The sequence below is a fragment of the Nocardioides abyssi genome (assembly GCF_030412915.1).
Classification (GTDB): Bacteria; Actinomycetota; Actinomycetes; order Propionibacteriales; family Nocardioidaceae; genus Nocardioides; species Nocardioides abyssi.
On sequence record NZ_JAUHJR010000001.1, the window covers coordinates 566647 to 677293 of the forward strand.

122 protein-coding genes, 1 tRNA gene and 1 other RNA gene (2 of these 124 running past the window's edge) are annotated in these 110647 nt (G+C 73.7%); 75 read left to right on the forward strand and 49 right to left on the reverse strand.

Annotated elements, in window-relative coordinates; all coding sequences use genetic code 11:
* The 4 genes in view from QWY29_RS02750 to QWY29_RS02765 are tightly spaced (at most 19 nt apart) and all read left to right on the forward strand, a layout consistent with a single transcriptional unit that may run on beyond the window.
* Window positions 1-725: the 3' end of a WS/DGAT/MGAT family O-acyltransferase gene (locus QWY29_RS02750; RefSeq protein WP_300959125.1), read on the forward strand. It extends 775 nt beyond the left edge of the window; only the last 725 of its 1500 coding nucleotides appear in the window; its start codon lies beyond the left edge, outside the window; the stop codon is at window positions 723-725.
* On the forward strand, window positions 722-1069 hold the full coding sequence (locus QWY29_RS02755) for a DUF6912 family protein (RefSeq protein ID WP_300959126.1): 348 nt from the start codon (window positions 722-724) through the stop codon (window positions 1067-1069). Before QWY29_RS02750 ends, QWY29_RS02755 begins: the two co-directional genes overlap by 4 nt.
* Window positions 1070-1088: 19 nt before the next feature.
* Window positions 1089-2717: an L-glutamate gamma-semialdehyde dehydrogenase gene (gene pruA, locus QWY29_RS02760; RefSeq protein WP_300959127.1), complete on the forward strand. Its 1629-nt coding sequence runs from the start codon at window positions 1089-1091 to the stop codon at window positions 2715-2717.
* A gap of 3 nt (window positions 2718-2720) precedes the next feature.
* Window positions 2721-2894, forward strand: a complete 174-nt coding sequence (locus QWY29_RS02765) for a hypothetical protein (protein ID WP_300959128.1) — start codon at window positions 2721-2723, stop codon at window positions 2892-2894.
* A 22-nt stretch (window positions 2895-2916) separates the two neighbouring features.
* Here the strand turns inward: QWY29_RS02765 and QWY29_RS02770 are convergent, their stop codons facing one another.
* The 3 genes from QWY29_RS02770 to QWY29_RS02780 all read right to left on the reverse strand — a co-directional run bounded on the left by QWY29_RS02770 (window position 2917) and on the right by QWY29_RS02780 (window position 4298).
* Window positions 2917-3126 carry a hypothetical protein gene (locus QWY29_RS02770; RefSeq protein ID WP_300959129.1) on the reverse strand — a complete coding sequence of 70 codons (210 nt, stop codon included), beginning with the start codon at window positions 3124-3126 and terminating at the stop codon, window positions 2917-2919.
* 204 nt (window positions 3127-3330) lie between these two features.
* Window positions 3331-3819, reverse strand: a complete 489-nt coding sequence (locus QWY29_RS02775; RefSeq protein ID WP_300959130.1) for a DUF2505 domain-containing protein — start codon at window positions 3817-3819, stop codon at window positions 3331-3333.
* Window positions 3819-4298: a DUF2505 domain-containing protein gene (locus QWY29_RS02780; RefSeq protein ID WP_300959131.1), complete on the reverse strand. Its 480-nt coding sequence runs from the start codon at window positions 4296-4298 to the stop codon at window positions 3819-3821. Before QWY29_RS02780 ends, QWY29_RS02775 begins: the two co-directional genes overlap by 1 nt.
* A gap of 76 nt (window positions 4299-4374) precedes the next feature.
* Between QWY29_RS02780 and QWY29_RS02785 the strand changes: the two genes are divergently transcribed.
* The 3 genes from QWY29_RS02785 (at window position 4375) to QWY29_RS02795 (ending at window position 10716) form a co-directional block, all read left to right on the forward strand.
* The gene (locus tag QWY29_RS02785) at window positions 4375-9294 is read left to right on the forward strand and encodes an NAD-glutamate dehydrogenase (RefSeq protein WP_300959132.1); all 4920 of its coding nucleotides are present in this window, start codon (window positions 4375-4377) and stop codon (window positions 9292-9294) included.
* Between the two features lie 97 nt (window positions 9295-9391).
* The gene (locus tag QWY29_RS02790) at window positions 9392-9946 is read left to right on the forward strand and encodes a DUF2238 domain-containing protein (protein WP_300959133.1); all 555 of its coding nucleotides are present in this window, start codon (window positions 9392-9394) and stop codon (window positions 9944-9946) included.
* The gene (locus QWY29_RS02795; RefSeq protein WP_300959134.1) at window positions 9943-10716 is read left to right on the forward strand and encodes a glycosyltransferase family 2 protein; all 774 of its coding nucleotides are present in this window, start codon (window positions 9943-9945) and stop codon (window positions 10714-10716) included. Before QWY29_RS02790 ends, QWY29_RS02795 begins: the two co-directional genes overlap by 4 nt.
* 86 nt (window positions 10717-10802) lie before the next feature.
* Here the strand turns inward: QWY29_RS02795 and QWY29_RS02800 are convergent, their stop codons facing one another.
* Genes QWY29_RS02800 through idi form a run of 7 tightly spaced genes read right to left on the reverse strand, consistent with a single transcriptional unit; the run spans window position 10803 to window position 16517 of the window.
* Window positions 10803-11708 (reverse strand): prenyltransferase, encoded by a 906-nt coding sequence (locus tag QWY29_RS02800; RefSeq protein ID WP_300959135.1) that lies wholly within the window; start codon window positions 11706-11708, stop codon window positions 10803-10805.
* A 2-nt stretch (window positions 11709-11710) separates the two neighbouring features.
* Entirely contained in the window at window positions 11711-12019 is a 309-nt protein-coding gene (locus QWY29_RS02805; RefSeq protein ID WP_300959136.1) for a lycopene cyclase domain-containing protein, read from the reverse strand.
* A complete protein-coding gene (locus QWY29_RS02810; RefSeq protein ID WP_300959137.1) occupies window positions 12016-12372 on the reverse strand; it encodes a lycopene cyclase domain-containing protein in 357 nt (118 codons plus the stop codon). The genes QWY29_RS02805 and QWY29_RS02810 overlap by 4 nt, the downstream gene beginning before the upstream one ends.
* Window positions 12369-13946: a phytoene desaturase family protein gene (crtI, locus tag QWY29_RS02815; RefSeq protein ID WP_300959138.1), complete on the reverse strand. Its 1578-nt coding sequence runs from the start codon at window positions 13944-13946 to the stop codon at window positions 12369-12371. Before crtI ends, QWY29_RS02810 begins: the two co-directional genes overlap by 4 nt.
* A complete protein-coding gene (locus QWY29_RS02820; protein WP_300959139.1) occupies window positions 13943-14890 on the reverse strand; it encodes a phytoene/squalene synthase family protein in 948 nt (315 codons plus the stop codon). The genes crtI and QWY29_RS02820 overlap by 4 nt, the downstream gene beginning before the upstream one ends.
* A gap of 5 nt (window positions 14891-14895) precedes the next feature.
* The gene (locus tag QWY29_RS02825; protein WP_300959140.1) at window positions 14896-15963 is read right to left on the reverse strand and encodes a polyprenyl synthetase family protein; all 1068 of its coding nucleotides are present in this window, start codon (window positions 15961-15963) and stop codon (window positions 14896-14898) included.
* Window positions 15960-16517 carry an isopentenyl-diphosphate Delta-isomerase gene (idi, locus tag QWY29_RS02830; protein ID WP_300959141.1) on the reverse strand — a complete coding sequence of 186 codons (558 nt, stop codon included), beginning with the start codon at window positions 16515-16517 and terminating at the stop codon, window positions 15960-15962. Before idi ends, QWY29_RS02825 begins: the two co-directional genes overlap by 4 nt.
* 228 nt (window positions 16518-16745) lie before the next feature.
* On the opposite strand from idi, the gene QWY29_RS02835 reads away from it, so the two are divergent.
* Genes QWY29_RS02835 through QWY29_RS02850 form a run of 4 tightly spaced genes read left to right on the forward strand, consistent with a single transcriptional unit; the run spans window position 16746 to window position 20993 of the window.
* Window positions 16746-18170, forward strand: coding sequence for an amidase (locus tag QWY29_RS02835; protein WP_300959142.1), 1425 nt, complete (start codon window positions 16746-16748; stop codon window positions 18168-18170).
* The gene (locus QWY29_RS02840) at window positions 18116-19069 is read left to right on the forward strand and encodes an ABC transporter ATP-binding protein (RefSeq protein ID WP_300959143.1); all 954 of its coding nucleotides are present in this window, start codon (window positions 18116-18118) and stop codon (window positions 19067-19069) included. The genes QWY29_RS02835 and QWY29_RS02840 overlap by 55 nt, the downstream gene beginning before the upstream one ends.
* On the forward strand, window positions 19066-20136 hold the full coding sequence (locus QWY29_RS02845; protein WP_300959144.1) for an ABC transporter permease: 1071 nt from the start codon (window positions 19066-19068) through the stop codon (window positions 20134-20136). The genes QWY29_RS02840 and QWY29_RS02845 overlap by 4 nt, the downstream gene beginning before the upstream one ends.
* Window positions 20133-20993, forward strand: a complete 861-nt coding sequence (locus tag QWY29_RS02850) for an SDR family NAD(P)-dependent oxidoreductase (protein WP_300959145.1) — start codon at window positions 20133-20135, stop codon at window positions 20991-20993. The genes QWY29_RS02845 and QWY29_RS02850 overlap by 4 nt, the downstream gene beginning before the upstream one ends.
* A 146-nt stretch (window positions 20994-21139) precedes the next feature.
* Here the strand turns inward: QWY29_RS02850 and QWY29_RS02855 are convergent, their stop codons facing one another.
* On the reverse strand, window positions 21140-21505 hold the full coding sequence (locus QWY29_RS02855; protein WP_300959146.1) for an amidohydrolase family protein: 366 nt from the start codon (window positions 21503-21505) through the stop codon (window positions 21140-21142).
* 30 nt (window positions 21506-21535) lie between these two features.
* On the reverse strand, window positions 21536-22546 hold the full coding sequence (ku, locus tag QWY29_RS02860) for a non-homologous end joining protein Ku (RefSeq protein WP_300959147.1): 1011 nt from the start codon (window positions 22544-22546) through the stop codon (window positions 21536-21538).
* 17 nt (window positions 22547-22563) lie between these two features.
* On the opposite strand from ku, the gene ligD (QWY29_RS02865) reads away from it, so the two are divergent.
* The 4 genes from ligD (QWY29_RS02865) to QWY29_RS02880 all read left to right on the forward strand — a co-directional run bounded on the left by ligD (QWY29_RS02865) (window position 22564) and on the right by QWY29_RS02880 (window position 25920).
* On the forward strand, window positions 22564-23508 hold the full coding sequence (ligD, locus tag QWY29_RS02865; protein ID WP_300959148.1) for a non-homologous end-joining DNA ligase: 945 nt from the start codon (window positions 22564-22566) through the stop codon (window positions 23506-23508).
* Window positions 23505-24413, forward strand: coding sequence for a non-homologous end-joining DNA ligase (ligD, locus tag QWY29_RS02870; RefSeq protein WP_300959149.1), 909 nt, complete (start codon window positions 23505-23507; stop codon window positions 24411-24413). The genes ligD (QWY29_RS02865) and ligD (QWY29_RS02870) overlap by 4 nt, the downstream gene beginning before the upstream one ends.
* Window positions 24414-24595: 182 nt before the next feature.
* Entirely contained in the window at window positions 24596-25105 is a 510-nt protein-coding gene (locus QWY29_RS02875; RefSeq protein ID WP_300959150.1) for a COG1361 family protein, read from the forward strand.
* Window positions 25106-25233: 128 nt separating this feature from the next.
* On the forward strand, window positions 25234-25920 hold the full coding sequence (locus QWY29_RS02880) for a response regulator transcription factor (protein ID WP_300959151.1): 687 nt from the start codon (window positions 25234-25236) through the stop codon (window positions 25918-25920).
* A 17-nt stretch (window positions 25921-25937) separates the two neighbouring features.
* Here the strand turns inward: QWY29_RS02880 and QWY29_RS02885 are convergent, their stop codons facing one another.
* Window positions 25938-26810, reverse strand: a complete 873-nt coding sequence (locus tag QWY29_RS02885; RefSeq protein WP_300959152.1) for an alpha/beta fold hydrolase — start codon at window positions 26808-26810, stop codon at window positions 25938-25940.
* A 97-nt stretch (window positions 26811-26907) separates the two neighbouring features.
* On the opposite strand from QWY29_RS02885, the gene QWY29_RS02890 reads away from it, so the two are divergent.
* The 3 genes from QWY29_RS02890 (at window position 26908) to QWY29_RS02900 (ending at window position 29729) form a co-directional block, all read left to right on the forward strand.
* A complete protein-coding gene (locus QWY29_RS02890) occupies window positions 26908-27813 on the forward strand; it encodes an ABC transporter ATP-binding protein (RefSeq protein WP_300959153.1) in 906 nt (301 codons plus the stop codon).
* Window positions 27810-28646, forward strand: coding sequence for an ABC transporter permease (locus tag QWY29_RS02895; protein ID WP_300959154.1), 837 nt, complete (start codon window positions 27810-27812; stop codon window positions 28644-28646). The genes QWY29_RS02890 and QWY29_RS02895 overlap by 4 nt, the downstream gene beginning before the upstream one ends.
* A 345-nt stretch (window positions 28647-28991) precedes the next feature.
* Complete coding sequence (locus QWY29_RS02900) at window positions 28992-29729, forward strand: dienelactone hydrolase family protein (protein ID WP_300959155.1); 738 nt, start codon at window positions 28992-28994, stop codon at window positions 29727-29729.
* Window positions 29730-29742: 13 nt separating this feature from the next.
* Here the strand turns inward: QWY29_RS02900 and QWY29_RS02905 are convergent, their stop codons facing one another.
* Genes QWY29_RS02905 through QWY29_RS02935 form a run of 7 tightly spaced genes read right to left on the reverse strand, consistent with a single transcriptional unit; the run spans window position 29743 to window position 34381 of the window.
* Window positions 29743-30210 (reverse strand): pilus assembly protein TadG-related protein, encoded by a 468-nt coding sequence (locus tag QWY29_RS02905; protein ID WP_300959156.1) that lies wholly within the window; start codon window positions 30208-30210, stop codon window positions 29743-29745.
* Complete coding sequence (locus QWY29_RS02910; RefSeq protein WP_300959157.1) at window positions 30194-30661, reverse strand: hypothetical protein; 468 nt, start codon at window positions 30659-30661, stop codon at window positions 30194-30196. The genes QWY29_RS02905 and QWY29_RS02910 overlap by 17 nt, the downstream gene beginning before the upstream one ends.
* Entirely contained in the window at window positions 30658-31059 is a 402-nt protein-coding gene (locus QWY29_RS02915; protein ID WP_300959158.1) for a TadE/TadG family type IV pilus assembly protein, read from the reverse strand. The genes QWY29_RS02910 and QWY29_RS02915 overlap by 4 nt, the downstream gene beginning before the upstream one ends.
* Window positions 31059-31262 carry a hypothetical protein gene (locus QWY29_RS02920; RefSeq protein WP_300959159.1) on the reverse strand — a complete coding sequence of 68 codons (204 nt, stop codon included), beginning with the start codon at window positions 31260-31262 and terminating at the stop codon, window positions 31059-31061. The genes QWY29_RS02915 and QWY29_RS02920 overlap by 1 nt, the downstream gene beginning before the upstream one ends.
* Window positions 31263-31309: 47 nt before the next feature.
* Window positions 31310-32245 carry a type II secretion system F family protein gene (locus QWY29_RS02925; protein ID WP_300959160.1) on the reverse strand — a complete coding sequence of 312 codons (936 nt, stop codon included), beginning with the start codon at window positions 32243-32245 and terminating at the stop codon, window positions 31310-31312.
* Window positions 32242-33096 carry a type II secretion system F family protein gene (locus QWY29_RS02930; RefSeq protein WP_300959161.1) on the reverse strand — a complete coding sequence of 285 codons (855 nt, stop codon included), beginning with the start codon at window positions 33094-33096 and terminating at the stop codon, window positions 32242-32244. The genes QWY29_RS02925 and QWY29_RS02930 overlap by 4 nt, the downstream gene beginning before the upstream one ends.
* Before the next feature lies 1 nt (window position 33097).
* Entirely contained in the window at window positions 33098-34381 is a 1284-nt protein-coding gene (locus QWY29_RS02935; RefSeq protein WP_300959162.1) for a TadA family conjugal transfer-associated ATPase, read from the reverse strand.
* 410 nt (window positions 34382-34791) lie between these two features.
* Between QWY29_RS02935 and QWY29_RS02940 the strand changes: the two genes are divergently transcribed.
* From QWY29_RS02940 to prfB, 4 genes are all read left to right on the forward strand, one after another.
* Window positions 34792-35949 carry a hypothetical protein gene (locus QWY29_RS02940; RefSeq protein WP_300959163.1) on the forward strand — a complete coding sequence of 386 codons (1158 nt, stop codon included), beginning with the start codon at window positions 34792-34794 and terminating at the stop codon, window positions 35947-35949.
* Window positions 35942-36580: a class F sortase gene (locus QWY29_RS02945; protein ID WP_300959164.1), complete on the forward strand. Its 639-nt coding sequence runs from the start codon at window positions 35942-35944 to the stop codon at window positions 36578-36580. Before QWY29_RS02940 ends, QWY29_RS02945 begins: the two co-directional genes overlap by 8 nt.
* A gap of 78 nt (window positions 36581-36658) precedes the next feature.
* Complete coding sequence (locus QWY29_RS02950) at window positions 36659-37135, forward strand: CAP domain-containing protein (RefSeq protein ID WP_300959165.1); 477 nt, start codon at window positions 36659-36661, stop codon at window positions 37133-37135.
* Window positions 37136-37193: 58 nt separating this feature from the next.
* Window positions 37194-38312: a peptide chain release factor 2 gene (gene prfB, locus QWY29_RS02955; protein WP_300959166.1), complete on the forward strand. Its 1119-nt coding sequence runs from the start codon at window positions 37194-37196 to the stop codon at window positions 38310-38312.
* A 6-nt stretch (window positions 38313-38318) separates the two neighbouring features.
* Here prfB and QWY29_RS02960 read toward each other — a convergent pair whose 3' ends face one another.
* Together QWY29_RS02960 and QWY29_RS02965 are read right to left on the reverse strand one after the other, a co-directional pair.
* Complete coding sequence (locus QWY29_RS02960) at window positions 38319-39929, reverse strand: fibronectin type III domain-containing protein (RefSeq protein ID WP_300959167.1); 1611 nt, start codon at window positions 39927-39929, stop codon at window positions 38319-38321.
* Window positions 39930-40043: 114 nt separating this feature from the next.
* The gene (locus QWY29_RS02965) at window positions 40044-40733 is read right to left on the reverse strand and encodes a hypothetical protein (RefSeq protein WP_300959168.1); all 690 of its coding nucleotides are present in this window, start codon (window positions 40731-40733) and stop codon (window positions 40044-40046) included.
* A 71-nt stretch (window positions 40734-40804) separates the two neighbouring features.
* Between QWY29_RS02965 and ftsE the strand changes: the two genes are divergently transcribed.
* The 9 genes from ftsE to QWY29_RS03010 all read left to right on the forward strand — a co-directional run bounded on the left by ftsE (window position 40805) and on the right by QWY29_RS03010 (window position 47825).
* A complete protein-coding gene (gene ftsE / locus QWY29_RS02970; RefSeq protein WP_300959169.1) occupies window positions 40805-41494 on the forward strand; it encodes a cell division ATP-binding protein FtsE in 690 nt (229 codons plus the stop codon).
* 89 nt (window positions 41495-41583) lie between these two features.
* Complete coding sequence (gene ftsX / locus QWY29_RS02975) at window positions 41584-42495, forward strand: permease-like cell division protein FtsX (RefSeq protein WP_300959170.1); 912 nt, start codon at window positions 41584-41586, stop codon at window positions 42493-42495.
* Window positions 42496-42601: 106 nt separating this feature from the next.
* Window positions 42602-43864: a M23 family metallopeptidase gene (locus QWY29_RS02980; protein WP_300959171.1), complete on the forward strand. Its 1263-nt coding sequence runs from the start codon at window positions 42602-42604 to the stop codon at window positions 43862-43864.
* A 192-nt stretch (window positions 43865-44056) separates the two neighbouring features.
* Window positions 44057-44536: an SsrA-binding protein SmpB gene (gene smpB / locus QWY29_RS02985; protein ID WP_300959172.1), complete on the forward strand. Its 480-nt coding sequence runs from the start codon at window positions 44057-44059 to the stop codon at window positions 44534-44536.
* Window positions 44529-45446, forward strand: a complete 918-nt coding sequence (locus QWY29_RS02990; RefSeq protein ID WP_300959173.1) for an amidohydrolase family protein — start codon at window positions 44529-44531, stop codon at window positions 45444-45446. Before smpB ends, QWY29_RS02990 begins: the two co-directional genes overlap by 8 nt.
* Complete coding sequence (locus QWY29_RS02995; RefSeq protein ID WP_300959174.1) at window positions 45443-45946, forward strand: hypothetical protein; 504 nt, start codon at window positions 45443-45445, stop codon at window positions 45944-45946. Before QWY29_RS02990 ends, QWY29_RS02995 begins: the two co-directional genes overlap by 4 nt.
* A 79-nt stretch (window positions 45947-46025) precedes the next feature.
* Window positions 46026-46667: a maleylpyruvate isomerase family mycothiol-dependent enzyme gene (locus QWY29_RS03000; RefSeq protein ID WP_300959175.1), complete on the forward strand. Its 642-nt coding sequence runs from the start codon at window positions 46026-46028 to the stop codon at window positions 46665-46667.
* A gap of 74 nt (window positions 46668-46741) precedes the next feature.
* Window positions 46742-47111: a transfer-messenger RNA gene (gene ssrA / locus QWY29_RS03005) on the forward strand.
* A 180-nt stretch (window positions 47112-47291) separates the two neighbouring features.
* Window positions 47292-47825: a DUF2243 domain-containing protein gene (locus QWY29_RS03010; protein ID WP_300959176.1), complete on the forward strand. Its 534-nt coding sequence runs from the start codon at window positions 47292-47294 to the stop codon at window positions 47823-47825.
* Window positions 47826-47937: 112 nt separating this feature from the next.
* On the opposite strand, the gene QWY29_RS03015 is transcribed toward QWY29_RS03010, so the two are convergent.
* Window positions 47938-48204, reverse strand: coding sequence for a metal-sensitive transcriptional regulator (locus QWY29_RS03015; protein ID WP_300959177.1), 267 nt, complete (start codon window positions 48202-48204; stop codon window positions 47938-47940).
* Window positions 48204-48617: a DUF302 domain-containing protein gene (locus QWY29_RS03020; RefSeq protein WP_300959178.1), complete on the reverse strand. Its 414-nt coding sequence runs from the start codon at window positions 48615-48617 to the stop codon at window positions 48204-48206. Before QWY29_RS03020 ends, QWY29_RS03015 begins: the two co-directional genes overlap by 1 nt.
* A gap of 140 nt (window positions 48618-48757) precedes the next feature.
* Here QWY29_RS03020 and QWY29_RS03025 point away from each other — a divergent pair, with 140 nt between their 5' ends.
* The 6 genes from QWY29_RS03025 to QWY29_RS03050 all read left to right on the forward strand — a co-directional run bounded on the left by QWY29_RS03025 (window position 48758) and on the right by QWY29_RS03050 (window position 54863).
* Complete coding sequence (locus QWY29_RS03025) at window positions 48758-49060, forward strand: rhodanese-like domain-containing protein (RefSeq protein ID WP_300959179.1); 303 nt, start codon at window positions 48758-48760, stop codon at window positions 49058-49060.
* 7 nt (window positions 49061-49067) lie between these two features.
* Window positions 49068-50522 (forward strand): MBL fold metallo-hydrolase, encoded by a 1455-nt coding sequence (locus QWY29_RS03030; RefSeq protein ID WP_300959180.1) that lies wholly within the window; start codon window positions 49068-49070, stop codon window positions 50520-50522.
* Between the two features lies 1 nt (window position 50523).
* Entirely contained in the window at window positions 50524-51354 is an 831-nt protein-coding gene (locus tag QWY29_RS03035; protein WP_300959181.1) for a TSUP family transporter, read from the forward strand.
* Window positions 51355-51489: 135 nt separating this feature from the next.
* Complete coding sequence (locus QWY29_RS03040; protein WP_300959182.1) at window positions 51490-53691, forward strand: MMPL family transporter; 2202 nt, start codon at window positions 51490-51492, stop codon at window positions 53689-53691.
* A gap of 46 nt (window positions 53692-53737) precedes the next feature.
* The gene (locus tag QWY29_RS03045) at window positions 53738-53905 is read left to right on the forward strand and encodes a DUF8730 family Cys-rich protein (protein ID WP_300959183.1); all 168 of its coding nucleotides are present in this window, start codon (window positions 53738-53740) and stop codon (window positions 53903-53905) included.
* A gap of 109 nt (window positions 53906-54014) precedes the next feature.
* Entirely contained in the window at window positions 54015-54863 is an 849-nt protein-coding gene (locus QWY29_RS03050) for a sigma-70 family RNA polymerase sigma factor (protein ID WP_300959184.1), read from the forward strand.
* Window positions 54864-54869: 6 nt separating this feature from the next.
* Here the strand turns inward: QWY29_RS03050 and QWY29_RS03055 are convergent, their stop codons facing one another.
* Window positions 54870-55100, reverse strand: a complete 231-nt coding sequence (locus QWY29_RS03055) for a hypothetical protein (RefSeq protein ID WP_300959185.1) — start codon at window positions 55098-55100, stop codon at window positions 54870-54872.
* Window positions 55101-55237: 137 nt separating this feature from the next.
* On the opposite strand from QWY29_RS03055, the gene QWY29_RS03060 reads away from it, so the two are divergent.
* Window positions 55238-56089 (forward strand): hypothetical protein, encoded by an 852-nt coding sequence (locus QWY29_RS03060; RefSeq protein WP_300959186.1) that lies wholly within the window; start codon window positions 55238-55240, stop codon window positions 56087-56089.
* A gap of 9 nt (window positions 56090-56098) precedes the next feature.
* On the opposite strand, the gene ygiD is transcribed toward QWY29_RS03060, so the two are convergent.
* A complete protein-coding gene (gene ygiD / locus QWY29_RS03065; protein ID WP_300959187.1) occupies window positions 56099-56983 on the reverse strand; it encodes a 4,5-DOPA-extradiol-dioxygenase in 885 nt (294 codons plus the stop codon).
* A 227-nt stretch (window positions 56984-57210) separates the two neighbouring features.
* Between ygiD and QWY29_RS03070 the strand changes: the two genes are divergently transcribed.
* The 8 genes from QWY29_RS03070 (at window position 57211) to QWY29_RS03105 (ending at window position 65406) form a co-directional block, all read left to right on the forward strand.
* Window positions 57211-58323 carry a phosphate ABC transporter substrate-binding protein PstS gene (locus QWY29_RS03070; protein ID WP_300959188.1) on the forward strand — a complete coding sequence of 371 codons (1113 nt, stop codon included), beginning with the start codon at window positions 57211-57213 and terminating at the stop codon, window positions 58321-58323.
* Window positions 58324-58478: 155 nt separating this feature from the next.
* Window positions 58479-59411, forward strand: a complete 933-nt coding sequence (gene pstC, locus QWY29_RS03075; RefSeq protein ID WP_300959189.1) for a phosphate ABC transporter permease subunit PstC — start codon at window positions 58479-58481, stop codon at window positions 59409-59411.
* Window positions 59412-59421: 10 nt separating this feature from the next.
* Window positions 59422-60504 carry a phosphate ABC transporter permease PstA gene (gene pstA / locus QWY29_RS03080; RefSeq protein ID WP_300959190.1) on the forward strand — a complete coding sequence of 361 codons (1083 nt, stop codon included), beginning with the start codon at window positions 59422-59424 and terminating at the stop codon, window positions 60502-60504.
* An 80-nt stretch (window positions 60505-60584) separates the two neighbouring features.
* Window positions 60585-61364 (forward strand): phosphate ABC transporter ATP-binding protein PstB, encoded by a 780-nt coding sequence (pstB, locus tag QWY29_RS03085; protein WP_300959191.1) that lies wholly within the window; start codon window positions 60585-60587, stop codon window positions 61362-61364.
* 135 nt (window positions 61365-61499) lie between these two features.
* On the forward strand, window positions 61500-62948 hold the full coding sequence (locus tag QWY29_RS03090; RefSeq protein WP_300959192.1) for a M15 family metallopeptidase: 1449 nt from the start codon (window positions 61500-61502) through the stop codon (window positions 62946-62948).
* Window positions 62948-63382 (forward strand): HIT family protein, encoded by a 435-nt coding sequence (locus tag QWY29_RS03095; protein ID WP_300959193.1) that lies wholly within the window; start codon window positions 62948-62950, stop codon window positions 63380-63382. Before QWY29_RS03090 ends, QWY29_RS03095 begins: the two co-directional genes overlap by 1 nt.
* A 68-nt stretch (window positions 63383-63450) precedes the next feature.
* Window positions 63451-64218 carry an SDR family NAD(P)-dependent oxidoreductase gene (locus QWY29_RS03100; protein ID WP_300959194.1) on the forward strand — a complete coding sequence of 256 codons (768 nt, stop codon included), beginning with the start codon at window positions 63451-63453 and terminating at the stop codon, window positions 64216-64218.
* Window positions 64219-64389: 171 nt separating this feature from the next.
* Window positions 64390-65406 carry a DUF3048 domain-containing protein gene (locus QWY29_RS03105; protein WP_300959195.1) on the forward strand — a complete coding sequence of 339 codons (1017 nt, stop codon included), beginning with the start codon at window positions 64390-64392 and terminating at the stop codon, window positions 65404-65406.
* Between the two features lie 9 nt (window positions 65407-65415).
* Here the strand turns inward: QWY29_RS03105 and QWY29_RS03110 are convergent, their stop codons facing one another.
* Window positions 65416-66120, reverse strand: a complete 705-nt coding sequence (locus QWY29_RS03110) for a TetR/AcrR family transcriptional regulator (RefSeq protein WP_300959196.1) — start codon at window positions 66118-66120, stop codon at window positions 65416-65418.
* A gap of 133 nt (window positions 66121-66253) precedes the next feature.
* On the opposite strand from QWY29_RS03110, the gene QWY29_RS03115 reads away from it, so the two are divergent.
* The 5 genes from QWY29_RS03115 (at window position 66254) to QWY29_RS03135 (ending at window position 70573) form a co-directional block, all read left to right on the forward strand.
* Window positions 66254-66817, forward strand: a complete 564-nt coding sequence (locus tag QWY29_RS03115; protein ID WP_300959197.1) for a hypothetical protein — start codon at window positions 66254-66256, stop codon at window positions 66815-66817.
* Window positions 66818-66964: 147 nt separating this feature from the next.
* Window positions 66965-67522: a YqgE/AlgH family protein gene (locus QWY29_RS03120; RefSeq protein ID WP_336621819.1), complete on the forward strand. Its 558-nt coding sequence runs from the start codon at window positions 66965-66967 to the stop codon at window positions 67520-67522.
* Window positions 67523-67615: 93 nt separating this feature from the next.
* Window positions 67616-67885: a DUF3039 domain-containing protein gene (locus tag QWY29_RS03125; protein WP_186345776.1), complete on the forward strand. Its 270-nt coding sequence runs from the start codon at window positions 67616-67618 to the stop codon at window positions 67883-67885.
* 155 nt (window positions 67886-68040) lie between these two features.
* The gene (locus tag QWY29_RS03130; protein WP_439117388.1) at window positions 68041-69729 is read left to right on the forward strand and encodes a DEAD/DEAH box helicase; all 1689 of its coding nucleotides are present in this window, start codon (window positions 68041-68043) and stop codon (window positions 69727-69729) included.
* Between the two features lie 196 nt (window positions 69730-69925).
* The gene (locus QWY29_RS03135) at window positions 69926-70573 is read left to right on the forward strand and encodes an IclR family transcriptional regulator (RefSeq protein WP_300959199.1); all 648 of its coding nucleotides are present in this window, start codon (window positions 69926-69928) and stop codon (window positions 70571-70573) included.
* A gap of 71 nt (window positions 70574-70644) precedes the next feature.
* Here the strand turns inward: QWY29_RS03135 and QWY29_RS03140 are convergent, their stop codons facing one another.
* The gene (locus QWY29_RS03140; RefSeq protein WP_300959200.1) at window positions 70645-71151 is read right to left on the reverse strand and encodes an Lrp/AsnC family transcriptional regulator; all 507 of its coding nucleotides are present in this window, start codon (window positions 71149-71151) and stop codon (window positions 70645-70647) included.
* Between the two features lie 83 nt (window positions 71152-71234).
* Here QWY29_RS03140 and hppD point away from each other — a divergent pair, with 83 nt between their 5' ends.
* A complete protein-coding gene (hppD, locus tag QWY29_RS03145; protein WP_300959201.1) occupies window positions 71235-72461 on the forward strand; it encodes a 4-hydroxyphenylpyruvate dioxygenase in 1227 nt (408 codons plus the stop codon).
* Window positions 72462-72505: 44 nt separating this feature from the next.
* Here the strand turns inward: hppD and QWY29_RS03150 are convergent, their stop codons facing one another.
* Entirely contained in the window at window positions 72506-72970 is a 465-nt protein-coding gene (locus QWY29_RS03150; protein WP_300959202.1) for a MarR family winged helix-turn-helix transcriptional regulator, read from the reverse strand.
* Between the two features lie 69 nt (window positions 72971-73039).
* Between QWY29_RS03150 and QWY29_RS03155 the strand changes: the two genes are divergently transcribed.
* Both QWY29_RS03155 and QWY29_RS03160 read left to right on the forward strand, forming a co-directional pair.
* A complete protein-coding gene (locus QWY29_RS03155) occupies window positions 73040-73567 on the forward strand; it encodes a DUF1697 domain-containing protein (protein ID WP_300959203.1) in 528 nt (175 codons plus the stop codon).
* Between the two features lie 100 nt (window positions 73568-73667).
* The gene (locus QWY29_RS03160; RefSeq protein ID WP_300959204.1) at window positions 73668-75515 is read left to right on the forward strand and encodes a bifunctional metallophosphatase/5'-nucleotidase; all 1848 of its coding nucleotides are present in this window, start codon (window positions 73668-73670) and stop codon (window positions 75513-75515) included.
* Here QWY29_RS03160 and QWY29_RS03165 read toward each other — a convergent pair.
* The 5 genes from QWY29_RS03165 to QWY29_RS03185 all read right to left on the reverse strand — a co-directional run bounded on the left by QWY29_RS03165 (window position 75508) and on the right by QWY29_RS03185 (window position 79945).
* Window positions 75508-76521 carry an MFS transporter gene (locus QWY29_RS03165; RefSeq protein ID WP_300959592.1) on the reverse strand — a complete coding sequence of 338 codons (1014 nt, stop codon included), beginning with the start codon at window positions 76519-76521 and terminating at the stop codon, window positions 75508-75510. The genes QWY29_RS03160 and QWY29_RS03165 overlap by 8 nt on opposite strands.
* An 86-nt stretch (window positions 76522-76607) precedes the next feature.
* Entirely contained in the window at window positions 76608-77105 is a 498-nt protein-coding gene (locus tag QWY29_RS03170) for an ArsR/SmtB family transcription factor (protein ID WP_300959205.1), read from the reverse strand.
* A 202-nt stretch (window positions 77106-77307) separates the two neighbouring features.
* Window positions 77308-78060: an enoyl-CoA hydratase-related protein gene (locus QWY29_RS03175; protein WP_300959206.1), complete on the reverse strand. Its 753-nt coding sequence runs from the start codon at window positions 78058-78060 to the stop codon at window positions 77308-77310.
* A 55-nt stretch (window positions 78061-78115) separates the two neighbouring features.
* A complete protein-coding gene (locus QWY29_RS03180; protein ID WP_300959207.1) occupies window positions 78116-78673 on the reverse strand; it encodes an isochorismatase family protein in 558 nt (185 codons plus the stop codon).
* 30 nt (window positions 78674-78703) lie between these two features.
* Complete coding sequence (locus QWY29_RS03185) at window positions 78704-79945, reverse strand: nicotinate phosphoribosyltransferase (RefSeq protein WP_300959593.1); 1242 nt, start codon at window positions 79943-79945, stop codon at window positions 78704-78706.
* Between the two features lie 82 nt (window positions 79946-80027).
* Here QWY29_RS03185 and clpS point away from each other — a divergent pair, with 82 nt between their 5' ends.
* The 3 genes from clpS to QWY29_RS03200 are packed head-to-tail and all read left to right on the forward strand — an operon-like array spanning window position 80028 to window position 81421.
* Window positions 80028-80324: an ATP-dependent Clp protease adapter ClpS gene (gene clpS / locus QWY29_RS03190; RefSeq protein WP_439117379.1), complete on the forward strand. Its 297-nt coding sequence runs from the start codon at window positions 80028-80030 to the stop codon at window positions 80322-80324.
* A gap of 7 nt (window positions 80325-80331) precedes the next feature.
* Entirely contained in the window at window positions 80332-80922 is a 591-nt protein-coding gene (locus QWY29_RS03195; protein WP_300959208.1) for a DUF2017 domain-containing protein, read from the forward strand.
* 31 nt (window positions 80923-80953) lie between these two features.
* Window positions 80954-81421: an NUDIX hydrolase gene (locus QWY29_RS03200; protein ID WP_300959209.1), complete on the forward strand. Its 468-nt coding sequence runs from the start codon at window positions 80954-80956 to the stop codon at window positions 81419-81421.
* A gap of 87 nt (window positions 81422-81508) precedes the next feature.
* Here QWY29_RS03200 and gdhA read toward each other — a convergent pair whose 3' ends face one another.
* On the reverse strand, window positions 81509-82855 hold the full coding sequence (gdhA, locus tag QWY29_RS03205) for an NADP-specific glutamate dehydrogenase (RefSeq protein ID WP_439117380.1): 1347 nt from the start codon (window positions 82853-82855) through the stop codon (window positions 81509-81511).
* 83 nt (window positions 82856-82938) lie between these two features.
* On the opposite strand from gdhA, the gene QWY29_RS03210 reads away from it, so the two are divergent.
* The 5 genes from QWY29_RS03210 (at window position 82939) to QWY29_RS03230 (ending at window position 86464) form a co-directional block, all read left to right on the forward strand.
* On the forward strand, window positions 82939-83388 hold the full coding sequence (locus QWY29_RS03210; protein WP_300959210.1) for a M67 family metallopeptidase: 450 nt from the start codon (window positions 82939-82941) through the stop codon (window positions 83386-83388).
* A gap of 59 nt (window positions 83389-83447) precedes the next feature.
* A complete protein-coding gene (locus QWY29_RS03215; protein ID WP_300959211.1) occupies window positions 83448-83723 on the forward strand; it encodes a MoaD/ThiS family protein in 276 nt (91 codons plus the stop codon).
* A gap of 72 nt (window positions 83724-83795) precedes the next feature.
* Window positions 83796-84359, forward strand: coding sequence for an NYN domain-containing protein (locus QWY29_RS03220; protein ID WP_300959212.1), 564 nt, complete (start codon window positions 83796-83798; stop codon window positions 84357-84359).
* Window positions 84360-84401: 42 nt separating this feature from the next.
* Window positions 84402-85349, forward strand: a complete 948-nt coding sequence (locus tag QWY29_RS03225; protein ID WP_300959213.1) for a PLP-dependent cysteine synthase family protein — start codon at window positions 84402-84404, stop codon at window positions 85347-85349.
* Window positions 85340-86464: a DUF3152 domain-containing protein gene (locus QWY29_RS03230; RefSeq protein ID WP_300959214.1), complete on the forward strand. Its 1125-nt coding sequence runs from the start codon at window positions 85340-85342 to the stop codon at window positions 86462-86464. The genes QWY29_RS03225 and QWY29_RS03230 overlap by 10 nt, the downstream gene beginning before the upstream one ends.
* 41 nt (window positions 86465-86505) lie before the next feature.
* Here QWY29_RS03230 and QWY29_RS03235 read toward each other — a convergent pair whose 3' ends face one another.
* On the reverse strand, window positions 86506-87591 hold the full coding sequence (locus QWY29_RS03235) for an alkaline phosphatase family protein (RefSeq protein ID WP_300959215.1): 1086 nt from the start codon (window positions 87589-87591) through the stop codon (window positions 86506-86508).
* 157 nt (window positions 87592-87748) lie between these two features.
* Here QWY29_RS03235 and QWY29_RS03240 point away from each other — a divergent pair, with 157 nt between their 5' ends.
* Window positions 87749-88522 (forward strand): MBL fold metallo-hydrolase, encoded by a 774-nt coding sequence (locus QWY29_RS03240; RefSeq protein ID WP_300959216.1) that lies wholly within the window; start codon window positions 87749-87751, stop codon window positions 88520-88522.
* A 265-nt stretch (window positions 88523-88787) separates the two neighbouring features.
* Here QWY29_RS03240 and QWY29_RS03245 read toward each other — a convergent pair whose 3' ends face one another.
* Together QWY29_RS03245 and QWY29_RS03250 are read right to left on the reverse strand one after the other, a co-directional pair.
* On the reverse strand, window positions 88788-89390 hold the full coding sequence (locus QWY29_RS03245) for a response regulator (protein WP_439117389.1): 603 nt from the start codon (window positions 89388-89390) through the stop codon (window positions 88788-88790).
* An 86-nt stretch (window positions 89391-89476) separates the two neighbouring features.
* A complete protein-coding gene (locus QWY29_RS03250; protein ID WP_300959218.1) occupies window positions 89477-90643 on the reverse strand; it encodes a sensor histidine kinase in 1167 nt (388 codons plus the stop codon).
* Window positions 90644-90774: 131 nt separating this feature from the next.
* Between QWY29_RS03250 and QWY29_RS03255 the strand changes: the two genes are divergently transcribed.
* From QWY29_RS03255 to rdgB, 4 genes are read left to right on the forward strand one after another with little or no spacing between them, the layout of a single operon-like run.
* Window positions 90775-91737 carry an ABC transporter ATP-binding protein gene (locus QWY29_RS03255; RefSeq protein WP_300959219.1) on the forward strand — a complete coding sequence of 321 codons (963 nt, stop codon included), beginning with the start codon at window positions 90775-90777 and terminating at the stop codon, window positions 91735-91737.
* Window positions 91734-92537: an ABC transporter permease gene (locus QWY29_RS03260; protein ID WP_300959220.1), complete on the forward strand. Its 804-nt coding sequence runs from the start codon at window positions 91734-91736 to the stop codon at window positions 92535-92537. The genes QWY29_RS03255 and QWY29_RS03260 overlap by 4 nt, the downstream gene beginning before the upstream one ends.
* A gap of 53 nt (window positions 92538-92590) precedes the next feature.
* A complete protein-coding gene (gene rph, locus QWY29_RS03265) occupies window positions 92591-93319 on the forward strand; it encodes a ribonuclease PH (protein WP_300959221.1) in 729 nt (242 codons plus the stop codon).
* On the forward strand, window positions 93312-93938 hold the full coding sequence (rdgB, locus tag QWY29_RS03270) for an RdgB/HAM1 family non-canonical purine NTP pyrophosphatase (RefSeq protein WP_300959222.1): 627 nt from the start codon (window positions 93312-93314) through the stop codon (window positions 93936-93938). Before rph ends, rdgB begins: the two co-directional genes overlap by 8 nt.
* 232 nt (window positions 93939-94170) lie before the next feature.
* Here rdgB and QWY29_RS03275 read toward each other — a convergent pair whose 3' ends face one another.
* The 4 genes from QWY29_RS03275 to bcp form a co-directional block, all read right to left on the reverse strand.
* Window positions 94171-95055 carry a bile acid:sodium symporter family protein gene (locus QWY29_RS03275; protein ID WP_300959223.1) on the reverse strand — a complete coding sequence of 295 codons (885 nt, stop codon included), beginning with the start codon at window positions 95053-95055 and terminating at the stop codon, window positions 94171-94173.
* Window positions 95056-95100: 45 nt separating this feature from the next.
* A complete protein-coding gene (locus QWY29_RS03280; RefSeq protein WP_300959224.1) occupies window positions 95101-95898 on the reverse strand; it encodes an SDR family NAD(P)-dependent oxidoreductase in 798 nt (265 codons plus the stop codon).
* A gap of 60 nt (window positions 95899-95958) precedes the next feature.
* Window positions 95959-96032: transfer RNA gene (locus tag QWY29_RS03285), tRNA-Leu, on the reverse strand.
* 51 nt (window positions 96033-96083) lie between these two features.
* Entirely contained in the window at window positions 96084-96560 is a 477-nt protein-coding gene (gene bcp / locus QWY29_RS03290; RefSeq protein ID WP_300959596.1) for a thioredoxin-dependent thiol peroxidase, read from the reverse strand.
* Window positions 96561-96667: 107 nt separating this feature from the next.
* Here bcp and QWY29_RS03295 point away from each other — a divergent pair, with 107 nt between their 5' ends.
* The 8 genes from QWY29_RS03295 (at window position 96668) to QWY29_RS03330 (ending at window position 103717) form a co-directional block, all read left to right on the forward strand.
* A complete protein-coding gene (locus QWY29_RS03295; RefSeq protein ID WP_300959225.1) occupies window positions 96668-97354 on the forward strand; it encodes an energy-coupling factor ABC transporter permease in 687 nt (228 codons plus the stop codon).
* Window positions 97351-97728, forward strand: a complete 378-nt coding sequence (locus QWY29_RS03300) for a PDGLE domain-containing protein (protein ID WP_300959226.1) — start codon at window positions 97351-97353, stop codon at window positions 97726-97728. The genes QWY29_RS03295 and QWY29_RS03300 overlap by 4 nt, the downstream gene beginning before the upstream one ends.
* On the forward strand, window positions 97729-98451 hold the full coding sequence (gene cbiQ, locus QWY29_RS03305; protein WP_300959227.1) for a cobalt ECF transporter T component CbiQ: 723 nt from the start codon (window positions 97729-97731) through the stop codon (window positions 98449-98451). It begins immediately after the preceding gene.
* Window positions 98448-99299: an energy-coupling factor ABC transporter ATP-binding protein gene (locus QWY29_RS03310; protein WP_300959228.1), complete on the forward strand. Its 852-nt coding sequence runs from the start codon at window positions 98448-98450 to the stop codon at window positions 99297-99299. The genes cbiQ and QWY29_RS03310 overlap by 4 nt, the downstream gene beginning before the upstream one ends.
* Window positions 99296-99547, forward strand: a complete 252-nt coding sequence (locus QWY29_RS03315; RefSeq protein WP_300959229.1) for a DUF3618 domain-containing protein — start codon at window positions 99296-99298, stop codon at window positions 99545-99547. Before QWY29_RS03310 ends, QWY29_RS03315 begins: the two co-directional genes overlap by 4 nt.
* Window positions 99548-99580: 33 nt before the next feature.
* Entirely contained in the window at window positions 99581-99880 is a 300-nt protein-coding gene (locus QWY29_RS03320) for a GroES family chaperonin (RefSeq protein WP_300959597.1), read from the forward strand.
* 69 nt (window positions 99881-99949) lie between these two features.
* A complete protein-coding gene (locus QWY29_RS03325) occupies window positions 99950-102376 on the forward strand; it encodes a penicillin acylase family protein (protein WP_300959230.1) in 2427 nt (808 codons plus the stop codon).
* Window positions 102377-102592: 216 nt separating this feature from the next.
* Window positions 102593-103717, forward strand: coding sequence for an SGNH/GDSL hydrolase family protein (locus QWY29_RS03330; RefSeq protein ID WP_300959231.1), 1125 nt, complete (start codon window positions 102593-102595; stop codon window positions 103715-103717).
* Between the two features lie 102 nt (window positions 103718-103819).
* Here QWY29_RS03330 and QWY29_RS03335 read toward each other — a convergent pair whose 3' ends face one another.
* The 7 genes from QWY29_RS03335 to QWY29_RS03365 all read right to left on the reverse strand — a co-directional run.
* Window positions 103820-104449 carry a class F sortase gene (locus tag QWY29_RS03335; protein ID WP_300959232.1) on the reverse strand — a complete coding sequence of 210 codons (630 nt, stop codon included), beginning with the start codon at window positions 104447-104449 and terminating at the stop codon, window positions 103820-103822.
* Window positions 104450-104456: 7 nt separating this feature from the next.
* Window positions 104457-105695, reverse strand: a complete 1239-nt coding sequence (locus QWY29_RS03340) for a hypothetical protein (protein WP_300959233.1) — start codon at window positions 105693-105695, stop codon at window positions 104457-104459.
* 211 nt (window positions 105696-105906) lie between these two features.
* On the reverse strand, window positions 105907-107271 hold the full coding sequence (locus QWY29_RS03345; RefSeq protein ID WP_300959234.1) for a hypothetical protein: 1365 nt from the start codon (window positions 107269-107271) through the stop codon (window positions 105907-105909).
* A gap of 59 nt (window positions 107272-107330) precedes the next feature.
* The gene (locus QWY29_RS03350; protein WP_300959598.1) at window positions 107331-108758 is read right to left on the reverse strand and encodes an MFS transporter; all 1428 of its coding nucleotides are present in this window, start codon (window positions 108756-108758) and stop codon (window positions 107331-107333) included.
* A 42-nt stretch (window positions 108759-108800) separates the two neighbouring features.
* The gene (locus tag QWY29_RS03355; protein ID WP_300959235.1) at window positions 108801-109193 is read right to left on the reverse strand and encodes an ATP-binding protein; all 393 of its coding nucleotides are present in this window, start codon (window positions 109191-109193) and stop codon (window positions 108801-108803) included.
* Window positions 109190-109498, reverse strand: coding sequence for an STAS domain-containing protein (locus QWY29_RS03360; protein ID WP_300959236.1), 309 nt, complete (start codon window positions 109496-109498; stop codon window positions 109190-109192). The genes QWY29_RS03355 and QWY29_RS03360 overlap by 4 nt, the downstream gene beginning before the upstream one ends.
* A gap of 78 nt (window positions 109499-109576) precedes the next feature.
* A protein-coding gene (locus QWY29_RS03365) for a SpoIIE family protein phosphatase (RefSeq protein ID WP_300959237.1) crosses the window boundary here: on the reverse strand, window positions 109577-110647 show its 3' portion. Its footprint extends 1179 nt past the window's final position; the window shows 1071 of its 2250 coding nt (coding positions 1180-2250); its start codon lies beyond the right edge, outside the window; its stop codon occupies window positions 109577-109579.

Consider the following 110647-nt stretch of genomic DNA (forward strand, 5'->3'; position numbering starts at 1 on the left):
ACGTCCACGGCGGCACCGTCAACGACGTCATCCTGGCGACCATCACCGGCGGCCTGCGCGCCTGGCTGATGACCCGCGACGAGTCGCTGCGCGGCTTCCGCCGGATCCGCGCGGTCGTGCCGGTCTCGGTCATCGACACCGAGCTCGAGGCCACCTCGCTGGGCAGCCAGATCGCCGCGCACTACGTCGACCTCCCCGTCGGCGAGGCCAGCCCGGTCGTGCGGCTGCACCAGGTCAGCTACTCCTTCCAGGCCCACAAGGAGACCGGCCGCGGCGTCGCGGCCAACCGGCTCGCGGGCATCGCCGGCTTCGCGCCGACCACCTTCCACGCGATCGGGTCGCGGCTGGCCGCCCGGGAGGTGCGGCGCGGCTACCAGCTCAGCGTCACCAACGTGCCGGGTCCGCAGTCGGCGCTGTACGCCGCCGGCGCCCGGATGGTGGCCAGCTACCCGGTCCACCCGCTGGTCCAGGGCCACCCGCTGGCCGTCGGCGTGACGTCGTACGACGGCGGGGTCTACTACGGCCTCACCGCCGACCGCGACCAGCTGCCCGACGCCGACCTGCTCGGCACCTGCATCACGGAGGCGCTCGACGAGCTCCTCGACACCGTCAACGGCGGCCGGCCCCGCGCGCGCCGTGGGCGGCGGGCCACCGGCGGCCGCACCGGCGCCGCCACCAGCGGCACGCCGCGCCGCCCGGCCCGACCCAGCGGGAGCAGCTCGTGAGGATCTACCTGCCCACCACCCTGCGCGGGCTGGCCGAGCTGCACGCGGCCGGCGAGGTCCCGGCGGGCGCCGACCGCGTGGTCGCCCCCGACGACACCGAGGAGGGGGAGTACGCCGCGTTGCTGGGCGCCGCCGACGCCTCCGCAGCGCTGCTGGACGGTCCCGGACGCCGGGTCGTCGTCGTGGCCGAGCTGCCCGACGGGGCCGACCCGGACGGACCGGTGCCGATGCGTCGCGTGGTGGCGGTGCACGCCGACGTCGAGGACCGGCCGGCCGACGCCGATCCCGACGAGGACCTCGCGTGGTTCGCGACCCAGGAGATCGAGTTCCTCATCTCTGGCTGAGGCTCGTACGGTGGCGACCATGGACGCCACCACCACGCCGCCGGCTCCCACCAACGAGCCGAACCTGACCTACGCGCCGGGCAGCGCCGAGCGCGACGCCCTGCTCGCGCAGGTCGCCGTGCTGGAGAAGGACCGCGCCGACCTGCCGGCGTACATCGGTGGCGAGTGGCGCGCGGGCGGCGGCCCGGAGATCCAGGTCGTCCAGCCGCACGACCACCAGCACGTGCTGGGCGTGACGCGCGGCGTGACGACCGCCGACGCGGAGGCCGCGGTCCAGGCGGCCCGCGCGGCCGCGCCGGGCTGGCGCGACCTGCCGTTCGACGAGCGCGCGGCGGTGCTGCTGCGCGCCGCGGACCTGCTCGCCGGCCCGTGGCGCCAGCGGCTCAACGCCGCGACGATGCTCGGCCAGTCGAAGACGGCGTTCCAGGCGGAGATCGACGCGGCGTGCGAGCTCATCGACTTCTGGCGGTTCAACGTCCACTACGCGGCCCAGATCATGCGTGAGCAGCCGATCGCCAACAGCCCCGGGGTGTGGAACCGCACCGACCACCGCCCGCTCGAGGGCTTCGTCTACGCGATCACGCCGTTCAACTTCACCGCGATCGCCGGCAACCTGCCGACCGCGCCGGCGCTCATGGGCAACACCGTCATCTGGAAGCCCTCGCCGACCCAGCAGCTCGCTGCGTCGTTGACGATGCAGCTGCTCGAGGAGGCCGGTCTGCCCCCGGGCGTCATCAACATGCTGCCCGGCGACGGGCTCGACGTCTCCCGGGTCGCGCTCGCCAGCCCCGACCTCGCCGGCATCCACTTCACCGGCTCCACGCCGACGTTCCAGCACCTGTGGCGCACCGTCGGGGAGAACATCGGCTCCTACCGCGCCTACCCGCGGCTGGTCGGCGAGACCGGCGGCAAGGACTTCGTGCTCGCCCACCCCTCCGCCGACCCCGACGTCGTGCGGACCGCGCTGATCCGTGGCGCCTTCGAGTTCCAGGGACAGAAGTGCTCCGCCGCCTCCCGGGCGTACGTCGCCCGCTCGGTGTGGGACGCGATGAAGGACGACCTGCTGGCCGAGGTCGAGGCGATCCGCGTCGGCGACGTCCGCGACCTGTCGACGTTCATGGGTGCCGTCATCGATGAGCGCGCCTTCGCCAAGCACCGCACCGCGATCGAGCGGGCGCAGGCCACCGACGGGCTCGACGTGCTGGTCGGCGGGCAGACCGACGACTCGACCGGCTGGTTCGTCCGGCCGACGGTCGTCGAGGGCGGTGACCCGACGGACGAGATGTTCTCCACCGAGTACTTCGGCCCGATCCTCGCGGTCCACGTCTACGAGGACGGCGACTTCGAGAAGGTCGCCCGCCAGATGGAGTCGGCCGCGCCGTACGCCTTGACCGGCGCCGTCATCGCCCGCGACCGCCGGGCCATCGCGTGGGCGTCGGAGGAGCTGCGCTTCGCGGCCGGCAACTTCTACGTCAACGACAAGCCCACCGGTGCCGTCGTGGGCCAGCAGCCGTTCGGCGGCGGCCGCGCGTCAGGCACCAACGACAAGGCCGGGGCCGCGCTCAACCTGCTGCGCTGGACCTCGCCGCGCTCGATCAAGGAGACCTTCGTGCCCGCGACCGACTACCGCTACCCGTCCATGGGCTGAGCGATGACCCCCCTCCACCTGGGCGCCCTCCACCCGATGGAGCAGGCGCTGACCCTGCTGCTCGCCTTCGGCCCGTTCCTCGTGCTCGGCGTGGTCATCGTGCTGCGCCGGCGGCAGGAGGAGCAGGAGCTGGACGGTGAGCCCGAGGACGTCGAGCGTCGGGGCGTCGAGGACTGATCCCCGCCCACTCGGTCGCGGATCAGTCGAGCAGGCCGCCGAGGTCGGTGGCCGGGAGCGGCGGGCCGTCGATGCCGACGGTTACGCACAGCAGGTCGGTCAGCTCGGCCGACCGCGCCGCGAGGTGGTCGTCGAGGCAGTACCGCCGACCCTCGACGCGGTCGACGACCACGTCGTTCACCACGGCGTACGCCGGCACGATCATCAGCGACAGCAGGACGCGGGCGAGCATGCCCCGCCAACGAGCAGCGCCCGGCCGGGTCACCGCCGGCCGGGGCCGGTCCGGACCAGCCGCCCGGGCTGGTCATGTCGGGCCGGACATATCAGGGGAGTCCTGCACATATCGGGGGAGATCTGCCCCGATATGTGCAGGAGTCACCGGTTAACCGGTGACCCCTGCACCCGGCCGACCGGCCACCAGCGGCCCCAGCGGCCCTCAGCGGGCGAGGTACTCCCGACCGACGGTGTTCTCGACGCGGAGCGACTTGAGCAGCATGTCGCCGACGAGGGACTCGATCTTGCCGGCGACGAGCGGGATGCGGACGGTGATGGTCAGCTCGACGTGCTCGGTGGTGCGGCCGGCCTCGTCGACGAGGCGGACGGTGCCGGTCATCTCGCCGGGCTTGCCGGGGATGGTGACCTTGACGTCGCACTCGGTGGGCGAGGTCCAGGTCTCCTCCTGGATGATCTCGATCTCGTCGCCGACCAGCTTCTTGGCGAACGACGGGATCCCGTCGGCGGGCTGCCACTGCTGGATGCGCACGACGGCGCCGTCGGTGAGGTCCTCGCCGGAGACGGTCACGTCGTGGCGCAGCACGCCGGACCGGTCGGCGACCTGCTCGCGGAACGACGCGTCGGTGAGCATCGCGTAGACCGCGCTCGCCGGCGCGTCGTAGGTCAGGTCGTGGCTGATCTGCTTGGCCATCAGGCCCCCTTCAGGTACGCCGTGCCGACACCCTGCTCGGCGTCGAGGCCGGCGACGATCTTCTCGGACATGAGCTTCTCCAGCTTGCCGCCGATGAGCGGCACCTTGACCTTCACCTCCAGCTCGACCACCTCGCGGGTGGTCGACCCCTCGGGGCGGAGCGTGACGGTCCCGGTGACGGTGGTCGGCTTGCCGGGCGCCTCGATGCGCACCGTGCCCGAGGTGGAGTCGGCCCACTCCTCGTGCTGCACCGCGCGGGTCGTCTCGCCGGCGAAGGTGCGCGCGAACGACGGCAGGTCGTCGGTGCGCTGCTCCTGGTCGACGGTGAGGGTGAACCCGGTGCCGGTCCGCTCGAGGGTGACCTCGGCGGAGACGACACCCATCGCGTTGCACACCGCCTCGCGGAACGCCGCGTCGGCGAGCATCTCGAAGACGGCCTGCGGCGGCGCGTCGTAGACCAGGTCGTGGCGCAGCTTCATGGGCGCCATCATGCCGGGCCACGTGGAGGCCCCCGCCGTGTTGAGGCGCAGGTCACGACGGCCTAGGGTCACGGAGGTGTCAAGGGCGACGCAGGACCGGGACAAGGCCGAGCTGATCGGCAGGGCGATCGAGGTGGCCAGGTCGGGCCGCGGGAGCGGCGGGCCACCGCACGGGAGCGTCGACCGGCTGTTGCGGGCCTACTACCGCCACGTCGCCCCCGAGGACCTGGTCGAGCGCACCGAGGCCGACGTGTACGGCGCCCTCGCGTCCCACCACCGGCTCGCGGCGGACCGGCCGCAGGGCCGCGCCGCGGTGCGGGTGTCGACGCCGACCCTGGCCGAGCACGGCTGGTCGGCGGCCGGCCACTCGGTGGTCGAGGTCGTCGTCGACGACATGCCGTTCCTCGTCGACTCGCTGACGATGGAGCTCTCCCGCACGCTGCACGACGTGCACGTCGTGGTGCACCCGCTCTTCGACGTGGTCCGTGACATCACCGGCGCGCTGCAGAAGGTCAGTCCCGTCGAGGACGGCTCGAAGCAGCCCGCCGACGGCGCGGTCCGCGAGTCGTGGATGCACGTCGAGATCGACCGGGTCGCCGAGGACGAGGACGTCGCGGCGCTCGAGGACGACATCCAGCGGGTGCTCGGCGACGTCCGCGAGGCGGTCGAGGACTGGGAGAAGATGCACGCCCGTGTCCGCGAGATCGTCGACGGCCTGGAGCAGGACCCGCCGCCGCTGGACGGCGAGGAGGTCCGGCAGGCCCGCGAGCTGCTGACCTGGCTGGCCGATGAGCACTTCACGTTCCTCGGCTACCGCGAGTACCACCTCGAGGAGCGCGACGGCCACGACCACCTGCGCGCCGACCCCGGCACCGGGCTGGGCATCCTGCGCTTCGACCCGCCGCAGTCCGAGGAGTCGGGCCGACTGCCCGAGAAGGTCAGCGCCAAGGCCCGGGAGCGGACGCTGCTCGTGCTGGCCAAGGCCAACTCGCGCTCCACGGTCCACCGGCCGGCGTACCTCGACTACGTCGGCGTCAAGACGTTCGACGCGGCCGGGCAGGTCGTGGGCGAGCGGCGCTTCCTCGGGCTGTTCTCCTCCGCGGCGTACACCGAGTCGCTCATGCGGATCCCGCTGGTGCGGGAGAAGGCCGCCGCGGTGCTGGCCCGCTCGGGCTTCGACCCGCTCAGCCACGCCGGCAAGGCGCTGCTCAACACCCTGGAGACCTACCCGCGTGACGAGCTCTTCCACACCCCGGTCGAGGAGCTCGCGCCCGTCGCGGAGGCGGCGATGCAGGCGCGCGAGCGGCGCGCGGTGCGGGTCTTCGCCCGCGTCGACACCTACGGCCGCTACGTCTCGGTGCTCGTCTACCTCCCGCGCGACCGCTACAACACCGCGGTGCGCGAGCGGTTCGCCGCGATCCTCCTCGAGCACCTGGCGGGGGAGTCGGTCGAGTTCACCGTCCGGATCGACGAGTCCACCACCGCGCGCGTCCACTTCGTCGTGCACCTGCCGCGGGGTGCGGCGGCCACGGCGAGCGGACCGGGTGGCCTGGACGACGACGGCCTCGTCGACACCGCCGACCTGGAGCGGCGGCTCACCGAGGCCAGCCGCAGCTGGCGCGACGACTTCGCCGCGGCGGTGCTGGCCGAGCACGGCGAGGAAGCCGGTACGGCGCTCGGCCGGCGCTACCTCGAGGCGTTCCCGGCGGCGTACCAGGAGGACTTCGCGGCGCGCACCGCCGCGATCGACCTCGGCCGGCTCGAGGCGATCCCGGGCAGCGAGGGCATCGACCTGGCGCTGCACGAGGACCTGGACGCGGGCCGGGGCGAGGTGCGGCTGAAGGTCTACCGGATCGGCGAGCCGCTCTCGCTCTCGACCGTGCTGCCGATGCTGTCCTCGCTGGGTGTCGAGGTGGTCGACGAGCGGCCCTACGAGCTGGTCGGGCTGGACCGCCGGTCGTTCGTCTACGAGTTCGGGCTGCGGCACGGGGGCGACCTCCCGCCGCAGGCCCGCGAGCTGGTGCAGGACGCCCTGCGCGCGGTGTGGGACGGCTACAGCGAGACCGACGGGTTCAACGCGCTGGTGCTCGCGGCCGGGCTGACCTGGCGGCAGGCGTCGGTGCTGCGCGCCTACGCCCGCTACATGCGCCAGGGCGGCTCGCCGTTCGCCCTCAGCTCGATCGCCGCCGCGCTGACCGGCAACGTCGACCTGACCCGGCTGCTGGTAAAGCTGTTCGAGACCCGGTTCGACCCGGCGTACGACGACTCCGCGGACTCTGGGACGAGCAGAGACGCGCGCCAGGAACAGCTGCGCGGCAAGGTGCTGCGGGCGCTCGACGACGTGGTCAGCCTCGACCACGACCGGATCCTGCGCTCCTACCTCACCCACCTCGAGGCGACGATGCGCACCAACTACTTCCGCCCCGAGGACGACGTGCCGGGCGGGGCTCCGCGGCGCTACCTCTCCTTCAAGCTCGACCCGTCGCGGATCCCGGACCTGCCGGCGCCCCGGCCGCGGTTCGAGATCTTCGTGCACTCCCCGCGCGTGGAGGGCGTGCACCTGCGCTTCGGCTCGGTCGCCCGCGGCGGCCTGCGCTGGTCGGACCGGCGCGACGACTTCCGCACCGAGGTCCTCGGCCTGGTCAAGGCGCAGATGGTGAAGAACACCGTCATCGTGCCGGTCGGCGCGAAGGGCGGCTTCTACTGCAAGCAGCTGCCCGACGCCGGTGACCGCGAGGCGTGGATGGCCGAGGGCAAGGAGTGCTACCGCACCTTCATCCGCGGCCTGCTCGACGTCACCGACAACCTCGTCGACGGCGCGACGGTGCCGGCGCCGCACGTGGTGCGCCACGACGGCGACGACACCTACCTCGTCGTCGCCGCCGACAAGGGCACCGCCACGTTCTCCGACCTCGCCAACGGGGTCGCGACCGACTACGGCTTCTGGCTCGGCGACGCCTTCGCCAGCGGCGGGTCGGTCGGCTACGACCACAAGGCGATGGGCATCACCGCCCGCGGCGCGTGGGTCTCGGTGCAGCGGCACTTCCGCGAGCGGGGCATCGACTGCCAGGCGGAGGACTTCACCGCCGTCGGCATCGGCGACATGTCCGGCGACGTCTTCGGCAACGGCCTGCTGCGCTCGGAGCACACCCGGCTCGTGGCGGCCTTCGACCACCGCGACATCTTCCTCGACCCCGATCCCGACGCGGCGACGTCGTTCGCCGAGCGGCGCCGGCTCTTCGAGCTGCCGCGGTCGAGCTGGCAGGACTACGACACCTCGCTGATCTCCGAGGGCGGCGGCGTGTGGTCGCGGTCGGCGAAGTCGGTGCCGGTCTCGCCGCAGGTACGCCGCGCGCTCGGCCTGCCCGACGACGTCGAGCGGCTGACGCCCCACGAGCTGATCCGCGCGATCCTGTGCGCGCCGGTCGACCTGCTGTGGAACGGCGGCATCGGCACCTACGTCAAGGCCTCCGACGAGCCGCACACCGCGGCGGGCGACAAGGCCAACGACGCGATCCGCGTGGACGGCCGCGACCTGCGGGCGCGGTGCGTCGGCGAGGGCGGCAACCTCGGGCTGACCCAGGCGGGGCGGATTGAGTACGCCCTGCGCGGCGCCGGCGGCGAGGGCGGCCGGATCAACACCGACTTCATCGACAACTCCGCCGGGGTGGACACCTCCGACCACGAGGTCAACATCAAGATCCTGCTCGACCGGGTCGTCCGCGACGGCGACCTGACCACCAAGCAGCGCAACGCGGTGCTGGCCGAGATGACCGACGAGGTCGCCGACCTCGTGCTGCGCGACAACTACGAGCAGAACCTCGCGCTCGCCAACGCAGCCGCCCACGCGCCCTCGCTGCTGCACGTCCACGAGGAGTGGATGCGCCGCCTCGAGGACGAGGGCGTGCTCCGGCGCGAGGTCGAGGGGTTGCCCTCGCGGGCCGACGTGCGCCGGCGGCTCGAGCGGCAGGAGGGGCTGACCGTCCCCGAGCTGTCGGTGCTGCTGTCGTGGACCAAGATCGTCCTGGCCGACCAGCTGCTCGACTCCGACCTGCCCGACGACCCCTACCTCGAGCTCGACCTGCTGGCCTACTTCCCCCAGCCGGTGCGCGACGGGTTCGCCGCCCAGGTCGAGCGCCACCCGCTGCGGCGCGAGATCATCGTGACCCAGGTCGTCAACGACTTGGTCAACGGTGCCGGCATGACCTTCGTGCCGCGGCTGGCCGGCGAGACCGGTGCCGGCGTCGCCGACCTGACCCGCGCCAACTTCGTCGCCCGCGAGATCTTCGCCTCGCTGCCGCTGCGCCTGGAGCTGCAGGGCTACGACAACCGGATCGACGCCGCCGTGCAGACCCGGATGCGCATCGAGATGCGCACCCTCGTCGAGCGCGCCACCCGCTGGCTGGTCACCCACCGGCGGCCGCCGCTGGACAGCCGGGCGACGGTCGAGGAGTTCCGTGGCCCGGTGCAGGCGGTCGTCGGCCGGCTGCCGGAGCTGATGACCGGCCGCGAGCTCGCCGCGTGGGAGCAGCGTCGCGACCGGCTCGTGCGCGGCGGTGTCCCCGAGGACCTCGCGGACCGCGTGGCGGTGCTGTCGCCGGCGTACGCCGTGCTGGGCATCGTGGAGACCGCGAACCGTGAGGGGCTCGACCCCGCCGACGTGGCGCGCGTGCACTTCACCCTCGGCGAGCGGCTCGGCCTGCCCGAGGTGGTCCAGCGGATCGTCGCGCTGCCGCGCGAGGACCGCTGGCAGACCATGGCCCGCGCCGCGCTGCGCGAGGACCTGCAGTCGGTGCACGCCCAGCTCACCGCGCAGGTGCTGCGGGACACGACGGCCAACGACTCCGCTCCCGCCCGGGTCTCCGCCTGGGAGGACGCCGACGGCACGGTCATCGGTCGCGCCGCCGCCACGCTCGAGGAGGTCTGCGGCGACGACTCCGCCGACCTCGCCCGGCTGTCGGTCGGGTTGCGGGTCGTGCGGGGGCTGCTCACCTGACGGGGCGGGCGGCCTCGGCGGGTTTCGAGACGGTTGCCAGCGCAACCTCCTCAACCAGCCGGGGAGGCGGCCGGGTCGCCCCTCTAGGCTCGGCCGGGTGGACAGGCTGGTGGCGGCGGACGCGGTGCGGCTCGCGGCCCTGGTGAGCCTGGTGGTGGGCCTGCCGGCGTACGGCGGGGTCGCGGGGGCGGTGTTCTTCCTCGTGCTGGGCGGGACGGTCGTGCCGCGGGCGTTCTCCGCGCCGGGGGCGCTCGACGCGACGTACTGCCTCACGATCCTGGTCGCGGCGTGGGCCGCGGTGCTCGACTGGTACGTCGCGGTCCCGTGGCTCGACGTCGTCGTGCACGCGGCGGCGACCGGCCTGATCGCGGCGCTCGTGCAGTTCGTGCTGGTGCGGGTCGGGATGGCGTCGGCCGCCGAGACCGCGCTGCGCCTCCCGCGCACGGCCGTCATGGTGCTGACCGCCGCGACCGGCACCGCGCTGGCGGTCGTCTGGGAGCTCGGTGAGTGGTTCGGCCACACCTACCTCGACAGCCGGATCCAGGTGGGGTACGACGACACGATCGGCGACCTGGCCGCCGGCATGGTCGGCGCGCTGGTCGCCGGCGTGGCACTCGGCAGCGGCCTGCTGCTGCGCGGGGCCCGCCGGTGAGCCGCACCGCGCGCCCGCTGCCGACCGTCAGCGTGGTGATCCCCGCGCGCGACGACGCCCCCGCGCTGCGCCGCTGCCTGCAGCTGCTGGCCCACCAGACAGTGCCGCCGCTGGAGGTGGTCGTCGTCGACAACGGCTCGACCGACGACACCGCGGCGGTCGCCCGCTCGCTCGGCGCCCGCGTGGTCGAGGAGCCGGCGGTGGGCATCCCGCCCGCGGCGGCCACCGGCTACGACGCCGCCACCGGGGAGGTGATCGCCCGGCTGGACGCCGACTCCCGGCCCGGCCCGCGCTGGGTGGAGCGGGTAGCCCGCCGGATGGCCGACCCGGACCTCGACGCGGCCACCGGGATCGGCGCGTTCCACGACCTGCCGTGGGGTGTGCGGCACGTCGCGGCGGCGGCGTACCTCGGGGCGTACTACCTGCTCACCCACCTCGCCCTCGGCCACACCGCCCTGTGGGGCTCGAGCATGGCGCTGCGGCGCACCTCGTGGGAGGCCGTGCGCGCCGACGTGCACCGCGACGACCCCGAGCTCCACGACGACATGGACCTCGCCTTCGTGCTCGGCCCCGGCCGCCGGATCCGCCTGGACCCCATGCTCGTCGTCGGTGTCTCCGGCCGCAGCCTCCGCGGCCGCGCCCAGCTGCGCCGCCGGATGGACCGCGCCCGCCGCACGCTCGAGGTCAACTGGGCCGTCTCGCCGCCGTGGCTGCGGTGGCGGGACCGGTTCGTGCGCGGGCGGTCGTCAGGTTCATCGGGGCGCCGCTGAAGGTGCCGGTCCCCCGATGAAGTTTCGTCGGGGGACCGTGAGGTCCATCGGGGCCCCGATAAACCTCACGGCCCGCCGAGGTGACCTCAGCGCAGCGTGATCCAGATGAACAGCTGGGTGACGAGGAAGCCGGTGAGGTAGTTCAGCCACAGGAACCGCCGCCAGCCGGCGTTGGCGCCCTCGCAGGTCTCGTCGGTGACGCCGACGAACGCCGCGACGTTGGCGACGTAGGGCAGGACGAGCGCGGCCGCGAGCGTGCCGGGCCAGGGGAGGAGGAGCAGGACGAGGCCGGCGGCGACGTACGCCACCAGCGCGAACCAGACCGTGCCGCGGGCGCCGATGACGGTCCCGACCGAGGCGATGCCGCCGGCGCGGTCGGCGACGACGTCCTGCACCGCGCCGAAGGCGTGCGAGCCGATGCCCCACAGGAAGAACCCGACGACGGCCGCGACGGTCGTGGTGTCCGCCGGCGCGTCGACCAGCGCGAGCCCGAGGACGGCGGGGCTGACGAAGTGGGTGCTGGAGGTCAGCGAGTCGAGGAAGGGCCGCTCCTTGAAGCGCAGCACCGGGGCGGAGTACGCCACCACCGCGAAGACGCTGACCGCGAGCACGACGCGCGAGAGGCCGTCGCCGACGGCGAACAGGTAGACGACGAACGGCACGTTGGTGGCGATGGCCAGCGCGATCGTCAGCCGGTGCACCGACCTGTCGAGCACGACGCCCTCGACGCCGCCCTTGCGCGGGTTGCGGATGTCGGACTCGTAGTCGAAGACGTCGTTCACGCCGTACATCAGCAGGTTGTAGGGGACGAGGAACCAGAACGTGCCGAGCACCAGGACGGTGTCGACGCCACCGCCGGCGAGGAGGTACGCCGCCGCGAAGGGGTAGGCGGTGTTGACCCACGACAGCGGACGCGAGGACCCCAGCACCTGTCCGAGCAGGGGGAGGGGTCCGCGGGGCGCGCGGTGGCCGGCGGGCACGGAGGCGGTCACGGTCATCGATCCTCCCCCTTCGAGAGCAGCAGCCACAGGGCGGGCAGGGCCAGCACCGCGGCGAGCGGCCAGGCGAGGTCCTCCACCGGCGCCTTCCACAGCAGGAACGCCGGCTCCGCGCCCTCGCCGTAGCGGAACAGGTCGGCGATGATCATCAGGCTGTCGAAGACGACCGTCAGCAGGAAGAGCGAGACCGCGGTCAGCGCGGTCGCGGCCCACCAGGCGCCCGAGGGGCGGCGGCGGACGACGGCGACGACCAGCAGGGCGGCGGAGAGGGCGAGGAAGATCGCGGCCAGGCCGGCGTACGTCATGCCGACTCCCGCATGCGGTCAGGGGTCCGCGAGGACGCCCGCGCCAGGACGAGCCGGAAGAGCTGGTGCAGCACCATCGTGAGGTAGCAGAGGAACACGATGAAGAACAGCTCCTCGAGCGGGAGCTCGGGGGCCAGCTCGATGCCGGTCATCGCGTCGGACTCGCCGCGGTGGTACATGTCGGTGCCGATCGCGATCAGGTCCCACACCAGGAACACCACGGTGCCGACCGCGACGACCACCAGCGCACGGACCGCGACACCCGGGCGGAACAGGAACAGCCGCCACCGGCGGTCGACCAGCCCCATGCAGACGGTCGGGACGATGGTCGAGAGCAGGTAGAGGACGCTCACGCCCGCGGCTCCGGCGACGGACCGCTCGAACGGTCCTCGCGCAGCCGCTTGAGGACGAGCTCGGCGGAGATCAGGCACATCGGCAGGCCGATGCCGGGGCGGGTGGCGTAGCCGGCGTAGAACAGCCCGTCGACCTTGCGCGAGACGTTGCCGGCCCGGAAGAACGCGCTCTGCTTGAGCACGTGGCCGGGGCCGAGCGCGCCGCCCTGCCAGGAGTTCAGCCCGTCCTCGAAGTCCGCCGGCCCGATGGTGCGGCGCACCTCCACGCGCGAGGCGAGGTCGGGCACACCGGCCCAGGTGGCGACCTGGTCGATCGCGGCGTCGACGGCCTTCTCCACCGCCGGGTCGCCTGCGCCGTCGGTGCCGCCGTGGCCGATCCCGGGGTCGGCCGGGACCGGGATGAGGACGAAGAGGTTCTCCTTGCCGGCCGGCGCGACGGTGTCGTCGGTGGCGCTGGGGCGGCAGACGTAGATCGAGGCCGGGTCCGGCACGCGGCGGGTGCGGCCGAAGATGTCGTCGAAGTTGGCCCGCCAGTCCTGGGTGAAGAACAACGAGTGGTGCGCCAGCTCGGGCAGCTGGCCGTCGACGCCGAGCAGCGCCAGCACGGCGCCGGGTCCGGCGTCCCGCTTCTTCCACCAGCCCTCGGGGTAGGTCTGCAGGGGGCGCGGCAACAGCCGGGTCTCGAGGTGGTGCAGGTCGGCGGCGCCGACGACCACGTCGGCGTCGAGCTGCTCGCGGGCGCCGTCGCGGTCGACGTACGACACGCCCTCGGCGACCGCACGGCCCCGGGAGGCGGGGCGGGTGCGGACCTCCTCGACGGTGCAGCCGGTGCGGATGCGCACGCCGTGCTGCTCGGCCAGCCGCGCGATCGCACCGATCAGCTCGGTGAAGCCGCCGCGGGGGTAGAGCACGCCGTCGGCGAGGTCCATCCAGCTCATCAGGTGGTACATGCTCGGCGCGCGCTCGGGCGAGGTGCCGAGGAAGACCGCGGGGTAGCCGAGCACCTGCCGCAGCCGCGGGTCGTCGAAGCGGGCCGCGACGTGGCTCTCCAGCGAGCGGGTGAGCAGGCCGGAGAGCCGGGGCCCGTTGCGCAGGATGTCGGCGCTGAGCAGCGACGCGGTCGACTCGAAGCTGGTGTAGAGGAACTGCTGCACGGCGAGGTCGTAGACGTGGCGGGCGGAGTCGAGGTACGCCGCGAGCGCGTCGCCCGCGCCGGGCTGGACGGACTCGAAGAGGGCGATGTTGGCGTCACGGTCCGCGGCGATGTCGAGGTGCTCGTCGCGGCCCTCGAAGAAGACCCGGTAGCCCGGGTCGAGCCGGACCAGGTCCAGCTGCTCGGCCGCGGTCGTGCCGAGCATCGCGAAGAAGTGCTCGAAGACCTCGGGCATGAGGTACCACGACGGGCCGGTGTCGAAGCGGAAGCCGTCGGCCTCCCACGAGCCGGCGCGGCCGCCGACCTCGTCGCGCTGCTCGAGCAGGTCGACCGACCAGCCGTCGGCGGCCAGGAGCGCGGCGGTGGCCAGGCCGGTGATCCCGCCGCCGATGACGACGGCGGACCCGGGCGTGCGGCTCATCGGGCACCCCGCACGAGCGTGCGCGCCACGACGCGGGCCTTGGCCGGGCCGGGCACCCGCACCCGCTCGCGGCGGATGCGCTCAGCCGGGGTGGCGCGCAGCCGCGCGCAGAGCTCGGCGAAGAGCCCGTGCGCGAGCAGGACGGCGTGGCGGCAGCCCGGGGGGAGCTCGCGGATCGCCGCGGCGGCGACCTCGAGGTCGGCCTCGATGTCGTCGAGCAGCAGGTCGCGGTCGTGGTCGTCGAGGCGGGTCGGGTCGAGGCCGGGGAAGTAGTGGCGGCCGAGCTGGCCGTCGTCGGCGGCGAGGTCGCGCAGGAAGTTCACCTTCTGGAAGGCGGCCCCGAGCCGCTGCGCGCCGGGCGCGAGCCGCTCGTAGGCCGCGGCGGCGTCGGGCTGGCCGGCGAGGAACGCCCGCAGGCACATCAGGCCGACGACCTCGGCGGAGCCGTAGACGTAGCGGGCGAAGGACTCCTCGTCGTGGTCGTCGCGGAAGAGGTCGGTGCGCATGGACGCGAAGAACGGGTCGACCAGCGACCGGTCGATGCCACAGGTCCGCGCGGACCGGGCGAAGGCGTGGACGACGAGGTTGGCGCTGTGGCCGGTGGTCATCGCCGAGCGCACGTCGGCCTCGAGGGCGTCGAGCACGCGGGCCTGGTGGGCGCGGGTGCCGTCGGGGCGGGGCGCGTCGACGACCTCGTCGGCCACGCGGACCATCGCGTAGACGTTGCGGACGTGGGTGCGCACCGGCTCGGCGAGCAGGCGCGTCGCCAGGCCGAAGGAGGTCGAGTAGCGCTTGATGACGACCGCCGCCGCGGCCTCGGCCACCCGGTCGTAGTCGTCGGCGGGGCTGTCGCCCACCTTGCCTGCCTTGCCCGCCCTGCCCGCCGCGCCGCCGACCGGGCTGACTGCCGGCTGCTCGTCGGGGGATCCGGGGGTCGGCTCCATGGCGGTCATGCTGCCCCTCGCGTCAAGGTCTGCGACATGTCGCCGACCCAGGCGACCAGCTCGGGCAGGCCCAGCTCGGCGGTCTGCGTGGTGGCCGCCTCGACGTAGCCGGCGGCGAGGTCCTCGACGAAGGCACGGGACCCACCGGCCTCCAGGGCGCGCCGGACCTCCGCGGCACCGGCCGCGGTGAGGTCGGGGTCGCCGAGGTGGCGGCGGACGACCGGCCACGCGGAGGTGGTGCGGGCGTGGACGACCAGCGGCGTGCGCTTGCCCTCGCGCAGGTCGCCCAGGTCGGACTTGCCGGTGCGCTCGGGGTCGCCGAAGACGCCCTGGACGTCGTCGAGGAGCTGGTAGGCCAGGCCGAGCTGGCGACCGACCCGGCCGAGCCCGGTGACGACCACGTCGTCGGCGTCGGCCAGCACGGCGCCGTACTGCAAGGGCAGCTCGAAGGAGTAGACGGCGGTCTTGTGCTCCTCCATCGTCAGCACGTCGGCCAGCGACGGCTCGGCCAGGCCCATCGAGAACCGGACGTCGGCCAGCTCACCGGCCGCGGAGATCCGCAGCGCGTTGTCGAGCAGGTCGAGCAGCCGGCCGACGGTGGCCGGGGGAGCGGGGGCGGTCGCCACCGCGCGCACGGCGCCCGCGAGCGCCAGGTCGCCGGTCAGCACGGCGCCGGCGAGCGCGTAGGCGTCGGCTGCCTCGGAGGAGGCACCGGCGCGCTGCGCGTGCGCCCGGAAGGTGCCCGGGGCGCTCGGCCGGCCGCGCCGGGTGTCGTCGCCGTCGATGACGTCGTCGTGGACGACGAAGGCGGTGTGCAGCAGCTCGAGCGCCGCGGCGACGGGAGGTACGGCGTCGTGCCGGCGCCCGCCGAGCAGCCGGTGCACGCTCTCGACCAGGTGCGGGCGGAACTGCTTGCCACCGACCGTCGCGCAGGTCAGCGCCTGCTGCAAGGCCGCCTCGTCGGAGCCCGGCACGTTGTCCGGCGGCGGGGCGAGCTGCTCGTCGATCGCCTGCCGGACCCAGTCGGACGCCGGCCCAGGGGTCAGCTCGGCGCCCAGCTCGGTGGCGGTCATCGGGGCGCACCGGCGGGCGCGGCGAACCAGCCGACGGCCTCGAGCTCGGCGGCCTGCTCGCGCAGCCACGGGCTCAGCGCCCACGGCGCGGCGGCGAGCGCGGCGCGCAGCTCGGGGACCGGCAGCCAGTGGCTCTCCTCGACCTCGTCGGGGTGGTGCCGGGGGCGGCCGGTGGTGCGGGCGGTGTAGACCGGGCAGACCTCGTTCTCCACGACGCCGCCGGGGTCGACCGCGCGGTAGCGGAACTCGGGCAGCACGCACTCCAGGTCGGTCACCTCGAGGCCGAGCTCGTGCTCGGCGTAGCGGTGCACCGCGTCGACCGGGTCCTCGCCCGGACGGGGGTGCCCGCAGAAGGAGTTGGTCCACACCCCGGGCCAGGTGCGCTTGGTGACCGCGCGGCGGGTCAGCAGCAGCCGGTCGTCCTCGTCGAGGACGTAGCAGGAGAACGCCAGGTGCAGCGGGGTGTCGGTGGTGTGGACGGTCGCGCGCGGCGCCGTCCCGCACGGATGGCCGTCGTCGTCGAGAAGCACGACGAGATCAGGGGTCGCGGACACCGTCACCGTCCTCCCAGGTCGTGCAGCTGCGGTGCTGCGGTGCTGCGTGCGCCGGGAATGACGCACGTCGGTGCGAGCCTCCGTTACCCGAGGGGTATGGCGCTCATGCGTTCGGGTGAGGCGGCTCCCGGGGTGTTCGGAGCCCTCGCGCAGACGGTTGGGTCGGGTCGCGACCGGTGTGGTCCGGCCGCCCGACACCGGCCCCGGCGGCACTCTAGGCTGCGCGGCGTGGAGGACCTGACGACGACAGGGGTGGCCGACACCGTGCGGCTCACGACGAGCGGCGCGGCCACCGCGCGGGCGGTCGTGGACGCCGCGCTCGCACGGATCGCGGCGCACGACGGTGGCCTGAACGCCGTCTCCCAGCTGGTGGCCGACCGGGCGCGCGCGGACGCCGACCGGCTGGACGCGGACCGCGCCGCCGGCCGGGCTCCCGGCCCGCTCCACGGCGTACCCGTCGTGGTCAAGGAGGAGCTCGCGGTCGAGGGGCTCGTGACCACCTTCGGCGGTGAGGGCAACAGCACGCCCGCAGCCGCCGACGCCGAGGTCGTGCGCCGGCTGCGCGCGGCGGGCGCGGTCGTGGTCGCGACGACGACGATGCCGGAGTTCGGGGCCTGGCCCTACACCGAGTCCTCCTCGCGCGGCTACACCCGCAACCCGTGGGACCGCTCGCGGACGCCGGGCGGCTCCAGCGGCGGCACCGCGGCCGCGGTCGCCTCCGGGATGGTGCCGGTCGGCCTCGGCGGCGACGGCGGCGGCTCGATCCGCATTCCCAGCGCCCACTGCGGGCTCTTCGGTCTCAAGCCGCAGCGCGGCAGGGTGACGTCGGCGCCGCACGAGCACCTGTGGTTCGCCCTCGGCACCGCCGGGCCGCTCGCGCGCTCGGTGCTCGACAGCGCGCTCGTGTACGACGTCGTGCGCGGCCACACCGAGGTGGACCGGTGGCAGGCGGGCCCCACCAGGTCCTTCGCCGACGCCGCCCGTCGCGAACCCGGCCGGCTGCGCATCGGGTGGACGACGAAGCCGGTCACGCTGGGCGTCCGCCCCGACCCGGTCCACGTGCAGGCCGTCCACGACACCGCCCGGCTGCTGGCCGACCTCGGCCACGACGTGCGCGAGGTCGACCCCCGCTACCCCGACCCGACGGCGGCGTTCGTGCCGCAGTTCCTCGGCGGCATCCGCGCCGAGGCCGACCTGGTCGAGCACCGGGGCCGGCTCGAGCGCCGCACCCGCGAGACCTGCCGCCTCGGCGCGTGGGTCACCCCGCGGGTCCTCGACAAGGCGCTCGCACTGACCGAGAAGGTCTCGGAGAAGGCCAACCGCGTCTTCGACCAGGTGGACGTCCTGCTCACCCCGGCGGTGGCGCACCGCCCGGCCCCGGTCGGCGTGATCGACGGGAAGGGGACGGTCCGCTCGGCCCTGGCTGCCATGCCCGCGATCGCCTACGCCGCGCTGTGGAACGTCGCCGGCAACCCCGCCGCGGCCGTGCCGTGCGGGCCGGCCGCCGACGGGCTGCCGGTCGCCGTCCAGCTCGTCGGGCGCACCGACGACGAGGCCACGCTGCTCTCGCTGGGCGCGCAGATCGAGGCGGCCCGGCCGTGGCCGATCGTCGCTCCGGCGTACGCCTCGTCGACCGGCGCGGGGGCCGCGTGAGCGCCGCGATCGAGGTCGTCGACCTCGCGCTGTCCTACGGCGAGGTCCGCGCGGTCGACGGGGTCAGCCTGGAGGTGGCCGAGGGCGAGTTCGTCGGCGTCCTGGGGCCCAACGGTGCCGGCAAGACCTCCCTGCTCGAGCTCGTCGAGGGGCTGCGCCGTCCCGACGCCGGCACCGTGCGGGTGCTCGGCCAGCCGGTGTGGCCGCGGGACCCGCGCCTGCTGCCGCGGATCGGGGTGCAGCTGCAGGCCTCGTCGTTCTTCGAGCGGCTCACCACGCGCGAGCAGATCCACACCTTCGCCTCGTTGTACGGCGTCGCGCCGGCCCGCGGGGACGAGTGGCTCGAGCGGGTGGGGCTCGTCGACAAGGCCGACACCCGCGTCGAGGGGCTCTCCGGGGGCCAGGCGCAGCGGCTGTCGATCGCGTGCGCGCTCGTCCACGACCCCGAGCTGGTCTTCCTCGACGAGCCGACCGCGGCGCTCGACCCGCAGGCCCGGCGCAACCTGTGGGACCTCCTCGCCGGAATCAACGACTCCGGCCGCACGGTCGTGCTGACCACGCACTACATGGACGAGGCCGAGGTGCTCTGCGACCGGGTCGCGGTCATGGACGCCGGGCGGGTGCTGCGGATGGACACCCCCGCCGCGCTCGTCCGCGGGCTCGACGCCCCCGCGCGGATCACCGTCGCGCCGGGCCAGCTGCGGCTGGACGAGGCGCGCGCCCTGCCCGCGGTCGAGGACGCCGTGGAGTCGCTGGACGGCGTGGTGCTGGTGACCCGCGACCCCGCCCGGGTGGTCGCCCGCCTCGCCGAGGACGACCGGCTCGACGGCGTACGCGTCCAGACCGCCACGCTCGAGGACGTCTTCCTCGACCTGACCGGACGGGAGTACCGCGCATGAGCGGCCTCGCGGCGTTCCGCGCCCTCTCCCTCGCCATCGTCCGCGGCTTCCTGCGCGACCGGGCGTCGGTGTTCTTCTCGCTGGTCTTCCCGCTGATGTTCCTCGTGCTCTTCGGCGGGCTGCTCGGCAGCCAGGGCCAGTCCGAGGTCGACCTGGTGCAGGTCGGCGAGGTCGCGCTGCTCGACGAGATGGACCCCGACACGCGGGCCGCCTTCGACGACACCTTCGCGGTCGAGCGCTCCGACGACCTGGCGGAGGCCGTCGCCGAGGTGCGCCGCGGCGACGCCGACGTCGCGGTCGAGATGCGCGGCGACACGCTCGTGGCGCACTACACCGAGACCGACCAGGTCAAGGCCGCGGTCACGCAGGGCGCGCTGCGCGCCTTCGTCGACGGCACCAACGTCGCGCAGTCCGGCGAGCCGCCGCGCTTCGTGCTCGAGACCGAGCGGGTCGAGGACGAGTCGCTCGAGACCATCCAGTTCGTCACGCCGGGCCTCCTGGGCTGGGCGGTCGCGATGAGCGCCGCCTTCGGTGCCGCGGCCACGCTGCAGGGCTGGCGGCAGACCAAGCTGCTGCGCCGGCTGCAGCTGGCGCCGGTCTCGACCCGCACCGTCGTCGCCGCCCGCGTGGCCGTCACGCTCGGCATCGCGCTGGTGCAGATGGCGATCTTCCTCGGCCTCGGCACCGCGGCCTTCGGGCTGACCCTGGCGGGCTCGTGGTGGATGGCCGTGCCGCTCGTCGTCGTCGGCACGCTGTGCTTCATGGCGATCGGCCTGCTCGCCGGCGCGCTCGCCCGCACCACCGAGGGAGCCGTCAACGCCGCGAACATCGTCGTGCTGCCGATGGCCTTCCTCAGCGGCTCGTTCTTCGACCTCGACGGCGCGCCCGCCTGGCTGCGGGCGGTCTCCCAGGTCCTGCCGCTCAAGCACCTCAACGAGGGGATGCTCGACGTCATGGTCCGGGGCGAGGGCCCCTCGGCCGTGCTCGTCCCCATGGCCGTCCTCGCCGCCTTCGCGGTCGTCGTCACCCTCGCCGCCGCCCGCATCTTCCGCTGGGAGACCACGTGAACCCGCTCGCCACCCCGCTGCTCCAGGCACCGCTCGCCGTCACCCGCCGGGTGCTGCGCCGGCCCAGCCCGCTCGCGGGCCGCACGGTCCTCGTCACCGGCGCCAGCTCGGGGATCGGCGAGGCCACGGCGTACGCCGTCGCGGAACGGGGCGCCCACGTCCTGCTCGTCGCCCGCCGCGCCGACGAGCTCGAGCGGGTCCGCACCCGCATCGGCGACCGCGCCACGGCGTACTCCTGCGACCTCACCGACGGCGACGCCGTCGACGCCCTGGTGGAGCAGATGCTGGCCGAGCACGGCGCGGTCGACTACCTCGTCAACAACGCCGGCCGGTCGATCCGGCGCTCGCTGGCGCTGTCCTACGACCGGTTCCACGACGTGGAGCGGTCGATGGCGGTCAACTTCCTCGGGCCGGTGCGGCTGACGATGGGGCTGGTGCCGGCGATGCGCGAGCAGCGCTTCGGCCACGTCGTCAACGTCGTCACGTGGGGCGTGCAGGTGAAGGCGCCGAAGTTCTCCGCCTACATCGCCTCCAAGACCGCGCTCGACACCTGGAGCCGCATCGCCGGGCGGGAGACGTTCTTCGAGAACGTCACCTTCACCAACATGCGCTTCTCGCTCGTCCAGACCCCGATGACCGCCCCCACCGAGGCGTACGCCGGCCGCGGCGCCACCCCCCAGCAGGCCGCCGCCCGGGTCGTCCGCGCGCTCGAGGACAGACCGCTCACCGTCGGCACGGCCGCCGGCGCCTTCGGCGAGGTCATCAACGTCGTCGCCCCGCGCGCCAGCGACGCCCTGCTCGCCACCATCGACCGGTTCTTCGCCGACTCCGCCGCTGCTCGGGGGCGCTCGTCGTAGGGCGCTTGGCCTCGGGCGATGCGTAGGAAGGCCGCGGAGTGGCGTGGATCCCAGGTTGACTTGGGATGTTCCCGCTTCACGGCCGATGCATCGGCCGCAGAGCGGGAGGAATGGCCGTGAAGTGACCGTTGGGGCGGCCGCCCGGGCTACTGGCCGTAGGAGAACCGCAGGTCGGCGAAGAGCAGGTGGTTCACCCGCCGGCGGAGGTGACCGACCGTCGCGGGCGGGGGCAGCGGGCCCGGGGTGAGGTGGGTGAACCGCAGGCGGGTGTCGTAGGCACCGGACGCCTCGACGGCCAGCTCGATGCGGTCGTCGGGCCGGTGCGGCCACAGCGTCGACCACACCACCCGGTGCGGCTCGTCGGCCTCGAGCACCTGAGGGACCACCTCGTCCTCGCGCAGGCCCGGCGCCAGCCACGGCCGCGTGCCCGGCTCGTCCGGCACCGCCAGCGACCGCCACACCACTCGCGGCGGCGCCGGCAGCACCTGGGCGCGCGAGCCGATCTCCTCCACCCGGTGATCCCCGTGGACCCGACCGCGGCCTCAGCTGGCCTTCTTGGCCGCAGCCTTCTTGGTGGTGCTCTTCTTGGTGGTCGACTTCTTCGCAGCCGTCTTCTTGGCGGCGGTCTTCTTCGCCGGGGCCTTCTTCTCGGCCGACTTCTTGGTGGCGGTCTTCGTGGCGCCCGACTTGGCGCCCGACCCTGACCCGGAGGAGGACCCGTCGTCCTCGGAGCCGGCGTCGGAGTCGGAGTCGTCCTCGTCGGACGCACGCGGCGCCTCGCCGCGCGCGGTCTTGGCGGCGTCGACGGAGCGCTGGAGGGCGGCGAGGAGGTCGACGACCTCGCCGGAGGACTTGGTGGAGGTGGGGGTCCGCTTGACCTCGCCACCCTCGATCTTGGTCTTCACCATCGTCTCGACGGCCTCGGCGTAGTCGTCCTCGAACTCGTCGGGCTCGAAGTCGCCGGCGAGGGTCTCGACGAGCATCCGGGCCATCTTGACCTCGGCGTCCTTGACCTCGCCGGTCTCGACGCTGAAGTCGGGGGTGCGGACCTCGTCGGGCCACATCATCGTCTGCAGCACGATCACGTCGTCGCGCACGCGGAGGACGGCGACGGTGGTGCGCTGGCGGAGGGCGACGGTGACGACGGCCATCCGGTCGGCCTCGAGCAGCGCCTGGCGCAGCAGCGCGTAGGGCTTGGCGCCGGACTTCTCCGGCTCGAGGTAGTAGCTCTTCTCGAACAGCATCGGGTCGATCTGGTCCGACGGCACGAACTTCTCGACCGCGATCTCCCGCGAGGACGTCGAGGGCAGCTCGGCGAGGTCGTCCTCGTCGAGGATGACCATCTCGCCGTCCTCGGTCTCGTAGCCCTTGGCGATCTCGGAGTAGGGCACTTCCTCGCCGTCGATCGAGCAGACGCGCTGGTACTTGATGCGTCCGCCGTCCTTGGCGTGGACCTGTCGGAAGGACACGTCGTGCGACTCGGTGGCGGCGTACAGCTTCACCGGCACGCTGACCAGCCCGAAGGAGACCGCGCCCTTCCAGATCGCTCGCATGCGGTAAGCATGGCCCCATGCGCCCCATGCTCGCCACCAAGGGCACCTCGGTGCCGGCCGGCGCGGAGTGGGCGCACGAGGTGAAGTGGGACGGCGTGCGGATCCTCGCCGACGTCGGCAGCAGCGGTCGCGCCCGCTTCACCAGCCGCAACGACAACGACGTCACGGTGGCCTGGCCCGACCTCACCGAGCCGCCGCTGGGCGCCCGGGACCTGCTCGTCGACGGCGAGGTCATCGCGCTCAACGAGCAGGGTCTGCCGGACTTCCGGGTGCTGCAGGACCGGATGCACGTGCGCAAGGCGACCAGCGCCGCGCGGCTGGCGGACCGGGTGCCGGCGACGTTCATGGTCTTCGACCTGCTCCGCCTCGGCGGCGAGGACCTCACCGACCGGCCGCTGCAGGAGCGGCGCGCCCGCCTCGCCGACCTCGGCCTGACCGGCTGGCAGGTGCCGACGTCGTACGACGACGGAGCGATGCTGCTCGACGCGACCCGCCAGCAGGGGCTCGAGGGGATCGTCAGCAAGCGGCTGTCGAGCCGCTACACGCCCGACGCGCGCTCGCCGCACTGGCTGAAGTTCGCCCACCGCCACCGGTTGTCGTACGTCGTCGGCGGGTGGCGTCCGACCGAGGGGACGACCCGGCTGGGCGCGCTGCTGGTGGGGGAGCCGACCGCGGACGGGCTGATGTACCGCGGCCGGGTCGGCAGCGGCATCGGCGGCCGCGCGAGCGCCGCGCTGACCGCGGCCCTGGCCGGGCACCAGCGGGGGAGCAGCCCGTTCGCCGACGAGGTGCCGCGGGTCGACGCGCGGGGCACGCACTGGGTCGAGCCGGTGCTCGTCGTCGATGTCGACACCCACCACACCTCGCGGGCCCAGCGCCTGCGCCAGCCGTCGTACCAGGGGGTCCGCGCCGACCTCGCGCCCGAGGACCTGCTCGCCGAACCGCAGGGGGAGGGACATTGAGCCCGGAGAAGCAGGAGGTCACCGTCGAGGTCGACGGGCGCCGCCTGAGGATCAGCAGCCTCGACAAGGTGCTCTACCCGGCGACGGGGACGACCAAGGGCGAGGTGCTGCACTACTACGCGCAGGTCGCGCCGGTGATGCTGCCGCACCTCGCCGAGCGCGCCGTGACCCGCATCCGATGGCCGCACGGGGTGCAGGACGGCAGCTTCTACGAGAAGAACGCCCCGCAGGGCACCCCATCGTGGGTGCGCACCGCGACCGTGCCGACCACCGGCAGCCGCGGCAGCTCCCGCAACGGCGACACCATCGTCTTTCCCGTCGTCGAGGACCTCGCCACGCTCACCTTGCTGGTCAACCTCGCCGCGCTCGAGCTGCACGTGCATCAGTGGACGGTCGGCCGCAACGGCCGCCCCCGCAACGCCGACCGGCTCGTCATCGACCTCGACCCGGGCGACCCCGCCGGCCTGCACGAGTGCTGCCAGGTGGCGCTCATGGTGCGCGAGGCCCTGGCCGAGCGCGACCTGGACTGCCGGCCGGTCACCAGCGGCAGCAAGGGCCTCCACCTCTACGCCGAGCTGCCCGGCCGGATGCGGTCCGACGCCTCCACCGCGCTGGCCAAGGAGGTCGCCGAGACGCTGCAGAAGCAACACCCGACGCTCGTCACCGCCACCATGACCAAGGCCCGCCGCTCCGGCAAGGTCTTCCTCGACTGGTCGCAGAACGCCGCGTCGAAGACCACGATCTCGCCCTACTCCCTGCGCGGCCGCGAGCGGCCCACCGTCGCCACCCCCGTCACCTGGGCCGAGGTCGAGGAGGGCGCGGAGGACGAGGAGGGCCTGCGGCAGTTCCGGTACGACGAGGTGCTCGACCGCGTCGCCGAGCACGGGGACCTCTTCGGCGCCTGACGCCCGTCCCGTCTCCTGACTCCTGGGCCCGGCCCGGGCCCGGCCCGGGCCCGGTCCGGACCGGTGTTACCGAACTGTGTGGCGGGGGAGGGGCCGGCGTCACCGGCCCGTGCCTGCCGCGCGCCTAGCGTGGCGAGCACGCCGGTCGGGGGGACCGGCGCCCCGGAGAGGACGGTGCGGCTGTGGCCACCTTGACGATCCCACCCAGCATCTCGCTCCGACCGCGACGCCTGCTGCTGCCCGTGGCGGCGGTCGCGGCCGTCGCCGGCATCGGCCTGGTCTCCGGGCTCCCGCTCAGCGGCTCGGGCAGCACCGGCGCGGGGGTGGCCCTCGTCGGCGCGGACGGGCGCACCGCCACGCTCACCGTCACCGACCTCGCGCCCGGCGACAGCACGACCCGCACCGTCACGATCGCCAACGACGCCACCGAGCCGGCCCGGCTGACCTTCACCGAGACCGGCGACCCGGCGACGTACGCCGGGGGCCGGCTGGAGCTGACCATCTCCGCCGAGGGCCGCGAGGTGTACGACGGCGCGTTCGGCGGCCTCGGCGACTACCCGCTCGACATGGGCTGGCTGGAGGCCGGCGCGTCCGCGACGTACACGTTCGTGGTCTCGCTGCCCTCCGACGCCCCGGCCGTCCGCGACGGCGCGTCCGCCTCGGCGTCGTACTCCTGGGTGACCGGCGACTGACCTCGACCGAGCTCGACTGACCTCGACCGACCCCGCCGGACCTCGGCGGACCCCGCCGGGAGTCGTCCCCGATCGAGGTTGGGCTGCTTCCCCGGACGCGGCGTCGCGGGGCCCCTATGCTTCTGGCCATGGGTCACCGGGTTCTGGTCGTCGAGGACGAGGAGGACATCGCCTTCCCCCTCGTCCGGACGCTGGAGCGTGAGGGCTACGAGGTGGGCTGGGTCGACACCGGCCAGAAGGCGCTCGCCGAGCTCGAGGGCCGGCCGGCCGACGTCGTCATCCTCGACCTGGGGCTGCCCGACCTCGACGGGCTCGAGGTGTGCCGCCGGGCCCGGGAGGCCGGCTACGACGGCGCGATCATGATCGTCACCGCCCGCGCCGGCGAGCTCGACCGCGTGGTGGGTCTCGACTACGGCGCCGACGACTACCTGTCCAAGCCGTTCGGCCTCGCCGAGCTCCAGGCCCGCGTGCGCGCGCTGCTGCGCCGCACCGCCGGCGCCCGCGAGAGCGCGCCGGTCGACGGCGTGCTGCGCATCGACGTGGCCGCCCGCCGGGTCTACTCCGGCGAGGACGAGGTGCCGCTGACCGGCAAGGAGTTCGACGTGCTGTCGATCCTCGCCGCCAACCGCGACAAGGTCGTCTCCCGCGGCCGGCTGATGGCCGACGTGTGGGACGAGAACTGGTACGGCTCGACCAAGACCCTCGACGTCACCATCGGCCGCCTCCGCCAGAAGCTGGAGAGCCAGGGCGTCTCGGACCGCGTGGTCGCCGTGCGCGGCGTCGGGTTCCGCCTCGAGGGCGCCCCCGAGGCCTGAGCCTCCCCGCCGCCGCCTCAGGACGCGAGGAAGTCGGTCACCAGCCGGCCGACCTCGTCGGGCCGCTCGAGCTGCAGGAAGTGGCCGGCACCCTCGACCAGCACCGCGCCCGCCCGCTCGGCGATGCCCGGGTGCAGGCACCCGTCCTGCGCGCCGTGGAGCGCCAGCGCCGGGACGGTGGGCGTGCCGGTCCAGGTGCGGTGCCAGTCGCGGTACGCCGGGTCGACGGCCCACGGGCGGGCGGCGGCGCGGTAGTAGCCCAGCGCCGCGGACCGGTGCGCCGGCTCGCGCAGGGCGGCCAGCACGTGCGCGACGTCCTCGCCGGCGGCGTACCCCGGTGACCAGACGGCCCACAGGTGCCGCACCAGCCGCTCGACGGTGCGCTCGGGCAGCAGCGGCAGCTGGTTGTAGAGGGTGTACCAGCTCATCCGCGCCTGCCGGGCCAGCTGCAGCGGGCTGCTGCCGGTCATCGCGCGCAGCGGCGGGACGGCCATCGTGACGACGCGGGAGTACGGCGAGGCCGGGTGCGCCCCCAGCGCGTTGGCCGTGATCGCGCCCCAGTCGTGGCCCACCAGCACCGCGCGCTCGTCACCGCCGAGCACGTCGTGGACGCCGACCGCGTCGGCCATCAGCGCGGCGACGTGGAGGTCGCCGTCGCGGGGGACCCCCGACGGCGCGTAGCCACGGGTGTGCGGCGCGACGACCCGCCAGCCGTGGTCGGCGAGCAGCGGGCCCAGGTGGCGCCAGGTCCACGCCGTGTCGGGGAAGCCGTGCAGCAGCACCGCCAGCGGGCCGTCGGCCGGCCCCCAGGCGAGGCAGGAGAGGGTCACCGAGGGGAGGGGGACCTCGATCGTCTCCGGGGCGGTCGCGGGACTCGCGTCAGGGGCCACCCGCCGCAGGGTAGGGGTCGGGCCGGGGGTGCGGTCAGGGTCGAGTCCGAGCCGCTCCCCGATGTGCCGGGCGCGCTGCGGGACCAGGCTCGGAGCCATGATCGAAGTCCAGTCGCTCACCAAGGTCTACGGCGGCTTCCGTGCCGTCGACGACGTCACCTTCACCGCCGAGGCGGGCCGGGTCACCGGCTTCCTCGGCCCCAACGGCGCCGGGAAGTCCACCACCATGCGCGTCATGGTCGGGCTCACCCCACCCACCAGCGGCACCGTCACCGTCGACGGCCACCGCTTCGCCGACCTCCCTAACCCCGGCCTCGAGGTGGGCGTGCTGCTCGACGCCTCCGCCCAGCACGCCGGCCGCACCGGCCGGGAGGTCCTCACCCTCGCCCAGGAGACGATGGGCCTGCCCCGCCGCCGCGTCGACGAGATGCTCGAGCTGGTCAGCCTCACCGCCTCGGAGTCCAAGCGGCGGGTCAAGGACTACTCCCTCGGCATGCGCCAGCGGCTCGGCATCGCCACCGCGCTCATCGGCGATCCCCGCGTGCTCGTCCTCGACGAGCCCGCCAACGGGCTCGACCCGGCCGGCATCCGCTGGATGCGCGACCTGCTGCGCGGGTACGCCGACCGCGGCGGCACCGTGCTGCTCTCCAGCCACCTGCTCCACGAGATCGAGGTCGTCGCCGACGACCTGGTCGTCATCGGCCAGGGCCGCATCGTCGCCTCGGGGACGAAGGCGTCGCTGCTGGCCTCCGCCGGCACCCTCGTCCGCGCGCACGCGCACCGGGTCGACGAGCTGGCCGGCGCGCTCACGGCCGCCGGCCTGAGCAGCACGCCCGCCGGCGCGGGCACCCTCCGCGTCGACGCCGAGAGCGCCAGCGTCGGCGAGGTCGCCCACGCCGCCGGCGTACCCCTGGTCGAGCTGAGGCCGGCCGACGGCGCCGGCCTGGAGGAGATGTTCCTCGAGCTCACCGCCGAGACCGCCCGAGAAGGAGTCGCAGCATGACCGCCCTGACCACCTCACCCGCCTCGCCTCCCTCGTCCGCCGGTGTCGCTGCGGACGTCCGCGCCGGCGGCCGACCCGCCCCCGCCCCGATCCCCATGACGCGGCTGGCGAAGGTCGAGCTGCGCAAGATGTTCGACACCCGCTCGGGCTTCTGGCTGATGGCGAGCATCGCGATCCTCGCCGTGCTGGCCACCGCCGGGACGGTCGTCTTCGCGCCGGACTCGGCAATCACCTACGAGTCGTTCGCCTCGGCCGTCGGCTTCCCGATGGCGGTGATCCTGCCGATCATCGCGATCCTCTCGGTCACCAGCGAGTGGAGCCAGCGCAACGGCCTGACCACCTTCACGCTGGTCCCGAGCCGCGGCCGCGTCATCGCCGCGAAGGCCCTGGTCTCGGTCAGCGTCGCAGTCGTCTCGATGGTGCTCGCGGCCACGATCGGCGCCCTCGGCAACCTCCTCGGCGCGGCGATCAACGGCACCGACGCGATCTGGGACGTCTCCGCCGCCGCGCTCGGCCAGATCTTCCTCGCCAACGTCCTCGGCCTGCTCGTCGGCTTCATGCTCGGCGTCGTCATCCGTTCCTCGGCGCCCGCGATCGTCGGCTACTTCGTCTACTCCGCGCTGCTGCCGACCGTCTTCGGGATGCTCGCCGCCTTCCAGGACTGGTTCGCCGACCTCCAGCCGTGGATCGACTTCAGCTACGCGCAGGGCGCGCTCTACGACGAGTCGGTCACCGGCGAGCAGTGGGCCCAGCTCGGCCTCACCGGCGTCGTCTGGCTCGCGCTGCCCATCGCGTACGGCGTGTGGCGGGTGCTGCGGTCCGAGGTGAAGTAGCGATCACTCTCGACCGATCGGGGGTCGTGTGCCTGACGACGCGCTTGGTCGCGTCGTCGGGCACACGACCCCGTCGGCGTGGGGGGCTCGCGCCCAGCCCTGTGGACAGCCGTCGGGGTAGTCCGTGACGTTCGGCAGGCGGATCCGGCGAGATCACCTGCGGACCCGGCACGGACTATCCCGCCACCCGTCGGCCGGCTGTGGACGACCAGGAGGCCGGACAACCCCGTGCCGGCGTCGTCCTGGGCCCGTGGACGTGGCCGCCCGCCCCCTTCGCGTGGCGGCCGACGTCCGGGGCGATCGCGAGCCCTCCCCGGGTTCCCCGCCGCGGCTACCGTCGCCGAGGTGAGCGAACGGATCGAGATCCCCACCCAGGACGGACCGGCCGAGGCGTACGTCGCCGGGGAGCCGGGCCGGCCGGGCGTGCTGTTCTTCGTCGACGCGATCGGGTTGCGGCCGCAGGTCGAGGCGATGGCCGACCGGATCGCGTCCTGGGGGTACGTCGTGCTGGTGCCGCACGTCTTCCACCGCGACGGGTCGGCCGCGGCGCTGGCCCCGCAGGGCGACCTGCGGGAGGCGGCCGCGCGGGAGGCGTTCTTCGCCGGCGGCGCGATGGACCGGGTGCACGCCTACACGCCGGACCTGTCCGGTCCCGACACCGACGCCTGGATGGCCGCGCTCGCGGAGCGGGCCGGCGACGGACCGGTCGCCGTGACCGGCTACTGCATGGGCGCGCGGCTCGCGGTGCGGGCGGCGGGTCGTCACCCCGACCGGGTCGCGGCCGTCGGCGGGTGGCACGGCGGCGGGCTAGTGACCGACGAGCCGGACAGCCCGCACCTGGCGATCGCCGGGTCGCGGGCGGCGTACGCCTTCGGCCACGCCGACAACGACGGCTCGATGCCCCCGGCGGCGGTCGCCGCGCTGGGCGAGGCGCTCGCCGGTGCGGGCCGACCGCACACCAACGAGGTGTTCGCCGGGGCGGTGCACGGCTACACGATGGCCGACACCTCGTCGTACGACGAGGCGGCTGCGGAGCGCCACTTCGAGCAGCTGCGCGAGCTCTTCGCCCGCAGCCTGGGCTGACCGGCCCGGAGCCTCACGGCCGGTCGACGCCGGAGACGGCCGAGCCGCTGGCCGAGACCGTCGGCCGGTCGGGGGTGCCGGGGAAGGTCAGGGGCAGCTCGAGCGGCGCGCTGAGCCGCACGGTGACCCGGTCCTCGCCGGGGTCGACGGCGATCGTGTGCCGCAGGCCGGGGTAGCGGCGGTAGGCGCCGACCTGGGTCAGGTAGTCTCGCACGGCGGCGGACGCCTGGGCCGCCGTGACCTCGAGCCGGCCCTCCGGGACGCCGCCCTCGTAGACGTCGGCCCCGGTCGCGCCGAGGTCGGCGCCGTGCAGGGCCGCGCCGTCGGCGAGGGTGCTGAGCCCGGAGCGCTGGAGGTACGCCGCGGTCGCGTCCACGACCACCGCGACGGCCATCGCGAGGAACACCGCGAACCCGACGATCAGCACCGTCACCTGGCCGCGCTCGTCGCGCCGCGCTGTCCGCTCAGTCCGCGACCGCACCCGTCACCTCCTGGTACTGGCCGATCGGCACGGTGTGGGTCGCGTCCAGCGCGAAGCTCGGCGCCTGCCCGCCGAGCACCTCGGGCATGAGCGGCAGGTCGACCCGCGACTCGATGCGCACCGAGATCACCGACGTGCCGCTGTGGCAGTCCGCCGGGTACGGCGTGCACGTCACCCGCACCGAGAGCGGGGCGGAATCCAGCCCCTGGTCCGCGAGCGCCCGCCGCGCGACGAGCTCGGCCTGCCGCTCGCCCGCCGCGTCGGAGGGTGCGAGGGCGTAGGCGCGGGCCGCGGACCGGGCCGCCGCCTCGACGCCGAAGGCACCCCGCTGCACCTCGAAGACGCTGAGCAGGATCCACAGCATCGGCACCAGCAGCAGGATGCCGAGCCAGGTCACCTCCACCAGCGCGCTGCCGCGGTCGTCGCGGCGTCGGCACCGCGGCCCGGTCACGGCACGTCCTCGAGCGGTCGTTCCTCGACCGCGTGCCCGGTGACGGCCAGGCCGATCCCCGGTCCGCCGAGGCCGAGCGCCGGCACCTCGGCGCGGACGGTCACCTCGATGCCGGGCTGCCCGTCGACGGTCACCTGCCGCGCTCGTACGTCGCGCGCGAACCGACCGGACACGGCACCGGTGATCTGGTCGCGCGTCAGCGCCTCGCCGTCGGCCGGGCCACGACCGGCCGTCGCGGCGTACCGCGCTCCCTCGGAGGCCGCCGCCGTCAGGGTGTTGCGCACGAGCAGCACCAGAGAGACCTGGAGGATGCCGAGGAAGAGCGGCACCAGCACCACGAGCACCAGCACGAAGTCGACGACGGCGGCCCCGCGCTCCCGGTCGGCCGCCCGCCGCACTACTGGACCTTGCCCAGCGCGCTGTTCAGCATCTGCGCGAGCTGCTGGTCGGCGACCTTCCAGATCACCATCACCAGCCCGGCGGTCATCACGGTCACGAGCACCCAGCCGGGCACGTCGCCGCGCTCGTCGCGCGACCGCGGCGCGGTCAGCGCGAGGAGGGTGGCGTGCAGCCGCAGGAGTGCGGCGTCGAGGTGTTCCATGGTGGTTCCTTCCCGAGACATCAGTGGGCGCCGTGCGGCGCGGGTCGCTAGGGCGTGGTCAGGCTGAGCCCGACGACGCCGGGCCAGAAGGCGAACAGGACGGTCACGGGCAGCACGAGGAAGACGACCGGCACCATCATCAGCACCTCGCGGCGGGCGGCGACCTCGATGAGCTCGCGCCGGCCGGCCTCGCGCACGTCGGCCGCCTGGGCGTGCAGGACGTCGGCCAGGGGAGTGCCGCGCTCGACCGCCACCGCGATGCCCTGGGCGAACCGTGCGACCAGGGGCAGCCCCGACGTCGCGGCCAGGTGGTCGAAGGCGACCGGCACGGGCTCGCCGGTGCGCACGGCGGCCAGCACGCGGGCCAGGTCGCGGGAGAGCTCGCCGCCGCCGCGCTGCACGACGCGGTCCAGCGCGGAGACGGGGCTCTCGCCGGCGGCCACGGACAGCGCGAGCAGCTCGGCGACGGTGGGGAACTCGGCCAGGATGCGCCGCTCCCGTGACCGCACCTGCCCGGTGAGGTGCTGGTCGCGCGCCAGCACGCCGACGACGAAGGCGACGACACACAGGACGGCCGAGGACAGGACGCCGCCGGGGTCGCCGAGTGCGTCGAGCACGCCGTACGCCGCCGCGACGGCGAAGGCGACCAGCCCCCAGAGCACCTGCTCGACGCGGAAGTCGTGCACGGTGGCCTCCGAGCCCGCCCGCTCCAACCGGCGGCGCACCGAGGACGCGCCGCCGAGGACGCGCTCGACGGTGTCCGCGGCCGAGCGCAGCAGCGGGCCGTAGACGGCGGCGACCACCGACCGCGGGGCAGGTGTCGTGGTGGCCGGACCCGAGCCGGAGCGGGGGAGGTCGCGCAGGTAGGGGAGCACCCGGACGGCAAGCTGGGGCCGACGGGACGCGGCGACCCGGGTGATGACGAGGATCACGCCGACCGCGGTCGTCGCGCCGAGCAGGCCACCCCACACCGCGGGCGTCACGAGAGGATCCGTCCCTCGGTGGGCAGGCGGCCGATCCGCATCATCAGCCGGTAGGCGACGGCGCAGGTCGCCGCACCGACGACGAGCACGACGACGCCGCCAGGTGAGGCGTACCGCCGGATGACCTCGGACTGGAAGGACATGAACAGCAGCACCAGCCACGGCGCGGCCACCGCGAGACGTGCGCCGTTGACCGTCCATGCCTGCCGCGCCTCGAGCTCCGAGCGCGTGCGCAGGTCGTCGCGCAGGTAGCCCGAGAGGTTGCGCAGCAGCCTTCCGAGCTCGCCGCCGCCCACCTCGCGCGCCACCCGGAGGCCCTCGACGACGCGGTCGCCGACGGGGTCGGCGAGGCGCTCCTTCAACCGGTCGAGGCACTCACCGAACCGGCCCGTGACCTGGTAGTCGAGCGCGAAGTCGGCGAAGGCCGGCTGCAACGGCTCCGGCCCGCGCGTGCCGAGCGCGGCCAGTGCGTCCGGCAGCGACATGCCCGCCCGCACGGCGCTGGTGAGGTGGTCGACGGCCTCCGGCCACACCTCGGCCAGCTCGCGCTGCCGGCGTCGCGCGCGGCCCGTGACGACCGCGACGGGCAGGTAGGCACCCATCGCCCCGAACGCCAGCGCGACCGGCGCCGTGGCCGAGACCGCCTGGACGGCGACGGCGACCAGCACCCCCGACCCCAGGCAGAGCGCCGTGAACGACGTCGCCGAGACCGAGCGCAGGCCGGCCCGGTCGAGCAGCCGCCGCACGGGTCCGTCGGTGCGGACGCTCGTGGCGGGCGTCCGTGGCAGCGCGAAGGCCGACCACACCAGCAGCAGCCCGACGCCGACCCCGAGCCCGACCAGGGCGCCCACGTCAGCGGCCCCCGTGCGGCTCGCCGCCGAGCAGCGCGTGCGGGTCGATGCCGGCCCGCTCGAAGAGGTCCAGGCGCGGCGGCATCCCGCCGACCCGCCGCAGCTCTCCGCCCGCGCGCCGGAAGATCGGCTCGGTCTCGATGACGTCGTTCTCGACCCGGCCGGGCACGCCCACGACCTCGTTCACGCGGCGTACGCCGTGCTCGTCGACCCCGAGGTGCACGACCAGGTCGACCGACGCAGCGACCGTCGGGACGACGAAGCGGGCCGAGATGTTCTCGCCAGCCAGGAGCGGGAGGGTGCACATCTTCACCAAGGCCTCGCGGGCGGAGTTGGCGTGGATGGTGCACATCCCCGGCAAACCGGCGTTGAGCGCCAGGAGCAGGTCGAGGCACTCCTCGGCGCGAACCTCGCCGACCACGAGGCGTGAGGGCCGCATCCGCAGGCTCTCCTTGACCAGCTCGCGCAGCCGCACCTCGCCGGTGCCCTCCAGCCCCGCCTGGCGGGTCTGGAGCGGCACCCAGTCGGGGTGGTGAAAACGCAATTCAAAGACTTCCTCGGCGGAGATCACCCGCTCCCCGCCGGGGATCGCGCCGGCGAGGCAGTTGAGCATGGTCGTCTTCCCGGCCTGGGTGCCGCCGGCGACGATGATGTTGAGCCCGGCGCGGATGGACGCCTCGAGGAACGCTGCGGCGCGCGGGCTGAGCGACCCGAGCTCGACGAGGTCGGCGAGGCGGGTGGCCTTGAGCACGAACTTGCGGATGTTGACCGCCGAGAAGCCCCGGCTGATGCCGCGCAGCACGACGTGGAGGCGGTGGCCCTCGGGGAGCATGGCGTCGACGAACGGGCTGCTGACGTCGATGCGGCGGCCGCTGGACTTGAGCATCCGCTCGACGAGCTCGTCGACCTGCGCGCTGGTGAGCATCAGGTTGGTCAGCTCGTGGCGGCCGTTGCGGGCGATGAAGACACGGGTCGGGTCGTTGATCCAGATCTCCTCGACCGTCGGGTCGTCGAGAAAGGGCTGGAGGGGTCCGAAGCCGGAGACGCGGGCGACCAGCTCGCCGACGACCGCGCTGGGGTCGTGGACGGCGGCGACCTGCCCGGTGAGGCTGCGCTCGTCGTGGTCGCGCACGACGGACTCGGCGAGGCGGCGTACGACGGCGGCGTCGCGCTGCGGGTCGACGCCCTCGCGGCGCACGAGCTCGCGGACGTGCTGGTCGAGCTGCTCGACGAGGTCGAGGTGGATGTCCGGGCGTGCGGGCGCGGACGGGTGGGTCAGTGACATGCAGGTCCCCCGAGATGGTTGCTGCCGACCGGTCCATCATCACCGCTGGCGGCCGTGTGTAAAGGGGTCGTCCGTCGATCTGTGGAAGAACGAGGCTCGTGTGGCTCGAGGGGCGCTTCGCGGTGCCTGTCCGGGTGGTTGTCCACAGGTACCGGTCGGGCGGCGGGGTAGTCCGTGACGGTCCGCAGGTGTTCGGGCCCGATCCGCCTGCGGAACGTCACGGACTACCCCGGCTCGGGGCTCGGCGGCCCCGGGGGCAGGGGGTGGTCTGGACCGGGGCTTGACGAGGTTTCGGCGGAATGAGTTCAGGCAACACCTGTGCACACAACATGGCTGCGCCGTTGGGACCCGGTGCGCCGCTTTCTCACTCATGCACCGGGGAGACCCGGAACTCGGACACGGAGACAGTCATGCGATCGATCACGCCTGCCAGGAAGTACCTCGCCGTCGCCGCCGCGGTGGCCCTCACCGGATGGGCCGGGGTGGCGCCGGTGGCGGCCGACCCGGGCAACGGCAACGGCCAGTCCCAGGGTCCGGCGAACGGCCAGGGCCAGGGCAACGGCAACGGCAACGGCCAGGGCGCCGACAAGCCCGGCAACGCAGGCAACGGCAACGCGGACGGCGCGAAGCCGGGCAACGGTGGCAAGCCGGGCGCGGGCAACGGCAACGGCAACGGGCCGAAGCCCGGCACCGGACCCAAGCCCGGCAACGGCCCCAAGCCCGGGAACGGCGGCAAGCCGGACAACGGCGACAAGCCGGGCGGCGGCAACGGCAACGGCAACGGCCCGAAGCCGGGCAACGGCGGCGGCAAACCGGGCGGGGGCGACCCGGCCGGCAACAACGGCACGGTGAAGATCGCGCCGTACGGCGAGATGGACGGCATCCCGAACAACAGCCCGCACCCCGGCTGCACCTTCCAGGTCGAGTGGTACGGCTTCGACGAGGGCGCGGACGTCGTGTCCACGGTCAGCTTCGCGATGCACGCCCCGACCAGCGACGTCGGCCTGACCGTCGACGGCCCGGGCACGGTCTTCGTCGGTGGCGACCCCGCGAGCGGCGCGGGCACGGAGACCGGCCTGGACGGCACGGCGACGTACACGCTGTCCTTCGACGGCGAGCCGCACCCCAAGCAGGGCTACCACGTGAAGCTGACGGTGGCGACGCCGCGCAGCAACGGCAACGACACCAAGACCAAGGTGTTCTGGGTCGAGCCGTGCGAGACGGCCCCGGCGGCACCGACCACCCCGGCCGACGAGCCGACCGCGGGCACCACGGACCCGGCGGTCGCGGACGGTGGGTCCGAGCAGGCGGGCGAGCAGGCGGGCGAGCAGGTCGAGGCCGGCGTCCTCGGCGTCCAGGCCTCCGCGTCCCCGGCGGAGGACGCGGGCGTGCTCGGCGCGACCGCCACGGCCGAGGACGACGACGCGGCGGTCCCGACCGCCGTCGACGCTGGTGAGGACGGCAACCCGGTGCTCGACCTGGTGTCCTCGCCCCTGCCCTGGATCGTGATCGGGCTCGGCCTCGCCACCGCCGCGGTCGTGCTGGTCCGCCGCCGCCAGGGTGCCTGAGCCCACGAGCACGACGAGTCGCGGTCGCGGCAGGGCCACCACCTGGGCGGCCCTGGTCGCGGCCGCGGCGCTCGTCGTCGTCGGCGTGGTCTGGCTGGCGCGCGACACGGGGCAGACCCGGGTCGTCCGCGAGCAGCCGACCGCCAGTCCGAGCCCGTCGATCGGCACCACCGCCGAGGCGGTGCCGGCGCCGCGCCGCCCGGGCGCGCCGGTCCGCCTGCGCATCCCGCGCCTCGACGTCGACGCCCCGGTCGACCCGGTCAAGGCGCCCGACCGCACGCTCGTCCCGCCCTCGGACCCGCAGCGGCTCGGCTGGTGGGCCGACGGCGCGCGCCCCGGTGACCGCGAGGGCAGCGCCCTGGTCGCCGGCCACACCGTGCACACCGGCGGTGGCGCGCTCGACGACCTCGAGGAGCTCGAGGAGGGCGACCGGCTGGTGGTGCGCACCGACGCCGGCGTGCTGCGGTACGCCGTGGAGCGGGTCCGCATCTACACCAAGGGCCGGCTGGCGACCGACGCGGAGCGGCTTTTCAGCCAGGACGTCCCCGGCCGGCTGGTGGTCATCACCTGCGAGGACTGGGACGGCAGCCGCTACCTCAGCAACGTGGTCGTCACGGCCGTCCCGGTCTGACCAGGAGCGGCCGACCGATCGGGTGGACCTCCCCATGAGGGGGTGCGCGACGGCGGCCACCCGTCGTACCGTCGCGGGGTGGCTCGTCTCGGAACCCAGCTGCTCGCGACCCTCCTCCTCGGCCCGGCCCTCGCCGCGGCCCTGCTCGTCGTGCCCGCTCCGGCGCAGGCGGCGACGCCTGCCCAGGAGTACGCGCGGGCGGCCTTCTCGACCACCAACAAGGTCCGCGCCGAGCGCGACCGGGGGAAGCTGAAGAACGACGCCTGCCTTCGCAAGGCCGCCGCCCGCCAGGCGAAGCTGATGGCGGGCCAGACCACGATCTTCCACCAGGCGATCGAGGCGCTGCTCGACGGCTGCACGCTGGAGATGGTGGGGGAGAACGTCGCCTACGGCTACGCCACCGGCAAGGCGGTCGTGCGGAAGGGCTGGATGAAGTCGCCGGGCCACCGCGCCAACATCCTGCGCAAGGGCTACACCCGGATGGGCATCGCGGCGCGAAAGTCGCAGGACGGCACGTGGTACGTCGCGCAGGTCTTCGGCCGCCCGGTCGGCTGAGCCCGGGCCCGGCCGGCGATGAGCGCGGCGCTGCGCGAGCGGCGTACTCTTCGTCATCGTGGCAGGCCCCGACTTCGACGTAGCGATCAAGCAGCTCCAGGCGACCATGCGCACCATCGAGCAGGTGCTCGACGTGGACGCGATGCGCAGGGAGATCGCCGACCTCGGTGAGCAGGTGGCGGCGCCGGACCTGTGGGACGACCAGGTCAACGCGCAGCGCGTCACCGGTCGCCTCTCGGCGCTCCAGGGCGAGCTCGAGCGGTTCACCGGTCTCTCCGAGCGGATCGAGGACCTCGGCGTGCTCGTCGAGCTCGGCCAGGAGGAGGGCGACGCCGACTCGATGGCCGAGGCCGAGGCCGAGCTGGGCAAGATCCGCAAGGCGGTCGAGGCGCTCGAGGTCCGCACCCTGCTCAACGGCGAGTACGACGCCCGCGAGGCGCTGGTCTCGATCCGTGCGGGCGCCGGTGGCGTCGACGCCGCGGACTTCGCCGAGTCGCTGATGCGGATGTACACGCGCTGGGCCGAGCAGCACAAGTACCCCGTCGAGGTCTTCGAGACCTCCTACGCGGAGGAGGCGGGCCTGAAGTCGGCCACCTTCGCGATCCACGCGCCCTACGCCTACGGCACCCTCTCCGTGGAGGCCGGCACCCACCGCCTGGTGCGGATCAGCCCCTTCGACAACCAGGGCCGCCGCCAGACCAGCTTCGCCGCGGTCGAGGTCGTGCCGGTGCTCGAGCAGACCGACGAGATCGAGATCCCCGAGGAGGAGATCCGGGTCGACGTCTACCGCTCCGGCGGGCCCGGCGGCCAGTCGGTCAACACCACCGACTCCGCGGTGCGCCTGACCCACCTGCCCACCGGCACGGTCGTCAGCTGCCAGAACGAGAAGAGCCAGCTGCAGAACAAGGCCAGCGCCATGGTCGTCCTCAAGGCCAAGCTCCTCGCCCGCAAGAAGGCCGAGGAGAAGGCGCAGCTGGACGAGATGCGCGGCGACGTGCAGGCGTCGTGGGGCGACCAGATGCGCAACTACGTGCTGAACCCCTACCAGGTCGTCAAGGACCTGCGCACCGGCTTCGAGTCGGGCAACCCCTCGTCGGTCTTCGACGGGGACCTCGACGGCTTCCTCGAGGCCGGCATCCGGTGGCGCCGCGGCGCCGACCGGGCCGAGGAGAACTGACCGCCCTCAGCGCAGCCTGACCGCGCGGGAGCGGGGACCGGCCGGTCCCCAGCCCTCGCTGTTGCGCGCCCGGACGGAGAACGTCCACCGGGTGCCGCGCGTCGCCCGGAACGTGACGCCGGTGCCGGTCAGCTGTCCCGAGCGCACCGTCTGGCGGACCTTCGAGCCCTGCATCCGGTGGGCGAGGACCTGGTACGCCGCGACGGGGGCGCCGCCGTCGGCCTTCGGCGCCGACCAGCGCACCGTGGCGGTGGCCGGGCCGCCCTTCGCCCCGCGCGTGGCCGTGGGGCGGGCGATCCGGCCGGGGGGCCCGACGACGGCGGGCTGCTCCGGGGCCGGCTCGAGGGGACTGGTCGGACCGGTGGTGCTGCCGGTGCAGCCGGTGACGTCGAGCGTGTAGGCGCCGATGCTCCCGTAGTCGTCGTAGCCCAGCGCCGGTGCGCCGACGCCGTCGACGACGACCCGCCAGCCGGCCGTGCCCTCCGTGCCGGTCCCGGCGCCGCTCGTGCCGACCGCGACGGTCACGGTCGCGGCGACCGGGCCGAGGGGGTCGGCGGCGGCGACCTCGCGGCCGGTGGGGTCGAGCAGCGTGATGCGCGGGTCGAGGTCGGGGCCGATGGCGGCGGGCCGCACGGTGGCGGTGACCTGGCCGCTGCACGCGCCGAGGTCGTAGACGTCGGTGTCGGTGCGGCTGCTGATGACGGCCGGGCCGGTCGGCGGCGTGGTGCCCTCGTCGCGCCGCAGCGCAGCGCCGGAGGAGGCGATCACGGCGACGTCGTCCTGGCGCTGCGTGGCGGCGGGGTAGGAGCCGTTGCTCCACTGGGTGACCCGGCGGGCGTAGGGCGCGCCCATGATCGGGCCCCAGGCGTCGTGGCCCTCGTAGTAGCCGTCGGTGCCGCGCCCGTCGTGCTCGAGCCCGAGGGTGTGCCCGACCTCGTGGCTGACGGCGTCGGCGACGCCGGCGGGGTCGTCCTGCATCCCGCCGGGGAAGATCCAGGCGGGGCGCAGCCGCCCGTCGGGGTCGACCTGGTCGAAGACGTCGACGAAGGCGACGCCGCCGCACTGGCGTGCGCACCACGCCCAGGCGGCGTCGCTGCTGGTGACCAGCGCGGTCATGCCGTAGGTCGTGTCGCCGGAGCCGCTGCGACGCAGCGCGGCCGGGCCGGGGTCCTCGGTCGTGACGTCGACGTCGAAGGGGGCGTAGTCCTCCGCGACCCGCGCCCAGACCTCCTGGATCGCGGTGCGCTCGGCGTCGGAGAACGACCCCGGCACGCCGTCGGTGTCCCACGGGCCGTGCCGGCCGGGTGCGATCGGGTCGTCGATGGCCTGCCACTCGGTGCCGGCCACGGTCGCGCCGTCGACGTCGAGGTGGATCACCCGGCTCGCGCCGGGGTTGCTGTGCAGCGCGAACGTCTCCGACAGCGGGTGGGGTGCCCGCGGCACGAACCTGCGCGCGGCCCGGGGCAGCTCCCGCGGGGCCGGGTCGACGACCACGACCGGGCTGTCGGTGGTCGCTGCCAGGCTCGCGTCGTCGGCCGACGCGGGCGTGCCGAGGGCCAGGGCGGGCACGAGGCCGGCGCCCACGACGAGGACGAGCAGCGAGGAGGCGGTGCGCATGACGGCACGACGCTAGTGCGCCCGCGGCGTCCCGGTGGTCGGATCGGCACCGACATGCCCCGTCCTAGGGAAAGAGACGGCGGAGGACCGGCCGTGGTCCGACCCGGGGGATCCTCAGTCGGGGCCGGTCGAGCCGGTGGTGGCGGTGACGACGGCCGCGCACCAGCGGCCGGCGCGGTCGAGGTGCTCGGCCCGGTCCAGCGCGCGCGGTGCGGTGATCGAGCAGACCAGCCACGCGTCGCCGAGCAGCCCGCGGTACGACGCCTCGCGGACGTCGCCGCGGTCGCAGACGAGCGCCACGTCGGGCTCGCCGAGGGCGGGCGCGTCCGGCACGCGCGAGCAGCCGCGGCCGGCCGCCGCGCCGTCGGCCAGCCCGCGGGCCCGCGCGGGGGTCACCGGCGGCGCGAAGACCCACCCGCGCGCCGTCGTACGGGTGTCGGACCACAGGCAGCCGTGCTCGTGGGAGACGTCGGTGACCGTCGGGGTCAGGGCGGCGGTCTCGCCGTTGTCGTAGGCCTCGGCGCGGGTGGGCTCCCCGCCGAGCGCGTCGACCACGGCGGCCTCGGCGATCCCGGCGCAGAAGGGGGCGCGCAGGGCGGCCAGGCCGCGGGTCTCGAGGCCGGCGAGGCTCTCGGGTGGCGAGACGGCCGCGGGTACGTCCTGCCCGGAGCCGGGTTCGCCCGGGCTGTCGGGGTCGTCGGACCCCTCGGGGCCGGCGACGCCCAGCCGGATGCCCAGGCCGGCGGCGACCACGAGGAGGGTCACGGCGAGGCTGGCGAGCAGCACGCGGGACGCCGATGGCATGGGCCACACCGTAGTGAGGCGCGCCTCGGCGGTCCGGGGCGCGGTGGGGCCGCTCGCGTACCGTCTCCCGGGTGATTCGCTTCGAGAAGGTCACCAAGACCTACCCCGGGTCGGGCAGCCCGGCCCTGGACCAGGTGTCGGTGGACGTCGAGAAGGGCGAGTTCGTCTTCCTCGTCGGCCAGTCCGGCTCGGGCAAGTCCACGGCCCTGCGGCTGGTGCTGCGCGAGGCGCGGCCGACCTCGGGCCGCGTCTACGTCGCCGGCAAGGAGATCAACCGCCTGGCCGGCTGGAAGGTGCCGCGGCTGCGGCGCCAGATCGGCACGGTGTTCCAGGACTTCCGCCTGCTGCCGAACAAGTCGGTGGGGGAGAACGTCGCCTTCGCCCTGCAGGTGATCGGCCGCTCGCGCGCCGACATCCGCTCGGTCGTCCCCGAGACCCTGGAGCTGGTGGGCCTGGAGGGCAAGGCCGACCGGATGCCCGACGAGCTCTCGGGCGGCGAGCAGCAGCGGGTCGCGATCGCCCGCGCCTTCGTCAACCGGCCGATGATCCTCATCGCCGACGAGCCCACCGGCAACCTCGACCCGTCCACCTCGGTCGGGATCATGAAGCTGCTGGATCGGATCAACCGCACCGGCACGACGGTCGTGATGGCCACCCACGACCACGGCATCGTCGACCAGATGCGCAAGCGCGTCATCGAGCTCGAGGACGGCCGGGTCGTGCGCGACCAGGCCCGCGGCGCCTACGGCTTCCAGCACTAGCCGCGCGCCGCCCGCCGGCGTGCGCCACCCCGCACCAACCCGCCGGCCACCCGTCGTACCCCTCCCAGGAACGGAAGCGCCTCCTCCCCATGCAGCTTCGCTACGTCTTCACCGAGCTCGGCCAGGGCCTGCGCCGCAACGTGTCGATGCACATCGCGGTCGTCCTGACCCTGTTCGTCTCCCTCACCCTCGTCGGCCTCGGCCTGCTGCTGAACCAGCAGGCCGACAAGGCCGCCGACCAGTGGGGCTCCCAGCTCCAGATCACCGTCTGGCTGTGCAAGGACGACGACGACAACCCGCGCTGCACCGGCGAGGTGACGGAGCCGCAGAAGGAGGCGATCGCCCAGGCGATCGACGACAACCCCGAGGCGGAGAGCCACTACTTCGAGACCAAGGAGGAGGCCTTCGAGAAGATCAAGGAGCTCCTCGGTCCCGAGCGGTTCGAGGGCCCCAACCCGGCCGCGACCGTCGACGACATGCCGCAGTCGGCGTGGATCACGCTGGAGGACCCCAACGAGTTCGAGGGCATCACCAGCGCCGTGCAGGGGCTGCCGGGCGTCTCCTCGATCCGCGACGCGCGCGAGGTGCTGCAGCCGATCTACGGCTCGATCACCGCGCTGAAGTACGGCGCGTGGGGCACGGCCGCGTTCCTCGTGCTCGCCGCGCTCATGCTGGTCGCCAACACCATCCGACTCGCCGCGCTGGCGCGGCGCCGCGAGATCGGCATCATGCGCCTGGTCGGCGCCTCGACGCTCTACATCGCGCTGCCGTTCCTCCTCGAGGCAATCGTGACCGCGGTCGTGGGTGTCGGGCTGGCGGCCGGGGCGCTCGGGGCGTTCATGTGGTTCGGCATCCACGAGCGGGCCGCGACCGGCCTGACGTTCATGCCGTGGATCGGCCTGCCGGAGTACACCACCACCGTGCTGGCCATCGGCGTGCTCGGCCCGGTGCTGACGCTGCTGCCGACACTCCTGCTGACGCGCAAATACCTCAAAGTCTGAGCCTCGGCGCATACGGTCGTCCCTGGTGTCACAGCGGCACCACCTGTCACACCTGTCCCGATCGACCGACTCCTTGCCCTGAACGCCGAAGACGAAGGCTGACCCGGTGCGTCTCTTCCCCCGTGCCGCCCGCCGCCGACTGGCCGCAGCGACCCTCGCCTGCTCCGTCGCCGTCGGCGCGCTCGCCGTCCCCCTCGCTGGTGCCGAGGACGACCTGAAGGACCAGCAGCAGAAGGTCCAGAAGGAGCTCAAGCACGCCGCCGGCGACCTCGAGCACTCCAGCGCCCGGCTGCGCAAGGCCGCCGCCCGCCTCGATGCCGCGAAGGAGCAGCTCGCCGACGCCAAGAGCGAGCTCGCCGACGTGCGCACCCGCCTCGGCGCCGCCCAGCGCCTCGACGAGCGGATGCAGGCCAAGCTGGAGGCCGCCGAGGCTCGGCTGGAGAAGGCGCGGGCCGACCTCGCCGACGGCCAGGCGGCGCTCGAGGTCCAGCGCGGCCGGGTCACCGACACGATCACCTCGATCTACGAGCAGGGCGACCCCGAGCTGCTCGCCTTCGCCTCGATCCTCGACGCGCAGACCCCCGAGGACCTCACCCGTCGGATGGCCGCCCAGGACGTCATGGTCGGCCGCGAGACCCGGGCCTACGACGACCTGCACGCCGCCGAGGTGCTGCTCGGCGTCCGCGAGAACAACGTCGAGGCCGCCACCAACGAGGTCGCCGACCAGCGCGCCGACGCCGCGGAGCACCTCGAGACGATGCGCGGCCTGCACGCCGAGGCCCGCGCCGCGGCGAGCACGGTGCGCGAGATGGTCGCCGGGCGGCGTACCGCCCAGGAGGCCGCCGCCCGAGCCCGCGCCCAGGACAAGGCGGTGCTCGAGCGGCTCCGGGCCAAGGAGCGCCGGATCAAGCAGCGCATCCTCGAGGCCGCGCGCCGCGCCGCGGCCAGGCACCGCGGCTACCGCGGCGCCACCGACGGCCTGCTGATGCGGCCCGTCGGCGGCCCGGTCACCTCGCCCTACGGCTACCGCGAGCACCCGATCTACCACTACTGGGGCCTGCACGACGGCACCGACTTCGGCGTCGGCTGCGGCACGCCGATGTACGCCGTCGCGTCCGGCACGGTGATGACCCGCTACTACTCCTCGGTCTACGGCAACCGGCTCTACCTCAACGTCGGCCAGGTCAACGGCCGGCTGGTCACCGCGGTCTACAACCACGCCACGGGGTACGTCGTCGGGCCCGGCGACAGCGTCGAGCGCGGCCAGGTCGTCGGCTACGTCGGCTCCACCGGCTGGTCGACCGGCTGCCACCTGCACTTCACCGTGCTCGCCAACGGGTCGTCCACGAACCCGATGCAGTTCTTCTGACGGTCGGTCCGGCTCGGGTGGCTGCGGCTGGGTGCAGGCATCCCACCTATTGGTGGTACGCCTGCGCTTCTGGGGTGTCGCGATGGCCCAGAAGGTCAGGCATCCCACCTATTGGTGGTACGCAAACACCCCCACGGGGCATGCCGCGCCCGCCGTGACATTCCCGTTGCGGGCCTCTGGGAGGATGGGGACATGCCGAAGGAGCAGGGCCAGAAGATGATCGCGCAGAACAAGAAGGCGCGACACGACTACGCCATCGAGGACACCTTCGAGGCCGGGCTCGTGCTGCAGGGCACCGAGGTGAAGTCGCTGCGGCAGGGCCGGGCGTCGCTGGTCGACGGGTTCGTCGACATCGACCGCGGCGAGGCGTGGCTGCACGGCGTGCACATCCCGGAGTACTCCCAGGGCACCTGGACCAACCACTCCGCGCGCCGCAAGCGCAAGCTGCTGCTGAACCGGATGGAGATCGACAAGATCGAGCGCCGCGTCAACGAGAAGGGCCTGACGGTCGTGCCGCTCGCGCTCTACTTCAAGGACGGCCGGGCGAAGATCGAGATCGGCCTGGCCAAGGGCAAGAAGTCGTGGGACAAGCGCAACGCGATCGCCGAGCGCACCGCCGACCGCGAGAAGGAGCAGGCCGTCGGCCGCTACCTGAAGGGCATGCGTGACTGAGGCGCGGCTCGGGCAGGAGGAGCGGCTCGACCGCAGCGCCGACGCGCCCGAGGTCGTCGCGTTCTGGGAGCAGCTCGGCCTGCCGGGGCTCTTCGACGTGCACGTGCACTTCCTGCCGCCCCCGATCCAGCGCGCGGTGTGGGCGGTCTTCGACGCCGCCGGCCCGAAGCTCGGCCGCGAGTGGCCGATCCGCTACCGCACGAGCGTCGAGGGCCGGGTCGACCTGCTGCGCGCGATGGGGGTACGCCGCTTCTCGGCCCTGCCCTACGCGCACAAGCCCGGCGTGGCGACGTACCTCAACGACTGGGCCGCGGACTTCGCCGAGCGCGTGCCGGAGAGCCTGCGGTCGGCGACCTTCTACCCCGAGGAGGGGGCGGCGGGGTACGTCGCCGGGGCGATCGAGGCGGGCACCGAGGTCTTCAAGCTGCACCTGCAGGTGGGGGAGTTCCACCTCGACGACCCGCTGCTCGCGCCGGTCTGGGGCGTGCTCGAGGACGCGGGCACGCCGGTGGTGGTGCACGCGGGCTCCGGGCCGGTGCCCAACGAGTTCACCGGGCCGGAGTCCACCCGACGTGTGCTCGCCCGGCACCCGCGGCTGGCGCTGGTCGTGGCCCACATGGGCGCGCCGGAGTTCGGCGAGTTCCTCGCGATGGCCGAGACCCACGAGCACGTCCGCCTCGACACCACCATGGTCTTCACGGACTTCTTCCCGGCGACGTACCCCACCGACCTGGTCGGCCGCCTGCGCGACCTCCAGCCCAAGGTGCTGCTCGGCAGCGACTTCCCGACCATCCCGTACCCCTACCGCCACCAGCTCGACGGGCTCGCCGCCCTCAACCTCGGCGACGACTGGCTGCGCGACGTCTGCTGGCACAACGGCGCCCGCCTCTTCGGGACGGAGCGGTCGTGACGATCCTCGTCCTGCTGATGTTCCTCGTGCCGGCGGTCCTGGGGCTGTTCGTCGTGGGCCTGGTCGTGCTGCTCCTGACCCGCTCGCGCGTCGCCCCGCAGCCGGTGGTCGCGCCGGGGCCGCACGGCCCGGTCGCGGTCCCGAGCACCTGGAACGTCCAGCTCCTCGGCACGGGCGTCCTCGGCCGGATGGGCAGCTCGCTGGCGTCGACGTACGGCACGCTCACCCTCGCCGACGGCCGGCTGGCCTTCACCCCCGACGGCGCCACCGTGCGGGAGTGGGACGTCCCGTGCGCCGAGGTCTGGGTGCGCCGGCAGGGGGTCGGGCCGTTCGCGGTCGCGTCGGTCCGCCTCTACGGACCGATGGGCGACCTGGAGTGCAACGTCAGCCGCGAGCACATCAACCGAATCTCGGCGAACTCGCTCAAGGACTTCCGCGAGGCCGGCTACGCCACCCAGTTCGTCGCCGCGGCGCAGGCCCACGGCGCCCGGGTCGCCTGAGCGACCCAGGCCCCGCGCCGCCCGCCGGATGGCCAGGATCGGGGATGCGCCCGCCGCGGTGCCGCGCGATCGTGGGGTGATGGACGCGACGGCCCGTCTGTGGGCGACGATCGCCGCCGAGCGGACGGCGTTCGCCGACCTGCTGGACACCCTCACCCCCGGGCAGTGGGCGACGCGCAGCCTCTGCCCGGCCTGGACCGTGCACGGGGTGGTGGCCCACCTGGTCAGCGCGCAGGACAGCGGGGTCCGCGCCAAGCTGGCCGCCGCCGTGCGCGGGCGCGGCGTCCCCAGCCGCGTCACCGAGCTGCTGGCCGAGGAGTACGCCGTGCGCCCGCCCGCCGAGCTCGTCTCCCGGTTCCGCGCCCTCGCCGACGCCCGGTTCGCCCCGCCCGGGATGGGTCCGCGGGCGCCGCTGGCCGACGTGATGGTCCACCGCCTCGACGTGGCCGTGCCGCTGGGGATCGCGGTCGACCGGCCGCCGGACGCCTGGGGCCCGGTGCTCGACTTCCTGGTCAGCCGCACGCCGATGCTCGGCGTCGTGCGCCGGGGGTTCCCGCGGGCGACGTACCGCGCCACCGACCTCGGGTGGGAGCACGGCACCGGCCCCGAGGTGCGCGGCCCCGCCGCCGCGCTGGGCTCGGTCCTCGCCGGGCGCCCGGCCCTGGTCGGCTGGCTCGGCGGGCCGGGCGTCGCCGCCGTGCGCACCTGGGTCGAGGCCTGAGCCGGTCCGCCGGGAACACTGGTGCGCCCGGCGTGGTTGGACCCGTAGACTGCCTCGTGCAGGACAACTCAAGAGGGGCTGATCGGTTTCGACTTGGGACGTTAGTCCCAGGGGAAGCGGGTCGAGGAGCCAGCGTCATCTCGTAAACGATCGCTGGAAACCAATAACTGCCAACGCTAAGCGCAGTTCCTTCGCTCTCGCCGCCTGAGCGGTGATCGAAGCGTCAGACCGGGCATCCGTCTCCGTCCCGGACCCTGGCGTCATCTAGGAGACTTGCTGCTCACTCCGTGTCACGGAGGGTGAGCGGGACTATTCCGTGACTGAGCCTGTCGGGGACGTGTCCGTGCGAGCCCCGGGGCCGAGAAAACGACATCACGGACTGCACCCGGAGAAGACCTGGTTCGACGCTCGAGGACGCGGGTTCGATTCCCGCCAGCTCCACCACCACCACCACCACCACCACCGGTCCCGGTCGGGTCGAGGACGTCGCGCCAGCGGCGTGCCGAGACCCCGCCGAGACACAGCCCTCTTGGAGAGCCGTCCCGACACCGTCGGGGCGGCTCTCGCTGGTCCGGGGCGCACCTCGAGGGACTGCGGCACGCGCACGCGGGTACTCCCGCGGTCATGACGTCCGCCGCGACATCCTCGGTCGCCTCCACGGTCGGGCAGCCCCCGTCCAAGGCGGCCGGCATCCTCCACGGCATCGGGCTCGGTGGCTTCGTCGACGGGATCGTGCTCCACCAGATCCTCCAGTGGCACCACATGGTCAGCGACGTCGGGGACTACCCGGTCACGACCGTGGCGGGGCTGGAGGTCAACACGATGGCCGACGGGTTCTTCCACGTCGCGTCGTGGTTGTTCGTCGTCGGGGCCTCGATCGTCACGCTCGCCCAGTGGCGCCAGGGCCGGCTCGCGCCGAGCTGGACGTTCCACCTCGGCGGGGTCCTCGTCGGGTGGGGTCTCTTCAACGTGGTCGAGGGGCTGGTCGACCACCAGCTGCTCGGCGTGCACCACGTCCGCGACGACCTCGGCGGACCGCTGTCCTGGGACCTCGGGTTCCTCGCCCTCGGCCTCGCCCTCGTCGTGGGCGGCTGGCTGCTGCAGCGCCTCGGCGAACGGCAGCTGGGCCACCAGGGCTGGACGCCTCGCCCCGAGTGAGCGCTGCGACTCCGGCTGCGGCACCGGCTGCGGCACCGCCTGCGGACGCGCCGCCGGACGCCGAGCCCGCCGCGGGCCGGCCGCGAACGTTCCGACGTCCGGGCCTGGCCCCTCACGCGAGCGCGAGGAAGAGCTTCTCCATCTTCTTGACGTCGACACCGTCGAGGCCCTCGTCGGACTCGGTGAGGCAATGCTGCAGGCCGGTGGCGACGATGGCGTACCCGGCCCGGGAGAGGGCCTTGTTGACAGCGGCGAGCTGGGTGAGGACGGACTCGCAGTCGGAGCCTTCCTCCATCATCCGGATCACGCTGGCGAGGTGGCCGTTCGCGCGCTTCATGCGCGTGATGATCGCCTTGATCTCACTCGGGTCCAGGTCCATCAGTTACTCCCCTCCAGGGCAGCCAGGGCTGCGGTCAACCGTTCGCGCGCGTCGGCAGCAACAGCGCGCAACGCGTCACCGTTCTTCCCCTCGGCGGCGAACGACATCATCGCGTCCGGGTCGAACGCCTCGACCACCGTGGTCGACTCGTCCACCGCCCGGACGACCACGTTGCACGGCAGCAGAGCCGCGATGGACGGCTCGGCCTCCAACGCCCGGTGCGCAAGCTGGGGCCGGCACGCCCCGAGGATCACCTGCGGGGCGACGTCGACGTCCAGCTTCTTCTTGAGAGTCGCCTTCAGGTCGATCTCGGTCAGCACGCCGAAGCCGACGTCCTCGAGCTCGGCGCGAACGGCGTCGACCGTCTCGTCGTAGGGCCGGTGCACCGTCGTGCTGATCGTGTAGTCCGTCATCTGCGCTTCCTCCTCCGGGTCCTGCTGCACCGCTTCCAGGCGGGCTTCCCCTACGACTGTACAACCCCCTGGGGGGTTCTGCTAACGTCGGACATATCCCCCCAGGGGGTTATGTGTTGAGGCACGAGAAAGGACACGAGATGCACGAGGTCGACATCGACCGGGCGGCAGCCGCCCACGACGCCGGCGCGGCGTTCGTGGACGTCCGCGAGCCGGCCGAGTACCGCGAGGGCCACCTCCCCGGCGCTCGCAACGTCCCGATGAGCCAGCTGACCGCGCGGCTCGACGAGCTGGATCGCAGCCGCCCGGTCTACGTCGTGTGCGCCTCGGGAAACCGCAGCAGCGCCATGACCGACGTCCTGACTGCCGCCGGCTTCGACGCGATCAACGTCGCGGGCGGCACCAGCGCCTGGATCCGTTCCGGGCGCCCGACCGAGAAGTGAGGCAGCCATGACCCACCAGCGAAACGACACCCCCGACCCTGCGACGAGCGAGGCCGAGCAGCACCCTGCCGGGCGGACCATCACCGTGCGTGTCATCGAGACGCACTCGCTGGGCGATCGCACCTACGTCGTCCACGACGGCGACGTCGCCTTCGTCGTGGACCCCCAGCGCGACATCGACCGGGTCCAGCAGGTCCTCCAGGACGACGGGGTCCGCCTGACGCACGTGCTCGAGACCCACGTCCACAACGACTACGTCACCGGCGGCCTGGCGCTCGCCGACGCCACCGGCGCGGCGTACCTCGTCAACGGCGAGGACGACGTCTCCTTCGACCGGACCCCGGTCCGCGACGGAGAGGTCGTCGAGGTGGGGACGCGGATGCGGGTCCGCGCCATCGCCACCCCCGGGCACACCTTCACCCACCTGTCCTACGCGCTCTCGACGGTCACCGACGGTCGCGAGGAGCCGTACGCCGTGTTCACCGGCGGGTCCCTGCTGTACGGCGCGACCGGGCGACCCGACCTGCTCGGCGAGGAGCACACCGACGCACTGGTGCGGCACCAGCACGCCTCGGCGCACCGGCTGGCCGCCGAGCTGCCCGACGACGCCGAGGTCTACCCGACCCACGGGTTCGGCTCGTTCTGCTCGGCTACCCAGTCGGATGCCACCTCCTCGACGATCGGGCAGGAGAAGCGCTCGAACCCGGTGCTGACCCAGGACGAGGAGACCTACGTCCGCGAGCTCCTCGACGGGCTGGGCGCCTGGCCGGCGTACTACGTCCACATGGGACCGGCCAACGCTGCCGGCCCCGCCGCACCCGACCTCTCCCCGGTCCAGGAGGCCGACGCGACCGAGCTGCGCCGCCGCATCGAGGCCGGCGAGTGGGTCGTGGACCTGCGCAACCGCACCGCGTTCGCCGCCGGTCACGCTCCGGGCACGGTCAACTTCGGGCTCGACGGCGCCTTCGCCACCTACCTCGGCTGGCTCATCGAGTGGGGCACCCCGGTGACCCTCCTCGGTGAGACCGAGGAGGACGTCGCGACCGCGCAGCGCGAGCTGGTCCGGATCGGCATCGACCGCCCCGCCGCGCAGGCCACCGGCGGCCCCGAGCGGTGGACGACCGACGGGGTCGCCGGCTTCCCGACCGCGACGTTCGCCGACCTCGCCCAGGTCCGCCATCACCGCGAGGTCGTCGTCCTCGACGTCCGCCGCGCCGACGAGCACGCCAAGGCCGCCATCGACGGCGCGGTCAACATCCCCGTGCACGAGCTGCCGCGCCGCGTCGCGGAGGTCCCGGCCGGAGAGGTGTGGGTGCACTGCGCCGGCGGCTACCGCGCCTCGATCGCGGCGTCCTTCGTCGCGGCCGCCGGCCGCACCCCGGTCGCGGTCGACGACACCTTCGACAACGCCGAGGAGGTCGGGCTCCACCTCGTCAGCCCCGGCGACGGGTCGCAGGACTGACATGAGCCTCGCCGTCGTGATCATCGCGGTCGCCGCCGGCGTCCTCATCGGATTGTCGTTGGGGGCGCTGGGCGGGGGCGGCTCGATCATGGCCGTCCCGGTCCTGGTCTACGCGTTGGACCAGTCCGCGGCGCAGGCAACCACCGGTTCGTTGGTCGTGGTCGGGGTGACCTCGCTGATCGCGGCGATCACCGCCCACCGGGCCGGCAACGTGCTCCTCGGCCGTGGCGTGGTGTTCGGTGCGGTGGCGATCGGCGGCGCCGCGGCGGGAGCGAAGGCGGCTGCGCACGTCCCCGACGACGCGCTCCTCGCGGCGTTCGCGGCCCTGATGCTCCTCGTCGGAGCCCTGATGACGTGGCGTCAGCTCAACCATCACCGCAGCGCGGACGAGCACCGCCCGCGGCCGACGCTGGACGACCCGATCATCACGTTCAGCCCGACCTTCGCCTGCCAGTGCCCGCGCGCCCTGAAGGTGCTGGTCACGGCCACCGCGGTCGGGCTGCTGACCGGCTTCCTCGGCGTCGGTGGCGGGTTCCTCGTCGTCCCCGCGCTGCTCCTCGCGCTCGCCCTGCCGATGGAGTACGCCGCCGGCACCTCGCTGGTGGTCATCACCATCACCAGCGCCGCGGCCCTCGTGGTCCGTGCTGGCACCGGGACCGCCCCGGACTGGGGTCCGGTCCTGGTCCTCACCGCAGCATCCGCCCTGGCCGCCGTCGCCGGAGCCCGCCTGGTCGACCGGGTCGACACCGACCGGCTCCAGAAGGTCTTCACCGCTCTGGTCCTCGGCGTCGCCGTCCTCACCGCGGCCCAGGCCCTCCCCGCCCTGACCTGACCTGACCGGTCAGCCCTGACGCGATGTCCCGCAGGACCGGCGCCGGCGCCCGCGCGGGCGCCTGCCCGCCCGGCCGGCCGGTCTGCCCCGCACTCGCGCACACAACGAACCCACCTGAACGAGAAACGGATCATCATGAGCAACACGACGGCGCCCCGTCACGCGGGTCCGCCCTCCCCGCCCGGCCCGACCCGGCCGGTCAGCGCTGACCTGGGGCCCCTGGGCCGCCTCGGCGTGTGGGTCACCGACCACGCCAAGCTCGTCACCGTCGTCTGGCTGCTGACCATCGCCGGCCTCGGCGCTTTCGCACCCCAGGTCGAGCACAACCTCTCCGGCGCCGGCTGGCAAGCAGAAGGCTCGGAGTCCGTGGAGGCCCGCGAGCTCGCCCGCGAGCACTTCGGCGGCAACGCCTCCTCCGCCATCCAGGTCGTCGTCCGCTCCACCGACGGGCCGGTCACCGAGGGCGAGGGCAAGCAGGTCCTCGCCGAGGTCACCGCCGTCCTCGAGGCCGAGCCGCGCATCGCCGAGGTGGTCGCGCCCACGCCGGGAGCGACCCTGTCCCAGGACGGCGACACCGCGATCGTGCTGGCCGGCGCCGGGGCGGACACCAACGAGATGGTCCGGGTCGCCACCGACCTCAAGGCCGAGCTCCAGGACCTCTCCACCGACGCCGTCGAGGTCAACCCCACCGGGTCCTCGCTGCTGTGGAGCGACTTCAACGAGGCCAACCTCGACGCGATGCTGACCTCGGAGCTCATGTCCTGGCCGGTGACCCTGGCCATCCTGGTCCTCGCCTTCGGCGCCCTCGTCGCCGCCGGGCTCCCGCTGCTCCTCACCCTGGCGGGTCTGGTCGCCTCCGCTGGTTCCCTGGTGCTCATCAACGAGCTCGTGCCGGTGTCCATCTGGGCGATGAACTTCGCGTTGATGTTCGCCCTCGCGCTCGGCATCGACTACGCCCTGTTCGTCGTGGTCCGCTACCGCGCCGCCCGCGCTGCGCGCGCCGGCAGCGGCCGCACCGACGTCGCCGGCAAGCAGTGGGCCATCGCCCAGACCATGGACACCGCCGGCAAGGCCGTCCTGCTCTCCGGCCTGACCGTGCTGATCTCGCTGTCCGCGGTGATGCTCGTGCCGTCCCCCTCGTTCCGCTCGATGGCAGGCGGGATCATGCTCTCGGTCGTCTTCGTCCTCGCCGCCACCCTCACCCTGCTGCCGCTGGTGCTGTTCAAGCTCGACGACCGCATCAACAAGGTCGCGCTGCCGTGGTCGAGGTCCGGCGAGCACCGCTCCCCGCGCTTCGCCGCCTGGGGCGAGCGGCTCTGGAAGCGGCCCCTGGCCTGGGGCCTGGCCTCCCTGGTCGTGCTGCTGGCCCTGGCCGCCCCGATCGCCGGGCTGAAGACCGCCATGCCCTCGATCAAGGTGCTGCCCGAGGACGCCTCGGCCCGGGTCGGCTACGACCAGGTCCAGGATTCCTTCGGCGAGGGCGCCCCCGGCACCCTGCAGCTCGTCATGGACGAGGCCGACGCCCCTGCGGCCACCGAGGTGCTCAAGAACGACGACGGCATCGCCGCCGCCATGCCTCCGATGCCCGCGGCCGACGACAGCGGGCTGGTCATGGTCCAGGCGGTCCCGACCGTCGACGCCTCCGACCCGCAGCTCGGCGAGACCGTCGACCGGCTCCGCGCCGACCTCCCGGACTCCGCCCTCGTCGGCGGCGCCCCGGTGGAGAACCTCGACCTCAAGACCCAGCTCGACGAGTCCACCCCGCTGGTCGTCGGCGTCGTCCTCGTCCTCGGCTTCCTGCTCCTGCTCGTCGCGCTCCAGGCACCGCTGATCTCGCTGCTGGGCACCCTGGCCAGCCTGCTGTCCACGGCCGCGGCCTTCGGCGTCGCGCGGCTGGTCTTCCAGGAGGGGTACGGCGCGGACCTGCTCGGCTTCGAGCCCCAGGGCTTCCTCGACGCCTGGGCGCCGGTGTTCTTCTTCGCGATGATCTTCGCGATCGCGATGGACTACACCGTCTTCCTGCTCGCCTCGGCCAAGGAGCACTACGAGCGCACCGGCGACGCCAAGGAGGCCATGGTCGGCTCGCTCGCCCACTCCGGGCGCGTGATCTTCGCCGCCGGCGCCGTCATGGTCGCGGTGTTCTTCACCTTCGCCCTGTCCGGCCCGATCCCACCCAAGGAGATGGGCGTCGTCCTCGGCGTCGCCGTCCTGCTCGACGCCTTCCTCGTCCGCCTGGTCCTGCTGCCGGTCCTGCTCCGCCTCACCGGCGACGCCGCCTGGTACACCCCGGCCTGGCTCAAGCGGATCCTGCCCACCATCACCTTCGCCCACGACTGACGGTCCACAGACCCACGCCACCAACCGATCAAGGAGAACCACACCCATGTGTCGACCGAAGACCTGCCGCACCTGCCAGAAGACCACCTGGGCCGGCTGCGGCCAGCACGTCGCCCAGGTCAAGGCGGCCGTGCCCGCCGGCCAGTGGTGCTCCGGCCACCCCAGCGCCGAGCGCGAGCGCGGCGGCCTCCTCAGCCGGCTCCTCCGCCGCTGACCCAGGCGGGGCGGCGACGACGAACCTCGAGCCGCCACCCGTCGGCGGGCCCTTCCGGCCGCGAGCCGCTCCGACGTCCGTCGGGGCGGCTCTCGTCTATCGTCCGCGTGTGGACCAGACGGCGGCCTTCGAGGCCGAGCGGCCGAGGTTGGTGCGGCTCGCAGCGCGGGTCCTGGCCGACCACGCCGAGGCCGAGGACGTCGTGCAGCAGGCGTGGCTGCGCCTGCACGGCACCGATCAGCACGTGCGCGACCTGCCGGCCTGGCTGACGACCACCACTACCCGGCTGTGCCTGGACCGGCTGCGGGCGAAGGTGCCCGTGCCGGAGGACCCGCTCGAACTCCTCGACGACGAGCCTGGCGACGCGGGGATCGACGACCCCGCCGACCGGGTCGTGCTCGCCGAGGGGGTGGGGGTCGCCCTCCAGGCCGTGCTCGACCGGCTGAGCCCGGGGGAGCGGGTCGCCTTCGTGCTGCACGACAGCCTCGGGTTCGACTTCGCCGCCGTCGCGGCGATCCTCGACACCACGCCGGTCGCGGCCCGCAAGCTGGCCTCGCGCGCCCGCACGAAGGTCACCCGCCCGGCGCCCGAGGACGTCCGCGCCGACGCCGAGGTCGTCGACGCCTTCCTGGCGGCGGCCCGCGGCGGCGACCTGGCCCGCCTCCTGGGGCTGCTCGCGCCCGACGTGGTCGTCGCCGGCGACCGGGTCGCCGTCGCGTCCGGGACGCCCGAGCGGGTCGCCGGGCGGGAGGCGGTCGCCGCGATGTTCGACGGCGCCGCCAAGGCGGCCCTGCCGATGTACGTCGCCGGGCGGCCGGGCGCGGCCTGGGTGCACCGCGGGGAGACGCGGGTCGCGTTCGACTTCACCGTCGTCGACGGGATGGTCGCCCGGATCGACCTCCGCGCCGAGCCCGAGCTGCTGGCGCAGGTCGTGGCGCGCCGCCGTACCGACGGCTGAACCCGCTCAGGAGAGCTCGGCGAACGCCTTCTTCGTCTCGCGGTACCACCCCATCGCCCTGACCGGGCGGCGCCAGCGCCCCTTCATGTCGTCGTGCGCCTGCTGGTGGGTGGTGTCGCCGGCCCGGACGGCCTCGCGCAGGTGCCGGTCCTGGGCCTTGATGACGTCGTCGGCGCTCTCGCCCCGGTGCTCGAGGTCGCACGGCCCACCCAGCTGGCTGCAGGTCATGGTCTTCATCGGTTCCTCCTCGGATGTCCGCTCCGCCGGCAGGTCGCCGACACCGTGTTGACGGACGGGACCCGCGGAGCGTGACCGCCCGGTCCAGACCGGGCGTTCCGCGCGCGCCCCCGATCCGGCCGATCTAGGGTCCGTCCATGAGGTGCGCGCGAGCCGGGGTGCTGTTCGGCGTGGTGCTCGGTGCCGTCCTGCTCGCCACCGGCTGCAGCCCCGGCACCGACGACGCCGGCCCCCGTCCGACCGACCCGGAGGTCGCGCGGCTCGAGCGGCTCGCCGCCGACCCGGCCGGTGTCGTCGCCACGCTGCGCGAGGGGGCACCCGACCTCGCCGCGCGGGCCCGGGTGACCCCGGACGGTGGCCGGGCGGCGTACACGTTCCTCGTCGGCCAGGGTTCCTGGCGGGCCGATCTCCCGGGCGGCGACGACCGACCGACCGCGACCGTGCTCCGCACCGGCGACCGGATCTGCTTCGACCGCGGCTTCCGCCCCGGCGTCGGGCAGGCGCTCGCGTCGTCCTACGGCGTCGCGCGGTTCGACCCCGCGCCGTGGACGTGCACGCCGGCCGGCTTCGGGCTCAACACGCTGCTCACCCACGGCCTGGTCCGCAGCGACCCCAGGCCGCGCCTGGCCGGCCTGGAGACCGACGGCGCCACCGCCGAGGTCGAGCAGGTCGACGGCGCGCCGCTGCTGCACCTGAGCGCCACCGGCGTCGGCGCGGACGGGCCGCTCGACCCCGCCCGCCCGGCGTACGACCTCTGGCTCACCGCCGACCTGGGCCTGGTCCGGATGACCGGAGACGGGACGGCGTGGGACCTCGACCGGCCGGCCGACCTCGCCGAGCGGCTCGCGCCGCCGGCCGGGCCCACCGGCTCCTACGGGTACGCCGTCGGGCCGGGCGTCGGGTCCGCCCGGGCGTGCCAGCAGCTGGGCGGGTGCCCGGACCTGGCCGACCCGGCGTCTCACCTCACCTGGGGCGACGGCCGCGGCTGAGCGCGTCCCTCAGATGTTCGACCCGTCGGGTGGGGCGTCCACGGGCGGTTGCGCGGACCCGCCGACCGCGCCGGTGGACGGGCCGGCCATTCCGAGGGTGTAGGCGGTCATGGACAGGGAGCCGTAGGCGTAGCCGTCGACCAGCACCCGGGTCTCGGCCGTCTGACCGGCGGCGTCGGCGAGCCCGGCGAGGTAGAGGGCCGGGATGAAGTGGTCGGGCGTGGGGACGGCGTGCCGGAAGTCGACATGGGCATCGAGCGCGGCGAACCGGGTCGGGTCCGCCAGCATCCGCTCCTTGGCCGCCTCGTCGAAGCGCTGGGCCCAGTCGTAGCCGTCGTCCGCGAGGCCCCAGTCCATGCCGCGCAGGTTGTGGACGACGTTGCCGCTCGTCACGACCAGCACGCCGCGCGAGCGCAGGGCGTGCAGCTTCGCGCCGAGCTCGAGGTGGTGCTCCAGCGGCTTGTCGGCGTTGATGCTGAGCTGCACGACCGGGATCGAGGCGTCCGGGAACGCATGCACCAGCACCGACCAGGTGCCGTGGTCGATGCCCCAGCTGTCCACGTCGGCGCCGACCCAGGTGGGGTGGACGACATCGCTGACCTCGGCCGCCAGCTCCGGCAGGCCGGGCGCGGGGTAGTCGACCTCGAACAGCTCCTGCGGGAAGCCGTAGAAGTCGTGGATCGTGCGCGGCCGCGGCATCGCGGTGACGGCGGTGGCGTTGATGTACCAGTGGGCGCTGACCACCAGGATGGCTCGCGGACGAGGCACCGCCTGCCCGAAGGCCCGCCAGGCGGCGGTGTAGCGGTTGTCGGCCAGCGCGTTCATGGGGTTGCCGTGGCCGAAGAACGCCGCGGGCATCAGCGTCCCCGGCTCGGGGCTCGTGCCTGCTGCCATGTCGGTCGACCTCCCGGAGAGTGGGGTGCCGGGGCACCGGGGTCGCCCCATCCTGATCCGTCGGCCGCCGCCGGGGAACCCCTCGGGCACGCGCCCGCGGCCAGGCACGCGTGGCCGCCGCGGATGTCCGGCTGTCGTTCACCCTTCGTTCACGTTCGCCGGCGGGTCCATACACCTTCGCTGCCTAGTTTCTGGAGCGTCAGTCCACGAACTCACCAGGAGCATCAGTGAAGAGCACGTCCGTGCGCACGGTGGCCGCCCCCGGCATCGTCGCCCTCGCCCTCACCTTCTCGGCGTGCAGCGCCGGCAACGCCGACGACGGCGACGCGGCGAGCGGCTCGAACGACCTCGCCGGGCAGCTCGCCGGTGGCGGCGCGTCCTCCCAGGAGGCGGCCCAGGCCGCGTGGATCGTCGGGTTCCAGGAGGCCAACCCCGACGTCACGGTCACGTTCGACCCGATCGGCTCCGGCGGCGGCCGGGAGAACTTCATCTCCGGCGCCTTCCCGTTCGCCGGCTCCGACGCCTACCTCACCGACGACGAGGGCGAGCTGACGGCGGCGACGGAGCGCTGCAACGGCGAGGCCCCGGTCGAGATCCCCAACTACGTCAGCCCGATCGCCCTGATCTTCAACGTCGAGGGCGTCGACGAGCTCAACCTCGCTCCCGAGACCGTCGCCGGCATCTTCGCCGGCGAGATCACCGAGTGGGACGCCCCGGAGATCGCCCGGGACAACCCGGACGCCGACCTCCCCTCGGCCGGGATCAACGCCGTGCACCGCTCCGACGAGTCGGGCACGACCGAGAACTTCACCCACTACCTCGACGTCGTCGCCGGCGGAGCGTGGACCGCGGGCGCGGTCGAGGTGTGGCCCGAGGAGTTCGGCGGCGAGGGCGCCCAGGGCACCTCCGGCGTCGTGTCCGCGGTCAAGAGCGGCACCAACTCGATCGGGTACGCCGACGCCAGCCAGGCCGGTGGCCTCGCGGTCGCCAACGTCGGTGTCGGCAGCGACTTCGTCGGCCCGACCGCGGACGCGGCGGCCAAGATCCTCGACGTCTCCCCGCGAGTCGAGGGACGCGACGACTCCTCGATCGTCTTCGACCTCGACTACGAGACCGACGAGGCCGGGGTCTACCCGATCGTGCTGACCTCCTACCTGCTGGCCTGCCCGACCTACAGCGGCGACGAGGCCGAGGCGGGCGAGCTCACCAAGGCCTACCTGACGTACGTCGTCAGCGAGGACGGCCAGGCCTTCGGCGCCGAGGAGGCCGGCTCGGCCCCGCTCAGCGACGAGCTGCGGTCCGAGGTCAGCGACCTCGTCGAGGGCATCACGGTCGAGTGAGGCTCCCCGCCGCGTGAGACGAGGGTCCGACCCGCCGGGTCGGACCCTCGCCGTGCGCGGCCCCGGCCCGAACAGCACTGAGAACACCACTGAGAACAGCACCAGACCAGCACCGACCAGCACCGCCACCAGCACCGGGACCAGAGGAGCAGCAGGTGTCCACCACGACCACCGCGCGGAGCGCGCCGACCGCCGTCAGCCGGCGCGGCGACGCCGTCTTCGCCGGTCTCGCCACCGGTGCGGGACTGCTCATCATGCTCGCGCTCGCGGGCGTGGCGATCTTCTTGATCATCGAGGGCGTCCCGGCGATCAGCGCGTCGGGCGAGCAGGCCTACGGCAAGGACAACATCGTCCTCTACGTCTGGCCGCTGCTCTTCGGCACGCTGCTCGCCGCGGTCATCGCGCTGCTCATCGCCACCCCGCTCGCGATCGGGGTGGCGCTCGTCATCTCCCACTACGCACCGCGCCGGGTCGCCCGCCCGCTGGGCTATCTCATCGACCTGCTGGCCGCGGTGCCGAGCGTCGTCTACGGCCTGTGGGGCCGGGCGGTGCTCGCCCCGGCCATCCTGCCGGCGTACGCCTGGCTGGCCGACCACCTCGGCTGGCTGCCGTTCTTCGACGGCCCGGCCCGGACCGGCCGCACGATCCTCACCGCCGCGATCGTGCTGGCGGTGATGGCGCTGCCGATCATCACCGCGATCTGCCGCGAGGTCTTCCTGCAGACCCCGCGCATCCATGAGGAGGCGGCGCTCGCCCTCGGCGCGACCCGCTGGGAGATGATCCGGATGACGGTCTTCCCCTACGCCCGCTCGGGAGTCATCTCCGCGGTCATGCTCGGCCTGGGGCGCGCGCTCGGCGAGACGATGGCCGTCGCGATGGTCCTCTCGGCCAGCGGCATCATCACCATCGACCTCATCTCGGCCGAGAACCCCTCGACGATCGCCGCCAACATCGCGCTGAACTTCGGCAACGCGTCCGGCACGAAGATCAACGTCCTCATCTTCAGCGGGCTCGTGCTCTTCGTCGTGTCCTTCGCCGTCAACTTCCTCGGCCGCTGGATCGCGGCCCGGGGCCAGGTCAAGGCCTGAGGAGGCTGCCATGTCCCTGATCGACGAGCGGCCCGTCGCCGCCACCCCCGCGCCGGCCGCGATGGCGCTGGTCGCGCCCCAGATCCCGGCGTACGCCCCGCTGCTCGCCGCCGTCCTCGCCACCGGCCTCGCCGCGCTCGCCGGCCTGCTCCTCGGCTGGTCCCTCGTCGCCGTCGTGCTGACCGCCTGGGCGCTGCTCGTCGTCGGGCTGCCGGCCTGGTCGGCCGCGATCGAAGGCGAGCGTCGCGCCAAGGACCGGCTGGTCACCACGGTCGTCTGGTCGACCTTCGCGCTCGCGATGGTGCCGCTGGCGAGCCTGGTCTGGGAGGTCGTCGCCAACGGCCACGCGGTCATCTCGGCGGAGTTCCTCACCTACGACATGCGCGGGGTCCTCGGTGCCGGCGGCGGGATCTACCACGCGCTGATGGGCACCCTGGTCATCACCGCGCTCGCCACCGCGATCTCGGTGCCGATCGGCGTGCTCGCCGCGATCTACCTGATCGAGTACGGCAAGGGCAACCGGCTCGCGCGCACCATCACCTTCCTCGTCGACGTGATGACCGGCATCCCCTCGATCGTCGCCGGCCTCTTCGCCTTCGCGGTCTTCACGCTGATCTTCGGCCCCGGCGTCCGGCTCGGCATCGGCGGCGCCGTCGCGCTGTCGGTGCTGATGATCCCGATCGTCGTGCGCGCGACCGAGGAGATGCTCAAGCTGGTGCCCGAGGAGCTGCGGGAGGCGGCCTACGCCCTCGGCGTGCCCAAGTGGCGCACGATCGTCAAGGTCGTCCTGCCGACCGCGCTCGGCGGCATCGTCACCGGCGTGACCCTCGCGATCGCCCGCGTCGCCGGCGAGACCGCGCCGCTGCTGATCATCGTCGGCACCACGACGACGCTGAACCTGAACCCCTTCGACGGCCGGATGGCGACGCTGCCGGTCTTCATCTTCTCCTCGGTCACCACCGGCGGGAAGTACGACGCCGAGCAGACCGCCCGCGCCTGGGGCGCCGCCCTGGTGCTCGTCGCGATCGTGATGACCCTCAACCTGCTCGCCCGCGCCGTCGGCCGGGCCTTCTCCCCGAGGACCGGCCGATGACCATGACCGCCGCCCCCCGCACGACCGCCACCACGACCGGCACCGACCCGGGACACCCAGCAACAGGAGCGCCGAGACCCATGGCCACGAGCATCGACATCTCCGACCTCAACATCTACTACGGCGACTTCCTGGCCGTCGAGGGCGTCGACATGACGATCCGCGCCCGGTCGGTGACGGCGTTCATCGGGCCGTCGGGCTGCGGCAAGTCGACCTTCCTGCGCTCGCTGAACCGGATGCACGAGGTGATCCCCGGCGCCCGCGTCGAGGGCAAGGTCGTCGTCGACGGCCAGTCGCTCTACGACCCCTCGATCGACCCGGTGGCGGTGCGCCGGCAGATCGGCATGGTCTTCCAGCGGCCCAACCCGTTCCCGACGATGTCGATCTACGACAACGTCCTGGCCGGCAACCGGCTCAACGCCAAGCGGATGAAGAAGTCCGAGGCCGACGACATCGTGGAGCGCTCGCTGCGGGGCGCGAACCTGTGGACCGAGGTCAAGGACCGGCTCGGGAAGCCCGGCATGGGCCTCTCCGGCGGCCAGCAGCAGCGGCTGTGCATCGCCCGCGCGATCGCGGTCGAGCCGCAGGTGCTGCTCATGGACGAGCCGTGCTCGGCGCTCGACCCGATCTCGACCGCCGCGATCGAGGACCTGATCCACGAGCTGAAGTCCGACTACACGATCGTCATCGTCACCCACAACATGCAGCAGGCGGCGCGGGTCTCCGACGACACCGGCTTCTTCAACCTCAAGGCGGCCGGCCAGCCCGGGCACCTCGTGGAGTTCAACGCCACCAGCAAGGTCTTCTCCAACCCCGACGACCCCTCGACCGAGGCCTACATCTCCGGTCGCTTCGGCTGAGCCGCGCCGCCGCGGGTCGTGTGCCTGGGTTGTGTGCCGAGGACGCGACCGGGTGCCCGGGTCGTGTGCCCGGGGACGCGGCCGGGCGCGGCGTGGGGCACACGACCCGGGAGGGCCGAGCGGCATGATCCCTGCATGCTGCTCGGGCGCTGCACCACCCTGCTCCTCACGTTCGTGGCCGGCCTGGCCCTCCTCGTCGGGCTCGTCCCGGCCGCCGGCGCCGACCCGGGGGGCCCGGGCGACCCTGGTGATCCGGGGGAGCCGGCCCTCGTCGCCACGACGCTGACGCTCGCGGCACCGGCGCGGTACGCCGACCGGCCGACCGACCTGGTCGCGACGCTGGCGGCCGCCGACGGGACGCCGGTGGTCGGCGCGCCCGTGACGCTCGAGCGGCGGCAGGGCGGCGTGTGGACGCCGCTCGCGGCCGCGGTCACCGACGCGACCGGCCGGGTCGCGGCCGAGCCCGTGCTGGCCCGGCGGCCGGCCGACAACGTGTTCCGCGCGGCGTACGCCGGCGACGCGACGTACGCGCCGGCGACCAGCGGGCCGGTCGCGGTGCCCCTGGTGAAGCGCACGAGCCAGGTCCGAGTCCGCGGGCCGCAGCGGGTGGTCGACGAGCGGCGCGTGCCGGTGCGGGTGCTCTGGCGGACCGGCGACGGCCGGCCGGTGGCCGGCCGGGTGGAGCTGTTCCGCAAGCCCCGCGGCGGGAGCTGGACCCTCGCACGCAGGCTGCGCACCGACGAGCAGGGCCGCGCCGAGCTCGTCGTGCGCCCGCGCGTCGACACCGCGTGGAAGGCCGTCGCGACCGGCACCCCGTGGGCCGGCCGGGCCACCAGCGGCGTGCACCGCGTGGACAACGTCCCGCCGGGCGAGCCGGTCGTGCTGCCGCCCGGCGCGCCCCGGCCGCGGGTGACGCTGCCGCCGCAGCCCCGGGCGACCGGCGCCGGCCCGCAGCTGCGGGTCACGCGGATCCCCGACGGCGTGTGGCGCTCGATGGTCGGGCGCAGCTGGCGGCCCGGGTGCCCCGTGGGCCGCGCCGGCCTGCGGCTGGTGCGCGTCAACTACTGGGGCTACGACGGCTACCGCCACCGCGGCGAGGTCGTCGCCGCCGCCTCCGCGGCCGGGGCGATCGGTCGGGCGCTGGCGGCGATGCACGAGCGGCGGTTCCCGATCCGCGCGATGTACCGCGTCGACCGCTTCGGCTGGTCCGGCCGCCTCCAGGGCGCCGACGACTACCGGTCGATGGCCGCGGGCAACACCTCGGCCTTCAACTGCCGCTGGGTGGTGGGCCGCCCCGGCGTCCGCTCGCCGCACTCCTACGGCCGGTCGCTGGACGTCAACCCGTGGGAGAACCCCTACCGCGCCTCCCACGGCTGGACCCCCAACTCCTGGTGGGTCGCCCGCTCGCACCCACGCGTGGCCTGGCGATCGGGCAGCCACCCGGTGGTGCGGCTGATGGCCGCACACGGCCTGCGCTGGACCTACGGGCTCTCCGACATCCACCACTTCGACGCCCGGGGGAGCAGCGGACGGACCGTCCCCGCCCCGGTCGCCCGCGCGTGCGGCGAGCAGGTGTGCCACTGATGGCGGGCGGTGCCGACGCGGCGAAGCCCTGCGTCTTCTGCGCCATCGTCGCCGGGAAGGCCGAGGCCGACCGGGTGCTCGAGGACGACGACTTCGTGGCCTTCCTCGACCAGCGGCCGGTCTTCAAGGGCCACGTGCTGCTGGTCCCGCGCGAGCACGTCGTCACGCTGCCCGACCTCCCGGCCGCGCTGCGCGACCCGTTCCTCGCCCACGCCCAGCGGATCGCGACCGCGGTCGTCGACGCGCTCGGCGCGCAGGGCTCGTTCGTCGCGGTCAACAACGTGGTCAGCCAGTCGGTGCCCCACCTGCACCTGCACGTCGTGCCGCGCACCAAGGGCGACGGGCTGCGGGGGTTCTTCTGGCCGCGGCACCGGTACGACGACCTCGCCGAGCGGGCGGCGTACGCCGCGAGACTGCGTGCGGCACTGTCCTAGCCCTGTCGTAGCGTGTGCGATCGTCCGCAACCGCCGGACCACAGCCACCGAGCATCAGGAGTGCAGTCATGGGTCGATTCGACGGGCGCGTCGCCGTCGTCACCGGAGCCGCCCGCGGGATCGGGTTCGGCACCGCCACCCGGTTCGCGGAGGAGGGTGCGTCGGTGGCGATCATCGACCTCGACGAGACCGCCGCCGCCGAGGCGGCCGCGAAGCTGCCGGTCGTCGGCGGCGCGAAGGCCGTGGGCATCGGGGCGGACGTCAGCAACGCCGAGTCCGCGGACGCCGCGGTCGAGCGCGTGGTGAGCGAGCTCGGTGGGATCCACGTGCTGGTCAACAACGCCGGCATCACCCGCGACAACCTGCTGTTCAAGATGACCGAGTCCGACTGGGACCTGGTCATGGGCGTGCACCTCAAGGGTGCGTTCCTGATGACCAAGGCTGCTCAGAAGCACTTCGTGGAGCAGAAGTACGGCAAGATCGTGAACCTCTCCAGCGTCTCCGCGCTGGGCAACCGCGGCCAGGCCAACTACTCCGCCGCGAAGATGGGCGTGCAGGGCTTCACCCGCACCCTGGGCATCGAGCTGGGCCCGTTCGGCATCAACGCCAACGCGGTCGCGCCGGGCTTCATCGCCACCGAGATGACCGACGCCACCGCGGCGCGGCTGAAGATGGACGTCGAGGAGTTCCGCAAGCTCAACGCCGAGGCCAACCCGGTGCGCCGGGTGGGGTTCCCCGAGGACATCGCGGCCGCGGTCGCGTTCCTGGCCAGCGACGAGGCGTCGTACATCACCGGTCAGACGCTGTACGTCGACGGCGGCGGCAAGCTCGGCTGACGTCCGCGCCACCTCGGCACCACCAGGGACGGGGAGGCGCCGCCCGCCGGCGCCCTCCCCGTCCGGGCGCGCCTCCGCGCCCGTGCGGTCACCGCGCCGCACACTGGTCTCCGTCGGCCTTAGTCGACCGAACCACTAGTCAATCCCGTTCCCTCTGCATTGGAGCCCGCCGTGCGCCGCACCCGGACCCGCGCCCTCGCCTCGACCATCGCCGCCACCGCCCTGGTGCTCTCCGCCTGCGGCGGCTCCGACGACGGCTCGGGGGAGGACGGCGGCAGCGACCCGCAGGCCACCAGCGCCGGCGCGAAGCTCGCCTCCACCTGGCCGCTCACCGGCCTGCCGGTCAAGGGTGACGACTCCGCGGTCCAGGACCACCCGGTGCTCGTGCTGAAGATGGACAACACCTCCTCCAGCGCCCCGCAGGTCGGCCTCGGCTCCGCCGACCTCGTCGTCGAGGAGCTCGTCGAGGGCGGGATGACCCGCCTCGCGGCGTTCTTCTACTCCCGGGTGCCGGGCGACGCCGGCCCGGTGCGCTCGATGCGCGCCAGCGACATCGGCATCGTCAGCCCGGTCGACGCGGCCATGGTCACCAGCGGCGCCGCGCCGATCACGATCAAGCGGATCAACGGCGCGGGGATCGAGTTCTTCGGCGAGGGCGCCAAGGGCTTCTACCGCGCGAGCGGCCGCAGCGCGCCGTACAACCTGTTCGCCGACATGACCGCGACCGCGACGCTCACCCGTGGGGGAGAGCGCCCCGCCGACTACCTCAGCTGGGGTGACGCCGCGGACCTGCCGAAGGGCAAGCCGGCCTCCGGGCTCGCGGCCAGCTTCGGCGGCGGCCACACCACGACGTGGAGCTTCCGCGACGGCGGCTACGTCAACGAGAGCGGGTACGCCGCCGAGGGCGACGAGTTCCCCGCCGACACCGTGCTGGTGCTGCGGGTCGAGGTCGGCGACGCCGGCTACCGCGACCCCGCCGGCAACCCGGTGCCCGAGACCAAGCTCGAGGGCAAGGGCGAGGCGATGCTCTTCCACGACGGCCGCGTCGTCCGCGCCTCGTGGTCCAAGGCCGGCCTCGACGCCCCCATCGAGCTGGCCACCAAGCAGGGTGAGCTCACGGTCCCCGCCGGCCACACCTGGATCGAGCTGGTCCCGCGCGAGGCCGGCGACGTGACCGTCACCCGCTGACGGGGGCCGTCAGGCCGGCTCGCCGCTGGCGCCGGGGAGCGGCACGCCGTCGTCCGCGAGCGCCTGGAAGCCCTGGAGGATGAAGGCGATCGCGGTCTCCACCCGCTCCGCCGCGGCGATCGGGTCGTCGGCGCTGGAGACCGACTCCCCGGCCGAGGACATCGCGCCGAAGAAGATGCGGGCGAAGGTCTGCAGCATGTCCTCCTCCAGCTCCCAGGTGCCGGCGCTGAGCACCGAGCGGACGATCTCGAGGACGTTGGCGAAGGTCGAGCGCTCCTCCTGCTCGCGGAAGCGCTCGTAGCCCAGGACCGAGGGCCCCTCCTGGATGACGATGCGGCGGTAGCGCGGCTCCTGCACGACGGCCAGGAACGCTTGGAGGCCGGCGAGCGCCTTCTCCCAGGGATCCTTCCGGCCGCGCAGCGCCTTCTGGATCGCGCGGGAGGCATCCGCCTCCACCCGCTCGAAGACCGCCTCGAAGAGCGCCTGCTTGCCGCTGAAGTGGTGGTAGAGCGCGCCCTTGGTGACGCGGGCGCCGGCGACGATCGAGTCGAGAGACGCCGCGGCGTACCCCAGGTCGGTGAAGAGCTCCTCGGCCACGTCGACCAGCGCCCGCTTGGTGGAGGCGGAGTACTGCTGGCGGCGGCTCGTGCCGGTCACGCCGGGGACACCGGGGACCTTCGGCACCAGCTTCGAGACGCTCGGCTTCGGTGGCATCCCGGCAGTTTAGGCACCGACCGTCGGTACGGGTGGCACGGATCACCCGACGGTTCGTTGCATACCGTGAGTATGGCTCCGTACCCTGGGTACGTACTCACGGTATGTGAGGACCCTCGACAAGGAGCAGACCATGACCTGGACTTCCTTCCACTCCCGCGGAGAGATCCTGCGCTCCGTCACCCGCGTCGCCGACCGGCGCCGCGACGGCGTCCTCCCCATGGACGTGCCCGGTGTCCGCGAGACGTTCGAGGACGAGCTCGCGCTGTACGGTGCGCTGTCGCTGCGCTGGCACACCCGCCTCGCGGGCCGCATCGAGCGCGAGCTGGCCGGCCAGCCGCTCGACCTCGAGGGTGCGGTGATCACCGCCTGGCGCGCGCTGGCCGACGACATGCCCGGCACCCGCGCGATCCTCGACCACTACCGCGACGAGCCCGTCGACGACGCGATGGCCGCGGCGATCGCCAAGGCCACCCGCAAGGAGCACATCCTGCTCGCGATCATGGCCGGCCGCGCGAGCGTCCACGACAGCCGCGGCGCGGCCCTCGCCGCCCAGACCGGCGCGCACATCGAGCAGCGCGCCCGCACCCTGAACGCCGCGATCGCTACCGCGCGCTCCACGACGACGCCGCACGACGGCGCCCTCACCTCGCTGCGCCAGCGCCTCGGCCGCCTCCGGGCCGCGCTCGCAGCCTGACCCCACCCGGCCGCGCCGACCCGGCGCGGCCGCCCCCGGACTGACGGCCCCGATCCGACGCACCCTCCCTCGCGGTTCCTCCCGCACCCTCCCTCGCGTCGGGCCGGGGCCGTCATGCGTCCGCACCCCGTGCGCCATGATGGAGACGTGGGCGAGCTGCGGGCAGGGATGCTGCTGGTGGCGACGCCCGCCCTGCTGGACCCGAACTTCGCCGACACGGTCGTGCTGCTCCTCGACGTCGACGCCGGCGGCGCGCTGGGCGTGGTGGTCAACCGCCCCTCGCCGGTCGCCGTCTCCGAGGTCCTCGCCGGCTGGGGCGACGTCGTCGCCGAGCCCGAGGTGCTCTTCTCCGGCGGGCCGGTCGGCCCGGAGGGAGCGCTCGCGGTCGCGCTGCTGCGCGACGCCGACGACGCCCCGGTCGGCTTCCGCGCCGTCGACGGCCGCCTGGGGCTGCTCGACCTCGACACCCCGGTCGAGCTGGTCGAGGGCACGCTGGCGGGCCTGCGCATCTTCGCGGGGTACGCCGGGTGGGGCGCCGACCAGCTCGAGGACGAGGTCGAGGAGGGCAGCTGGTACGTCGTGCCCGCCGAGCCCGCCGACGCGTTCCGCCTCGACCCCGACGGCCTGTGGCGCGACGTGATGCGCCGCCAGCCGGGCGAGCTCGCCTGGCACGCCACCCGGCCGGCCGACCCCGACCTGAACTGACCTGGGCCGACCTGAGCCGAGCTGGCCTGAGCTGATCGGCCGGGACGTCGGCGACTGGGCCGACGGGGGGTGTCCTGACGTACTCTTGGTCGCGTGAGCCAGATCGGATTCGGGACCGGCACCGCCGTCGACGAGAGGGTCCGCGAGGACCAGCGCACCGTCCCCACCGACGACGGTGACCACGAGCGGTTCTCGCACTACGTGGAGAAGGACAAGCTCACCGAGGCGATGGTGATGGGCACGCCCGTCGTCGCGCTCTGCGGCAAGGTGTGGGTGCCGAGCCGTGCGCCGGAGAAGTTCCCGGTCTGCCCCGAGTGCAAGGAAGCCTGGGAGAGCATGCGCGACGAGTCGGGCGACGAGTGACCGGACGGCACGACCGCCCGACCGCCCGCCACACCACCACCGCCCCCGACGAGACCGAGCTCGACCTCTCGCTGACCCCCGCGCTCAGCCCCGCGTGGCCCGAGCGCGCCGCCTGGGGCACGGCCCCGTCGCTGCGCGCGTGGCAGCAGGCGGCGATGACGAAGTACTTCAGCGACCAACCGCGCGACTTCCTCGCGGTCGCGACGCCGGGTGCCGGCAAGACGACGTTCGCGCTGTCGGTGGCCGCCGAGCTGCTGGGCCGGCGCATCGTCGACCGGATCATCGTGGTCGCGCCGACCGAGCACCTCAAGCTCCAGTGGGCCGAGGCCGCCGCCCGGGCGGGGATCCCCATCGACCCGACGTACGCCGCCGGCAAGGGCAAGACCTCCGGTGACTACGTCGGCGTCGCCGTGACGTACGCCGGCGTGGCGGTCAACCCGCTGGCCATGCGCATTCGTGCCGAGCGGTTCAAGACGCTGGTCATCCTCGACGAGGTCCACCACGCGGGCGACGCGCTGTCGTGGGGCGAGGGTGTCCGCGAGGCCTTCGAGCCCGCGGCCCGGCGCCTGGCGCTGACCGGCACGCCGTTCCGCTCCGACATCAACCCGATCCCGTTCGTCACCTACGCGCCCGGCCCCGACGGCGTGCCGCGCTCGGTGGCCGACTACACCTACGGCTACGCCCACGCCTTGGCCGACCACGTCGTGCGGCCGGTGCTGTTCATGGCGTACTCCGGCGACATGACGTGGCGCACCCGCGCCGGCGACGAGGTCTCCGCGCGGCTCGGCGAGCCGCTGACCAAGGACCTGACCAACCAGGCGCTGCGCACCGCGCTCGACCCGCAGGGCTCCTGGATGCCGTCGGTGCTGGCCGCGGCCGACAAGCGCCTGTCGGAGGTGCGCCGCCACGTGCCCGACGCCGGCGGGCTGGTCATCGCCACCGACCAGGACAGCGCCCGCGCCTACGCCAAGCTGCTCAAGCAGATCTCGGGGGAGTCCCCGACGGTCGTGCTCTCCGACGAGAAGCTCGCCTCGAAGAAGATCTCGGCGTTCACCGACAGCGACGCCCGCTGGATGGTCGCGGTCCGCATGGTCTCCGAGGGCGTCGACGTGCCGCGGCTGGCCGTCGGCGTCTACGCGACCACCACCTCGACGCCGCTGTTCTTCGCCCAGGCCGTCGGCCGCTTCGTGCGCGCCCGGGCCCGCGGCGAGACCGCGTCGGTGTTCCTGCCGTCGGTGCCCTCGCTGCTCGGCTTCGCGTCCGAGATGGAGGTCGAGCGCGACCACGTCCTGGGCCGCAAGGTCACCGACGAGGGCGACATCTTCGCCGCCGAGGACGAGCTGCTCGCCCGTGCCAACGAGAGCGAGTCGGCCTCCGCGGAGCTCGAGATGTCCTTCGAGGCGCTCGGCTCGGAGGCCCGCTTCGACCGGGTGCTCTTCGACGGCGGCGAGTGGGGCCACGCCGGCGAGGTGCAGGTCGGCTCGGAGGAGGAGATGGACTTCCTCGGCATCCCCGGCCTGCTCGAGCCCGACCAGATGCGCGAGCTGCTGCGCCAGCGCCAGAGCGACCGCGCCCGCAAGCAGAAGGCGGTCGCCACCCCGGCCGAGGCCGCCGGCGACTCCGTCGCCCAGCTCAGCACCCACGAGCAGCTCGCCGTGCTCCGCCGCGAGCTCAACGGCCTCGTCGCCGCCTGGCACCACCGCACCGGCCAGGCCCACGGCATCACCCACGCCGCCCTCCGCAAGGAGTGCGGCGGCCCGGCCGCCGCCGTCGCCAACGCCGAGCAGCTGCACGCCCGGATCGACCGCCTCCGCGAGTGGGCGGCCACGCGCAAGTCGTCCTGAGCCCGGCTGGTCCGCCGTCGGGCGACTGTTCGTCGCTGGGTGGTCCTGCGCGCGGCGCACCTCGGTGGGGTAGTCCGGCACAGGTGCGCCCTCGGCGGGGTAGTCCGGCACAGGAGGGCCCTTCTCGCGGCCCGGACGGGCGCGTGCGTGCCGGACTACCCCGGCGGCCGCACGGGACCGTCCCTAGGCTGGGCCCGTGCCGGCCGAGACCTCCCAGACGCTGGACCGGGGGCTCCGGCTGCTCGGTCTGCTCGCCACCGCTCCCGACGGGCTGACCGTGACCGAGGCCGCCGGCCGGCTCGACGTACCGCGCACGGTGGCGTACCGCCTCGTCAGCACGCTCGAGCAGCACGCCCTGGTCCGCCGCGACGGCCGCGGTCGGCTGCACCTCGGGCTCGGCGTGCTGCACCTGGCCTCCGCCGTGCAGCCGGTGCTCCGCGACCTCGCCGCCCCCGTGCTGCGCTCGCTCGCCGAGGCCGTCGGCTGCACCGCGCACCTGACCGTCGCCGAGGGGGAGGAGGCGCTGGCGCTCGCCGTGGTCGAGCCGTCGTGGACCGACTTCCACGTCGGCTACCGGGTCGGCTCGCGCCACCCGCTCGGCCAGGGCGCCGCCGGCCGCGCGGTGCTGCTCGGCCGTGACCGCGACCCCCAACGGCCTGCCTGGTGCGCGACGTCCGGGGAGCTGCAAGCCGGCGCCCGCGGGCTCGCCGCCCCGGTGCTCGACGTCGACGGCATCGAGGCCAGCGTCGGCATCGTCACCCTCGGCGAGCTCGACGTCGCCGCGGTCGGCCCGCGGGTCGTCGACGCCGCCCGCGAGGTGGCGGAGCGGCTGCGGACGGCCTAGCCGTGAGATTCATCGGCCAGCCGATGAAGCTCACGGTGGGACGCTGAAGGTTCATCGGCCCACCGACAGCTTCAGCGGCCAGCCGACGAATCTGCCGACCGGCCGGCCGCCCGCAGCGCCAGCGGCAGGGTCCGGTACGCCACCTGGGTGGCCAGCGCGATGGTGGTCGAGCAGCGGACGACGGCGTCGGAGGCGAGGACCGCGTCGATGACCCGCTGGAGGTCGGTGTTGGAGCGGGCGACGACGCGGGCGACGAGGTCGCCGGTGCCGGTGGTGGTGTGCGCCTCCAGCACCTCGGGGATGGCGGCGAGGTGGGCGGCGACGGCGTCGTGGCCACCGCTGCCGTCGGCGACGGACGCCTGCCGGATCTCCAGCGTCAGGAACGCGGTGACCGGGTAGCCGAGCGCCGCTGGCTCGAGCTCGGGCCCCCAGCCGGTGACGACGCCGCGGGCGACCAGCTTGTCCAGCCGGGCCTGGACCGTGCCGCGCGCGACGCCGAGCCGGCGCGACGCCTCGAGCACGCCCACCCGGGGCTCGTCGTGCAGCAGGGCGAGCAACCTGCCGTCCAGCTCGTCCATCAGACATCCTCCGGGTGGTCAGGTTGCACAGCGCCGATCGCCACCATTGCACAGGTTGCGTGACCTGGCCCACCCTGCGAGCCATGACGACGACCCAGGACACCCCGACCACGGGCGGCGCGCTCACCACCGACGAGCTGAAGGCCGACCTGACCTTGGAGCAGCTGCGCGACCTCGTCGGACTGGTGGAGTACGACGCGAGCCGCGACCCCTTCCCGGTCACCGCGATGGACGCGATCGGCTTCGTGGTCGGCAACGCCACCCAGGCGGCCGCGTTCTACCAGCTCGCCTTCGGCATGGAGCTCGAGGCCTACCGCGGCCCCGAGAACGGCTGCCGCGAGACGAAGTCCTACGTCCTGCGCTCGGGCAGCGCCCGCTTCGTGCTGACCGGGGGCGTGACCCCGGACAGCCCCGTGCTCGAGCACCACCGCCGCCACGGCGACGGTGTCGTCGACCTCGCGCTCGAGGTGCCCGACGTGGACGCGTGCATCGAGCACGCCCGGTCGGTCGGCGCGCGGGTGCTGGTCGAGCCCCACGACGAGACCGACGAGCACGGCACCGTGCGGATCGCCGCGATCGCGGCGTACGGCGAGACCCGCCACACCCTCGTCGACCGCTCGCGGTACGCCGGCCCCTACCTGCCCGGGTACGTCGCCCGCCGCTCGACCCTGGTGCGGCCGGAGGGCCACCCGAAGCGGCTGTTCCAGGCCGTCGACCACTGCGTCGGCAACGTCGAGCTGGGCCGGATGGACGAGTGGGTGGACTTCTACCACCGGGTCATGGGCTTCACGAACATGGCCGAGTTCATCGGCGACGACATCGCGACCGACTACTCCGCGCTGATGTCGAAGGTCGTGGCCAGCGGCAACCACCGGGTGAAGTTCCCGCTCAACGAGCCGGCGGTGGCGCGGAAGAAGTCGCAGATCGACGAGTACCTCGAGTTCTACGACGGTGCCGGCTGCCAGCACATCGCGCTGGCCACGGGCGACATCCTGCGCACCGTCGACATCATGCGGGCCAACGGCGTGGAGTTCCTCGACACCCCCGACTCCTACTACGACGACCCCGAGCTGCGGGCCCGGATCGGGCAGGTGCGGGTGCCGATCGAGGAGCTCAAGGCGCGCCGGATCCTCGTCGACCGCGACGAGGACGGCTACCTGCTGCAGATCTTCACCAAGCCGGTCGGCGACCGGCCGACGGTCTTCTACGAGCTCATCGAGCGGCACGGCTCGCTGGGCTTCGGCAAGGGCAACTTCAAGGCGCTCTTCGAGGCCATCGAGCGGGAGCAGGAGGCGCGCGGCAACCTGTAGGTCGCCACGCGCCTCCTGGTCGGGGCGGGTCGGTTCCCGGGCGGTCAGCCCAGGTCGCCGACCAGCTCCGCCTCGGCCTCGGCCGGGGAGTCCGGGTCCAGCACGTCGCGGAGGACGGCGACGGCGGTGGCGACGTCCTCGCGGGAGTGGGGGGTGGCGGCGATCCGGGCGGCGACGGCCTGCCCGTGGGCGCGCCGGATGCGGGCCAGCTCGTCGCGCCCGGGGTCGGCGAGGGTCACCACGCTGGCGCGGGCGTCGTCCGGGTGCGGCTGCTTGTCCACCCAGCCGCGGCGGGCGGCCGCGGTCACGGCGGCCGACATGGTCGGCTGCGAGCAGCGGTCGAGGACGGCCAGCCGGCTCACGCCGAGCGGGCCGTGCTCGTCGAGGATCGAGAGCAGGCGCACGCCGGCGGGCAGGGCCACGGCGCGGCGTACGGCGCGGACCAGGCGGGCGGCGTGGACGACGAGGTCGCTGGCGAGCTCGAGGTCGGGATCGGTGGGGCCGGGCACGTCGCACGACGATACATAGGCAGCCTATGTATCGCCACGTGACGTCGCGCACTGCGCCACGATGACCGGGTGCCGACGTACCTCGCCTTCCTCCGCGCCATCAACCTCGGCGCCAAGCGCAAGCTCCCCAAGGACGCGATCGTGGCCGCGGTCGAGGGGCTCGGCTGGACCGACGTGCGCACCCACCTCAACACCGGCAACGTGCGCCTCGACTGTCCGCTGGGGTCGCGGCGGGAGGTCGAGGCGGCGCTCGAGGAGGCGTTCGGCGAGGCGGCCGGCTTCGAGGTGCCCACGATCGTGCTGACGCCGGCGGAGCTGCGCGAGGTGGCCGACCGCGCCGCGTCGTACGCGCACGCCGGCAAGCACTACGTCTCCTTCCTCAAGGAGGAGCCGTCGCCGGCGGCGGTGCGCGCGCTCGAGGAGCGCAGCACCGCCGAGGAGGTCGCGAAGGTCGGCGGCCGGGCCGTGCACCTGATGCTGGGGGAGAACTACCACCAGGCGCGGCTGACCAACGCCGTCGTCGAGAAGCACCTCGGCGTCGCGACCAACCGCAACCTCACCGTCGTCCGCACGCTGGTGGAGAGGTGGTGCTCGTGAGGATCGGATCCCCAAGGGTGACGCGGACCGTCGGCGACCTGGGGTAGAACGTCCCCGCCCCGGAACTCCCCGGGGCACGGACATCTCTCGGGAGACCCCCATGACCCAGCCCGTCCCCTCGCGTCGCGCCGTCCTCACCGGGACCGCCGCGCTCGCCGCCGCGGGGTACGCCGCCCCTGCCGTCGCCGCCCCCGACACCCTCGACGCCGCCGCCCGCAAGGGCAAGCGCGTCACCGTGTCGGTCCTCGGCACCACCGACCTGCACGGCAACGTCTTCAACTGGGACTACTTCAAGGACGCGGAGTTCGACAACGCGACCCAGGACGACATCGGCGTCGCGAAGGTCGCGACGCTCATCAAGGCCGCGCGCAAGCAGCTGCGCTCGAAGGGGCCGGTGCTCACCCTCGACGCCGGCGACACGCTGCAGGGGACGCCGCTGGCCTACTACTACGCGCGCGTCGAGCCGATCAGCCGCGAGGTCGTGCACCCGATGGCCGCGGCGATGAACCTCGTCGGCTACGACGCCGCCGCGCTCGGCAACCACGAGTTCAACTACGGCATCGACCTGCTGCGCACGTTCGAGGACCAGGTGCGGTTCCCGCTGCTCGCGGCCAACGCCGTCGACCCGGCCACCAAGCGGCCGGTGTTCACGCCGTACGTCATCAAGACCTACAAGGTCGGCCGCGGCCGCACGCTCAAGGTCGGCGTGCTCGGCCTGACCAACCCCGGCATCGCGATCTGGGACAAGACCAACGTCGAGGGCCGGATGGAGTTCCCCGGCCTCGTCGAGCAGGCCCGCACGTTCGTGCCGGAGATGAAGCGCAAGGGCTGCGACCTGGTCGTCGTCGCCGCGCACTCCGGCGCCGACACGTCCTCGTCGTACGGCGACGCGCTGCCCTACCCCGAGAACGCCGCCTCCCTGGTCGCCGAGCAGGTGCCTGGCGTCGACGCGATCCTGGTCGGCCACGCCCACAAGGAGATCGCCCAGCGCTTCGTCCGCAACAGGCGCACCGGCCAGCAGGTGCTGCTGTGCGAGCCGCTTTACTGGGGCATGCGCCTGGCCGTCATGGACCTCACCGTCCAGGAGGTCTACGGCCGCAACGGCAAGCAGAAGTGGGTGCTGGTCAACGCCGGCGCGCAGGTGCTGAACTCCAACACCGTCGCCGAGGACCCGAAGGTCGCCCGGGCGGTCCGCGCCCAGCACGAGACCGTCGTCGACTACGTCAACTCCGTGGTCGGCACCTCGGCCGTCGAGCTGCTCGGCGCCCGCGGCGTGGTCGAGGACGTGCCGATCATCGACTTCGTCCAGCACGTCCAGGGCGAGGCGGTGAAGGCCGGCCTGACCGGCGTCGACGCCGCGCTGCCGGTGCTCTCGATCGCCGCGCCGTTCAGCCGGACGGCGCGGTTCCCCGAGGGCGAGGTGACGATCCGCGACGTGGCCGGGCTCTACGTCTTCGACAACACGCTGCTGGGCGTGCGGATCACCGGCAAGCAGCTGCGGGACTACCTGGAGTTCTCCGCCCGCTACTTCAAGCAGGTCAGCGGCACCGGCCCGTTCACCGTCGCCGACCTGACCAACGCGGTGACCCAGGCGGCGCCCAACGGCACCCCGGACTACAACTACGACGCGGTCGCCGGTCTCGACGCCCCGCTGACCTACGACATCGACGTGTCGAAGCCGGCCGGCTCGCGCATCGTCGACCTCGCCTACGACGGGACGCCGGTGGCCGACGACCAGCAGTTCGTGCTGGCGGTCAACAACTACCGCCAGTCCGGCGGCGGCGGCTTCCCGCACGTCCCCACCGCGCCGGTCGTCTACAACGAGCAGGACGAGATCCGGCAGCTGCTCATCGACTGGGTCGTGGACAACGGCACGATCGACCCCGCCGACTTCGCCTCCGTCGACTGGCGGCTGGTCTCCGGCGGTCAGCCGGTCACGATCAGCTGAGGGTCGACCCCTCGCCGAGCATGTCGTAGGAGTAGGCGCGCGAGAGCATCTCCTCGGGCACGTTCTCCTGCATCGCCAGGTTCCACCCGAGGCCGAAGACCTCCACCCCCATGCCGGCGACGACGGCGGCGAGCATGATCGGCAGCGTCTGCGGCACCAGGCCCATGACCAGGATCGGCAGCCCGAAGAACGCCACGCCGACCATCCCGACCAGCAGCGGCCGCTGGAGCGTGACGCGCATCAGCACCAACGTCATCACCAGCCGGCCGACGGCCTGCGCGGAGACGATCAGGCCCCAGCCGTGCTCGCCGATCGCGCTGTCCTTGGCCAGCACCGGCCCGAGCGTGGTGAACGCCCCCTCGTGGATGCCGTTGGTGACCGAGAAGACCAGCACGACCACCCACAGCCAGGTGGTCGTGCGGAAGAACGTCCAGCCCTCGCGGAGCTCGCCGAGCACCGACGGCTCCGCGCCGGAGCGGGCGCGGGCGGGGATGCGCACCGGGAGCAGCACCGCGGCGGCCACCAGCCAGGCCGCGGCGTCGACCGCCAGCGCCCAGCCGGGGCCGACGGTGACGACCAGCCCCGCCGAGACCGTCGGCCCGAGGATCAGCAGCGCGCTGCGGGTCATCGACACCAGCACGTTGGCGGCCTGGAGCTGCTCGCGCGGCACCAGCTGCGGGACGAGGCCCGAGAGGGCGGGCAGGTTCATCGCGGAGACCGTGCCGTTGACCGCGGAGAGCACCACGAAGTGCCACAGCTCGGCCCGGCCGGTGAGCAGCAGGGCGGCCAGCAGGCCCTGGCTGAGGCCGGAGGCGACGTTCGCGCCCTGGATCACCAGCGTCCGGCCGACCCGGTCGGCGATCACGCCGCCGGCGAGCATGAAGGCGACCATCGGGATCGAGTGGGCCGCGAGCACCAGCCCGAGGTCGCCGGGGGAGTCGCTGACCTCCAGCACCGCGAAGGCCAGCGCGATCGGGGCCATCGTCGTGCCGGCCAGGTTGACCAGCCGGGAGAGGAAGTACTACCGGAAGTTCGGCTCCCGCAGCGGTGCCAGCGCGCCGTGCCTGCCCACCAGGTTGTCCCGGTTCGTGCTCACGGCTCCATCCCGAACGCCGCGATGGTGAGCGCGACCTTGCGCGTGCCCTCGCTGCGCGGCGGGCGCGCCTCCTCGTGCACCAGCTCGGCCGCCCGCTGGACGAGCGCCATCGCCTCGGCCCAGGCCTCCTCGCCGACCCACAGCTCGGCGTCGCAGAGCTGGGCCCGGTCTCTCGTGCGGGTCTCCCAGCGGCGTACCAGCTCCTGGCTCATCGCCCGCACCTCCACGTCGCGCGGGGCGCCGCCGGGCTCCAGGCCCTCGCGCCACGGGTGCCGGTAGCGCTTGGCCGTGCCACCGCGCACCCGCTCCTCCCCGGCCACGACCACCTCGCCGGCCCGGGCCAGCACGCGCAGGTGGTACGACGCGTTCGCGTGCGTGATGTCCAGCTCGCGCGCCACCTCGGCAGCGCTCAGCTCCGCCCCCGTCAGCAGCGACAGCATCCGCAGCCGCAGGGGGTGCGCGGTCGCCCGCAGCGCCTGCACCGGCTCGTCCATCCGACCTCCCAAAGACTCGTTGGGGAGTCTGCTCCTGGTCGGTCGCCACCGTCAAGGGGTTGTTGGGGGGTTCGACTGGGTCCGGCCGTCTCCAGGCATGTAACGCGACGTTCGCCACGGTGTAGGCACGCTGCAGCGTGCCTACACAGCAGGGAACGTCGCGTTACAAGTGCTGCGACGGCCCGCGATCGGCGCCGGGGGGCTACTCGCCGCGGAAGACGGGCGGGCGGCGCTCGGCGAAGGCGACGACACCCTCGACGACGTCGGCGGTGCGCAGGAGCACCGACTGGCCGGACTTCTCGCGCTCGAGGGAGGCGTCGAGCTGCGTCAGGGTGGCGGCGTTGACGGCCTTCTTGCTGGCGGCGAGCGCGAGCGGGGGACCGGCAGCGAGGCGGGCGACGAGCGCGTCGACGTCCGCGGTGAACGTCTCGTCCGGGGCGAGGTGGCTGACCAGCCCGACGTCGTACGCCGTGCGGGCCGGCAGCGGCTCGGCGAGCAGCGCCATCCGCATCGCGCGGGCCCGGCCGATCGCGGCGGCGACGGTCGCGGACGCCCCGCCGTCGACCATCAGCCCGACGTTGGCGAAGGGCAGCAGGAACGACGCCGACTCGGCCGCGACGACCAGGTCGCAGGCCAGCGCGGCCGAGCAGCTGACGCCGGCAGCGACGCCGTTGACCGCGGCGACGACGGGCTTGTCGCAGGAGGTGATCGCGCGGATCCACCGGTTGGCGGTGTCCGTCGAGGTCTCGTCGATCGTGTACGTGCCCGAGATGTCCGCGCCGGTGCTGAACGCCCGACCGGTGCCGGCCAGCACCACGACCCGGACGTCGTCGCGGGCGGTGGCCCGCTCGATCTCGGCCGCCATCAGGGCGGGCATGTACGGGGTGAGCGCGTTGAGGGCCCGCGGCCGGTCCATCGTCAGCCGCAGCACCCCGTCGTTGAGCTCGACGTGCACCTCGGGCGAACCGGGAACCCCGGTTGCCCCGTTTGCCCCGGCGGTCTCGGCGTTCTCAGGCAACCTCGACACCCGCCTCGCGCAGCTCGACGAGCGCGGCCTCGGTGGTGGCGGGGGCGACGCCCGCGCACAGGTCGAGCAGCACCCGCGTGGCGAAGCCGGCCGCGGCAGCGTCCAGCGCGGTCGCCCGCACGCAGTGGTCGGTGGCGATCCCGCACACGTCGACCTCGGTCACCCCGCGGGCGCGCAGCCAGTCGGCGAGCGCCGAGCCGTCCTCGGCGGCCCCCTCGAAGCCGGAGTACGCCGCCGCGTGCTCGCCCTTGCGGAAGACCGCCTCGAACGGCGCGGGGTCCAGCTCGGGGTGGAAGTCCTCCCCGGCGGTGCCGACCTCGCAGTGCTTGGGCCAGGAGTGCACGAAGTCGGGGTCGTCGGACCAGTGGTCACCGGGGTCTCGGTGGTGGTCCTTGGTCGCCACCACGTGCGCCCAGTCCGCGGCGCGCTCGCGCAGCACCGCGGTGACGTCGCGGGCGACCTGCGCCCCGCCGGTCACGGGCAGCGAGCCGCCCTCGCAGAAGTCGTTCTGGACGTCGACGACGACGAGTGCGCGAGCCATGGGCCCGAGGCTAGCCGCCCCTCGCCGCGCTCACTCGAGGCGGATCGTCGGGATGACCGGCTCGCCCCGCGACATCTGCTGGGCGGCCAGCGGCAGCTCCCCGCGCGAGCGCAGGTGCCGGTCCCGCGCGGCCTCGAGCGGCTCGCGGCCGACGACCTCGCCGGCGCGCACGAGCGGCACGAGCAGCTCGCGGTCGTCGCCGTCGTTGTCGGGCACCCGCCCGGTGCCGACCACCTCCGCCTCGGCCGTGCCGCGGCGGTCGAGCCGGCGCAGGGCGTACTTGCGGCCGCCGTACGACGCCTTGTCCGCGCTCTTCTTCGCCACCGGCACCATCGCGCCGCCCGCGCCCTCGCGGGCCACGAGCTTGTAGACGAATCCGCTGGTCGGGTGGCCCGAGCCGGTCACCAGCTGGGTGCCGACGCCGTAGCCGTCGACCGGCGCCGCGGCGAGCGCCGCGATGGCGTACTCGTCCAGGTCGCTCGTCACGATGATCCGGGTGCCGGTCGCGCCGAGCGCGTCGAGCTGGTCGCGCACCTCCTGCGCCAGCGAGCCGAGGTCGCCGGAGTCCAGCCGCACCGCTCCCAGCCCGGTGCCGGCGACCTCGACCCCGGCGCGCACCGCCTCGGCGATGTCGTAGGTGTCGACCAGCAGCGTCGTGCCAGTGCCGAGCGAGGCGACCTGCGCGCGGAACGCGTCGGTCTCGGTGTCGTGCAGCAGCGTGAAGCTGTGCGCCGACGTGCCCGACGTCGGCACGGCGTACCGCTGGCGGGCCGCGAGGTTGGAGGTCCCCGCGAAGCCCGCGACGTACGCCGCCCGCGCGGCCGCCACGGCCGCCTCCTCGTGCGTGCGGCGCGAGCCCATCTCCACGCACGGCCGCTCGCAGGAGACCATCGTCATCCGCGAGGCCGCCGAGGCGATCGCCGAGTCGTGGTTGTAGATCGACAGCAGCACCGTCTCCAGCAGCACCGCCTCGGCGAAGGTCGACTCGACCACCACCAGCGGGGAGTGCGGGAAGTAGACCTCGCCCTCGGGGTAGCCCCAGACGTCGCCGGAGAAGCGGTACGACGCCAGCCACGCGCGCGTCGGCTCGTCGACCACGTCCTCGAGGACCGCCAGCACGTCGTCGTCGAAGCGGAACGACTCGATCGCGTCCAGCGCCCGGCCGACACCGGCCACGACGCCGTACCGCCGGCCCTCCGGCAGCCGCCGGGGGAACAGCTCGAAGACCGACCGGCGGCCGGCGGTCCCGGCGGCCAGCGCGGCCTGGAGCATCGTCAGCTCGTAGTGGTCGGTGAGCAGCGCGGTGGAGGTCACGGGGACAAGAGTGCCCACAACGCTGTGACACCATGGGGAGGTGTCCGCCGCCAGCCCTGTCGAGGTCGAGCCGACCACCACACCCGACGAGATCACGTTCCTGTCCAAGCCGTGGGTGACCATCGTCTGGAACGACCCGGTGAACCTGATGTCCTACGTCACCTACGTCTTCCAGAAGTACTTCGGCTACGACAAGCGCAAGGCCGAGAAGCTGATGATGGAGGTCCACGAGGACGGCAAGTCCGTCGTCAGCTCGGGGACCCGCGAGGAGATGGAGCGCGACGTGCAGGCGATGCACGAGTACGGCCTCTGGGCGACCATGGACCGCTCCGAGTGAGCGCCCGATGAGCGGCTTCGCACGCCACCGCCGCAGCGGACGGGTCATCGCGAACTTCACCGGCTTCGAGGCCGACCTGCTGCGCTCGCTGGCCTCCCAGCTGGTCGAGCTGCTGCGCAACGAGGCGGCCGTGCCCGACGAGAGCCAGGACCCGTTCGAGGCGATGATGGACTTCAGCGGGCCCACGACCGCGCCCGAGGACCCGGTGCTCGCCCGGCTGTTCCCCACGGCGTACCGCGACGACGCCGAGGCCGCCTCGGAGTTCCGCCGCTACACCGAGGGCACGCTCCGCGACGGCAAGGCCCGCGCCGCCGCGACGATCATCGACGGCCTCGAGGAGGCCGGCCTGCCGGCCGAGCTGACCGAGGACGGCCTCATGATCGACGTCGAGCTCGACGAGCCGACCGCCGAGACCTGGATGCGCTCCTTCACCGACGTTCGCCTCGCCCTCGCCACCCGCCTCGGCGTCGAGGACGGCGACGAGGCCTACTGGCACGGGCTCCCCGACGAGGACCCCCGCGCCCAGGCCCACGACATCTACGAGTGGGTCGGCTACCTCCAGGAGACGCTCGTCGAGGCGCTGACCGCCCGCCGGTGAGCGGCCCGCGCGGCGTGCGAGACTCGGCGCCGTGCCGATCCCGCCGTTCGTCGTCGAGCTCCGCGAGCTGGTCGGCACCCGTGAGCTGTGGCTGCCCGCCGTCACCGCCGTCGTACGCCGCGGCGACGACATCCTGCTGACCGAGCGCGTCGACAACGGTCGGTGGGCGCCGGTGACCGGCATCGTCGACCCCGGCGAGCAGCCGGCCGTCGCGGCCCGGCGCGAGGCGCTGGAGGAGGCGGGGGTCGAGATCTCCGTCGATCGGCTGGCCGCGGTCAGCGTGAGCCCGCGGATCACCCACCCCAACGGCGACCGGGGCGTCTACCTCGACCTGACCTTCGCCTGCTCATGGGTCTCCGGCGAGCCGCACGCCGCCGACGACGAGAACACCGACGTCCGCTGGTGGCCGGTCGCCGACCTCCCGCCGATGGAGGACCACATGCTGGCCCGTCTCGACGCCGGCCTCGCCGACGAGGTCGCCGCACGGTTCCTCACCTGAGCCCTGCGTCGGGGTAGCGACGGTCGGAAACGTCCGTGACCACCCCGACGACGGTCAGGGACGTCCGTGACTACCCCGGAGGCGCGCTCAGACGACGCCGAGCGACAGCATCGCGTCGGCGACCTGGAGGAACGAGGAGATGTTGGCGCCGGCGACGTAGTTGCCGGGGGTGCCGTACTCGTCGGCGGCCGAGGCGCAGCGCTCGTGGACGCCGACCATGATCTCGCGCAGCCGCTCCTCGGTGTGGGCGAAGGACCAGGAGTCGCGGGAGGCGTTCTGCTGCATCTCCAGCGCGCTGGTGGCGACGCCACCGGCGTTCGCGGCCTTGCCGGGGGCGAAGAGCACGCCCTTCTCCTGGAAGACGCGGGTGGCGTCGGGGGTGCACGGCATGTTCGCGCCCTCGGCCACGGCGAGCACGCCGTTGGACACGAGCGCCTGGGCGGCGTCGGCGTCGAGCTCGTTCTGGGTGGCGCAGGGGAGCGCGACCTCGCACGGCACGTCCCAGACGCGGCCGCCGGCGACGAACGTCGCGCCCGAGCGCTGCTCGGCGTACGCCGACAGGCGGGCCCGGTCGACCTCCTTGACCTGCTTGAGCAGGTCGATGTCCAGGCCGGCCTCGTCGACGACGTACCCCGAGGAGTCGGAGCAGGCGACGACCTGGGCGCCGAGCTCGGCGGCCTTCTGCGCGGCGTAGATCGCGACGTTGCCCGAGCCCGAGACGACCACGCGGCGGCCCGACAGCGAGCGGCCGGTCAGGCGCAGCATCTCCTCGGTGAAGAAGACGGTGCCGTAGCCGGTGGCCTCGGTGCGGACCTGCGAGCCGCCGTAGGAGAGGCCCTTGCCGGTGAGCACGCCGGACTCGTAGCGGTTGGTGATCCGCTTGTACTGGCCGAAGAGGTAGCCGATCTCGCGGCCGCCGACGCCGATGTCGCCGGCGGGGACGTCGGTGTACTCACCGAGGTGGCGGTAGAGCTCGGTCATCAGCGACTGGCAGAAGCGCATGACCTCGGCGTCGCTGCGGCCCTTGGGGTCGAAGTCCGAGCCGCCCTTGCCGCCGCCGATGGGCATGCCGGTCAGTGCGTTCTTGAAGATCTGCTCGAAGCCGAGGAACTTCACGATGCCGAGGTAGACCGACGGGTGGAACCGCAGGCCGCCCTTGTAGGGGCCGAGCGCGGAGTTGAACTCGACGCGGAATGCGCGGTTGATCTGCACGCGCCCCTGGTCGTCGGTCCACGGCACGCGGAAGATGAGCTGCCGCTCCGGCTCGCAGAGCCGCTCGATGACGGCCTCGTCGACGTAGTGCTGGTGCTTGCGGACGACCGGCCCGAGCGACTCGAGGACCTCCAGCACCGCCTGGTGGAACTCGCCCTCGCCGGGGTTGCGGGCGAGGACCGTCTCGTAGTGCGGCTGGAGGATCGGGTCCAGGGTTTCCATGGGGCCAGCCTAAGGAGGGGCTCGCGCGGTCCGAGGACCGGGCAGGTTGTCCGACATGCGGACGCCCCGCCTACGCTGGTCGGGTGCTCACCATCGACCAGGCGGCGTACGACGCCATCGTCCGGCACGCGAAGCGCGACCACCCCGACGAGGCCTGCGGCATCGTCGCCGGCCCCGAGGGCAGCGACCGGCCCGAGCGGGTCGTGGAGATGGTGAACGCCGCGGGCAGCCCGACGTTCTACGAGTTCGACTCCACCGAGCTGCTCGAGCTCTACAAGCAGATGTGGGACCGCGACGAGGAGCCGGTGGTGATCTACCACTCCCACACCGCCACCGAGGCCTACCCCAGCCGCACCGACATCGGCCTGGCCAGCGAGCCCGGCGCGCACTACGTGCTCGTCAGCACACGGCACTGGGCCGAGGCCGGCGGCGGGAATAACGACGCCCCGGTGGAGTTCAGGTCCTACAGGATCGTCGACGGCGAGGTGACCGAGGAAGAGGTCGTCGTCGTCCCCGCACTGCCCGCCCGCTGACCACCCGGTCCGCAGGCACCCCCGGCCGACCAGCCCCGATCGAGGAGTACCGAAGAAGCATGGCCATCGAGGTCCGTATCCCGACCATCCTGCGCACCTACACCGACGGCGAGAAGGCCGTCACCGGTGACGGCGCCAGCCTGAGCGCGCTGATCGACGACCTGGAGGCGAACCACCCCGGCATCAAGGACCGCCTCATCGACAACGGCGACCTGCGCCGGTTCGTCAACGTCTACATCAACGACGAGGACGTCCGCTTCATCGGCGGCCTCGAGGCGCAGCTCGCCGACGGCGACCAGGTCGTCGTCCTGCCGGCCGTCGCCGGCGGTTGCTGAGCGAGCACGCCTCGCGCCTCCCGGGCGTCCGGACGTGCGGCGGCGGTACGGTGCTCCGATGGTGAGCGCCCGATGACCGACCGCCGCACGTTCGTCCTCGTCGACGGCGAGAACATCGACGCCACGCTCGGCAACTCCCTGCTCGGCCGCCGGCCGCTCCCGGAGGAGCGGCCCCGCTGGGAGCGGGTCACGGCGTACGCCGAGCAGCTGTGGGGCCAGCCCGTCACCGGGCTGTTCTTCCTCAACGCCTCCAACGGGACGCTCCCGAGCAGCTTCGTCCAGGCGCTGCTCGCCCTGGACTACCGGCCGGTCCCGCTGGCCGGGCGCGCCGACGAGAAGGTCGTCGACATCGGCATCCAGCGCACGCTGGACGCGCTGGTCCAGCGGGCCGACGACGTGCTGCTCGTCAGCCACGACGCCGACTTCGCCGAGCACCTCTCCCGGCTGCTCACCGAGAGCGCCTACAAGCGCCGCGTCGGGCTGCTGGCGCTGCGGGAGTACGCCAGCGCCCAGTTCGACCAGCTCGGCATCGAGCTCCACGACCTCGAGGACGACGTCCGGGCGTTCAACGTGCCGCTGCCGCGCGTGCGGATCATCCCGCTCGACGAGTTCGACCCCGAGCGCTTCCTGCGCTGAGCACCACCACCCACCACCGCACCGAAGGGCGACCCCAGACCCATGCGCCACGACAACCTGCTCGCCTCGGTCGGGGGCACGCCGCTGGTCGGCCTGCCCCGGTTGTCGCCGAGCCCGGACGTGCGGCTGTGGGCCAAGCTCGAGGACCGCAACCCGACCGGCTCGATCAAGGACCGCCCCGCGCTGAAGATGATCGAGGAGGCGGAGAAGGACGGCACGCTCCGCCCGGGCTGCACGATCCTCGAGCCGACCTCCGGCAACACCGGCATCTCGCTGGCGATGGCGGCCAGGCTCAAGGGCTACCGGATCGTGTGCGTGATGCCGGAGAACACCTCCGAGGAGCGCCGCCAGCTGCTGCGGATGTGGGGCGCGGAGATCGTCTCCTCGCCGGCCGCGGGCGGGTCCAACGAGGCGGTGCGGGTCGCGAAGAAGGTCGCCGCCGAGCACCCCGACTGGGTGATGCTCTACCAGTACGGCAACGCCGCGAACGCCCTCGCCCACGAGGAGGGGACCGGCCCCGAGCTGCTCGAGGACCTGCCGGAGATCACGCACTTCGTCGCCGGCCTCGGCACCACCGGCACCCTGATGGGGGTCAGCCGGTTCTTCCGCCGGGCCAAGCCGGAGGTGCGGATCGTGGCGGCCGAGCCGCGGTACGGCGAGCTGGTCTACGGCCTGCGCAACCTCGACGAGGGCTTCGTGCCCGAGCTGTACGACGCCGACCTGATCGACTCCCGGTTCTCGGTCGGCCCGCGCGACGCCGTACGCCGCGTGCGGGAGCTGCTCGAGCTCGAGGGCATCTTCGCGGGCATCTCGACCGGCGCGATCCTGCACGCCGCTCTCGGTCAGGCCGCGAAGGCTGTCAAGGCCGGTGAGTCCGCCGACATCGCGTTCGTCGTGTGCGACGGCGGCTGGAAGTACCTCTCCACCGGCGCCTACGAGGGCACGGTCGACGAGGCGGAGGACCGCCTCGAGGGCCAGCTGTGGGCCTGAGCCGCCTGCTGGCGGCGCCCCTCCTCCGCCCGGTCCTCGGCCTGCTCCTGGCCCTCGGCCTGCTCGTCGCGACGCCGGCCACGGCGGGCGCCGAGCCGGTGTCGACCCAGGCGCCGCTGGTCAAGGGCGACCCCGTCTTCGGGCAGCGCCTGGTCGCGGGCGCGGGTCGGTGGGACCCCGCCGAGGTGACGCTGGCCTACCGGTGGCTGCGCGGCGGCGAGCCGGTCGCCGGGGCCACCGGGCGCACCTACGACCTCGGCCTCGACGACCTCGACCGCCGGATGCTCGTCGAGGTGACCGCCACCGACGCGACCGGCGCGAGCGCGACGGTCCGCTCCGAGCCGACCGAGCGGGTACGCCGTGCCCCGCTGCTGGTGCGCACCCCGCCGCGGGTCGCCGGGGTCGCCCGCTTCGGGCGCGCGGTCCGGGTGACGCTCGGCGACGTGCGGCCGACCCCGCGGGTCGTGCGCGTGCAGTGGCTCGTCGGCGGCCGGCCGGTCGCGGGGGAGCGCGGGCGCACCTACCGGGTCCGCCCGGGTGACGTCGGCCGCCGGGTCCGAGCCGAGGTCGTCCTCACCGCGCCGGGCCACCGCACGGTCCGGCTGCGCACCACGCCTCGACGCGCCGAGCACCGGGTCGCGGTCCGCCGGACGGTGACCTACTCGGTGCAGACCCGTGGGCGGATCACGACCAGCCTGGCGACGTTCCGCCGGCAGGCCCAGCAGACCTACGCCGACGCCCGCGGCTGGCGCGGGTCGGGCGTGCGCTTCGTGCCGGTGCGGCGCGGCGGGTCGTTCACTCTCGTGCTGGCCGCCGCCGGCGAGGTGCCGCGGTTCAGCCCGGTCTGCAGCGCGCAGTGGAGCTGCCGGGTCGGCCGCTACGTCGTCATCAACCAGGAGCGGTGGAAGCACGCCTCGCCGGCGTGGAACGCCGCCCGCGGCGCGCTGCGCGACTACCGCCACATGGTGGTCAACCACGAGACCGGCCACTGGCTGGGCCGCGGCCACGCCTCCTGCGGCGGCGCCGGCCAGCTCGCGCCGGTCATGCAGCAGCAGTCCAAGGGGCTCGGCGGCTGCCGGTTCAACCCCTGGCCGACGGCGCGCGAGCTGCGCTGACCGCTCCGCCCCGTGCCGTCCACCCGGGTCGGTCGCTCGGGTCAGTCGCGGTCGACGACGAGCGGGTCGGTCCGCCCGATCCCGCTGCCCGGCACCGGGTCGAGCCCCAGCAGCCCGGTCACCACGTTGGCCAGGTCGGCGTTGCGGACCGGCTGCGTGCCGGCGTACGACGTGCGCGAGGTGCCGGGCGCCGTGCGGCCGGGGTTGATCCGGTAGAGGTCGGCCGCCTCGATGTCGTGGCCCCACACGAGGAACGGCACGCGGTGGTCGGCGAGCCGGGTGGGGTCGAAGTGGTCGCGGCCCTTGCCGCCGTGGTCGGCGGTGAGCACGACCGCCGTCGAGCGCCACACCTCGGCGACGCCCTGCAGCGCCTTGACGAGCTTGCCGAGGAGGCGGTCGGTGCGGGCGACGGCGTCGAGGTAGCGCGGGGACATGAAGCCGTGGGCGTGGCCGGCGACGTCGGGGGTGGCGAGGTGGAGGAAGGTCAGCGAGCGGTCCTCGTGCAGGAGGTCCCGGCGGGCGGCCTTGACCAGGGCTAGCGGGTCCTCGTCGTAGGTGAGCTCGTCCACGCCGGCCGGCCACGAGCGGTCGAAGAGGGTGAACTTCTCCTTGCCGGTGAAGACCACCGACTCCCCGCCGGCGGCGTGGACCACGCTGAAGACCGAGGCGACGCCGCGCCCGGCGGCGCGCTGGACGGTGGTGCCGGGGCGGTGGGTGTTCCAGGTGACGCCGTGGCCGCCCCTCGCGTCGTCGATGCGGCGCCCGGTGACCATGCCGGTGTGGTTCGGCAGCGTGAGCGTCAGCTCGCGGGCGGTGCGGGCGTTGCGCGTGGACGCACCCTCGGCGAGCAGCTGGTGCAGCACCGGCGTCCGGTCCGGGCCGAGGCGCTTCAACGCCGACGGGTTGAGGCCGTCGACCGAGATCGCCAGCACGCGGCGGTCGTCCGAGACCGCCTTCCGCCCGGCTGCGTCCTGCCGGCCGGCTCCCGTCGTGACCGTCCCCGCGGACGTCGGGCCGGGTGTCGGGGCGGGTGCCGTGCCGGGCGCGGACGTGCTGCCCGGCCCGGAGGTGCACGCGAGGGTGGCGACCACGGTGAGAGCAAGGGCAGCGAGCGAGGTACGGCGCACCGACCCACGCTAACCCCGGCGCGACGTGACGCTGCTCAAGAGTCCGTGCCATCGGGGGCGGTTGCGCTTACCGTTGCCCCGTGCCGCGCCCGAACCGTTCCGTCGCCGACCCCGGCGTGCGGGCGCCGGGCCGCGGACGTCTTGGGGGAGGTACGGCGTGAGGCTCACCGTGGTCGGCTGCTCGGGGTCCTACCCGGGCCCGACGTCACCGGCCAGCTGCTACCTGCTCGAGGCCGTCCACGACGACGGCACCGGCCCGCGCACGTGGCGGGTGCTGGTCGACCTCGGCAACGGCGCGCTGGGTCCGCTGCACACCTACGCCGACCCGCTCGCCATCGACGCGGTGCTGCTCAGCCACCTCCACGCCGACCACTGCCTGGACCTGTGCGGCTACCACGTGCTGCGCCGCTACCACCCCGAGGGCGCCCAGGACCGGATCCCCGTGCACGGGCCCGAGGGCACCGCGGACCGGATGGCCCGCGCCTACGACCTGCCGCTGGACCCGGGCATGACCGAGGAGTTCGACTTCCACGTCTGGGACGGCCCCGTGCGGATCGGCCCGTTCGCCGTCGACCCCGTGCCGGTGGCCCACCCCGTCCCCGCCTTCGGGCTGCGCATCGAGGCCGACGGCGCCGTGCTCGCATACAGCGGCGACACCGGCCCCTGCGACGGGCTCGACCGGCTGGCCGCGGACGCCGACCTGTTCCTCGCCGAGGCGTCGTTCGAGGAGGGCCGGGACAACCCGGAGAACCTCCACCTGACCGGCGCCGACTGCGGCCGCGCCGCCACCCGCGCCGGCGCCCACCGGCTCGTGCTCACCCACGTCCCGCCCTGGCACGACCCGGCCGTCGTGCTGGCCGAGGCGACCACGACGTACGACGGTCCGGTCGAGCTCGCCCGTCCCGGCGCGGTCTACCAGCTCGGCTCCTGACCGACTCCCCTCGTCGGGCGGCGCCTGTGGACAGCCGTCGCCCTGTGGACAGCCGTCGGGGTAGTCCGTGACGTTCGGCAGGCGGATCGTGCGAGATCACCTGCGGAGCGTCACGGACTACCCCGCGAACCCGTCGGCGGCTGTGGACAGCCGGGAGACGCTCAGCTCAGACCGGCGTCGTGGGTCTCGAGACACGCCACGCACCCCGTCACTCCGTCCCGGTGTGCGTCGGTGCCCTCAACCTCCCGACGTCGTCCGGTCTTCGCTAGCCCAGACCGGCGTCGTGGACGCAGATGGCGATCTGCACCCGGTTGGTGACGACGAGCTTGTCGAAGAGCCGCGAGACGTGTGCCTTGACGGTGGGGATCGACAGGTGGAGCTCGCGGGCGATCTCGGCGTTGCTGAGGCCGCGACCGACGGCGAGGGCGACCTCGTGCTCGCGCTCGGTCAGCACGGCGAGGCGGCGCTGCGCGCGGGCCGCCCGGTCGTCGGCCGGCTCGGCCTCCGCCGCGCGCAGCCGGTCGATGAGGGTGCGGGTGACCGAGGGGGAGAGCATCGGCTCGCCGTCGGCGACCTTGCGCAGCGCCTCCACGATCCGCGCCGGCGGGGTGTCCTTGAGCAGGAACCCGTCCGCCCCGGCGGCGAGCGCCTGCACGACGTGCTCGTCGGCGTCGAAGGTGGTCAGCACGATCACGTGCGGCGGCTCGGGCAGCCGGTGCAGCCGCCGGGTCGCCTCGAGCCCGTCGAGCACGGGCATCCGGATGTCCATCAGCACCACGTCGGGCCTTAGCCGGTCGACGAGCGCGACTCCCTCCAGGCCGTCGCCCGCCTCGCCGACGACCTCGAGGTCGGCCTGCCCGCCGAGCATCAGCGACAGCGCCGAGCGGACGATGGGGTCGTCGTCGACCACCAGCACCCGCACGGGCCCGGCGGGACCGGTCTCGGTCGGCTCGGTCACGCCGTCCACGGCAGCCACCCCTCCAGCACGAACGCGCCGCCCTCACGGCGGTGCTCCAGCCGTCCGCCCCGCAGCGCGGCCCGCTCCGCCAGCCCGACGAGGCCGAGGCCGGCGCCGGGGGTGACGGCCATCCCGAAGCCGAGCGGGTTGCACAGCCGGACGGCCAGCCCGTCGTCGGGGGAGCCGTCCAGCTCGATGCGCAGCAGCGCGCCGGGTGCGTGCTTGCGGGCGTTGGTGATCCCCTCCTGCACGATCCGGTAGACGGTCCGGCCGACCACGTCCGGCACCGGTCCCGCGCCGCGGTCGACCCGGTCGACGTGCTCGACGTGGAGCCCCGCCTCCTGCGCCTCGGCGACCAGCCGGGGGAGGTCGTCGTACGTCGGCTGCGGGGCCTGCACCACCTCGCCGGTGTCCTCGTCGCGCAGCACGCCGAGCACCCCGCGCAGGTCGGTGAGCGCCTCGTGCGCCTTGGCCTGGATGACCGCGGCGCTGGCGCGCATCTCCGCGGCGCTGAGGTCCTCGCGGAAGCCCAGGGCGCCGGCGTGCAGCGAGATCTGGGAGATCCGGTGGGCGAGCACGTCGTGCATCTCGCGCGCGATCCGCGCCCGCTCGGTGGCCCGCGCCCGCTCGGCCCGCAGCTCCTGCTCGGCCTCGGCGCGCTCGGCCCGGGCGCGCAGCGTCCACAGCAGCTCGCGGCGCGAGCCGACGTACATGCCCCAGCCGATGCACGCTGCCAGCACCATCACGTTGAGGGTGGTGAGCAGCCACAGCGGGTCCTCACCGCGGTCGTCCTGGGTGAACGTGAAGACCTGGGCGCCGGCGAGGCCGACCACGAAGACCGCCACCAGCTCCGGCCACCGGCGTCGCGTCGCCACCGAGACCGCGGCCAGGGTGGCCGGCCCGGCTGCGATGCCCGAGACCGCGCCGATGGCGCCGGCCACCAGGGCCACCCCGAGCGGCCACCGTCGCCGCTGGGTGACCAGCACGTAGCAGGCCGCGCCCAGGCCCACGTCCAGCCAGAGCAGCCACCGGGCGCCGGCGGCCTGCTCCTCGGCGACCGGCAGCCACACGAGCGCGCTGAGCGCGAGCATGACCAGCAGCCGCCACGTCCGCCCCCAGGGCGTCAGCGGCAGCGCGACGTCGTCGGGGTCCGGCCGGTCCACGGTCGACAGGCTAGGGCCGCCCGGCGACGTACCCCATCCTGCGCCGGTCGGCGCCGCCCCCTACTTAGGTCATCCCCGGGCCGCCGCGCGTCCGGTGCGCCGACGCGGCCCGGTCGGGCAGGGTGGGACCCATGATCAAGGTCGACCGACTGACCAGGACGTACGGCGGGTTCACCGCCGTCGACGACGTGAGCTTCACCTGCCAACCCGGCCGCGTGACCGGCTTCCTCGGGCCCAACGGCGCGGGGAAGACGACCACGATGCGGGTGATGGTGGGGCTGACCCCACCCACGCGGGGGACGGTGACGATCGGGGGGCTCGCCTACCACGAGATCCCCAACCCCGGCCGCCACGTGGGCGTGCTCCTCGACGCCGGTGCGCAGCACGCGGGCCGCACCGGGCGCGAGATCCTCACCCTCGGCGCGAAGACGATGGGCCTGCCCGCCTCGCGCGTCGACGAGATGCTCGCGCTGGTCTCGCTGACCGACGCCGAGGCCAAGCGGCGGATGCGCAACTACTCCCTCGGCATGAAGCAGCGCCTCGGCATCGCCCACGCGCTGCTCGGCGACCCCTCGGTGCTGATCCTCGACGAGCCGGCCAACGGCCTCGACCCGGCCGGCATCCGCTGGATGCGCGACCTGCTCAAGGGCTACGCCAACCGCGGCGGCACCGTGCTGCTCTCCAGCCACCTGCTCAACGAGGTCGAGCTCGTCGCCGACGAGATGATCCTCATCGGCCGCGGCAAGATCGTGGCCCAGGGCGACAAGAAGTCGCTGCTCGCCCAGTCCGGGCCGGCCGCCTCCCTCGTCACCTCGCTCGACAACGAGGCGCTCGTCCGCGCCCTCCAGGCCAAGGGGTACGCCGCCACGCCGGCCGGCGAGGGGCTGCGCGTCTCCGCGGCGCCCGTCGAGGTCGGCCGCGCCGCGCTCGAGGCCGGTGTCGTGCTGACCGACCTGCGCAACGGCGCCCGCGGGCTGGAGGACCTCTTCCTCGAGCTCACCGCCGGAACCCAGCGCGAGGGCCACCCCGACGCTGCGACCCAGCTCACCGACCAGCCGACGCCGTCCCAGCCGCAGCAAGGAGCCCAGGCATGAGCACCACCTCTCCTGCCACGCCCCCGTCCCCCTCGATGACCCTCGACGTCTCGGGCACCCCGGCGGTCCCCTTCCTCCGGCTGGTGTCGGTCGAGCTGCGCAAGATCTACGACACCCGTGCCGGCCGCTGGCTGCTGGGCGCGATCGTGCTCATCACCGCGGCGATCATGACGATCTTCTTCTTCGCCGCCGACGCGCCCGACCGGACCTTCGGCAACTTCATCGGCATCTCGGCCACGCCGCAGGGCTTCCTGCTGCCCGTGCTCGGCATCCTGCTCGTCACCAGCGAGTGGAGCCAGCGCACCGCGATGGTGACCTTCTCCCTGGAGCCCTCGCGCACCAAGGTGATCGGCGCCAAGACCGTCGCGGCGCTCGTCTTCGGGGTGCTCGCATTCGTCGCGGCGCTGGTCGTGGCCGCGGTCTGCACGCTCGTGGGCGGGGCCGACGGCGGGTTCGACGACGTCGAGACCAAGCTGTTCGCGCTGTTCCTCGGCCTGCAGCTGCTCACGATCCTCCAGGGCCTGGCCTACGGCCTGATCCTGCTCAACACCCCCGCCGCGATCGTGACGTTCTTCGTGCTGCCGATCGCCTCGAGCATCGTGTTCAGCCTGGTCTCCGCGCTGCAGGACCTCGCCCCCTGGCTGGACCTGAGCACCGCGCAGGCGCCGCTCTTCGAGAGCTTCGGCGGCGCCGGCCTGACCGGCGAGGAGTACGCCCAGCTCGGCACCACCTCGCTGATCTGGATCGTCATCCCGTTCGTCCTGGGTTGGATCCGCGTGCTGCGGGCCGAGGTCAAGTAGCCCTCGCCCGCCCCGCCTGACCGACGTCGGCCCGGCCCTCTAGCGTGGTCCCCATGACACGCGAAGACGGCCGGGCCGACGACGAGCTGCGCCCCGTGAAGATCACCCGCGGCTGGCTGGACCACGCCGCGGGCTCGGTGCTGGTGGAGTTCGGGAAGACCCGCGTCCTGTGCGCCGCCTCGGCCTCCGAGGGCGTGCCGCGCTGGCGCAAGGGGTCCGGCCTGGGCTGGGTCACCGCGGAGTACGCCATGCTCCCCGCCGCCACCAACACCCGCTCGGACCGCGAGTCGGTCAAGGGCCGCATCGGCGGCCGCACCCACGAGATCAGCCGGCTGATCGGCCGCTCGCTGCGGGCCGTCATCGACTACCGGGCGCTCGGCGAGAACACCATCGTCCTGGACTGCGACGTGCTCCAGGCCGACGGCGGCACCCGCACCGCCGCGATCACCGGTGCGTACGTCGCCCTCGCCGACGCCGTCGCCTCCCTCAAGGCCTCCGGGGCGCTCGCCGCCTCCGCCCAGCCGCTGACCGGCTCCGTCGCCGCCGTCAGCGTCGGCATCATCGACGGCGTCCCGCGCCTGGACCTGCCCTACGTCGAGGACGTCCGCGCCGAGACCGACATGAACGTCGTGATGACCGGCACCGGCTCGTTCGTCGAGGTCCAGGGGACCGCCGAGGGCGCCCCGTTCGACCGCGCCGAGCTCGACGCGCTGCTCGGCCTGGCCGAGAAGGGCTGCGCCGACCTCACCCGTCTGCAGCAGGAGGCGCTCCGCGTTGGTTGAGCCGGTCGCGACCACGGTGTTCCTGGCCTCGCGCAACGCCAAGAAGCTGGCCGAGATGGAGCGGATCCTGCGCGAGCACGCGCCGGAGGTCGAGGTGGTGGGCCTCGACGACGTGCCGGCGTACGACGAGCCCGTCGAGGACCAGCCCACCTTCGAGGGCAACGCGCTCCTCAAGGCCCGGGCCGGTGCCGCGGCGACAGGGCTGCCGTCGCTGGCCGACGACTCCGGGCTGTGCGTCGACGCGCTGAACGGGATGCCCGGCGTCCTCTCCGCCCGCTGGTCGGGCAAGCCCAAGGACGACGCCCGCAACAACCGGCTGCTGCTCGAGCAGCTCGAGGACGTCCCGGACGAGCGCCGCGCCGCCCACTTCGCCTGCGCGGTCGCCTTCGTCCACCCCGACGGCACCGAGCTGGTCGTCCACGGCCGGATGGACGGGCGGGTGATCCGCGAGGTCCGGGGGAGCGGCGGCTTCGGCTACGACGTGCTCTTCGTGGCCGACGAGCACGCCGCCGAGGGCCTGACCTCGGCCGAGCTCGACCCGGCCGCGAAGGACGCGATCTCCCACCGCGGCCGTGCCCTGCGCGAGATCGCCCCGCTCGTCGCCCGCGCGCTGGCCTGACGCGGCCTGCAACGCGCCGTCCGCGGGTCTACCGCGCTGTCCGCAGGTCTACCGCGCCGTACGCCGCCTGCCGCGCCGGTCCGCGACCTGCCGCGCCGGTCCGCGACCTGCCGCGCCGACCGGCCGGCGCGGCAGGTGCTCCGCCGGCGCGCCGGAGGTGCGAACAGCGCGTTGCAGCAGGGCCAGCCGGGGCCAGCCAGCCCCGGACAGCCCCAGCCAGCCCCAGCCAGCCTCAAGCGGCCGCGGACGCAGCAGGCTCGGTCGACCGGGCCAGCCAGCGGGTGAGGACGACGCCCCAGAGCGCTGCGAAGACGAACATGAAGATCGAGTAGACCGCGGCGGGCACGGAGATCGGCGTGCTGTCGAGGACCTCGACGGCGACGAAGATCGCCAGCGTGGCGTTGTGGACGCCGATCTCCATCGACGACGCGATCGCCTGGGCCTCGCGGACGTCGGCGGCGCGGGGCACGACGTACCCGATGACCAGCGACATCGCGCAGAACAGCGCGGCCGCGAGACCGACGTCGGCCAGGTAGTCGCCGACGTTGGAGCGCTGGTCGAGCAGGATGCCGAGCACCAGCACGCCGAGGATGACCGCGGAGCCGGTGCGGACCGGCTTGTCCATGCGCAGCGCGAACGACTCCGCCCGGGCGCGCACGAGCATGCCGAGCACCACCGGCACCAGCACGACCGCGAAGACCTCGACGACCTTGGAGAACTGCAGGGACACCTCGTCGCCGAGCCCGTAGTGGCTGATCGCCAGGTTGGTGATCACCGGCAGCGACGCGATCGCGACGACCGAGTTGATCGCGGTCAGCGAGACGTTGAGCGCGACGTCGCCGCGGAAGAGGTGGCTGAACAGGTTCGCGCTCGTGCCGCCGGGGCTGGCGGCCAGCAGCATCATGCCGACGGCCAGCAGCGGCGGGAGGTCGAGCAGCTTGACCAGGCCGAAGCACAGCAGCGGCAGCACGACCAGCTGGCACCCGAGCGCGACCGCGACCGCGCGCGGCTGACGGGCCACCCGGCGGAAGTCGTCGGGCACGAGCGAGAGGCCCAGGCCGAACATGATGATCGCGAGCGCGATCGGCAGCCCGATGGTGGTCAGCGCTGAGTCCATGCGCGGACTCTAGTGACCGCCGTCACAGCGGGCGGGCGAAACGAGTCAGTCGTCCTTCTTCTTCGTCTGCGCCGCGAAGGCCTTCGTGGTGAGCCGGTCGGGCAGGTGGGTGGCGAGCTCGGCCATCGCCCGGTTCTTCAGCGAGCCCGCCACCACGTGCGGCTTGTCAGCGAAGAGCGCGTCCAGGCCGTCGCGGGCGACGTCGTCGGGGTCGTCCTTCGGTCCCTGCCCGAGCGGGGTGTCGAGCAGGTCGGCCCGCCGGAAGAACTCGGTGTCGGTCGGGCCGGGCATCAGCGACGTCACGGTCACGCCGGTGTCCTGCAGCTCGTGGCGGATGCCCTCGGCGAAGGAGTGCACGAACGCCTTGGACGCGGCGTACGTCGCCTGGAACGGGCTCGGCGCCACGGCGGCGATCGACGCCGTCACCAGGATCCGGCCCGACCCGCGTCGCACCATGTCGTCGACGGCGAGGCCGGCGAGGTGCACGGTCGAGCGCACGTTGAGGTCGACCAGCGCCAGGTGGCGCTGCAGGTCGGTCTCGGCGAAGGTGCCGCCGACCCCGACGCCGGCGTTGAGGGCGACCACGTCGACGGGTCGGCCCCTGCCGGCGGCCTCGCGCCACAGGTGCTCGACCTCTTCGGGGCGGACCAGGTCGACCTGGACGGCCCGCACGTCGGTGCCGTGCTGGGTCTTGACCTCGGCGGCGGCGACGTGGACCTCGGGCTCGTCGGAGGCCATCACGACGTCGTACCCACGCCCGGCCAGCTCGCGCGCCAGCGAGAGGCCGATGCCGGTCGACGCGCCGGTCACCAGCGCGAGTCCTGCCTGCTTCGTGTCGTCCATGGCCGGCGGGTACCCACCGGCCGCGCGACCGAGACCGACCGCGACGACGTGCTACCGACGTGCGCCCGGAGAGACTCGAACTCTCACTGGCCAGGACCTAAACCTGGTGCCTCTGCCAATTGGGCTACGGGCGCGCGGCGCCGAGTCTAGGTACGCCGCCGCGCCGGCCGCGCGTCGGCCGCGCGTCAGGCCAGCGCGAGGTCCTTGCGCAGCTTGGCGACGTGGCCGGTGGCCTTGACGTTGTACCGCGCGACCTCGACGGTGCCGTCCTCGCCGACGACCACGGTCGAGCGGATGACGCCCTGCACGACCTTGCCGTAGAGCTTCTTCTCGCCGAATGCGCCCCAGGCGGTCATCACGGCCTTGTCGGCGTCGGAGAGCAGGCGGATGGTCAGCCCCTCCTTCTCGCGGAACTTCGCGAGCTTCTCCGGCTTGTCCGGGGAGATGCCGAGCACCTCGTAGCCGGCCGCCTGGAGGGAGTCGAGCGAGTCGCTGAAGTCGCAGGCCTGCTTGGTGCAGCCGGGCGTCATCGCGGAGGGGTAGAAGTACACGATCACCTTGCGCCCGCGCAGGTCCGAGAGCGTCACCTGCTCGCCGGTGTCGGTCGGCAGGGTGAAGTCCGGCGCGGTGTCACCGGGGGAGAGGCGGGGCGTCTCGGCCACGAGGGTGGGCTCCTTCTTGCGAACGATGTGCAACAACATAGGCTGGGCGACGTGCCGTCGGTGACGCCGACGTTACTCATGCCCACCGACAGCCGAGGAGTCGCTCCATGCACGTCCCCGACGGGTTCCTGGATGCGCCGACGTCCGTCGCGACCGGCGTGGTCGCCGCGGCCGCGGTCGGCGTGGCGCTGCGCCGGGCGCGGACCGAGCTCGACGACCGCACCGCCCCGCTCGCCGGGCTGGTCGCCGCGTTCGTCTTCGCTGCGCAGATGATCAACTTCCCCGTCGGCGCCGGGACGAGCGGCCACCTCATGGGCGGTGCGCTCGCCGCCGTGCTCGTGGGCCCGTGGACCGGGCTGCTCTGCGTCGCGGTCGTGCTCGTCGTCCAGGCGCTCTTCATGGCTGACGGCGGCATCACCGCGCTCGGCACCAACGTCGTCCTCATCGGCGTCGTGACGGCCCTGGTCGGGTACGTCGTCTTCCGTGGCCTCCAGGCCGTGCTCCCGCGCCGCGTCGGCACGGTCGCACCGGCCGCCGCGATCGCCGCCTTCGTCTCCGTCCCGGTCGCCGCGCTCGTCTTCAGCCTGCTCTTCGCCATCGGCGGCACCGCGCCTGTCGACGCCGGCAAGGTGCTGACCGCGATGCTCGGCTGGCACGTCCTCATCGGCATCGGCGAGGCGGTGGTGACCGGCCTGGTCGTCGGCGCCGTCGTCGCCGTGCGGCCCGACCTGGTCCGCGGCGCTCGACCGCTCGTCGCGGCGCGCGAGCTCGAGATCCGGACGGTGGCGGCATGAGCGCCCCCGCCCAGGACCGCACTCGGGTGAGCACCCGCGCCCTGCTCGTCGCCGGCCTCGTCGTCGCGCTGCTCGTGGCCGGGGTCGCGAGCTACTACGCCAGCGCCCATCCCGACGGCCTCGAGCACGTCGCGGAGCAGACCGGGTTCCTCGACACCGCCGAGGACAGCCCCACCGCCGACAGCCCGCTCGCGGACTACTCGACCAAGGGCGTCGACGACGAGCGGCTCAGCGTCGGCATCGCCGGCGTGACCGGCACCCTCGTCGTGCTCGTCCTCGCCGGTGGCCTCGCGCTCGCCCTGCGCCGCCGTGGACCGGCCGGCGCGGAGGAGGACCCGGCGGACGAGCGGGCGCACGCACCCGAGCGGGCCTGAGTGGGCGCCGCCCACGGCCACCGCCTGCACCACCACGGCCACAGCGCCGTCCACCGCGCCCCGGCGCACCTGAAGATCCTCACGCTGGTCGGCTTCGTCCTGCTCGTCGTCGCCACCCCCCGCGAGTGGTACGCCGTGTTCCCGGCCTACCTCGCGGTCGTGGTCGGCACGGTCGTGGCCGCCCGGGTGCCGCTCGGCTGGGTGCTGCGGCGGATGGTCATCGAGGTCCCGTTCCTCGTCTTCGCGGCCCTGGTCCCGTTCGTGGCGCACGGCCCCCGCACGGAGGTGCTGGGGCTCAGCCTCTCCGAGCCCGGCCTGGTCGCGGCGTGGGGGCTGGCGGTCAAGGGCACGCTCGGCGTGATGGCCTCCCTCACGCTCGCGGCGACCACCGAGCCGACCGAGGTGCTCACCGGCCTGAGGCGGCTGCGGCTGCCCCCGCTGCTGGTGGAGATCATGTCGTTCATGCTGCGCTACCTCGACGTGGTCACCGCCGACCTCGGACGGACCCTGACCTCGATGCGCTCGCGTGGCTGCGAGCCGCGCTCCCCACGGCACTGGCCGGCGCTCGCCCGGTCGCTCGGCGCGCTGTTCATCCGCAGCTACGAGCGCGGGGAGCGGGTCCACCTCGCGATGCTGGCCCGGGGCTACACCGGCACCCTGCCGGTGACGACCGCGACCGGGACCGCGACCACGACCGTGAGAGCCTCCGGGACCGGCCGGTGACCACCCCCGTCCTCGACGTCCGCGGCCTGGCCTACGCCTACCCCGACGGCCACCAGGCGCTCTTCGGCGTCGACCTCCACGTCCACCGCGGCGAACGGGTCGCGCTGCTCGGCCCCAACGGCGCGGGCAAGACCACGCTGGTCCTCCACCTCAACGGCATCCTCGCCGCCGGGGCCGGCACGGTCGCGGTCAGCGGCCTGCCGGTGGAGAAGAAGCACCTCCAGGAGGTCCGCCGCCGCGTCGGCATCGTCTTCCAGGACCCCGACGACCAGCTCTTCATGGGCACGGTCCGCCAGGACGTCGCCTTCGGCCCGGCCAACCTCGGCATCCGCGGCGCCGAGCTGGACCGCCGCGTGCTGGCCGCGCTCGAGCAGGTCGGCATGGCCGAGCACGTCGACCGCCCGCCCCACCACCTCTCCTTCGGCCAGCGCCGCCGGGTCGCGGTCGCGACCGTGCTGGCGATGGAGCCCGAGGTCCTCGTCCTCGACGAGCCGTCCTCCAACCTCGACCCGGCCTCGCGGCGCGAGCTCGCGGACATCCTGCGGTCGCTGGACGTGACGGTGCTGATGGTCACCCACGACCTGCCCTACGCCCTCGAGCTCTGCCCGCGCTCGGTCGTCCTCTCCGGGGGCACGGTCGTGGCCGACGGGTCGACGTACGACGTCCTCACCGACGACGCGCTGATGCGCGCGCATCGCCTCGAGCTGCCCTTCGGCTTCGACCCGCGCACGATCGGGCCGCGAGTGGGCACCGGGACAGAGGATGCGGCCGCACCGCGCCGCACGCCGGAGCACGGGGGATCGGTAGCATCGCCCGGCACGCACACGACCTCAGGAGACCTCACGTGAGCAAGGGCAACGACACCTCCTCCCTCGAGCGCGAGATCGAGGAGACCCGCGAGCGCCTGGCGACGACCATCGACCAGCTCCTGTACCGCTCGAGCCCCAAGACGATCGTCGGCCGCGAGGTCGCGACCATCAAGGCGTACTACGTCGACGCGGCCGGCAACCCGCGCACCGACAACATCCTCAAGACCGTGGGCGCGGTCGTGGGCGCGGTCGCCCTGCTCGTCGTGGTCCGGAAGGTCGCCAGCTGAGTCGTGGCTGCCTCCGACAAGACCCCGATCAAGATGCTGCACGACCGCATCCTGTGCGAGGTCGACACGGACGCCGGTGAGCGGCGCTCCACCGGCGGGATCGTCATCCCGGCCACCGCCGCGATGGGCGCCACGCGCCTGTCGTGGTCGAAGGTCGTCGCCGTCGGGCCGCACGCGCGCGCCGTCGAGGTCGGCGACCGGGTGCTCTTCGAGCCCCAGGACAAGGCCGAGGTGGAGGTGCACGGCGAGCTGTACGTCGTCATGCGCGAGCGCGACGTCCACGCCGTCGCCGCCGACCGGCTCGCCGACGAGGCGACCGGCCTCTACCTCTGACGCGGTGACCCAAGCGACGTCGGCGCCGCCACCGACGTAACCCCCGTCGCGACCCGGCGTTGAGCGGGCGTGCTCCGACGCCTGCTCAGCTCCCTGGCCGCCGCGGCCCTGCTGCCCGCCTTCGCCGTCTCCGCCCCGACCACCGCGTCCGGTGCTCCCGAGCGGTCGATCTCCGCGGACCAGGCGCAGAAGCCGGCGCGCTACCGCGCGACGATCGAGTGGACCGAGCACGGCATCCCGCACATCACCGCCGACGGGTTCGGGTCGATCGGCTTCGGCAGCGGGTACGCCGCCGCCGGGGCGTCGCTGTGCACGCTGGCCGACACCCTGGTCACCGGCCGCGGCGAGCGGTCGCTGTGGTTCGGGCCGAAGGCGCGCTACAACGACCAGGTCACCCTGGACGCCACGAACCTCCAGGTCGACACCGTCGTCGCCGACCTGCACGCGCGCCGCGTGGTCGAGAAGCTGCTGCGCGACCCGGTCGCCGGGCCGGGCCGGCAGGCCCGGGCGATGGTGAAGGGCTACACCGCCGGCATCAACACCTACCTGCGCGAGCAGGGCCGCACCGGCGTCACCGACCCGGCCTGCAAGGGCGCGGGCTACCTGAAGCCGGACGTCGAGCCGATCGACCTCTGGTACGGCGTCTACCTCGCCAACCTGCTCGCCTCCACCGGCGTGTTCATCCCGCAGATCGCCGACGCGGGCCCGCCGACGCTCACCGACCCCGGGCTGCCCCAGCTGCCGCTGCGGGCCGCCGACGTCGACAGGGACGCGTTGCTCAAGGGCCTCGGCCGCGACCCCGAGGCGCCGTTCGGCTCCAACGCCACGGCCGCCGGCGGGCGCGCCACCAGCACCGGCAAGGGGATGCTGCTCGGCAACCCGCACTTCCCGTGGCAGGGCCGCTACAAGTTCACCCAGCAGCACCAGACGATCCCGGGCCGCTACGACGTCGCCGGCGCCTCGCTGATCGGCTCCCCGGCGATCAACATCGGCTGGAACAAGGACGTCGCCTGGAGCCACACCGTCTCCACGGCGTACCGCTTCACGCCCTACGAGTACCGCCTGCTCGGCCCCACGACGTACCTCACCGAGAGTGGCCCGAAGCAGCTCGAGCGCCGCCAGGTGAAGGTCCGGGTGCGGGAGGGCGGCAAGGTCCGCACCGTCACCGAGGACGTCTGGCGCACGGCGCAGGGCTACGTCATCGACGACCCCGCGCAGCTGATGCCGTGGAGCCCGCTGAGCGTGTGGGCCATCCGCGACGCCAACGGCGAGCATCTGCGGACCATCGACACGTTCCTCGACATGGGCAAGGCGCGGAACGTCCGCGACCTGCTGCGCCGCCAGGACCGCGGCGGCGGCATGCCGTGGGTCAACACGACCGCCGCCGACCGCAAGGGCGACGTGCTGTACGCCGACCACTCGGTCGTCCCGCACCTGACCAACGCCCAGGAGCAGCGCTGCCTGACCGTCGTGGGCCGCGTCCTCGACGCAGTGGCCGGCCTGCCCGGCCTCGACGGCACGCGTGCCGCGAGCGACTGCGCCTGGGGCGCCGACCCCGACGCCCAGCGGCCCGGCATCCTCGGCCCGCGCAACCTGCCCTCGGTCGTGCGCCGCGACTGGGTGATGAACGCCAACGACTCCTACTGGCTGCCCAACCCCGCCTCGCCGCTGGAGGGCTTCCCGAGCATCATCGGCTGCGAGCGCTGCGAGCGGACCATGCGCACCCGGGTGGTCGCCGGCTACGTCGCCGACCGGTTGGCGAAGGGTCGCAAGGAGACCCCGGCCAGCTTCCGCGGGCACCAGCACGCCAACAAGGTCAAGGCCGCCGAGGTGATGCGCGCCGGGGGCGCCCTCGACCGGGTCTGCTCGCTGACCGGCGAGACCGAGGCCTGCGCCGCCCTCCGGAAGTGGGACGGCCGCTCCGGCCGCGACTCCCGCGGCGTCCACCTCTTCGAGGCCTTCGTCGAGCGGCTCCCCACGCTCCCGCTCGACCTCGTCGACACCGTGTGGACGGTGCCGTTCAGCGCCGCCGACCCGCTCAACACCCCGCGCGGGCTGAACTGGGCCAACCCCGGCGTCGTCCAGGCCATGGCCGACGCGATCGCGGCGGTCCGCGAGGCCGGCGTCGCCTTCGACGCCCGCTGGGGCTCGCTCCAGGTCGCCGGCGACCGTGGCGCGCCCGCCATCGGCCTCGGCGGCGGTGACGGCGACGCCGTCGGCAACGCCAACGTGCTCTCCTCGCGCAACGTCGCGCCGCGCGGTCGCTACAAGCCGGTCACCTACGGCTCCTCGCACATCCAGGCGATCAGCTACCTGCCCGGCGGCCGCCTCGACGCCCGCACGATCCTCACCTACGGCCAGTCCGAGGACCCCACCTCCCCGTGGTCCACCGACCAGACCCGCCTCTTCGCCCAGGAGAAGTGGGTGCGCTTCCCCTGGACCGACGCACAGATCCGCCGTGACCTCGTCCGGCGGAAGGTGGTCGCCGGCGGGTGAGGAATTTCGGCCGCGGAGTGGCGTGGGTCCCAAGTTAACTTGGGATGCTCCCGCTCCGCGGCCAATGCATTGGCCGCGAAGCGGGAGTGATGGCCGCGAAGTGGCAGCTGCCCACCTGTCGAACCCGCCGGTAACAAGCGTGACGCGGACCACTAGGTTGACACTCGTCAACTTCGTCCGGCCGTGACTCCGGACGGTTCCTCGGGAGGGAAACCCTTGTCGTCTGCACCCACCACCGCGCCGCACCAGCGGGTACGCCGCGTGCGCACCGCGCTCGCCACCACCGCGGTCCTCGCCGCCACGGCCGCGGGCACCCTGACCGCCGCCGGCCCGGCCCCGGCCGCCGGCCCCGCCGCCTCCGCCGCCACCAACGTCGCAGCCGCAAGCACCCCGAGCCGCGCAGTCGTCGACGTCGACGCCGAGGAACCGCTGGACTACGTGGCGCTCGGCGACTCCTACAGCGCCGGCCCGCTCGTGCCGCTGCTGCGCCTGGACCCGCTGGGCTGCATCCGCTCGACCGCCAACTACCCGGCGTACCTGGCCCGCCACCTCGGCGCCGCGTCGTACCTCGACGTGACCTGCTCGGGCGCCGAGACCGCCGACCTGACCACCCGCCGACAGGAGACGATCATCCCGGGGCCCGCGCCGGCCCCGCAGGTCGACGTGCTCACCGACGAGACCGACCTGGTGACCATCGGCATCGGCGGCAACGACTACGAGCTGTTCGGCTCGATGATCGAGGTGTGCGGGGAGGTCGCCGCGCTCGCGCCCAACGGTGCGCCGTGCCGACGCCACTTCACCAACGCCAAGGGCGTCGACACCAAGCTGCGCGACGCCGACCGCATCCGCAAGGACGTCGGCGCCGTCATCCGCACCGTCGCCCGCCGTGCGCCCGACGCCGCGATCGCCGTCGTCGGATACCCGCGGCTGCTGCCCCAGAAGGGCGCGTGCACGGCGGTCGGCTTCGCGAAGGGCGACTACGCCTGGGGCAACAAGGTCGAGCGTCGCCTGAACCGGTCGATCAAGCTGGCCGCCCGCTCCAACGGCGCGACCTACGTCAACCTCTACCCGGCCTCCCGCGGCCACGACGCCTGCGCCGGCGGCCAGGCGTGGATCAACGGCAAGACCCTCAACCCGTTGCGGGCGGCCAACTTCCACCCGTTCGGCCGCGGCATGAAGGCGATCGCGCAGGAGGTCTACCGCCAGCTGAGCGGCGGGCGCACCGCCGGCCGTGCCGTCACCCCGCTGCGCGCCGACGACGCCGTGACCCGGCCGGTCACGCCCCGCCGCCGCGCCGAGGTCGTCGACGCCTGGCGCCGCTGGTCCGCCCAGCAGGGCTGACCCCGGCACGAAGCACCGGCACGAAGCACCGGCACGAAACACCGGCACGAAACACCGGCACGAAGCACCGGCACGAAGCACGATCCGTCCTCGTCCGGCCCCTCAGACGGGCCGGGCGAGGACGACCACGTTGGACTCGAAGAACGAGCCGTTCCAGTCGGTGCACGTGACCAGCACGAGCCGCCCGCCGCCGTGGTCCTGCCCGAAGAGCGCCTCCGCTTGCTCGGCCAGCGCGGCGCGGCTCAGCGTGCGCACGCGGGAGACCCGGTAGCGGACGGTGCCCTTGCGGCTCACCACGTCGACCCGGTCGCCCTTCCCGAGCGCCGGCACGCGGCTCAGCGCCCCGCCGCCGGTGTGCACGGTGTGGCCGGTGACGACCGTCTGGCCCCGCCGGGCGCCGGGTCGGGCGCTGACGTCCCACCAGCCGACCTGGTCGGGGTCGGCCGGCGGCTGCAGCACGCGCCCGGGCAGCATCCCGATCGGCACCACTGGTGCGACGAGCCGCTGCGAGGGGATCTTCAGCCGCACCGGTTGCGCGGGGGAGGGCGCGACGTAGGACCGAGCCGCGGACTCGTCCTCCGGCAGCACCGCACCGGTGATGGTCAGCCCGAGCGCCAGCACCAGCACCGCGACCCAGACCCCGTGCGCGATCGCGGCGGCCCGGCGGCGTACCGCCTCGCCCCGCCCGGGCTCGCTCTCACCCGCGGGCCGGGGCTCCTCGGTGCTGGTCACGGTCGGCTCAGGAGCGGAGGGTACGCCGCGTGGCGGCGACGCCGGCGCCGAGCGCGGCCACGAGGAGCGCGACCAGTCCGCCGGTGCCGAGGCCGGAGCCGTCGGACCCGGCGGGGACCGACGTCGGCACCTGCGGCTCCTCGGGCTGCGGCTGCGGGGCCGGCGTGCTCGGCTCCTGCGGCTCGTCGGGCTGCACGCGGCCGTTGGGTCCGCAGGTGCTCCGGCCGATCTCCACGTTGAGCAGCTCGACGCCGAAGCTGGCGGCCGCCGGCAGCAGGCGAAGGTCCAGCGCGGTGACGTCGATGCGGTCGCGGCCGCGCTCCTGCTTGTTGAGCGTGACGTCGAGGACGTTGTCCTCCAGCGGCGCGAGCTGCTCGCCGATGGTGCCGAGCGCGGAGGTGAGCACCTCGGCCTGGTCGATCACCTGGGCCAGCGGGCCGAGCGCGCCGCCGATGGCCTCGGTGAACTGGGTGCGCAGCGCCTGCAGCACCAGGTCGACGACCTCGCCGAGGTCGGTGACGAGCTTGGTGTTGGGCGCGGGGTCGGCCGGCAGGTTCACCAGGTCGACCTCCTGGCCGGCCAGGCGCAGCGAGGCACCGGCGCCGGCCAGCGTGGTGCCGCCGCTGAGCTCGCCGGGGCGGGCGATGCAGAAGCTCTGGATCGCGCCGAGGTCGAGCACGATCGCGGCGTCCGCGGCGTCGAGGACCTGCTCGAGCGCGGCCTGGAGGCCGGCGAGCAGCGGGTCGAGCACGGGTGCGAGAGCGTCCTGCAGCTGCTGGTCGAGCCCGGCGAGGAAGTCGGAGCGGACCAGCTGGAGGTTCGAGAGGTCGAGGGTCCCGGCGTTCAGCTCGAGGTTGTCCCCGGGGCGCAGGCAGCTGCCCTCGTCGACCTCGAGGAGCACGGCGCCGTCGCCGGCGAGGCCGGAGCAGGCGGCCGACGCGCCGCGGCCGTCCTCCACCTGGGTGCGGGCCTTCTGGGCGAGGGTGCCGGCCTGGACGAAGTCCTGCCCGCCGAGCACCGAGATCGCGGGACTGTCGCTGCCGGTGGTGCGCTGCCGCTCGCCGTCGTTGGTGACCTCGTAGGTGCCCGAGTCGGCCGGCGTTCCCCCGATCGTGAGGCGCAGGGCGGTGGCGCTCGCCTGGGCGACCGGCTTCTCGGCGGCCAGCGCGGGCGCGCCGGTCAGCAGCACCAGCGAGCCGGCGGTGGCGGCTGCTGCGAGCCGCGTGGCAGTACGACGTGTGGTCACGATCTGGAAGGCTCCCTGTCGCCGCGTCCCCCCGGATGCGGCCCCGATGTCAGCAGTGGTCCAGTCATCCAACGGCGGCCGGGCCGGGGAGTTACGGACCGCGCCGTCCTGCTCGTGTCTCGGACACAGCACGAGGGCCGGTTCCCTCCCCCCTCGGAACCGGCCCTCGTGGCCTGTGCGCCACCTCGCGGTGGCTGGTCTCGTCGGACCGTCAGCGCACCCGGACGGTGAACGCCTTCGTGGTCGCGCCGGTGGTGAACTCGGTGCCGGGCAGCACCAGGCGGTAGCGGTAGGTGCCCTTGCGGGTCTCCCGCGGGAAGGTGACCGTGGTGGTGCGGGCGCCCGGCGTGACCGTCTTGACGGTGCTCCAGCTGCGGCCGGCCCGGTAGCGCTGCAGGGTGACGGTCTGCAGGCCGGGCTGCTCGACGACGACGCGGGCGGCGGGGGCGACGGCGCCCTTGCGGACGGTCATCGTGCTCGTGCGCCAGCCCTCGATGTCGCTCACGGCGACGGGGACGTCGTAGGTCTCCGGGTCGCCGTCGTCGTTGATCCGGCAGGTCAGCGGCGCCTTGGCGGGCTCCTGGTGGAACTTCTCGCCGTAGTGGTAGTTGCTGCCGCCCACCTGTGTCCACACGACTGCGTAGTCGGTGACGCCGGCCGGCCAGTTCTTGTGCTGGCTGTAGACGAACTCCTGGTTGCCCGACCAGGTGGTCTCGTTGTTGTGATAGTTCAGGGTGATCTCACCGGCGGAGTCGGTCCACACACGGACGTTGACGTCGTTGGACTGGCCGCTCGGGATGTTCGAGGGGTACGGCACGAACAGGCCGTAGCAGGACGGGTCGGCGTAGCGCCAGTTCCAGTCGAAGTTGCCGTGGGCGTCCACGGCCGGGTCGTTCTCGGTGTCCTCGACGACGACCGGGTCGGGCACGACGACCGGCTCGGTGGTCGGGGTCGGCTCGGACGGGGTCACGACGACGGGCGGCGTGGTGGGAGCAGGGGTGGTGGGCGCCGGAGTGGTGGGCGCCGGGGTGGTCGGTGCCGGCTCGGACGGGGTCACGACGACCGGCGGAGTGGTCGGGGCCGGGGTGGTCGGCGCGGGGGTCGTCGGCGCCGGGGTGGTGGGCGCGGGGGTCGTCGGCGCCGGGGTGGTGGGCGCGGGGGTCGTCGGCGCCGGGGTGGTGGGCGCGGGGGTCGTCGGCGCCGGGGTGGTGGGCGCGGGGGTCGTCGGCGTGGGCGAGACGATCGTTCCGAGGTAGACCGAGTAGTGCGAGACGGCCTTGCCCGACGGGTGCCGGATGACCATCGAGGACAACGCCGGCGCCACCGGCGTCGTGACCGGCCCATTGCCCTGCTGGACGCTGCCGGCCTTCACGCAGTAGCCGAGGATCATCTTGCCAGCAGGTGCGGTGTAGAGGACCGACTGCGGGTCGCCCTTGGTGTCGATCTTCCCGGACGAGAGCGGCGCGCAGACCTTGTCCGTGCTGGGCGCGGCGACGGACGCCGACGCGAGGCTGAGGACCGGGACGACGACGGCGGCCGCGGCGAGGGCGGCGAGTGGAGCGAGGCGGTTGCGCACGAGGTTCTTCTTCCGAGGGAGGGAGCGTGTGGAGGAAGCGTGGCACCCGATCCGGGCGATCAGGCCGGAGTTGCCGGAACCTTGCGCGAAGCGGGTCGAACCTTGCGCGAAGCAGGGCCAACCTTGCGGTCGCCTTGAGGAACCGGCGGCCCGCCGGGGTGCCGGACGTCGGGGAGGAACGCCGCGGAGAGGGCGGCGAGCAGCATGACGACGCCGATGACGGCGAAGCCGAGGGTGTAGCCGCGCTCCTCGGGGATGCCGCTGGGCAGGACGTGGGCGGTCACGATGCCGGCCATGACGGCCGAGCCCACGGCGCCGCCGATGGTGCGGATGTTGGCGTTCATCCCGTTGGCGACGCCGGTCTGCTCCGGCGGCACGGACGCGATGACGACCCCGGCCAGGCTGGAGAAGATCAGGCCGGAGCCGAGGCCCTGCACGGTCGTGGCGGCATACAGCTGCCAGGTCTCGTCGTGGAGCAGCGAGAGGGAGAAGTACGTCGACGCCGCGGCCAGGGCGCCGGTCACCACCACGACGCGGGCGCCCAGGGCGCGCACGAGTCGGGCCGTGGCGAACCCGACGAGGAAGCTCCCGACCGCGGAGGGGAGCAGCAGCCAGCCCGACTCCGAGATGGTCGCGTCGAAGCCGTAGCCGGCCTCCGACGGGGTCTGCAGGAACTGGGGGAGGAACCCGAAGGAGGCGAACATCGCGAAGCCGACGAAGCCGGAGACCAGGTTGGTGGTCCACACCCCGCGGCGGCGCATCATCCGCATGTCGATCATCGGCACCGGCGCGGGGGTCTCGGTGCGCACCCAGGTCACGAGCAGCACGGCCGCGGCGGCGAGCAGGCCGAGCACGCGGGCCGACCCCCAGCCCCAGGCGTTGCCCTTGCTGAGCGCCAGCAGCAGCGCGACCAGCCAGCCGCTGAGCAGCAGCGCGGGCAGCACCGGCAGCCGGGCCGCGGTCCGCACGGGGGACTCGGGCACGAACAGCAGCGCGGCCAGGGCGGCCGCGGCGGTGGCGAACATCGGGAGCAGGAACAGCCAGCGGTAGCCCAGCCCGTCGACGATCGGGCCGGCGACCACGACGCCGATGCCGAACCCCGCCGCGGTGAGCGAGGCGATCACGCTCAGCGCCGTCGGCATCCGTCGGCCGAACTCGTCGCGGATGATCCCGAACGACAGCGGCAGCACCCCGCCGCCGGCGCCCTGCACCACCCGCGCCGCGATCAGCCAGCCGATGCTCGGCGCGAAGGCTGCCATCAGCGACCCCACGACGAGCGCGCACATCGTGATGACGAGCATCCGGACCTTGCCGACGACGTCGCCGATCCGTCCGAGCAGCGGGGTGCAGATGGAGGCGGAGAGCAGGTACGCCGTCAGCACCCACGTGACCGTGGCCTGGTCGGTGTCGAGCTCGACCTGGATGCGTGCGAGGACCGGGACGATCAGCGACTGCAGCAGCGAGAACGACGCCGCTGCGGTCGCCAGGACCGCGAACGTGACCGCCGGCCGGGAGCGGGCGGCTACGGGTCAGCCCAGCTTGAGCGTGGCGGTGATCTGCGTGCCCTGGGTGCGGTCGATCTGCAGGCTCTGGCAGATCGACTCCACCAGGGCGAGGCCGCGGCCGCGCGGGGCGTACATGTCGACCTGGGTCACGGTCGGCTCCGCCTCGCTGCCGTCGTCGCGGACGCACAGCGTGAGCGTGGTGTCCTCGACCCACCAGGAGACGTGGATGGCGTCGTCGTCGGAGCGGCCGTGCTCGACGCCGTTGGTGACCAGCTCGCTGACCACGAGGGCCGCGTCGTTGACGATCCGGTCGGGCACGCCCGCCTGCGTCAGGAAGTCGTGGAGCTGGTGCCGCGCCGCGGTGGCGGCGGCCAGCTCGAACGGGAGCCGGTAGGACCGGACGTCGCCGGTGCTCATGCGGTGCGGTAGGGCATCGCGCACACGTGCAGCACGCGCTGCGCGACGGTCCCGTCCTGGGCGACGAGGTCGAGCTCGGCCCCGGCGTTCCTCATGTTCTTGTGGGCGGTGGCGAGCACGCCGATGGCGAGGCTCGGCATGAAGTCCACGTCGCTGAGGTCGACGACGAGGGTCTCGGCGAAGTCCTTGCTGTACTTCTGCAGGACGTCGCGGAACCGGGGGCCGGCGAGCTCGTCGATAGAGCCGCTCACGCGCACGGTGCGGCTCTGCTCGTCGTAGTCCGCACTGAAGGGTCGATCCAACACGTCGGCCACTCTAACCGAGGGCCCGCTCGGCCGGGTCGGCCGTCTCCGACGACGCCCCGCGAGTCAGGCGGGGCCCGCTCAGTCGAAGCGGATGGCGAGGACCGTGGTGTCGTCGTCCTTCGTCCCGGGGACGGCCTCGACGAGCCGGTCGACCCAGGGGTCGAGCGGCTCGGCGCCCGGGCCGGTGCCACCGGCGGTGCGCAGCAGGTCCAACGCGGCCAGCAGGTCGACCTCGCGCCGCTCCACCAGCCCGTCGCTGAACATGACCAGCGTCGAGCCCGCCGGCACGTCGACCTCGGCCGCGCGGGCGTGGCCCTCGCCGAGGCCGAGCAGCGGCCGGGCGGTCACGGGTACGTCGCGTGCGGACACGCCGTCGAAGAGCAGCGGCAGGGGGTGCCCGGCGCTCACCAGCTCGACCCGGCGCTGCGCGGCGTCGACGACGGCGACCAGGGCGGTGGCGACGCGCTCGTCGATCAGCGAGCTCATCAGCCGGTCCAGCCGGTCCAGCGCGGTGCCCGGGTCGTCCCCGCTGAAGAGGTAGGCACGCAGGGCGGTGCGGATCTGCGTCATCGCCCCGACCGCGTTGACCCCGTGGCCCGCGACGTCGCCGACGACGAAGGCGAACCGGCCGTCGGGGACCTCGATCGCGTCCCACCAGTCCCCGCCGAGCTGGAAGGTCGAGGCCGGGAGGTAGCGGGCGACGACGTCGATGCCGTCGACCTCGGGCACCTGCTCGCGCAGGATCGAGCGCTGCAGGGACTCCGCGACCGCGATCTGCTCGCGGGAGCGCTGCAGCATCAGGCCGTTGACGTGGGTCTGCAGCGCGGTCGCGGCGTCGGCCTGCCACGGCTCCCACGCTGCGCTGTGGCCGCGGACGACCTGCTGCCACTTCTCGAAGGACTTGCGCGGGGAGAGGCGCACGTCGGGCCCCTCCTGCGCGGCGAGGAGCTTGTTGGTGGGGTCGCCGCCCCAGTCGACGACCTGCTCGAGCTCGGGCCGCAGCCACAGCAGCCAGCTGTCGGGCCCGGCGGCGATGCACAGCGCGCCGGCGGCGACCGACGCGTGCTCGGCCAGCGCGGGGTCGAGGACGGCGAGGTGGTCGCTGGCGACGACGTCGCCGTTGGGCCGCAGCAGGAGCTGGGCGATGCG

Bases quoted from the DNA above. Each gene is read 5' to 3' on its own strand.
- pruA (WP_300959127.1), top strand. From the start codon at position 1,089: ATGGACGCCACCACCACGCCGCCGGCTCCCACCAACGAGCCGAACCTG.
- QWY29_RS02765 (WP_300959128.1), top strand. From the start codon at position 2,721: ATGACCCCCCTCCACCTGGGCGCCCTCCACCCGATGGAGCAGGCGCTG.
- QWY29_RS02770 (WP_300959129.1), bottom strand. From the start codon at position 3,126: ATGCTCGCCCGCGTCCTGCTGTCGCTGATGATCGTGCCGGCGTACGCC.
- QWY29_RS02775 (WP_300959130.1), bottom strand. From the start codon at position 3,819: ATGGCCAAGCAGATCAGCCACGACCTGACCTACGACGCGCCGGCGAGC.
- QWY29_RS02780 (WP_300959131.1), bottom strand. From the start codon at position 4,298: ATGAAGCTGCGCCACGACCTGGTCTACGACGCGCCGCCGCAGGCCGTC.
- QWY29_RS02805 (WP_300959136.1), bottom strand. From the start codon at position 12,019: ATGACGTACGCCGGCCTGGCCGCGATCTTCCTCGCCCTCTCCGCCGCC.
- crtI (WP_300959138.1), bottom strand. From the start codon at position 13,946: ATGAGCCGCACGCCCGGGTCCGCCGTCGTCATCGGCGGCGGGATCACC.
- QWY29_RS02820 (WP_300959139.1), bottom strand. From the start codon at position 14,890: ATGGAGCCGACCCCCGGATCCCCCGACGAGCAGCCGGCAGTCAGCCCG.
- QWY29_RS02825 (WP_300959140.1), bottom strand. From the start codon at position 15,963: ATGACCGCCACCGAGCTGGGCGCCGAGCTGACCCCTGGGCCGGCGTCC.
- QWY29_RS02845 (WP_300959144.1), top strand. From the start codon at position 19,066: ATGAGCGGCCTCGCGGCGTTCCGCGCCCTCTCCCTCGCCATCGTCCGC.
- ku (WP_300959147.1), bottom strand. From the start codon at position 22,546: ATGCGAGCGATCTGGAAGGGCGCGGTCTCCTTCGGGCTGGTCAGCGTG.
- ligD (WP_300959148.1), top strand. From the start codon at position 22,564: ATGCGCCCCATGCTCGCCACCAAGGGCACCTCGGTGCCGGCCGGCGCG.
- QWY29_RS02880 (WP_300959151.1), top strand. From the start codon at position 25,234: ATGGGTCACCGGGTTCTGGTCGTCGAGGACGAGGAGGACATCGCCTTC.
- QWY29_RS02890 (WP_300959153.1), top strand. From the start codon at position 26,908: ATGATCGAAGTCCAGTCGCTCACCAAGGTCTACGGCGGCTTCCGTGCC.
- QWY29_RS02895 (WP_300959154.1), top strand. From the start codon at position 27,810: ATGACCGCCCTGACCACCTCACCCGCCTCGCCTCCCTCGTCCGCCGGT.
- QWY29_RS02920 (WP_300959159.1), bottom strand. From the start codon at position 31,262: ATGGAACACCTCGACGCCGCACTCCTGCGGCTGCACGCCACCCTCCTC.
- QWY29_RS02935 (WP_300959162.1), bottom strand. From the start codon at position 34,381: ATGTCACTGACCCACCCGTCCGCGCCCGCACGCCCGGACATCCACCTC.
- QWY29_RS02940 (WP_300959163.1), top strand. From the start codon at position 34,792: ATGCGATCGATCACGCCTGCCAGGAAGTACCTCGCCGTCGCCGCCGCG.
- QWY29_RS02960 (WP_300959167.1), bottom strand. From the start codon at position 39,929: ATGCGCACCGCCTCCTCGCTGCTCGTCCTCGTCGTGGGCGCCGGCCTC.
- QWY29_RS02965 (WP_300959168.1), bottom strand. From the start codon at position 40,733: ATGCCATCGGCGTCCCGCGTGCTGCTCGCCAGCCTCGCCGTGACCCTC.
- ftsX (WP_300959170.1), top strand. From the start codon at position 41,584: ATGCAGCTTCGCTACGTCTTCACCGAGCTCGGCCAGGGCCTGCGCCGC.
- smpB (WP_300959172.1), top strand. From the start codon at position 44,057: ATGCCGAAGGAGCAGGGCCAGAAGATGATCGCGCAGAACAAGAAGGCG.
- QWY29_RS03000 (WP_300959175.1), top strand. From the start codon at position 46,026: ATGGACGCGACGGCCCGTCTGTGGGCGACGATCGCCGCCGAGCGGACG.
- QWY29_RS03010 (WP_300959176.1), top strand. From the start codon at position 47,292: ATGACGTCCGCCGCGACATCCTCGGTCGCCTCCACGGTCGGGCAGCCC.
- QWY29_RS03015 (WP_300959177.1), bottom strand. From the start codon at position 48,204: ATGGACCTGGACCCGAGTGAGATCAAGGCGATCATCACGCGCATGAAG.
- QWY29_RS03020 (WP_300959178.1), bottom strand. From the start codon at position 48,617: ATGACGGACTACACGATCAGCACGACGGTGCACCGGCCCTACGACGAG.
- QWY29_RS03025 (WP_300959179.1), top strand. From the start codon at position 48,758: ATGCACGAGGTCGACATCGACCGGGCGGCAGCCGCCCACGACGCCGGC.
- QWY29_RS03030 (WP_300959180.1), top strand. From the start codon at position 49,068: ATGACCCACCAGCGAAACGACACCCCCGACCCTGCGACGAGCGAGGCC.
- QWY29_RS03035 (WP_300959181.1), top strand. From the start codon at position 50,524: ATGAGCCTCGCCGTCGTGATCATCGCGGTCGCCGCCGGCGTCCTCATC.
- QWY29_RS03040 (WP_300959182.1), top strand. From the start codon at position 51,490: ATGAGCAACACGACGGCGCCCCGTCACGCGGGTCCGCCCTCCCCGCCC.
- QWY29_RS03045 (WP_300959183.1), top strand. From the start codon at position 53,738: ATGTGTCGACCGAAGACCTGCCGCACCTGCCAGAAGACCACCTGGGCC.
- QWY29_RS03055 (WP_300959185.1), bottom strand. From the start codon at position 55,100: ATGAAGACCATGACCTGCAGCCAGCTGGGTGGGCCGTGCGACCTCGAG.
- QWY29_RS03060 (WP_300959186.1), top strand. From the start codon at position 55,238: ATGAGGTGCGCGCGAGCCGGGGTGCTGTTCGGCGTGGTGCTCGGTGCC.
- ygiD (WP_300959187.1), bottom strand. From the start codon at position 56,983: ATGGCAGCAGGCACGAGCCCCGAGCCGGGGACGCTGATGCCCGCGGCG.
- pstA (WP_300959190.1), top strand. From the start codon at position 59,422: ATGTCCCTGATCGACGAGCGGCCCGTCGCCGCCACCCCCGCGCCGGCC.
- pstB (WP_300959191.1), top strand. From the start codon at position 60,585: ATGGCCACGAGCATCGACATCTCCGACCTCAACATCTACTACGGCGAC.
- QWY29_RS03090 (WP_300959192.1), top strand. From the start codon at position 61,500: ATGCTGCTCGGGCGCTGCACCACCCTGCTCCTCACGTTCGTGGCCGGC.
- QWY29_RS03095 (WP_300959193.1), top strand. From the start codon at position 62,948: ATGGCGGGCGGTGCCGACGCGGCGAAGCCCTGCGTCTTCTGCGCCATC.
- QWY29_RS03100 (WP_300959194.1), top strand. From the start codon at position 63,451: ATGGGTCGATTCGACGGGCGCGTCGCCGTCGTCACCGGAGCCGCCCGC.
- QWY29_RS03110 (WP_300959196.1), bottom strand. From the start codon at position 66,120: ATGCCACCGAAGCCGAGCGTCTCGAAGCTGGTGCCGAAGGTCCCCGGT.
- QWY29_RS03115 (WP_300959197.1), top strand. From the start codon at position 66,254: ATGACCTGGACTTCCTTCCACTCCCGCGGAGAGATCCTGCGCTCCGTC.
- QWY29_RS03130 (WP_439117388.1), top strand. From the start codon at position 68,041: ATGACGAAGTACTTCAGCGACCAACCGCGCGACTTCCTCGCGGTCGCG.
- QWY29_RS03140 (WP_300959200.1), bottom strand. From the start codon at position 71,151: ATGGACGAGCTGGACGGCAGGTTGCTCGCCCTGCTGCACGACGAGCCC.
- hppD (WP_300959201.1), top strand. From the start codon at position 71,235: ATGACGACGACCCAGGACACCCCGACCACGGGCGGCGCGCTCACCACC.
- QWY29_RS03160 (WP_300959204.1), top strand. From the start codon at position 73,668: ATGACCCAGCCCGTCCCCTCGCGTCGCGCCGTCCTCACCGGGACCGCC.
- QWY29_RS03170 (WP_300959205.1), bottom strand. From the start codon at position 77,105: ATGGACGAGCCGGTGCAGGCGCTGCGGGCGACCGCGCACCCCCTGCGG.
- QWY29_RS03180 (WP_300959207.1), bottom strand. From the start codon at position 78,673: ATGGCTCGCGCACTCGTCGTCGTCGACGTCCAGAACGACTTCTGCGAG.
- QWY29_RS03185 (WP_300959593.1), bottom strand. From the start codon at position 79,945: ATGCTCCAGGCCGCGCTGGCCGCCGGGACCGCCGGCCGCCGGTCGGTC.
- QWY29_RS03195 (WP_300959208.1), top strand. From the start codon at position 80,332: ATGAGCGGCTTCGCACGCCACCGCCGCAGCGGACGGGTCATCGCGAAC.
- gdhA (WP_439117380.1), bottom strand. From the start codon at position 82,855: ATGGAAACCCTGGACCCGATCCTCCAGCCGCACTACGAGACGGTCCTC.
- QWY29_RS03215 (WP_300959211.1), top strand. From the start codon at position 83,448: ATGGCCATCGAGGTCCGTATCCCGACCATCCTGCGCACCTACACCGAC.
- QWY29_RS03220 (WP_300959212.1), top strand. From the start codon at position 83,796: ATGACCGACCGCCGCACGTTCGTCCTCGTCGACGGCGAGAACATCGAC.
- QWY29_RS03225 (WP_300959213.1), top strand. From the start codon at position 84,402: ATGCGCCACGACAACCTGCTCGCCTCGGTCGGGGGCACGCCGCTGGTC.
- QWY29_RS03245 (WP_439117389.1), bottom strand. From the start codon at position 89,390: ATGCTCGGCGGGCAGGCCGACCTCGAGGTCGTCGGCGAGGCGGGCGAC.
- QWY29_RS03255 (WP_300959219.1), top strand. From the start codon at position 90,775: ATGATCAAGGTCGACCGACTGACCAGGACGTACGGCGGGTTCACCGCC.
- QWY29_RS03260 (WP_300959220.1), top strand. From the start codon at position 91,734: ATGAGCACCACCTCTCCTGCCACGCCCCCGTCCCCCTCGATGACCCTC.
- rph (WP_300959221.1), top strand. From the start codon at position 92,591: ATGACACGCGAAGACGGCCGGGCCGACGACGAGCTGCGCCCCGTGAAG.
- QWY29_RS03275 (WP_300959223.1), bottom strand. From the start codon at position 95,055: ATGGACTCAGCGCTGACCACCATCGGGCTGCCGATCGCGCTCGCGATC.
- QWY29_RS03280 (WP_300959224.1), bottom strand. From the start codon at position 95,898: ATGGACGACACGAAGCAGGCAGGACTCGCGCTGGTGACCGGCGCGTCG.
- QWY29_RS03295 (WP_300959225.1), top strand. From the start codon at position 96,668: ATGCACGTCCCCGACGGGTTCCTGGATGCGCCGACGTCCGTCGCGACC.
- QWY29_RS03300 (WP_300959226.1), top strand. From the start codon at position 97,351: ATGAGCGCCCCCGCCCAGGACCGCACTCGGGTGAGCACCCGCGCCCTG.
- QWY29_RS03320 (WP_300959597.1), top strand. From the start codon at position 99,581: ATGCTGCACGACCGCATCCTGTGCGAGGTCGACACGGACGCCGGTGAG.
- QWY29_RS03355 (WP_300959235.1), bottom strand. From the start codon at position 109,193: ATGAGCACCGGCGACGTCCGGTCCTACCGGCTCCCGTTCGAGCTGGCC.